Here is a 115,343-nt window from a genome sequence, read left to right on the forward strand (position 1 = left end):
GAAGAGTCCCGCCGTCATGAGGCGGAAGCCTCTGAGCGCCGCAACCTGCTGGGTTCCGGTGACCGTTCGGATCGGATCCGCACCTATAACTTCCCGCAGGGACGGGTGACGGATCACCGTATCAACCTGACTCTGTACCGTCTGGATGAGGTCATGGAAGGTAAGCTGGATGCACTGATCCAGCCGCTGGTGAACGAATATCAGGCAGATCAGCTCGCCGCGCTGTCTGAGCAGGACTGATGACGTTCCGGACCTGGCTGGCAGAGGCTGTCAGCCGTTTAAGTCACAGCGACAGCCCGAAACGGGATGCGGAAATCCTGCTGACGTTTGTCACCGGCCGAACCCGCAGCTACATTATTGCTTTTGATGAAACCCCGCTCAGCGGGGATGAACAGCAGCGTCTTGAGGCGCTGCTTGTCCGCCGGGAGCAGGGCGAGCCGGTGGCGTATATCACCGGTGTGCGCGAGTTTTGGTCACTGCCGCTGGAAGTGTCTCCCGCCACACTTATTCCGCGTCCTGATACCGAATGTCTGGTGGAGGCAGCGCTGGAATTGTTACCGGCAGCATCCTGCGATATTCTGGATCTCGGTACCGGCACCGGCGCGATTGCGCTGGCACTGGCCTCTGAACGGCCGGATTGCCATGTGACCGGGGCGGATATCCAGCCGGATGCGGTGGCGCTGGCACAGCGCAATGCCGCCCGTCTGGGGCTGACGAATACAACCTTTAAAGAAAGTCGCTGGTTTGCTTCACTGCCGATTCATCAATTTGCTATGATAGTGAGTAACCCGCCATATATTGATGAGAATGATGAGCATCTGGTGCAGGGGGATGTCCGTTTCGAGCCGCGCAGTGCGCTGGTCGCCCCGCAGAACGGCCTGGCCGATCTGGCGGAAATCGCTGCGCAGTCCGCTCATTATCTGACACCGGGCGGGTGGCTGATTGTGGAACATGGCTGGCGGCAGGGAGACGCTGTCCGCGAACTGTTCCGGGAAAACGGATTTTACCGGGTGGAAACCCGCCGCGATTATGGCGGAAATGATCGGGTTACTTTAGGTCAACGGGAAGAGAAATGAAAAGCATTGCCGATTTTGAATTCAATGGTGCGCCGTTACTGAGCGGCATTATGTTAGTGTTAAAAACTGTCCGTCCGGATTTTGACCGGGAAAAGGCAGAAGCACACATCAATGAACTTATCCGTCAGACCCGTAAACGCCTCCCGCCGTATTCCGACGAACATACCTGTTTACAGACCCTGATCACACTCTTTTACCACAAATGGCAGTTCAGCGGCGCCAGCGGCGTTTATTCGCTGTCTGACACGCTGTGGCTGGATAATGTGCTGCGTACTCAGCGCGGCTCGCCGGTATCACTCGGCATCCTGTTCCTGCATATTGCACAGGCCATCGGTTTGCCGGTTGTGCCGGTGGTTTTCCCGACCCAGCTGATTCTGCGGGCGGATCTCGATGACGAAACCCTCTTTATTAACCCGATTAACGGCGATCTGCTGGATCAGCACACGCTGGATGTCTGGATTAAAGGCACAGTCAGCCCGGCGCATCACCTGACCGGGGATGATCTCGAAGAAGCCGAAAACAGCCATGTGGTGCGCAAATACCTCGACAGTATTAAAGTCGCGCTGATGGAAGAGAAAAAAATGGAGCAGGCACTGAAAGTCAGCGAAACCATTTTATTATTTGATCCGGATGACCCGTATGAAATCCGTGATCGCGGGCTGATTTATGCCCAGTTGGACTGCAGCCATATTGCAGTTTCCGATCTGAATTATTTTATTGAGCAATGTCCGCAGGATCCGGTATCTGAAATGATAAAAATGCAGATCCACACTTACGAACAGCAGCATATCGTTCTGCACTGATAAACGGATATCGTTTTACATATTTTCATAAACGCAATTTAATTGCCTCTGCCAAAAGGTTATACCATGCAACAGAAAGTCGTATCTATCGGGGATATTCGTGTCGGCAACGCGCTGCCGTTTGTTCTGTTCGGCGGCATGAACGTCCTTGAATCCCGCGATCTGGCGATGAAAATCTGCGAACATTACGTGACTGTCACGCAGAAGCTGAATATTCCGTACGTCTTCAAAGCCTCTTTTGACAAGGCAAACCGCTCTTCCATCAATTCTTACCGTGGTCCGGGCCTTGAGGAAGGGATGAAGATTTTTGAAGAGCTGAAAAAAACCTTCGGTGTGAAAATTATTACCGACGTTCACGAATCCTGGCAGGCACAGCCGGTGGCGGACGTGGTGGACGTGATCCAGTTACCGGCCTTCCTGGCGCGTCAGACTGACCTGGTGGAAGCCATGGCGAAAACCGGCGCGGTCATTAACATCAAAAAACCGCAGTTTATCAGCCCGGGGCAGGTTGGTAATATCGCGGAAAAATTCCGTGAAGGCGGCAATGACCAGATCATTTTATGTGATCGCGGTGCAAACTTCGGTTATGACAACCTGGTTGTGGATATGCTGGGCTTTAAAGTGATGGAAAAAGCCTCCGGCGGTTGCCCGGTGATTTTCGATGTCACACACTCCCTGCAATGCCGCGACCCGTTTGGTGCCGCATCCGGCGGTCGCCGTGGTCAGGTGGCTGAACTGGCTCGCGCCGGGATGGCAGTCGGCCTGGCCGGTCTGTTCCTGGAAGCACATCCGGACCCGGATAATGCCCGTTGTGATGGTCCTTCCGCGCTGCCGCTGGCAAAACTGGAGCCGTTCCTGCAGCAGGTTAAAGCTATCGACGATCTGGTGAAAAGCTTCCCTGAGCTGGATACCGAATAATTTCCGATGCAGCTTTACACAGTCGTTAACATGTTCGGCGCTGATCTTCAGCGCCGTTATGGCGAAAAAATCCATAAAATCACCCTCCACGGCGGCTTCAGCTGCCCTAACCGTGACGGCACCCTCGGGCGCGGCGGTTGTACCTTCTGTAATGTGGCTTCTTTTGCGGATGAAAATGCACAGTATGATTCCATTGAGGAGCAACTGAGCCAGCAGTCCGGCAAAATCACCCGTGCCAAACGTTATCTTGCCTATTTCCAGGCCTATACCAGCACCTACGCGGAAGTTGAACTGCTGCGTGAGATGTATGAATCCGCACTGACTCAGGCCGATGTGGTGGGATTGTGTGTCGGTACGCGGCCGGACTGTGTGCCGGAGGCGGTGCTGGAGCTGCTGCAAAGCTATCAGCAGCAGGGCTATGAGGTATGGCTGGAACTGGGATTACAGACCGCCCATGATAAAACCCTGAAACGTATCAACCGCGGTCATGATTTTGCCTGTTATCAGGCTACCACCCGGGCCGCCCGTGAACGCGGGTTGAAAGTGTGTTGTCATCTGATCACCGGTCTGCCGGGAGAAACCGCAGCCGATAATCTCATCACACTTGAGCGTGTGCTGGAGACCGGCGTTGAAGGCATCAAACTGCATCCGCTGCATATTGTGGAAGGCAGCACGATGGCAAAAGCCTGGCGGGCAGGGCGCTTGCCCACCATTTCCCTCGAAGAGTATGTCGCCACCGCAGGAGAGATGATCCGCCACACACCGCCGGATGTCATTTATCACCGCATCTGCGCCAGCGCACGGCGTCCGACCTTACTGGCACCGGACTGGTGCAGCAACCGCTGGCTCGGCATGAACGGCCTGTGGCAGTATCTGCTGGCAAACGGCGGCCAGGGCAGCGCAATCTGAGCGTGAATTACAGCCAGCGCCGTGTCTGCTGGCAATAGGCCGCCCATTCCTGTTTAAATTTTCCGGCAAGGAATTTTTCTTCCTGCGGGATGCTGAACAGATCGGTGATCAGCCAGAAAATAAGGCCGCCGATGAGAAAATAGTAAGAGTGGGTCAGCAGAGCAAAGCCGATACAGGCAGTGGTCAGCGCGAGGTAGACCGGATTGCGTGACAGACGGAACGGTCCGCCGGTGATGAGATGGGTCGCTTCGCCGAGCGGGTTCGGCGTGGTGTTATGGCGGCGGAAATACACCAGTGATGCACCAATCCAGCCGAGACTTTCCAGCCCGATCAATATGGCTAAAATGCCGCTCCAGCCGCTGAACTGAATCACCAGTGCATCTTTGGCATACAGCCAGATGGCTGCAACGGCGTTGATAATCAGCCAGTTAAGAAAGGGAAGACGGAATACGGCCATGATTTTTCTCCGGTAACAGATAAAGAAACGGCGGACATTACGCCCGCCGCTCTGTTCATTATAGCCTGATTACAGAGGTTATCATGCCTCCGATGTCACACCATCCATCAGCCCCAGTTCAATCAGTGCCTTACTGACCGACGGGTAAAAGCTGATTTTATTCTCAACCGGGACAATCCGTGCCCGTGCCAGGGTTTTCAGCGGCTGGAACGGAATATCGGTGACCACGATGTGTGTATCCACACCAGCTTCGTCAATAAAACGGCGGAAGGCTTTTAATCCGCCTGCATCAAGTACCGGCACCGCATCCCACTGCATTACAATGGTGTGATATCCCGCACTTTTGACTTTCAGATCATCAAAAATCCGCTCGGCAGCGGCAAAGAACAGCGGGCCGTTAACCCGGACAACCAGAAGCCCTTTGTCGTGATCGGTATAGGAAGACTCACTCAGGCGCGTCATATTGGCGATACGGCGCATAAACAGCAGTGAGGCCAGCACAATCCCGACACTGATAGCAATGACCATATCAAACAGCACAGTGAGGCTCAGGCACAGCAGCAGCACGATAATATCATCTTTCGGCGCGCGGCGGATAAGTTCAATGACTTTAGCCGCTTCACTCATATTCCATGCCACCATCAGCAGCAGAGCGGACATCGCGGCCAGCGGCAGATAAGAAAGCAGCGGCGCCAGGATCAGCAGAGTCAGCAGCACCAGCAGAGAGTGAATAATAGCAGAGACCGGCGATGTGGCACCGGCACGCACGTTAGCCGCCGAACGGGCGATAGCAGCAGTGGCGGTAATGCCGCCGAAGAACGGTGCGGTGATATTACCCAGTCCCTGACCCAGTAATTCGCCGTTGGAGTTATGTTTTTTGCCGGTCATACCGTCAAGCACCACCGCACAGAGCAGCGATTCAATCGCGCCCAGCATTGCCATCGAAAACGCTGCCGGCATCAGGGCGGTAATGGTGGCCCAGCTGAACACAAATTCTTTGCCGTCCGGGGTCGGTAAATTCCACGGCAGGATAAACTGCGGCAGAATCGGCGGGATCCCCGCACCCTGTGTACCGTCCGCCAGGGTATAACTGAAACGGGAGCCGATGGTGGCCGCTTCCATGCCGAACAGTGACAGCACCAGCATCACCAGCATCCCGGCAATCACAGCGGGAAGGTGTCCCGGCAGACGAAGTTTCAGTTTCGGCCAGTAGATCAGCACCAGCAGTGTGGTCACGCCAATCAGGGTATCTGACAGATTGATGGTCGGCATGGCTCTGACAAGGGCAATCACCTTATCAACATAGTTTTCCGGCACATGTGCCATGGTCAGACCAAAAAAGTCTTTCACCTGCATGGTGGCGATAGTGATCGCAATCCCTGAAGTGAAGCCGAGCACCACAGAAATCGGAATATATTCAATGAGTTTACCGAAACGCGCCAGACCCATTGCCAGCAGGATAATCCCGGACATCAGAGTGGCTATCAGTAGCCCGCCTAACCCGAACTGCTGGGATACGGGGTAGAGGATCACCACAAACGCGGCGGTCGGCCCGGAGACACTGAAACGGGAGCCGCCGGTCACCGCAATCACAATACCGGCGATAGCGGCCGTATACAGGCCATATTGCGGTGCCACACCACTGCCGATAGCCAATGCCATGGCCAGTGGGATAGCAATAATCCCGACGGTGATACCTGCAATGGTATCTTTTATCAGACGGGAAACGGAGTAAGGCTGTTTCCAGCACGAGTCAATTAATGCAGTAAAAAGAGATAATCCTTTAAATGTTGAAATTTTCATTTCCGGACAACTGTCACCTCTGAGTCATATGAAAAAAATAGGGAGACGCCAACGCGCATTAGTCTACGCAAAACAGGGAGAGATTTAGCTGAGATACATCAAATGACGCTGTATACAATAGCGGATATTAAAATAAAATCAAAAATATGAAGAAGTTAAGGTGTAATAAAACAGGATATTCTGCCGCCGGACCGGATAGCAGCATAAAAAAGAAAAAGCAGAAACGAAAAAAGCCTGCTGATTGCTCAGCAGGCTCTTCTCTTAAGATGGCGGTGAGAGAGGGATTCGAACCCTCGATGCACTTTCGCGCATACACACTTTCCAGGCGTGCTCCTTCAGCCACTCGGACATCTCACCGGGGTACTGTTCGTTGCGTTGATATCTCGCTGCAACGGGGCGCTACTATAGGGGAAGCGACGTAACCCGTCAATACACGCCATGAAAAAAAATGTGTTTTTTCGTTTGTTTAACCAAAAAAACAGCATATTGGTGATTAACATAGCAAATCCGCTGAAAACAGCGTACCGGCTGCCTGAAAAATAACCGCTGATTTTTTTCCGGCGGAAAATCATCTGCCGGAAAAATATGCAGGTCAGTTAACAATAACAACATTTTAACGATACGAAAATCTGTCCGGGGCTTGAATTCTTTGCGTAATCCTATCAGGCTGGTAAAAAAACAGAGGAGCGCCGCATGAATATTATTTTCTACCATCCTTTTTTTGATTCTGAGCTGTGGATCAACGGCATGAAAAAACACCTGCCGCAGGCGGATATCCGCAAATGGGTTCCGGGTGATAACCAGCCGGCGGATTATGCCCTGGTGTGGTTACCGCCGCGTGAGTGTCTGGCCGGGCGGACCACCATGAAAGGGGTCTTTGCGCTGGGTGCCGGGGTGGATGCCATTCTGAAACAGGAACAGGCAAACCCGGGCACACTGCCTGCCGGGGTGCCGGTGATCCGCCTTGAAGATACCGGGATGGGGGCGCAGATGCAGGAGTACGCGGTTGCCAAGGCGCTGTGGTACTTCCGCAAGATGGACATTTATAAACGCCAGCAGGAGCAGCGTATCTGGAAAGCACAGCCTGCTTTCACATTTGATGAATTCGAAATCGGCGTGCTGGGAACCGGGGTTCTCGGCCGTTCCGTGGCGGAAAAGCTGGCAGAATTCGGATTTAAAGTCCATGGCTGGAGCCGGACACCAAAACAGATCCCCGGCGTGACCAGTTTCCACGGCAACGATCAACTGGATGAATTCTTAAGCCACAGCCGCCTGCTGATCAATCTGCTGCCGGACACACCGCAGACCAGAGGGATCCTCAACCAGTCACTGTTCAGTAAGCTGCCGCAGAGTTCTTACCTGATTAACCTGGCGCGCGGTTCGCATCTGGTGGATAACGATTTACTGGAAGCCATTGATGACGGACAGATTGCCGGTGCCAGCCTGGATGTGTTCGCCACCGAACCGCTGCCGGAAATGCACCCGTTCTGGACCCACCCGCGGGTGGATGTCACGCCGCACATTGCTGCATTTACCATTCCGTCAGAGGCAATCAAAGCCATCGTTGCCAATATTGAGCGGATTGAGCGGGGCGAAGCACCGCAGGGCGTGGTGAATATGGAACTGGGGTATTAATTCTTTACAGCAATAAGGACAATCCGGACAATAGCGGCAACTCAGTTAATAAGGATTTGAAGTATGAATGAATTTTCACTGGTCTGCCGCCTGCTCGGAACGCTGTTTAACCGCGCTCCGGCTGATCCCGTACTGGCACCGGTTCTGACGATGATTAAGCAGGGGCAACTGAAAGCCCACTGGCCGCTGGAGCAGGATGTACTGCTGACACGGCTGGCTGAGCATTGTGACAGTGCGGAACTGGCAGCGGATTATCAGCAGTTGTTTGCTGACGGGGCGGTGGCTCAGCACCGGTCGGACTATACCGGTGAGCCGGAAAGTGAAGTTCGTCAGTTTCTCAGTGAGCGCGGGATGCCGCTGACTGATGCGGTAACCGACAGTTTCGGGTCTCTGCTGCTGGCGGCATCCTGGCTGGAAGATCAGGCACAGGAAGATGAAGTCAGTGCGCAGACGGCGCTGTTTGCGGACTATCTGCTGCCGTGGAGTGATGCATTTCTCGGGAAAGTTGAGTCACATGCACAGCACGGCTTTTACCGCACCCTGGCTATTCTGACCCGTGAAGCACTGTCCGCGCTGTATGAAGAGCTGACAGAAGACGCAGAAGAAGACGAAAACGATGATTAATGTGTGACGTTGTCACATATTATTTTTCAGGCCCGGTCAGATGACCGGGCTTTTTGTATCCGGCTCAGAACAGCCCGAGGAACCAGCCTGCCGCCAGGGTGATAAAGCTGAACAGCCAGATCCAGAAGAAGGAGTAGCGCAGATGCCGCCCCATATCCACCCCGGCAATCCCCACCGCCAGCCACACAGCCGGTGAGAACGGGCTGACAAAGGTTCCGGCGTTATTACCGATAGCCATGGCATACACCACATCCGCAGGCGGAATACCGGCGGATGCCACCACGTCACGGACAATCGGCAGCAGGGCAAAGTAATAGGCATCGGTACTGGTAAAGATATCCAGCGGCACACCAATCATCCCGATAATAATGTGGAACTGCTCCGCCATATGTCCCGGAATAATAATCAGCAGATCCTTCGCCACTGACTCCAGCATCCCGCCTTTATCCATAATCCCCAGGAATACCCCGGCGGAAAGAATAATTGCTGCCATAGATAACGCCTGCGGGGCATGATGGTTAATCACCGCCACCTGATCTTTCGGTTTCGGGTAATTGACAATGAGAGCGGCGGAGAGCGCCAGCATAAAGATATACGGTGCCGCGAGCCACCCCAGTGCCAGACTCAGAATCGCCAGCAGGATCAGCGAGATATTAATCAGAAAGCGCTGTGGTTTTTCCGTACCGTGTTCGTTATCCGCCTCATCATACAATTGAAGAAGCGAATCCTGCTCATACGGTGTGGTGCCGTATTGTGCCGCCCGGGCGATACGGCGTTTCTCCCGCAGACCAAACAGCGCGGCAACCAGCACCGATGCGGTAATACCGATGATTTGTACCGGGATCAGCGGCTGCCACAGGACTGAAGCGGAAATACCGGTCACAGCAGAAGCGCGGCCGAGCGGTCCGCCCCACGGCACCATATTCATCACCCCCATACTCATACACATCAGCAGCAGCATCAGATACGGGCTCATACCCAGACGCCGGTAGATAGGCAGAAATGCCGGGATAATAATCAGAAAGGTTGCCGCACCGGAACCGTCGAGATGCACAACGGCTGCCACCAGAGCTGTGACCATCGCCACAATCACCACATTTCCCCAGGTCAGCCCGATCATCAGACGGATAAACGGATTGAAGATATGCAGGTCTTTCATAATGCTGAAAAACAGAATGGCAAACAGGAACATCACCGCGACACTGGCCACTTTCTTGATGCCGTAATCAAAAAATTCAGTGATTTCAGGCAGGGAATAGCCGGCCAGCAGGGCGCCGAGCAGGGGAATAACAGACATGGCAATTACAGGGCTGGTTTTTCCTGTCATCAGCAGAACGACAATAGAAATGATGATCAGCAGTCCAATCAGTGTCAGCATCAGATGATCCTTATCCGGAATAGTTATTTTCTGATGTTACTGAAAGAGATTAGATGAGTGTTAAAAATGTTTATGAATTGTGAAATATATCATCAAAAAAGAATCCTGCAGATTCAGAAAAAAGCGCTCAATCACAAATTAATTTTATCTGTAACAGCAGAAAAATCAGTGTTTCACTCTGTTTTACAGGAAGCGTACTGCAGATGCGTCAGAATGGGATAACCTGGTATCTTTTCGTATGCATTGAATTTTCGTCATATTCTTCTGCAAAACAGGAAGGTGATACCGTTCCCAGCGGGATAGTTAAGGAACGGTATCATAATTTAGTGAATTAATAATTTACTATCACAATTAAAATTTTTAATCGAAATTATTCGGTTAACGGGATAACGATCCGGCCCGGCCGGATTTCAATGCCCTTGGCAAACTTCTTCGCAGCCGCTTCGGCTGTATTATCGCCATTCAGAACATACACCGGGGTGATATTGAAAAAGGTGCTCAGTGTATGATTGAGATAAGGGATCAGCGCGGAAATCAGGGTATCCCATTTGTCCGGATCCAGCGTGTAATTGGTAATTTCAACATCCCGCATATAGATTGACCCGCTGGTGGCATCGAAATACGGTGCGGCGCTGAGAGACATTGAAATAGTGAAATCCCGTGAACCAAACAGCGAAACCAGCTTCAGCGAGCCGATTGCCGTCAGTTTTACTTTGCCGGGCTCTTCACGGCCAATCTCGGTGAGCAGTTTTTCCAGGGTAAAATCCGCATCTGCCACACCATCCATACCAATCTGTTTATTCAGATGGATATTCTCTGCCACCGCACTGTTAATGGTCTCTTCACTGACACTGATTTCGGTTAATTTATCGCAGCCGGTTAAAACTGTTGCTGCGACCAGTGCCGCGGTAAAAAGGAATAATCTCATCGGTATCTCCTGTTGTATACCACCCGATACTAACCTGTGCTGCGGCAAATCCCAAATATCCGGATCAATTTAATACGGCAGGGCTTATCTTCTTCGGGTTAAACTGGCGGTAAAGTGCTATCAGTGTAATCAGCCCGATTGTACCGAGTAAAAACCAGGGAAGTTCAGGTAATTGCATTTCTTTACCCAGATCATACAGCCAGCCGCCGCCGGTATAACCGATGGCACCGCCGAATGCCAGCCCCAGGCGGCTGAAGCCCATGTAACTGCCGCGTGCGCGCGGATCCGCCAGTGACGCGCTGAGGGTTTCCCGTGCCGGTTCGGCAATCACCGAACCTAAATAGAACAAACAGATAATCGCGAATAATACATGCAGTGAATGAGTCAGTGCGACCGGGAACATACTCAGGCTCATCAGGAATAAACCGGCCATCAGACGGGTTTCCAGCCGGAAGTGTTTTTCACTCCAGCGGGCCAGCGGATAGAGCAGAGTCAGTGATAATGCAGCCTCAATGGCATACATCCATTTTACCGCCGCCGGTGTGCCCGCCAGTTCGTTGACGATGATCGGGAACATCAGCATCACCTGCACGGAGAGGATAAAGTAACCGGTCAGTGTCAGCACATAGCGGGAGAAGCGTTTGTCACTCAGTACGCGGGTCAGCCCCTCTTTGACCGGGGTGCGGGTGGTGGAAATGCGGTAAGCGGGCAGCAGCCAGGCATTACACAGGGCGGTGATAATAAAGATTGCCGCGCCCACCCAGCAGACCAGATGAAAGTCATAGATAAGCAGCCAGCTGCCGAGCAGTGCCCCGAGTACCGCCCCGGCGCTGTCCTGCATCAGCAGCAGGGAATAGAAACGGCCGCGTTCATACGGGCGGGTCAGTTTGATTACCAGCGCAGTGCGCGGCGGGTCAAACAGGGTGCCGCCGATAGCCGAGAGAATACAGGAGAGCCAGAGGATCCACGGCTCATCCGCCATGGCCATCAGGGCAAAACCGCCTGCACGGAGAAACATACCGATGACGATCATCGGCTTGGCACCGAAGCGGTCAGCAATCGCACCGCCGAATATCCCCAGCCCCTGCTGGACAAGCTGGCGCAGCCCCAGGGCAAACCCGACCACAATCCCCGCCCAGCCGAGTTGTTCAACAAAACGGATGGAGATCAGCGGGAAGACCACAAAGAAGCCGAGAACAACCAGCAGGTTATCCACCAGCAACCAGTACTTACCCAGCGTCCGGGCTTGTCTGACAAGTGACATTCAGCACCACATTAAATATTGAAAGGAATAGAAAAAAGGGAGATGATTACACCTTCTATTCTCTGCTTATTCAGCGTCTGATAACAGAGAATTCAGGATGATATTTTTTTATCGACGGAACGTGGTTAAACACACCCTGACTACGGCCTTCTGAGAGAGGAATTATGTTGTTCGGCTACCGCGCGAATACGCCGCAGCTGCGTTTTAACACGGACAGAATGGTGGTCCGGCTGGCGCACGAGCGGGACGCGTACCGCATCAGTGAATATTACTGTGAAAACGAAGCATTTCTGAAACCCTGGGAGCCTCTCCGCGACCGCAGCCACTATCATCCTTCCGGCTGGTCATCGCGCCTGCAGCTGATGACGGATATGCACCGTCAGGGCACCGCTTTCCATTTTCTGCTGCTGGATCAGGCTGAAAATGAGGTGATGGGGGTGGCGAACTACAGTAATGTCATCCGCGGCGTGTTTTACGCCTGTTTTCTCGGTTATTCACTGGGAGAAAAATGGCAGGGGCAGCATTATATGCAGGAAGCCCTGGAGCCGACACTGCGCTATATGCAGCGTCAGCAGGGCATGCACCGCATTATGGCAAACTATATGCCGCATAATCAGCGCAGCGGACAACTCCTTGCCCGGCTCGGGTTTGAAAAAGAGGGCTACGCAAAAGATTATCTGATGATTAACGGCCGGTGGCGTGACCATGTTCTGACCGCACTGACCACCCCGGACTGGGTTAAACCACGATAACGGCGGGTTTTTCTGTTCCGCCCGCGTTATCGTGATACTATTTCCGCCTTTGTTATCTGACCAGCACACTCAGCATGAATTTATTGAAATCTCTCGCCGCCGTCAGCTCGATGACGATGTTCTCGCGTGTACTCGGCTTTATCCGTGATGCCATTATCGCCCGGATTTTCGGGGCATCGATGGCTGCCGATGCCTTCTTTGTCGCCTTTAAACTGCCGAATCTGCTGCGGCGTATTTTTGCCGAAGGGGCATTTTCCCAGGCCTTTGTGCCGATTTTATCGGAATATAAAACTCAGCAGGGCGAGGAAGCGACCCGCACCTTTATCGCCTATGTCTCCGGGATGCTGACACTGATTCTGGCGGTGGTCACCGTGCTCGGAATGCTGGCCGCGCCGTGGATTATCTATGTCACCGCGCCGGGTTTTACTGATGACCCGGATAAATTTACGCTGACCGCCAATCTGCTGAAAGTCACCTTTCCGTATATCTTTCTGATCTCCATCGCTTCACTGGCGGGGGGGATCCTCAATACCTGGAACCGTTTTTCCGTCCCGGCGTTTGCACCGACTCTGCTGAATGTCAGTATGATTGGCTTTGCGCTGTTTGCCGCCCCGTATTTTGATCCGCCGATTATGGCGCTGGCGTGGGCTGTGCTGGCAGGGGGGGTATTACAGATTGCCTATCAGCTCCCGCACCTGAAAAAAATCGGCATGCTGGTGCTGCCGAGAGTCTCTTTCCGTAACAGCGGTGTCTGGCGGGTAATGAAACTGATGGGGCCGGCGATCCTCGGGGTATCGGTCAGCCAGATTTCACTGATTATCAACACCATTTTTGCCTCATTCCTGGTGTCCGGCTCGGTCTCCTGGATGTATTACGCCGACCGTCTGATGGAACTGCCGTCCGGTGTGCTCGGGGTGGCACTGGGGACGATTCTGCTGCCGTCACTGGCAAAAAGCTTCTCCAAAGGGGATGCCACCGAATACCGCAAACTGATGGACTGGGGATTACGCCTCTGTTTCCTGCTGGCTCTGCCGTGTGCGGTGGCGCTCGCGATTCTGGCGGAAGCACTGACGGTCAGCCTGTTCCAGTACAAAAACTTCACTGCCTTTGATGCCCTGATGACACAACAGGCGCTGATTGCCTACTGCGTCGGTCTGATGGGGATGATTGTGATTAAAGTACTGGCACCGGGATTCTATTCCCGCCAGAACATCAAAACACCTGTTAAAATCGCGATTGCCACACTGATCCTGACACAGCTGATGAACCTGGCCTTTATCGGGCCGTTTAAACATGCCGGTCTGGCGCTGTCGATTGGTATTGCGGCCTGTTTCAACGCCTCACTGCTGTACTGGCAACTGCGCAAACAGAATATCTTCACACCGCTGCCGGGCTGGGGAAAATTTTTCCTCAAACTGGTGATCGCAATGCTGTTTATGGCCGCGGTACTGGTGGGTATGATGTATCTGATGCCGGAATGGTCACAGGGCAATATGCTGATGCGTATGCTGCGCCTGATGGGTGTGGTGATTGCCGGTGCCGGTGCCTATTTTGCCGCACTGTATGCGCTTGGTTTCCGCCTGCGGGACTTTGCACAGCGCAGCTTATAAACTGTTTTTATCTTATTCTGACGGGGCTGATAACAAGCCCTGCGGAATCGCGGATGCCGGAGCGTTTCTATGCTGCACCAACACACTGTTTCTGATGCTGAACTGAACCTGGATAACGGCGGGTATACGTCAATTGATGCGTTTATCACGCCGCCGTATACCCGGCAGGTTATCAGTGCCTATAACAATCAGCTCTCTGAATATCCGGCTGCACTGCGTCACTGTACGTCATTACGGGTACTGAATCTCTCCTGTAATCAGCTGGCTTATATTCCGCCGGATATTGCACAGCTGACTGCCTGTGAAATGCTGGATCTGGGACATAATTGTATCGCGGATGTTCCGCCGGAAATAGGTGAATTACATCAGCTGCAATATCTTTATCTCAGTGAAAACGGATACAGCAGCTTACCGTCGTCATTTTCCGGACTGAAAAATCTGCGTTATTTTAATGCAACGGATAATCAACTGACAGCAATACCGGCATGGTTTTCTGAAATGGAAAAAATGGAAGAAATCCGTCTTTATAATAACCGGATAACGGAACTGTCTTCTGCTGTCAGCGGGTTGAAAAATACCCGCGAAATGCATCTGATGAATAATAAAATAACCGCGGTTCCGGATGAGATTGCAGCTGTGGCAGCGCTGGAAATTCTTGATCTGAATAATAACCGGGTGGCGTTTATTTCGCCGGAAATAAGCCGGTTACAACAACTCAATACACTGAATCTGCGTTTCAATGCCCTGAAAGCCCTGCCGGAAAACACCGGTGAATTATCATCCCTGTTATATCTGGATTTACGTGCGAATCAGCTGAGTACGCTGCCGGATAGCCTGGCAGCATTAACACAGCTGCGCAAACTGGACCTGCGCTGGAATAATTTCTCCGTCATTCCGCCGGTGACAAAAAAATTACAGGCAGCAGGGTGCCGGGTATTGCTGTAACAGATCCAGAAGATAATAAAAAAGGAACCGTCAGGTTCCTTTTTTGCAGAAATAATCACCGGTAATGCCGGGATTACATCTTCTCGACAGTACCGATACCCAGGGTATCCAGACCGGCTTTCAGGGTTTTCTGTGTCAGCAGCGCCAGTTTCAGACGGCTCTGGCGCAGCTCTTCGCTTTCCGCTGCCAGAATCGGGCAATGTTCGTAGAAACCCGAGAACAGACCTGCCAGATCATACAGGTAGCTGCACATCATATGCGGCAAACCTTCACGGGCAACAGCAGTAATGGTTTCCTCAAACTGTAACAGACGGGCTGCTAACTGGCGCTCGCGGTCGTCAGTCAGGATAATAGGTTGTGTCAGGCTGTCCGCATCAATATCCGCACGTTTGAAGACGGATGCCACACGGGTATAGGCATACTGCATATACGGTGCGGTGTTACCTTCAAAGGCCAGCATGTTGTCCCAGTCGAAGATATAGTCGGTGGTACGGCTTTTTGACAGATCCGCGTATTTCACCGCGCCGATACCGACAACTTCCGCCAGCTGTTTCAGCTCATCTTCCGGCATATCGCTGTTTTTCTCACGGATCAGTTTCTCCGCGCGTTCAACAGCTTCATCCAGCAGATCGGACAGGCGGATAGTGCCGCCTGCGCGGGTTTTGAACGGTTTGCCGTCTTTGCCGAGCATCATACCGAACATATGGTGTTCCAGTGTCATGCTCTCCGGGATATACCCGGCTTTGCGGACGATGGTCCACGCCTGCATCAGATGCTGGTGCTGGCGGGAATCAATGTAATAAAGGACGCGGTCGGCATGCAGTACGTCATGACGGTACTTTGCACAGGCGATATCGGTGGTGGTGTAGAGATATCCGCCATCTTTTTTGCGGATAATAACCCCCATCGGTTCGCCTTCTTTATTTTTGAATTCATCAAGATAGACGACAATCGCGCCTTCGCTCTCTTCGGCGATACGGCGGTTCAGCAGGTCACTGACAATGCCCGGCAGCATGTCGTTGTACAGGCTTTCACCCATGACATCATCTTCGGTCAGGGTGACATTCAGACGGTTATAGGTTTCCTGGTTCTGCTGCATGGTGATATCCACCAGCTTACGCCACATGGTGCGGCAGTATTCATCACCACCCTGTAATTTGACCACATAGCCGCGCGCGCGCTCAGCAAATACTTCGTCTTCGTCGTAATGCTTTTTCGCTTCGCGATAGAAGGCTTCCAGGTCGGCCAGTGCCATATCGCCGGCATCTTCATTCTGCATTTTTTCAAGATACGCGATAAGCATGCCGAACTGTGTTCCCCAGTCACCGACGTGGTTACAGCGGATCACTTTATGGCCCAGATACTCCTGGGTACGTGCTGCCGCATCACCGATGATGGTGGAGCGCAGATGACCGACGTGCATCTGTTTGGCTACGTTCGGAGCAGAGTAGTCGATGGCGATGGTCATCGGTTCAACCGGGGTCAGGCCCAGTTTGTCATCAGCCAGCGCGGTTTCCAGCTGAGTGGTCAGCCAGTCAGGGGAGAGGAAAATATTGATAAAACCGGGACCGGCGATTTCCGTTTTTTCCGCAATTCCGTCGAGATCCAGCAGTTCAATCACTTTCTCAGCGAGCTGTCGGGGCGGCATACCCATTTTTTTCGCGGCAGCCATCACACCATTGGCCTGGTAATCACCAAACTGCGCTTTGGCGGACTGCTTAACGATAGCATCACAATCAAGTGGTGCCCCTGCGCTGATAAGAGCCTGTTGGATCTTATCTGAAAGAATTGCCTGAATATTCACCGGTTTACCTTAATTTAAAGAACAAAATGACACCCCGGAAACAGCGGCGGAGGAGCGGGCTCGTCCGGGCGGGATGTTGTCGTGAAATTTGGCTGGTTTTATACCACAAAAACAGGGTCTCATGCTACTATCTGCGCCTTTGCGGATGAATTCTCACAGGGGATCATAATGAAAAACAGCGTACAGACAGCATCCCTTGCCGGTCTGATGGCAGAGCTGCCGGTGTTTGCCGGAAAAATACAGCAGTTTGCGGCGGATTTGCAGCTTGATCTCACGCATTATCAGGCAGATCACATCTCACTGCGGGCTCACGATACGGCACTGGCGGAACAGTGGCTGGCCGGATTCCGCGAATGCGGCACCGTGTTATCGGATAATCAGATTAACGGCCGCCCGATTTATCTTTTTTTACTGTATGAGCCGCTGACACTGCTGCACTGGCAGATTCCGGTGGTGGAACTGCCGTTCCCGAAAGATAAACAGTATGCACACCAGGGCTGGGAACATATCGAACTGGTGTTACCGGGTGACCCGCAGACCCTGACAGAGCGGGCTGCCGCACTGCTGCCGTCACCATTACCGGCCGGGGTAGTGACAAAAGCCAGCCATCCGCGCGGCGAGCAGGAGCGGTTGCCGAACCCGACACTGGCTGTCATCCGGGAAAATATCACCATTAAGTTTCATCCGTTTACATTGCAGGAGATTGTCGAAAGTGAGCGGTAACCTGCAATTCTGACATTTCCCTGTGCGAATCGGCCGGATATTTCGCATCTTGTGATATTTAACAATTCATTAATCTAAATTACATGTAATAGTGTATATCAGGATGACTGAATCGTTTACGAGAGATATTTACCTGCGAAATTAAGTGATGAGGCTAATCAATGGCGAAACTGGAAATTTGTTGTTACAGCGTGGAATGTGCCCTCACTGCGGAAAAAGCCGGCGCTGACCGGATTGAACTGTGTGCCGCGCCGTCAGAGGGCGGGCTGACCCCGAGCTGGGGCATGCTGAAACAGACTATCGACCGGTTGCGGATCCCGGTTCACCCGATCCTCCGTCCGCGCAGCGGTGACTTTTGCTATACAGCCTCGGAATTTGCGGTTATGAAGAATGATATCGCCAAAATCCGCGACCTGGGTTTTCCCGGGGTGGTCACCGGTATTCTGGATGAGGACGGGCATGTTGATCTGCCGCGGATGAAGATGCTGTGTAAATTGTCGGGCGACATGGCAGTCACTTTCCACAGAGCCTTTGATATGTGTGCGAATCCGATGCTGGCATTACAGCAGCTGACCGACCTGGGTGTGAGCCGTATTCTGACATCCGGCCAGCAGCTGAGTGCGGAGCTGGGATTACCTCTGCTCAAAGAGTTACAGGAAGCCAGCAGAGGGCCGGTGATTATGGCCGGTGCCGGTGTGCGGCTGGCGAATATTCAGAAGTTCCTTGATATCGGCCTTCAGGAAGTGCACAGTTCAGCATCCAAAACCAAGCCGTCCACTATGCGCTACCGCAAAGTCGGTGTGGCGATGGGCAGTGACAGCGAAGCTGATGAGTTTTCCCATACCTGTGTGGACGGGGACACCGTCGAGGCGATGAAAGGGGTTCTGGATCTGCACAGTATGGTCGTGCACTGATCCGGTTCATTTCCGGTTACATCAAAAACGCCCTCATACTGAGGGCGTTTTGCTGTCAGAAGGCGGCGTTAACGGGCTTTCCCTCTGCCGGTATCGCACTGAGTGAGCGCGGCGGATAACCGGCAATGGCATGGTCAGCAAAATTCACGGTGATGACAGAGCCATCACTGAACTGTGTCTGTTGTACCAGGCCGTCACTGTCCAGCCAGCGGAAGCCGGTCAGGGCTTTATTCCATAACTGCTGATGCAGCGGGCGGAAAATACTGTCCGACTTTATCATCGCAGGAAGACGCTTCTGTACCGTATTACGGCTGAGGTTATAGAGCGGCGGCGTGTTATACAACTGGCTCAGCAGTTCCCGTGTGGTGGTAACCTCCGGGAATTTCAGGTTATCCAGCGTCCAGTGATGCGTGGTGATCACCGCATCATGAAATACAGCCTGATACAGCGGCAGCCGCCAGCGCGGATCAAATTCCGTGGTCAGGTAGATATCTTTCAGTTTCCCCGGTGTAAAAAAGATCGCTGGTTCGTTTTCCGGCCACCAGGCACCCAGGTAGTAAGGGGACTGTTTGTTGCGGTGAATATCCGCATCACTCCAGCCGAAGCCGCGGGTTTCGGTACCGTGGGCAAACATCAGATATTGCGCGGTCACGGCATTACCGTCTTCCGAACCCAGCGGGATACGGATGTTTTCTGCCACCGACCGTAAGCGGTTATTTCTCGCTGCCGCCATAGCATCCGCACTTGTGGGTGACGCCGGATTATAATCATCAGACACCATGCCGGTGCCGTCCACGTCAAGAAACAGACTGTTGATGCCGGTCAGCTGTACCAGTTCAGTCATGCGTGTTTCTGAAAAATCCTGCATGCAGCCCGGATTCAGGTAATAACCATCCCCGCCGAATCCCGGCAGTTTTCTGCCTGTTCCGGTCACAATCGCGCATTTTTCGCGTAATTCTGACGGGATCTGTGCCGTCAGCCATTCCGTATTTTTTCCCGAGGGGATGGCGGTGTCGTAGGAATCATAGCTGGCGATAAGATAACCGTGCTCTTTGGCATAGCTGACCGCCTGCGGCTGATACCAGGTAGCAGTCCAGTTATCGGTGCCCAGCCAGAGCTTATCCAGTTTTGCCCCGGTCAGTGCGGTTAAAAGAGGAAGGGATAACCCCTGACCCCAGTTGGCTTCCGGTGCCAGGAACGGACTCAGTTGCTGTTTTACGGCAGAACGGATCGCCCGGGCCTGTGTTTTCTGCGCAGCCATAAAGTCACTGTCATCCGGGGTGCGGCTCAGTGGTGTAACTTTCTTCAGTGCCTGGTTGAGAGCATCGGCCAGAAACGGCTGCTGCCATTTTTCCGGTGTTTTACCGTTCAGAGCAGCAAAAGCATCACGGCTCTGAGGCTCCATTGCCGACCATAACCCGTTACCGGCGGGGGATTGCAGATAACGTACCAGTCCCGGCCAGTCAGTAATATCCTGCTGATCGATAATACTTTTTCCCCATAAATAGATATGGGTGGCACCGATCAGTTTTTTGCCGTCCGGGATCTGTGCGAATTTTTCTTCCAGTGATGTGAACTGCTTATTATCCTGTAACCAGCGGCGGTAGCGCAGTGCGCCGTCCAGAGGGGTATCACCGGTGTGAAGCAGAACAGTAAACGGCTGCTGCTGATTAAAACGGTTAAACTGATGTACCGCGCTCATCTGCAGGCGCTGCTGTTTTTCCTCAAAGTGCAGACGGTTATGGAACGGGCTGAGTAACACCCAGCTGTAGACCCGATCCTGCTGCTGACTCCAGAGCGGTAACTGCAAATCCTGATTGGTATCGATATTATCCTGTTCAGTAACCATATAGTGACGCCACTGTTCATTATTCAGCGGAATATGACGTCCTTCGCCCAGCGGCATATAGAGGGCGGAAACAGTGTTATCCGGCAGGGTGAACCACTGAAAATTCTGCGGCTGATTGGTGGTGAATGTCAGGGTCAGCTCGGTATCATTGAGGACAGCGGTGACATTCATATCTCTGTCCGGCCAGAACCAGCTGACACGGCGGGGATATTCTGTTAAATCACTGACCGGCTGTTTTTCTGTTCCCCGGCTGACAGTGGTATCCGCCACTGCTATGTGCAGGGTTTCCGGGTCGATAAAAACCTGATGATTATTATCCGTTAACACAGTGGCAGAGGCCGCAGAGGCAGACAACAGAAGCGGAAGATACAGTGCGGACAGGCGATATTTCATGATCCGGAGTGGCCTTTATTCGTCATAATATGACAGGCAGGGTAGCTGAATCCCCGGGGAGAGAACAGTCAGTTTTTCGGAGGTATATACCCTGCAAATAACAGGGTGTATACGTATTACTGATGGCTATGGTTTTTCGGCGATCAGAACCGCACGGCGCGGTGCCGGATAGCCTTCAACCGTCAGTGACGGGTCGTCAGGATTGAGGAAATCGGCGAGGGATTCATTGATCATCCACTCCGTACGGCGCTGCTCATCCGTGGTGGTGACAGACTCATCCACGATCCTGATATTGATGAAGCCGCATTTTTCCAGCCAGACAGCCAGCATTTTGGCTGACGGAATAAAGTAGACGTTGCTCATCTGCGCGTAGCGTTCACCCGGGATCAGACACTGATGTTCATCACCCTCAACAACAATACTTTCCAGTACCAGTTCGCCGCCGGACACCAGCTGATCTTTCAGCTGCCAGAGGTGGTCGAGCGGGGAGCGGCGGTGATAAAGCACACCCATGGAGAACACGGTATCAAAAGCCTGAAGTGCAGGCAGTTCCTGAATACCCAGCGGCAGCAGATGCACGCGCTGGTCATTGCCGAGCAGCTTGCGCACGGCTTCAAACTGGCAGAGGAAAAGCTGAGTCGGATCCACACCGATCACCAGTTCCGCGCCTTCACCTGCCATGCGCCACATGTGATAACCGCTGCCGCAGCCGACATCCAGAATGGTGCGCCCGGCAAGCGGGGACAGATGCGGCAGAACGCGATCCCATTTCAGATCAGAACGCCATTCGGTATCAATCTCCACACCGTAGAGCGAGAACGGGCCTTTACGCCACGGCATCAGGTTGCGCAGAATGTTATTGATACGGCGGGTTTCCCCGTCGGTCAGCGGCTGTGTGCGCTGTGCAGTAACCCCGGTTTTCAGATCGAGAATGTCCGGAGTCATGTCCGGCAGATTTTCAATGGTTTTTACCCAGCCAGGATAGTAGCCGTGCAGGGACTCTTTATTCCATTTCGCAATCTGCGCGGGCAGTGTTTCCAGCCAGTGGCTCAGGCGCTCATTTTTTGCAATTAACTGATAAAAATTGCCGAAATCAATCATGGTTATTCTCTTTCACTGCCAGTAATGACCCGAAGTTAAAGCACTGGAACCAGACTTCACAATGTTCAAAACCGGCCGCTTTCAGCCGTGATTTGTGGGTTTCCACACTGTCGGTCAGCATGACATCTTCCAGCATGGTGCGTTTCTGGCTGATTTCCAGCTCACTGTAGCCGTTGGCACGTTTGAAATCGTGGTGCATGCTGAACAGCAAATCGCCGATCTGCTCATCCTCAAAACTGAATTTTTCCGATAACACCAGCACGCCGCCCGGCAGCAGGCCCTGATAGATTTTTTTCAGCAGTGCGGCGCGGTCATCCGGTGCCAGGAATTGCAGGGTAAAATTGAGAACCACCATTGAGGCATTCTCAATCGCAATATGGCGGATATCGCCTTCGGTTACTTCAACCGGTACCGGGGATTTATAACTTTCCACATGGCGGCGGGCGTGTTCCACCATCGGCGCGGAATTATCCACGGCGATGATCCGGCAGCCGGGTTTATCCGCGATATTCGGGCGGATAGACAGGGTGGCGGCAGCGCGGGAACAGCCGAGATCATAAACCTGACTGCCGGGCGTGACAAAACGGCCGGCCAGCATGCCAATCATGGCAATAATATTGGAGTAGCCCGGAATTGAGCGTTTGATCATATCGGGAAACACATCCGCGACTTTCTCATCAAACGTCCAGTCACCAAGACGGGCAATCGGTGCCGCGAACAGAGTATCCTGCGGCGGATTCGGAATTTCTTTGGACATAACACAGATCTGCAATACAAAAAGATGCGCGCATTCTAACAGAGGTGACCCGGCGCAGAAAGTGTTATGTCCCGGCGTGAGCGGTTACATGTACGGCGAAAAAATCTGCTGCCACGGCAGATACCAGATATTCGCCAGCACCATCAGGATCATGGCGGTGAAGGTGGCCGCCATCCCGGTACGCCGCCAGCGGTTCTCGCGGTGTTTTAATCCGTAAGAGTGAAACAGCCGGCCGGCAATCAGAATAACCCCGCAGACATGGACCATCCACACCTGGGCGCCGTTTTGCTCCATCACCAGTAACAGCAGGAGTGCAACAGGGATATACTCAACCGCATTGCCCTGCACACGAATCGCCGTCTGTAACTCGTAAAATCCGCCGTCACCATAAGCGACGCGGTAAAGTGTCCGCAGTTTAATCACATCGAGTGACAGTTTAATGATTAACAGCGCACCCAGTACAATATAAAGGGAACTAACCATTTTTTACTCCATGGCCAATTGAAACAGCAAAAGAATGATAAACCTCAAAGCAGCGGGTAACACAATCCTTAATATTAATGCATACTGAATTATTTGAAAATTATCAATTAGTGGCTAAATTCTCTGCGGCAGATGTGCTGTTTGCACTTATCTCATCAGGAATTTTCCACTATAATGATCGCCTTTTTGACATTTCTTCATAAAGAACCATGCCAAAATTTTGCAGAAACGCACAATAGCGGACAAAAGGATATCGTATGCGTACTAATTATTGTGGGCAGCTCAACAGTGCTCACATCGATCAAAAAGTAACCCTTAGTGGTTGGGTAAACCGTCGTCGTGATCTCGGGGGTTTGATTTTTATCGATATGCGTGACCGTGAAGGCATCGTTCAGGTTTTCTTCGATCCCGACCAAAAAGAAGCATTTGCCAAAGCCTCTGAATTACGGAATGAATTCTGTATTCAGATTACCGGAACTGTCCGCGCGCGACCTGAAAATCAAATTAATAAAGAGATGGCGACCGGCAGTGTGGAAGTGCATGCAGATGGCCTGACCATTTTTAACCGCTCCGAGCCGTTACCGCTCGACAGCAACCACGAAAACACCGAAGAGATGCGTCTGAAATACCGCTATCTCGACCTGCGCCGCAGCGAAATGGCGAACCGCCTGAAAACCCGCGCACGCATCACCGGTTTTGTCCGCCGCTTTATGGATACCGAAGGGTTCCTCGATATCGAAACCCCGATGCTGACCAAAGCCACACCGGAAGGTGCCCGTGATTACCTGGTGCCGAGCCGTGTCCACAAAGGCAAATTCTACGCACTGCCGCAGTCTCCGCAGCTGTTCAAACAGCTTCTGATGATGTCCGGTTTTGACCGTTACTATCAGATTGTCAAATGTTTCCGTGATGAAGATTTACGTGCTGACCGTCAGCCGGAATTCACTCAGATCGATGTGGAAACCTCTTTCATGACTGCGGACCAGGTCCGTGCGACCATGGAGCGTATGATCCGCTCACTGTGGAATGAAATCATCAATGTTGAACTGGGTGATTTCCCGGTGATGACATTTGCGGAAGCAATGCGCCGCTTCGGTTCTGATAAACCGGATTTACGTAACCCGCTGGAACTGACAGATATCGCCGACCTGGTGAAAGATTCTGAGTTCTCTGTATTTGCTGATGCGGCAAATGATCCGAAAGGCCGTGTTGTGGCACTGTGTGTCACCGGCGGCGCGGAAATGACCCGTAAACAGATTGATGAATACGGCAAATTTGTCGGCATCTACGGCGCGAAAGGCCTGGCATGGATGAAAGTGAACGACCGCTCTGCCGGTATTGAGGGTGTTCAGTCTCCTGTCGCCAAATTCCTGACCGCAGAAACCGTTGAAGCCATTCTGGAGCGCACTGACGCACAGACCGGCGACATTATTTTCTTCGGCGCGGGCGCGAAAGGCACCGTAACCGATGCAATGGGCGCGCTGCGTCTGAAAACCGGCCGTGACCTGAACCTGACCGACCTGAACAGTTGGCGTCCGCTGTGGGTGATCGACTTCCCGATGTTTGAAGACGACGGTGAAGGCGGTCTGACCGCGATGCACCATCCGTTCACCTCGCCGCGTGATATGTCACCGGAAGAGCTGAAAAATGCGCCGGAAGACGCGATCGCCAATGCCTACGATATGGTTATCAACGGCTACGAAGTGGGCGGCGGCTCTGTCCGTATCCACCGTAACGAAATGCAGCAGACGGTATTCGGCATCCTCGGGATCACCCCGGAAGAACAGCGCCGCAAATTCGGCTTCCTGCTCGATGCGTTACAATACGGCACACCACCGCATGCGGGTCTGGCCTTTGGTCTTGACCGTCTGGTGATGCTGCTGACCGGTACCGAAAACATCCGTGACGTTATCGCGTTCCCGAAAACCACGGCTGCCGCCTGTCTGATGACAGATGCACCGAGCTTCGCGAATGACGATGCTCTGAAAGAGCTGGCGATTGCAGTAACTCAGAAAGAGAGTGACTGAATCTGATGGCTTTTAAACGCCCTGAATCTGTGCTGGTGGTTATCTGTGAGCAGGAAACGGGGCGTGTTCTGATGTTACAGCGCCGTGACGATCCTGCTTTCTGGCAGTCCGTCACCGGCAGTCTGGAACCGGGAGAAACTCCCCGCGATGCCGCATTGCGGGAAGTAAAAGAAGAAACCGGTATTGATATCCTTGCGGAGGGACTGCGGCTGACGGATTGTCAGCGCACCGTCCGCTATACCATTTTTCCGCATTTCCGTCACCGGTATGCACCGGACGTGACGCACAATACGGAACACTGGTTTGTGTTATGCTTACCCGCGCCGAAGGCGGTTCCCTTAACGGAGCATCTGGCGTATGAGTGGTTACCGGCAGCGGATGCCGCTGCGAAAACTATCTCACCCAGTAACGGGGAAGCAATTGAAGAATTCGTTCGTCAGTGTGTTCTTCCGCAGTGACAGCGGATTTAAATGAATGAACGTCGTAAGACTTAATCTGGAGATTAGAGAATGGCAGGTCATAGTAAATGGGCCAACACCAAACACCGCAAGGCCGCGCAAGATGCGAAGCGCGGTAAAATTTTCACGAAAATCATTCGTGAATTAGTCACGGCGTCGCGCATTGGTGGTCCTGATCCTGCATCTAACCCACGTCTGCGTGCGGCAGTGGATAAAGCGTTAGCAAACAACATGACCCGCGATACCCTGAACCGTGCGATTGCACGCGGGGCGGGTAATGATGAAAACGATAACATGGAATCCATCGTATACGAAGGCTACGGCCCGGGCGGTACAGCTGTGATGGTGGAATGCCTGACGGATAACCGTAAACGTACGGTTTCGGATGTGCGCCACGCGTTCACCAAAACCGGCGGCAATCTGGGTACCGATGGTTCAGTTGCTTATCTGTTTACCCGCAAAGGTATCATTTCCTATGCTCCGGGTCTGGATGAGGATGCGGTGATGGATGCGGCGCTCGAAGCCGGTGCTGAAGACGTTGAAACTTTTGACGACGGCGCTATCGACGTTTACACCGCCTGGGAAATTCTGGGTGATGTCAAAGACGCGATGGATGCAGCCGGTTTCAAAGCTGAATCTGCTGAAGTATCGATGATCCCGTCCACCAAAGCGGATCTGGATGCGGAAACCGCACCAAAACTGATGCGCCTTATCGATATGCTGGAAGACTCTGACGATGTGCAGGAAGTCTACCACAACGGCGATATCTCAGACGAAGTTGCAGCACTGCTGTAATTTCCGTCACTCACTTCGCAGAGGATGCGCCGCTGTGCGCATCCCTCTGTTTTCTTCTTTTTTTCCTGTTGTGACAATACGGTCCTCCTATGGCAATTATTCTCGGTATTGACCCCGGCTCGCGGGTGACCGGATATGGTGTTATCCGCCAGCAGGGACGGCGTCTGCTGTATATCGGCAGCGGCTGTATCCGCACACAGGTGGATGATCTTCCGTCCCGTCTGGGCAAAATTTACGCCGGTGTCAGTGAAATCATCACCCAGTATCAGCCGGATTGTTTTGCTATCGAACAGGTCTTTATGGCCAAGAATGCCGATTCCGCCCTGAAACTGGGACAAGCGCGTGGTGTGGCGATCCTCGCTGCGGTGAATAATAATCTGCCGGTATTTGAATATGCGGCACGTCAGGTAAAACAAACCGTTACCGGCACCGGGGCGGCGGAAAAAGCCCAGGTACAGCATATGGTGCGCTCAATACTGAAACTGTCAGCGGCACCGCAGGCGGATGCGGCAGATGCGCTGGCGATTGCTATCACTCACTGCCATTTCAACCAGAACCTGGTGCAGATGGGGCAGCCGCGTCTGGTGATGGCACGCGGACGGCTGAAAGAGTAACCGGTGTCGCAGATACCCGTGATTTTCTGATGGCTGGATATACGTCCAGCTTTTTTTATGCTATAAACAGGCTCTGCCGCAATCATAAAGGAGACGCGCGTGATCGGTCGCTTAAGAGGTATTGTGCTGGAAAAACAGCCGCCTGTCGTATTACTGGAAACCAATGGTGTGGGCTATGAAGTCCATATGCCGATGACCTGTTTCTATGAACTGCCGGATGCCGGTCAGGAAGCCATTCTGTTCACCCAGTTTATTGTGCGGGAAGATGCACAGTTACTGTACGGCTTTAATGATAAGCAGGAACGCGCACTGTTCCGTGAATTAATCAAAGTGAACGGTGTCGGGCCGAAACTGGCACTGGCGATCCTTTCAGGTATGTCTGCGCAGCAGTTTGTGGCGGCGATTGAGCAGGGTGCAGTGGCACAGCTAATCAAACTGCCGGGCGTGGGCAAGAAAACTGCCGAGCGTCTGGTCGTGGAAATGAAAGACCGCTTCAAAGGGCTTAACGGCGACCTGTTCCGTGATGCGGAAATGTCGCTCCCGGCGAGTCAGCAGTCGGGTAACAGCCAGGCTGATGCGGAATCTGAAGCCATTGAGGCACTGATTTCCCTCGGCTATAAACCGCAGGAAGCCAGCCGCATGATAGCGAAAGTCTCCAAAGCCGGTTCAGACAGCGAAACACTGATCCGCGAAGCACTGCGCGCCGCGCTGTAATAATAAAAACGATGATGACACAACGGGGTGACAGGTCATGATTGAAGCTGACAGACTGATTACGGCGGAAACGCTGCCGGATGATGAGGTGGTGGATCGCGCTATCCGGCCGAAATTACTGGCGGAATATGTGGGTCAGCCGCAGGTCTGTTCACAGATGGAAATCTTTATCGAGGCTGCCCGTCAGCGCGGGGATGCACTTGACCATCTGCTGATTTTCGGCCCGCCGGGGCTCGGGAAAACCACACTGGCGAATATTGTCGCCAATGAAATGGGCGTTAATCTGCGCACCACCTCCGGACCGGTACTGGAAAAAGCCGGTGATCTGGCGGCCATGCTGACCAACCTCGAACCCCACGATGTGTTGTTTATCGATGAAATCCACCGCCTCTCTCCGGTGGTGGAAGAAATTCTCTATCCGGCGATGGAAGATTACCAGTTGGATATCATGATCGGGGAAGGGCCTGCTGCCCGTTCCATTAAAATCGACCTGCCGCCGTTTACTCTGATCGGTGCCACCACCCGTGCAGGCTCTCTGACATCACCGCTGCGGGACCGTTTCGGGATCGTGCAGCGGCTGGAATTTTATAATACTGATGATTTGCAGCATATTGTCAGCCGCAGTGCACGTTATATGGGGCTGGATATCTCGGATGATGGTGCCCGCCAGATTGCCATGCGCTCACGCGGCACGCCGCGTATCACCAACCGTCTGCTGCGCCGGGTGCGGGATTTTGCCCAGGTGAAAGGTGACGGCGGTATTGACGGGCTGATTGCCGGTCAGGCTCTGGATATGCTGAATGTGGATTCTGCCGGGTTTGATTACCTGGATCGCAAGTTGCTGGTCACCATTATTGATAAATTTATGGGCGGCCCGGTCGGGCTGGATAACCTGGCGGCGGCCATCGGTGAAGAGCGGGAAACCATTGAGGATGTCATCGAGCCTTTCTTAATCCAGCAGGGCTTTATTCAGCGGACACCGCGCGGACGCCTTGCCACCGCACATGCCTATCGTCACTTTGGTATTGATCACAGTGGAAACGATTAAGAACCCGGCCGTCAAACCTGAGGGTAAACATAATATGTTTACCATTTTGCCCATGTGATAATTAAATGGCTTTTTTGGGGATTATTCCGGGAGGATATCTCTGTAATTGGTTGTTTTTCGACATTTAAAAATTGGCGTGCATCGTCTGAACCCTGTAATGTAAAAAGGAGGATTTCGTTAAAGGGAAAAGGAACTGACTATGCGTGTTCATTTTATCATTCATGACTATTTTGAAGCACCGGGCGCTTACGAGTATTGGGCAAGGAAGAATAATTACGATGTCACGTTCACCCGTCTGTATGAAGGTGACAAGTTACCTGACAGCATCAGCGGAATTGATTTCCTGATTGTCATGGGCGGGCCGCAAAACCCGGAAACCACCACTGCGCAATGCCCTTATTTTGATTCCAAAAAAGAGCAGGCGTTTATCGCCAATGCCATCAATTCAAATAAAGTTGTCATCGGGGTCTGCCTCGGGGCACAGCTTATCGGCGAAGCATTAGGCGCGCCGTATACACAAAGCCCGGAAAAAGAGTTCGGCAAATTTACCATCCATATGACCAACGCCGGAAAACGCAGCCAGCTGTTTTCTCATTTCGGCGATTCGCTGGGGGTAGGCCACTGGCATTATGATATGCCGGGATTAACCGAAGGCGCGCAGATTATCGCTTTCAGTGCCGGTTGTCCGCGTCAGATTATTGAATACACCAAACGCGTTTACGGCTTCCAGTGCCATATGGAACTGACCCGTGATGTGGTGGAGTATCTGATCCTCAACGGCGAAAATGATCTGAAATCTGCCGCCGGATTCCGTTTTGTTGATACACCAAGCGCTATCCGCAGACACAGCTACAGTGAAATGAATGAAAAACTAATCACATTTCTCGATAAGCTGGTGCTGAGTGTGAATCCGGTGAAACCGAAAGTGCGGACAAAATCAGAAACAGCGTAATAACACAGTTTAGCTGAAAGTAAAAAGCCCTGAAAGAACAGGGCTTTTTTGCTGTACAGACAATTAATTATGTGGTTTCACCAGCAGGCTGAGAATAAAGCAGCAGGCGGCGCACAGCACAACGGACGGTCCCGCCGGGGTGTCATAAAAGGCGGAGAAGGCTAATCCGCCGGTGATGGAAATCATCCCGGTGACAACCGCACCCGCAGCCATCTGCTCCGGTGTCCGCGCAAAACGGCGGGCGGCAGCGGCAGGAATAATCAGCAGAGACGTGATAATCAGCGCCCCGACAAATTTCATGGCAAGGCCGATGGTCAGTGCCGTGACCAGCATCAGCATCATCCGCAGTCTGCCGGGGTTGATACCGTCAACAAACGCCAGTTCCGGGCTGATGGTCAGAGAAAGCAGATTGCGCCACTGCCACATCAGCAAACCGGTCACGATAGTTACACCCACGGCAATAGGCAGCAAATCTTCATAGGTCACTGAGAGCAGGTCACCGAACAGATACGCCATCAGATCCACCCGCACATTCGACATCAGACTGACCACCACCAGACCGAGAGACAGCGCACTGTGCGCCATAATACCCAGCAGAGTATCCACCGCCAGTTGCGGACGGCGTTCCAGCCAGACCAGCAGCATAGCCAGAATCAGTGTCACGGTAATCACGGCATAAAACGGACTGACATTCAGCAGCAGGCCAAAGGCGACCCCGAGCAGCGAAGCGTGCGCCAGCGTATCTCCGAAATAGGACATCCGCCGCCAGACCACAAAGGAGCCGAGCGGACCGGCCGCGATCGCCAGTAAAATCCCGGCGAGCCAGCCCGGTAACAGTAATTCAATCATGGCGGCACTCCGGAGCGGGTTTTACAGAGACATCTGCCGGGGCGTGATTCCCGCAGCAGGGTGCAGAAGGGGATAGCACTGCACTGCCGTTCTCGTGACTGTGGTTGTGATGATGACGGTACACGCCGATCTGTGTCGCGGCCCGGCTACCGAACATGGCGGTAAACTCCGGATGGGCGGCTACCACATCCGGCTCGCCGGAGCAGCAGATATGCCGGTTGATACACAGCACGGTATCGGTTTTTGCCATCACCAGATGCAGATCGTGAGAAACCATCAGCACCGCGCAGTTTAGTTCATCACGCAGCCGGGTGATCAGGTCATACAGCGCGACCTGGCCGTTGACATCCACACCCTGAGTCGGCTCATCCAGCACCAGCAGCTGCGGCCGGGCGAGCAGGGCACGGGCCAGCAGCACACGCTGCATTTCACCGCCGGACAGCCGTTGCATCGGTTTTCCGGTCAGATGCGCGGCATTGACCCGCTCAAGCGCCGCGAGACACTCGCCCTTGCTGACACCGCGCTTCAGACGCAGAAAACGGGCCACCGTCAGCGGCATTGTCGGGTCGAGATAGAGTTTTTGCGGAACATAGCCGACAGTCAGACCCGGTGTGCGGGTGACGGTGCCGGACGTCGGTTCGGTAAGGCCGAGTACCACACGGACAATAGTGGATTTTCCCGCGCCGTTCGGCCCGAGAAGGGTGATGATTTTCCCGGGGGATAATGTAAATGAAATGTCCTCGAGTACCGTATTGGCACCAAAAGCGACAGAAACATCATTTACCGCGATAAGTGTTGACATGACAAATTATTATCTTGCAGAATGAATGAAACGTTATAATATAACATTATCGCAATCATGTCACGGAGTTTCCATTATGCAGCACCAGTCACGGCACGGAATAAAAACAGCGTTTATTGCCACATTTTTGAGTCTGGCCGCACAAACCGCCAGCGCAGATGTGTTAACATCAGTACGTCCTGTCGGGTTAATCGCCGCTGCGGTTGCAGATGGCGTCACGGACACACAGATTTTACTGCCGGATGGTGCTTCGCCGCATGATTATGCACTCAAACCGTCTGACCTGAAAAAAATCCGTTCAGCGGATTTGGTTGTCTGGGTCGGGCCGGAGCTGGAAACCTTCCTGCAAAAGCCGCTTTCAGCTGTTCCGGAGCAAAAACAGATCGTTATCAGCGAACTTGAGTCTGTTAAACCTTTTCTGCTGAAAAACGATGAAGATGACGACCATGATGAGGACGGGCATCACCACCACGGTGAGTACAATATGCACCTGTGGATGTCGCCGGATATTGCCCGGCAGACCGCTCAGGCAGTGTATAATAAACTCCTGGTGAGTTATCCGGATAAAAAATCTGTGTTGGACGTAAACCTGCGTAAATTCAATGGACAACTTACTGAAACTGAGAAGAATATTGCTCAGCAGCTGGCACCGGTGAAAACACACGGGTATTTTGTTTTTCATGACGCCTATGGTTATTTTGAAAAACGTTTTGACCTTTCGCCTTCCGGGCATTTTACGGTCAACCCTGAAATTCAGCCGGGTGCGCAGACACTCAATAACATCAAATTAAAGCTGGCTGAGCAAAACGCCTTGTGTGTGTTTGCTGAGCCGCAGTTCAGGCCGGCAGTCATTAAAGCGGTGGCCAAAGGGACGAACGCGAAGATGGGCGTCCTTGACCCGCTGGGCAGCGGAATTGCAGTGGATCGGGACGGTTATACCAACTTCCTGTCACGGTTATCAGCACAGTACGCATCCTGCCTGGAGCAATAAATAAGGAACAGAACGCGTGCAATTGCAGCAACTGGCAAAATCCGCCGTTCTGGTATACAACCAGTTACCCAAAGCGCATCGCATGATGCTGGGGATGTTAACTGCCGCAACACTGGGTGTCGCTGTCTGGCACCCGTTTGCTGTATATCATGAGCGGAATGCTGATAACGAACAATATATTGAAACTGATTTTGCGCCACCTGCTGACACCTCCGGCACGCAGGCAGGAACCGGCACGGACACTGATACCGATACTGACGATATTATCACCGACAGCAGTGATCAGCTGCCGGATGAAGGACTTGCCAAAGAGTCTGATGATATCGACGAAGCCTCCCCGACTGACACCGTTATCCCGACATCACTTGAATACACTGTTGCCAGCGGCGACAGCCTGTCTGCCATTCTGACACAGTACGGGATAGATTCCTCTGATGTGGCTTTATTATCCAATCAGTACAAAGGGTTGCGTAACCTGCAAATCGGCCAGACCCTCGCTTGGGAGCTGAATGACGACGGCGAACTGAAATCCCTGAGCTGGGCGGTGAACCGCCGTGAAACCCGTACCTATGTCCGCAGCGGCAACGGATTCAAAGAAACCAAAGAGATGCGCGAAGGTGAATGGCAGACTAAACGCCTGACCGGCAAAGTCAGCGGCAGCCTGAATGCCAGTGCATCAAAAGCGGGACTGACCCGCAGCGAAGTGCGTGATATTTCCAAAGCATTACAATGGCAGGTGGATGTCCGTAAAGTGAAAAACGGCGATCGCTTCACTGTACTGACCTCCCGTGAAATGCTGGACGGCAAACAGGAACAGAGCCAGATGCTGGCTGTACGTCTGCATACTAACGGACGTGATTATTATGCATTCCGCGCCGAAGACGGCCGTTTTTATGATGCCAAAGGCGACGGGCTGGAGCGCGGCTTCCTGCGTTTCCCGACCGCCAGACAATTCCGTGTTTCCTCACACTTTAACCCGCGCCGTGTAAACCCGGTCACCGGGCGTGTTGCCCCGCATAAAGGGGTCGATTTCGCGATGCCGGTCGGCACACCGGTACTGGCAGTCGGTGACGGGGAAGTGGTTGTGGCTAAATTCAGTGGTGCGGCGGGTAATTTCGTGGCTATCCGTCACGGTCGTCAGTTCACCACCCGTTATATGCACATGCGCAAACTGCTGGTTAAACCGGGCCAGAAAGTCAAACGCGGTGATAAAGTCGGGTTATCCGGTAATACCGGGCGCTCTACCGGTCCGCATCTGCACTTTGAAGTCTGGAACGGACAACAGGCGGTGAACCCGCTGACAGCAAAACTGCCGCGTTCCGGCGGGCTGACCGGCAAAGACCGTACCGGCTATCTGGCACTGGTCAAACAGTACCGGCCACAGCTGACACTTGATTAATCCTCTCATTCCGGCGGCGGGTGCACAGACACCCGCCTGCCGCATTCTCAGTGTACAGAATTTTAATGTACTTCTGATTTCAGATAATCAATAATAATAGATCACGGTATTTATAATATCATGATAAATAAGCTTAATTTAATACGGGTATCCCTCTGTGTATAAAGAAAACGATACAGACAGCAAAGCGGGCTATATCCCGACATTTCACCGCCATTACCTGCACCCGAAATACTGGGGCATGTGGGTTGCGGCAGGCGCACTGGCCGGTCTGAGCTACCTGCCGGTTAAATTACGTGACCCGATGCTGGCCGGTGTGGGCCGGATTGCCGGGCGTTTTGCCAAAGGCGGACGCCGCCGGGCACTGATCAATCTGTATTATTGTTTCCCGGACATGCCGAAAGCGGAGCGGGAAAGGATCACAGATGAGATGTTTGCCAGTGCACCACACGCCTTTGTGATGCTGGCGGAGTTGTGTCTGCGCAATCCGCAGCGGGTGATTTCCCGCACGCAGGTTCACGGGCAGGACATTATTGACGCGTTACAGGCAGAAGGGCGCAATATCATCTTTATGGTGCCGCACGGCTGGGCGATCGATTTACCGGCTATGTTGTTTGCCGCGCAGGGAAATAAAGTGGCGGGTATGTTCCATCACCAGAAAAACCCGGTGGCGGATTACCTGTGGAATAAAGCCCGGGTTCACTTCGGTGGCCGCCTGCATTCCCGCGAGGCCGGTATCAAACCGTTTATCGCCAGTGTGCGTAATGGCTTCAGCGGTTATTATCTGCCGGACCAGGATCACGGCGAAGAGCACAGTGAGTTTGTTCCGTTTTTCAGCACCTATAAAGCCACACTGCCTGCTATCGGGCGGCTGATGAAAGTGTGCAAAGCGGCGATTGTCCCGCTGTTTCCGGTGTACGATCATAAAAATCACCAGTTCCATATCCACGTCCGCCCGCCGATGGATGATATTGACGGTCAGGACGACCTGTATATCGCCCGTCGCATGAACGAAGAAGTGGAAGCCCTGGTGCGCCCGAATATCGAACAATACACCTGGATCCTGAAACTGCTGAAAACCCGCAAAGACGGTGAAGAAGAGCCGTATAAAATCTATAAACACAAAGAATTGCCCTGAGACGGGGCATAAAAAAAACCGCCCGTCATCCGACAGGCGGTTTCATTTTTATCTGAAGAAAATCACTTCACTTCAAGAATACGGCTGGTATTGGTGCTGCCGACCAGGCCCATCTGGTCGCCCTGGGTGACCATGACCAGGTCGCCGGTGCACAGATAGCCTTTTTCTTTCAGGCGGCTGATAGCTTCGGTGACTGCTGCCAGGCCATCGGTGTGGGTGCTGCAGAATACCGGGGTGACACCACGGTACAGTGAGCACTGATTCAGAGTTTTTTCATGGCGGGACATGGCGAAAATCGGCAGGCCGGAGCTGATGCGGGACATCATACGCGCGGTACGGCCGGATTCGGTCATGGCAATAATCGCTTTCACGCCGTTGAGGTGGTTGGCCGCGTACATGGTGGACATCGCAATTGCTTCTTCCGGATTGTCGAAGGTCATATCCAGGCGGTGTTTGGAGATATTCACATTCGGCATTTTCTCCGCACCCAGGCAAACCCGCGCCATTGCTTCCACGGTTTCCGCCGGATACTGGCCAGCAGCGGTTTCTGCAGAGAGCATTACTGCATCGGTACCATCAAGTACGGCGTTTGCCACGTCCATCACTTCCGCACGGGTCGGCATCGGGTTAGTGATCATGGATTCCATCATCTGGGTTGCTGTGATCACGACACGATTCAGTTGACGGCTGCGACGAATCAATTTTTTCTGGACGCCGACCAGCTCCGGATCGCCGATTTCCACACCGAGGTCACCACGGGCGACCATCACCACATCGGATGCGAGAATGATTTCATCCATCACCTGATCGGTGGCGACCGCTTCGGCGCGTTCGACTTTGGAGACAATCATTGCCTCACAACCGGCATCACGGGCGAGACGGCGGGCGTAGTGCAGATCTTCCGCACTGCGCGGGAAGGAGACAGCAAGGTAATCAACATTAATACGGGCTGCGGTTTTGATATCTTCTTTATCTTTTTCTGTCAGCGCATCGGCAGATAACCCGCCGCCGAGTTTGTTGATACCTTTATTATTGGAAAGCAAACCACCGACGGTCACTTCGGTCATGATTTTAGTGCCTTTGACATCCAGCACTTTCAGCTGCACACGGCCATCGTCGAGTAACAGAATGTCATCTGTCACCACATCTTCCGGCAGCTTTTTATAGTCGATCCCGACGTGCTCACTGGTACCTTCGCCTTTGCCCAGCTCTGCATCCAGAATAAATTTATCGCCGACATTCAGCAGAACTTTATTGTCTTTAAAGGTGGACACCCGGATTTTCGGCCCCTGGAGATCACCCAGGATAGCTACCTGTACGCCGAGGCGGGCAGCGATTTCACGGACTTTATTCGCACGTTCAACGTGATCGTCCGGGCTGCCGTGAGAAAAGTTCATACGAACCACATTGGCACCGGCACGGATGATTTTTTCAAGGTTGTTATCGCGATCGGTGGCGGGGCCCAGGGTCGTTACGATTTTCGTTCTTCTGAGGCGTATTGACATAAATTACTCCGTTGACCTGAATAAGGTGAAATGGTGTTGATAAAAACTCCCCGCCGGGAAAATCGCTCCCGGCAGGAAAGTGTAAAATCGATTCACTCCTGTCTGATTATCGCGTATTTAAAATAAAAATCGAGTCAGCAAACGCAAAACAGTGAGTCAGACGTTATCCTACCATCCGTTATATTACTAATTCGTGATGGTCATTACACCCGGCAGCAGGAAATGTGTCAAATTGACACAAATGGTTAAAAATCAACGGAGTTTATCTATTCGGGAGTCTTTCAGGGCTTCTTTGACCCGGCGCAGGTTATCGCGGAATTTGGGGCCGCGGCGCAGGGTAAAACCGGTGGCGAGGACATCAATAATCGTCAGCTGTGCCAGACGGGAGATCATCGGCATATAAATATCAGTGTCTTCCGGTACATTAAGAATGATGGTGAGAGAGGCTTCCGCCGCGAGCGGCGAGTTCTCGGAGGTGATGGCGAGCACGGTAGCGTCATTTTCACGGGCGATACGGGCGATTTCAACCAGGTTTTTTGTCCGGCCGGTGTGGGAAATTAAAACCACCACATCACCTTCGGTGCTGTTGATACAACTCATGCGCTGCATCACCACATCGTCGGAATAAATCACCGGGATATTGAAACGGAAGAATTTATTCATCGCGTCATGGGCGACCGCCGCAGAAGCACCCAGGCCGAAAAAGGCGATTTTCCGGGCTTGTGTCAGGCAATCCACGGCGCGGTTGATGGTCAGCATATCGAGGGTGCTTCTGACTGCGTCCAGGCCAGCCATGGCGGACTCAAAGATTTTGCCGGTGTATGCCTCAACGGAATCATTTTCATCCACATTGCGGCTGACATACGGAGTGCCGTTTGCCAGGCTTTGCGCCAGCAGCAGTTTGAAATCCGGAAAACCTTTGGTGTCCAGACGGCGGCAGAACCGGTTAACGGTTGGTTCGCTGACATCCGCCATTTTGGCGAGTGTGGCGATACTGGAATGAATAGCTATCTGCGGTGCGCCGAGGATCGTCTCTGCAACTTTTTTTTCCGATTTACTCAGGTAATCCAGACTGTTACGGAGACGGTCTAAAATATTCATGCCACTGTGCCTTTTATATTGATCTGTGTGACACACCGGCCACCCTCATTTTTTGAAAATATACTACGTAAGCCCGGGCAAAGGAGAGGGGAAACTCCCCCGGATCCGGCTTTTTTTTGAAAGTTTGAGCTGTGTCTGATTTTCATTTTAGTAAGTTTGCATCAAAAAAGTAATTAAATTACAAAACTGCACACAGAAAGACCGGCGACAGAGACCTGTCAGAATGTGCGGTAACCCGCATTTATGTTTACTGGCCGGGCGCAAACGAGTACATTATTCGTTATCTCTGTAACAAAATTACAATTCCACAGCCACGAGGAGAGGTTTTCTATGGCGCTGACAGCAACGGTTCCCGCCTGTGATTTAGTCATTTTCGGTACCAAAGGCGACCTCGCACGCCGCAAGTTACTCCCGTCTTTATATCAGCTGGAAAAAGCCGGTAATATTCATCCGGAAACGCGGATTATCGGGGCAGGCCGTGCGGACTGGTCCCGTGAGGAGTATCAGAAATTTGTTGAGGATGCGTTCAATACCTTCCTCAACGAGCAACTGGATCCGGTGCTCTGGGAACGATTCAGTGCCCGTCTGCTGTTTTGTAACCTCGATGTGAATGAGACCTCTCATTTCAAAAGTCTCGCCAATATTATTGCGGAAAACAAAAATACCGCTGTTTACTATTTCGCGATGCCGCCGGGTACATTCAGCGCCATGTGCAAAGGGCTGGGCGAAGCGCATCTGAATAAAGAGCCGAGCCGTGTGGTGATGGAAAAACCACTGGGTAATGATCTGGCCTCATCACAGGCGATCAATACCGAAGTGGCGAAATATTTTAAAGAGAGCCAGATTTACCGCATCGACCATTATCTCGGCAAAGAAACGGTACTGAACCTGCTGGCGCTGCGTTTTGCCAATTCCCTGTTTGTGAATAACTGGGATAACCGTACCATCGACCACGTCCAGATCACGGTGGCGGAAGAAGTGGGGATTGAAGGGCGCTGGGGTTACTTTGATAAAGCCGGGCAGATGCGTGACATGGTGCAGAGCCATCTGCTGCAAATTCTGACTATGATTGCCATGTCACCGCCGGATGACCTGACCAGTGACCGTATCCGTGATGAGAAAGTGAAGGTGCTGCGCTCACTGCGGACCATTGATATCACGAATGTCCGTGAAAAAACCGTACGCGGGCAATATACCGCCGGGTTTGTTCACGGCGAAAAAGTACCGGGTTATCTGGATGAAGAGGGCGCGAATACCGTCAGCCAGACCGAAACCTTTGTCGCTATCCGCGCGGATATCGACGACTGGCGCTGGTCCGGTGTGCCGTTCTATCTGCGTACCGGGAAACGGATGCCGTCAAAATGTTCGGAAGTGGTGGTCTATTTCAAACAGCCGTCCCTGAATATTTTCAATGAAACCTATCAGCATCTGCCTCCGAATAAACTGACTATCCGTCTGCAGCCGGATGAAGGTATTGATATCGAAGTGCTGAACAAAGCGCCGGGGCTGGATCATAAACACCGTCTGCAAACCACCAAACTGGATCTGAGTTTCTCGGAAACGTTCAACCAGACACATATTGCGGATGCGTATGAACGCCTGCTGCTGGAAGCTATGCGCGGTATTCAGGCACTGTTTGTCCGCCGTGATGAAGTGGAGGAAGCCTGGAAATGGGTGGATTCAATTATGCACGCCTGGGCAATGGATAATGAACCGCCAAAACCGTATCAGGCAGGCAGTTGGGGGCCGATAGCCTCTATCGCCATGATGGCCCGTGACGGTCATGCCTGGAACGAAGTGGAATAATTATCCATTTGCGGTATCAGTAAAGGTAGTTAACCGGTTCAATATTTGCGTAATTATGACCATCTTCTGAATAAGAAGGTGGTCATTTTTTATAACTGTCTAAAAAATAAAATTATTTACTGAAAAATAATTCGCCGCAGCATTGCTGAACTGTGTTACTTGTGCTAAAAATAATATGAATATTAATAACCGGAGGATTCTTTCATTGTTGTCACCCTGTCCGGGGACAGACAAAAGAATAAGACATCATGCAAAGCGACAGTAGTAGCAGGATTAAAATCCGACGTTCTACCCATGTACTTTTCCTTTCCGCTATCGTATCAAGCGAACACTACTGGTACGGCGAGTTATAGCTATTTCTCTTTTCGTCTGACGAACCAAACGCGCCTGCGTTTTTGGTCACATCGTTACATTTAACGTTTTCGTTTCGCGATAAACGCACCCGTTCACGCAAACAGTCTGTTTTGCGCCGTGAACCTGTATGCGTTGTCCATCAGGAGAAATAACTATGATTTACTGGATGTTTTTAGGCTTAGCCATTATTACCGAGGTGATCGGTACATTGTCGATGAAATACGCGAGTGTCTCCGGCGGCAGTGCGGGGATGATTGTGATGTATATCATGATTGCCTCTTCTTATATTTTATTATCCATGGCAGTGAAAAAAGTGGCCCTCGGGGTGGCTTATGCGCTGTGGGAAGGGATCGGGATCCTGATCATCACCACGTTTAGTGTGATGTGGTTCCATGAATCGCTGTCACCGCTGAAACTGGGCGGTCTGGCACTGTTAATCGCGGGTATCACCCTGATTAAATACGGCACCAAAAAAGTGCAGAAAAAGCAGCCTGCTGCCAAACCGGTTCGTGCGCCACTGAATGAGATGCTGAAAGGGGCGTAATATGTTATCGACATTTGAATGGTGGCACGGTGCATTTTTACTGCTGGCCGTGGTACTGGAGATTCTGGCGAATATCCTGCTGAAAATGTCAAACGGCTTTAAACGTCTGTGGCTGGGTATTTTATCGCTGCTGGCGGTATTGGGGGCATTCAGTTGTCTGGCACTGGCAGTCCGCGGTATCGAGCTTTCCGTTGCGTATGCATTGTGGGGAGCATTCGGTATTGTGGCAACAGTGGCTGCAGGCTGGATCCTGTTTAACCAGCGCCTCAATTACAAAGGCTGGAGCGGGATTATTCTGCTTCTGCTGGGTATGGTGATGATTAAGTTTGCCTGATCATTGCGTCACAGAAAAACAGCAGACAACCCGGAGTTGTCTGCTGTTTTTTTATGTCCGGAATTAAAATACACTGATGCAGGATGTACAGGTAAAATTCCGGATTATAAAAATGAAAATATTACTGATTGAAGATCATGAAAAGACCGGCAGCTGGGTTAAAAAGGGATTAGAGGAAGCCGGATTTATTGTTGATATCACGGCAGATGGCAGAGACGGGTTGTATCTTGCTCTGGAGAACAATTACCGGCTGGTTATTCTTGATATTATGTTGCCCGGTATGGATGGCTGGGAAGTGCTGAAAATATTGAGAACCGCCAAAATGGTACCGGTTATTTGTCTGACAGCCAGGGATGCAGTTGCTGACCGGGTAAAAGGACTGGAACTGGGCGCGAATGATTATCTGGTTAAACCGTTTTCATTTTCCGAATTACTGGCGAGAGTCCGGAATCAGCTGCGTACTTCTCAACCAGCTTCCAAAGTGATTGAGATCGCCGATCTCAGCATTGATCTGACCCGTCATGATGTACAGCGGGGAGGCGTGAAAATATCGCTGACACGTCAGGAATATTCACTGTTGCTTTTTTTTGCGCTGCATTCAGGGGAGATCCTGCCCAGAACACTGATTGCCTGTGAGGTGTGGGGAATGGATTTTGAGAGTGATACCAATATTGTCGATGTGGCTGTCCGGCGGCTCAGAAAAAAAATAGATGACGATCATGATCGTAAATTAATTGAAACTGTCCGTGGTATGGGATACCGCCTGAACGGATCGGAATGATGAAAATACGTTCACTGAGATTTAAAATTGTATCATTATTTATGTTGCTGATGGTGGCAAACGCAGGTTTTGTCACACTGATCCTTTATCACTCTCTGAAAAATGAACTTGCCTCAAAAGATGATGACATCCTGATTAACCGTGCCGACCAACTGGCTAAACTGATAGTCAGTGGTATTGATATTAAATCGTTACCTGTTTATTTCCGGCGGATGATGGATATGCGGCAGGATGTTATTAAGATAGCAGATGCTGATAATCACGTTATTGTGGATACCAACCCGGAGATAACCCTGAATACCCGGGATAAACTTAATTATCCGGATAATCAGGAAACGCCTTTAATCTCATACCAGAATACGGATGATAACATGCCGGTTTCCGTGGTTAATTTTGAGATTCAGGCTCCTGAAGGTAAATTATATGTCACTCTGGCAAAGCGTTCGGTTGATCGCAGCAGTGTTTTACGCGGATATTTACAGCAAAGTCTGATTGTTTCCGTTATTGCTATTCTTCTGATGGTCGTCTTCAGTATATGGCTTATCCGCCGGGGATTGCAGGATATTACGCATCTCAGCCGGATCACCGCGAAAACAGATCTGCACTCTCTGGGACAGACGGTGGATATCAGCCGCTTACCGGATGAACTGAAAAGTTTGGGTGATTCATTGAATATCATGCGCTCACGGCTGAAAAATGATTTTGTCCGGCTGACACAACTTGCGGATGATTTAGCGCATGAATTAAGAACACCCATTAATGCCATTAAAATTCAGAATGAAATCACATTACAAAAAACGCGCACTGCGGATGAGTATGAAGCGATTATCGCCAGCAATACAGAAGAGCTGGATAAACTGGCAAAAATAATACAAAACATTCTGTTTATCGCCAGAGCAGAGAATAAAAATATTAATCTGAAGCGGGAAACCATCGTTGTTTCTGAGCTGGTTGAGGATATTTATGAGTTACTGGCATTTTATGCCGATGAGAAAAATATCCGGCTGGTTAATAAAATATCGGATGTGACGGTATCAGCAGACAAAGTATTGCTGATGCAGATTATGGTTAATGTTGTGTCAAATGCGGTTAAATATTCATATGAAAATACGGAGGTTATTGCCGGTGCAGAAAATAATCATGGCAGCACCGTCATTTCAGTGATGAACAAAGGTGATGTTGTTGCAAACAGTGAACAGGTCTTTACCCGTTTTTGGCGCGGAGATAATGCGAGAACGTCAGAAGGAAGCGGGCTGGGCTTATCGATTGTTCAGGCAATAACAGAATTGCATTCAGGTGAGGTCAGATTTGAACGTACCGGGTCATATAACACGGTAACCTTAATTTTTCCGGATACTCATCCCCTTTCATGACAAATTTGTCATCGTCCTGTCAGCTTTAAATTCAGATTATGCGGTATAACAGTTCCGGAATGTTATCACCGTGATTGCTGAATACAGGGACTCATCATGAAAAAAATAATACGATCGTCTGAGATTACGCCGGAATCCGTTTTTATGATGAAACGCAGGAATCTGCTTAAGTTATTAGGTGCCGGTACGGCCGGATTAATGGTCAGCCCGTCAGTCAGCGCCGGTCTGTTTTCGTGGTTTTCCGGCGATGATAAGCCCGGCGTTCCGGAGACAATCTTAAAAGACCTCAGTTATACAAAACCTGAAAAGTATCAGTCCGGCCTGGCATTAACGCCGGAGGATAAGGTGACTGGTTACAATAATTTCTATGAATTCGGCCTGAATAAATCGGACCCGGCTGAAAACGCACATACCCTGAAAACGGATGAATGGACACTGACAGTTGAGGGGGAAGTTAACCGGCCTCTGGTATTAAATGCCGATGAGATCCGTCATAAATTTCAGGCTGAAGAGCGTATTTACCGAATGCGCTGTGTGGAAGCATGGTCAATGGTTATTCCGTGGGTCGGTTTTCCTCTGAGAGATTTATTATTATCAGCGGAACCGAACAGCAAAGCGAAATATGTTGCTTTTGAAACGGTGTACGCCCCGGAACAAATGCCCGGTCAAAAGAGCCGTTTTACCGGAGGCGGGCTTCAGTATCCGTATATTGAGGGGTTGCGCCTGGATGAAGCACTTCACCCTCTGACACTGATGGCAACCGGTGTTTACGGAAAAGAACTGCCGAAACAAAATGGAGCACCTGTCCGGCTGGTGGTACCGTGGAAATATGGTTTTAAAGGCATAAAATCCATTGTTAAAATTCGCCTGACAGAATCTGAGCCGCCGACCACATGGAATCTTTCAGCACCCCGTGAATATGGGTTTTATGCCAATGTAAACCCGCAGGTTGATCATCCGCGCTGGTCACAGGCTACAGAACGTTTTATCGGCTCCGGAGGGTTAGGCCGGACAACACGGCAGCCGACATTACTGTTTAACGGGTATGCAGAAGACGTGGCAGAATTATATAAAGGGATGGATTTGCGGAGATATTTCTGATGATGAAATTATTCCGTTACCCGGTGGTTAAACTTTTTTTTCATCTGACGGCAGTATTGCCACTGGTATGGCTTATTTATGCTGTCAGTTACGGGGTACTGGGGGCAGATCCCGCAAAAGACATTCAGCATTTCACCGGTATTACGGCACTTCGTTTAGTTATTATTATCACAGTGATACCGGTGATTGCTTTTTATTTTAAGCTGAACAGTTTATATCAGGTGAGAAAATTACTCGGATTATGGTGTTTTTTCTGGGCAACGCTGCATCTGGCCAGCTATTTTTTTCTTGAAATAGGTGCAGAAAATACGGCACTCTTTTTCAGTGAGATACTTTCCCGTTTTTATCTTAATCTCGGTGTGGCTGGCTGGTTAATTTTGTGCCTGATGGCAGTGACGTCGTCTGACCGGATACGCAACTTATCAGGCCGGTGGTGGAAACGAATTCATAATTTGCTGTATCCGTTGTTGTTTATTGTTATTACGCACTATATTTTAGCAGCGAAGACAGATACACCGGAACCGGCCATTTATCTGGTACTGGTTATTCTGGCGTACTGTCATCGCCGGCAGCAGCGAAGTAAAGAACAGGTATTACCCGATAAAATCGGGTAATACGATTATGCTGATTGTCTTCTGCTGTTATTTATCACTGTAATACTCATAAGTGGTACGGAAAGGTACTTCACCGGCCGGTTCACCGTTAATATGCCGGAGCCAGAGCCCTGCGGTACAGTTTTGATAGGTATCCCATTCTGTACACTGAATATCATTACCGGTGACGATCCCGATCGACTCCGTTCTTTCTGTTCCTTTATCCAGGCCGCCTTTCTCATTGTAGGTAAAATGGTAATTACTGAGAAGGGTCGGCGTGGTGTAAATACGGGTTACCCGGCCGGCACTGTCATATTCAAAGTTCATACTGTAGGGTTTGGCGAGAACTTCGCCGTCTATCACTACAGAATGTATATTGCCATCGCGGTATTCTACAGCGCCGTTTTCGGTCAGGATAGTGCTGTTGCCCTCAATAAAATTTTCTGTCCGGTAGCCGGTAATCACCTGTTGTGCATCTTTGAGCAGGATAATCCGGCTGATGGTCGGGCGCTCTTTTTTCCGGCCGACTTCGTCTGAGGAAAAACGGTATTCCATACTGATGGCATCAGCGGTTTCCGCTCCGGCTACCTGTATATCAAAGGTCATGCCGTATTGCATACTTCTGCGGATGAAATCATAGTGAGTGATCTGTCCGCAGGGTGACAGTGTCACATTACTGGCAGAAAATATCCTGACATCGCTGTCCTGCTGATCGCTGTCGGTGACCATGGAGGATGATTTTACCGGTCCGTTCAGGTAAGAAAGCCCCATCATCCTCATATGATTGAGCCGGGTTTGTTCAGACATCGGCTGGCAGTCAGTTTCTGCGGCATAGGATGGCAGGGCGAAAACAGCGGAAAACAGCGCCAAAGGCAGAACTGAGCAGGTTACTGTGAGTTTTTTCACGATTTCTCCGGAAAGCTATAAATTCAGATTCATTTATTTCGATGGTAAGGGAGTTATTCCGTTCAGGCAACCAGACAAACAGACAATCTGCATTATTTATTCTGAAATTCTCTTAATGATATTCGCCGAAACAACAGTTTTAGAAAGTCAGAGTAACGCATTTCAGTATTGTCCGGAAAAGAATCACCAGATAAAATCACCTGCAGGCAGATTTTAAAGTAATGCTGCTGATAATATGTATGATATAGCTGATACAGCATATTCATTGTGAATGGCGTTCAGAAGAGGAGATGAATGGATTGAGTCAGATTTTATTATGAGAGAAAAATATGTAAAATGATTGATTACAATGAAATGGTAAAAAATGAATCGATGGAAGATGTTATCCTGTTTCTGGTTGCCAGGCGTGAAAGTGGTCTTATTTACCCGGCAATAGATCGTTTTTTTTATCGTCATAATGGCCCGGATAAATATGAGTCGTGTAATATTATGATTCTCCGCGAAACGCACCGGCTTCTGAATGAAGAAAAAATAATGTGCGGAGGAGAGAAAGGCGGCCTTTATATGAAAGGACCAAAATGGATTGAGCCCGATTTTATGTCAGAAGGAAAATATGAGATAGATTAAAAAATACATGCTTGTTATTTTTGAGTGCAATTATGAACATGCGTATTATATTTTATTAATCCGATTTTTCGGGAAAAATAAAAAAATAAGATAAATAATCATCCATAAAAATGAAACAATGAATAATCAATACAAAAAAGTGACCGCCATTGTGCGGTCACTTAACAGATCAAACAGGATATGCTTATTTCACTTCCGGCATCAGCCCGATAAAGACAGTTTTCTTACGCGGGCCGGTCATCAGGTCTTCCAGCTTTTCCACGCACTGTAAATAGTGCGGGGTTTTCTTATGTGCCGCCACGGCTGCATCATCGGCATAGGCTTCATAGATATAAAAGCGGGTTTCCACTTCCGGGTCCTGTAACACATCAAAACGCAGGTTACCGGGCTCTTTTATCGATCCCAGATGGTTTTCACGAAAAACGGCAATAAATTCATCCACTTTGCCGGGTTTCACATTAATTTCCACTAATGTTACGTTCAAAATTTACCCCTTGTTCTTTTCGCTCAGGAACAGCTGATAAGCCTGTGCTGCACTCTCACCGCCATGCACAACGGCACGGATCGCTTTCATCATGGCAACCGGGTTTTCGGACTGGAAAATATTCCGGCCCATATCCACCCCGGATGCGCCCTGGTCAATGGCGCGGAAACACATGTCGAGAGCTTCGTTTTCCGGCAGTTTTTTACCGCCTGCAATGACAATCGGTACCGGACAACCGGCGGTGATGCGCTCAAAACCTTCCTCAACAAAGTAGGTTTTGATGATATTAGCGCCCATTTCTGCAGCAATACGGCTGGCGAGTGAGAAATAACGCTGATCACGCGCCATATCTTTACCCACCCCGGTCACTGCCATTACCGGCATACCGACACGCATCCCCGCATCCACCATTTTGATGATGTTTTTGATGGACTGGTGTTCATGCTCAGTACCGATATAGACCTGAGCCGCAACCGCCGCCACATTCAGGCGTACCGCATCATCCATTGCCACCGCAACCGCTTCGTTGGAGAGTTCGGTCAGGATGGAGTTAGCACCGGATGCCCGCAGCACCACCGGTTTGTTGGTCGTGACCGGCACCTGGGCACGCAGGATCCCGCGGGTACACATCAGGACATCGGTATGCTCAAAAAGCGGGGCGATATTAATATCAATCCGCTCAAGGCCGGTGGTCGGCCCCTGGAAATAGCCGTGGTCAAAGGCCAGCATGACCGTTTTATTATCCTGCGGATTAAAAATACGGGCCAGACGCGACTGCATACCCCAATCCAGCGAACCGCAGCCTTTGAGGGTATAAAGGGTGTTTTTTTGCGGCGTATTAAGCCCGAAGTCTTTGCCGTCACGGATATCATCTAAATCAGCCATGGAATTCTCCCCTGGTTAAACTGGCGCGGAGGGTGCCCGCGCCATTGGTTAAATCAGCAACTACATCAGAAATCATAGTTGTTAATGTTCTCTTTGGTGAAGATCACGCGCTCAGGCAGTACCACAATCCCGTTGCCTTTTGCTTCGTAGTCATAGCCCTGAACACTGTTCGGGGAGACTTCAACTTCACCGACACCGGCGACGGTAATCTTATCGCCGACATTCAGTTCGCCTTTTTTCATCAGTGCATCAGCCACGGCGACAGAAATTTCGCCCTGTTTGACAACATCCCATAACGCGAACTGATTAACTGTGCCGCGCTCCACATACGGACGCATCACGTTCGGGGTACTGAACCCGACAACCGCCACATCGTTACGTTTCAGGTTCTCTTTGGCCTGAGCCGCCGCCGGCAGGGCGTTGGCATCCGGCGCGATAATCACATCCAGGTCACTCCAGGCATTAAGAATACCTTCGGCAGTCTGTAAGGATTTGGTGGCATCGTTATAACCGTACTGGGTGGTGACGACTTCCCAGCCCGGATGCTCGGCTTCGATTTTCGCTTTCGCTTCTTTGACCCACTGGTTCTGGTCAGTTACGGTCGGGCTGGAATAGAAGAAGGCGACTTTGGCTTTCTCTTTCTTCACCTGATCCGCAGCCATATCCACCAGGATGCCGCCGAGCTGTTTCGGTGTGCCCTGGTCGATATAAATGGAGCGGCATTCCGGGTTGGTATCGGAATCCCAGGTCAGGACTTTCACACCGCGCTGCATAGCGCGTTTCAGTGACGGACATAACCCGTCCGGCGAAACGGCAGAAACAATAATCGCGTCATAGCCCCGGTTAACGAAGTTGTTGATAAGTTGCACCTGACCGGACACACTCGGCTCGGTCGGGCCGTCGTAGGTGACATCGATACCGAGTTTTTTCCCGGCTTCCACAGCACCCTGGCCGCCGCTGGTAAAGAAGCCGACACCGACAAGTTTAGGAATAAAGGCGACTTTTTCTGCTGCATTCGCCCAGGAAACACATGCGAGACTTAATGCAGTGGCGAGCGCCAGTTTTTTCATGATGGGTTTCATGGTTTTCTCCATTTCGTCAAATCTGTGATAACAAACGTGTTTTACTCTGATACGAATTGCCTGTTGCGTTTACGCGCCCACCAGCCAAGGATGTGATGTCGGTGTAAAGAAACGGAACGACCAACAACGGCAACAATAAGCAGCGCACCCGAAAGTGCACTGGAGACCTGATTTGGTACGCCGATCATCTGCAATCCCTGCTGTAAAAAGCCGATCAGCAAAACAGCCAGCGCGGTGCCTAATACAGAGCCGGAACCGCCGTAAATATTGGCACCACCCAGTACAACAGCGGTGATAGCAGGCATCAGGAACGATGCCCCGAGATCCGCACGGGCAGAGCCGAAATAGGACACTAAAATGACAGAGGCGAGTGCGGCACTGACACCGACCATCGCATACAGCAGACAGATAGTGCGTGTCACCGGGAAAGCACTGTATCGTGCGACACGGGCATTCTGCCCGATTAAAAAGACATTACGGCCCGGATGGGTACGGTGCAGATAAAACCAGAACACCAGCACACACAGGACAAAAATGATCAGCGGCAGCGGAATACCGAGTAAATCAAGGTTAGCAAAATCAGTAAAGGCTGCCGGGAAGCCGCCGATCCCCTCAAAACCGGTCGCACCGGACAGGCCGGAGAGCAGCAAGGCACAGCCGCCGAACAGATACATGGTGCCGAGCGTAATCACCAGCGGGTTAACCCCGGTAAACAGGATCAGCAGGGCGTTAATCAGGCCGCACAGTGCGCCGGTCAGCAGAGTGAGCGGAATGGCGGCAATCATCGGTACACCGGCCTGATTGAGGATCCCGAGCACAATAGCGGTCAGCCCGATGGTGGAGCCGAAGGAGATATCCATCCCGCCGCTGACAATCACCAGCGTCAGCGGCAGCGCCACCAGACCGATACAGATAAAGTCACTGGTACTGAACAGCAGCACATTGACATCCAGCAGGCGCGGGTTACCCATACCGAATAACAGGATTTCGAGGACAATCAGCAGCGCCAGGGCAATTTCCCAGCCGTAACGTTTGGTGATGCTCATTTTTTCGCCTCCTGCGGTGCGGAAGGATTAAGGAACCGGGCATAGCGCTGGGCGCGGAGGTTTTTCTCCAGCGCCACACGCAGACGGCCGTCAAAGACCAGAACCGCGAGTAAAACAAAGCCGGCGATAAAGTCATTCCACCAGGCCGGCAATCTGAGCAGCACCAGCACACTGTCAATCTGAGTCATAAAATAGGCACCGAGGATAGCGCCGACGATGGTACCGGTGCCGCCGAGCAGGCTGATCCCGCCCAGCACACAGGCGGCGATGGCTTTCATTTCAAGGCCGTTACCGGTCTGATTCGGGATAAAACCGATTTGTGAGGCAAACACAATCCCGGCGAGTGCCGCCATCATGCCGTTTACAGAGAAGGCAATGATGCGGGTGCGATCAACCGGCACACCCAACTGGCGCGCGCCCTGTAAGTTATCGCCGGTGGCGTAGAAACCGCGTCCGGCGGTGGTGCGGGACAGGAACAGGGTCATCAGAATAATCAGCAGGATAATAAACCAGCCGATTGGCGACAGCCCGAGGAAGACCGGTTTTGACAGATCTTTCAGTTCCGCCGGTAAACCTTCAATCCATTTTCCGCCGGTGAGCAGCAGCATAATGCCGCGATATAGCCCGAGCGTACCGAGGGTGGCAACAATGGCGGGGATCCGCAGCCAGGTGACCAGGATGCCGTTGAAGAATCCGGCCAGCAGACCGGCAGCGACAGTCAGCAGGATCGCCACCGTCAGCGGCAGTCCCGCATTCAGCGCGATACCGACAATCACTGCACACAGCCCGGTGGTGGATCCGACAGACACATCAATATTACGGGTCAGCATCACCAGGGTGGCACCGATGGCCAGCAGCATCTGGATTTGCGCACTGCCGAAAATCATGGTGACGGTTTGCAGACTGAAATAACGGGTTTCCATGCCGCCGAGCAGGACAAACAGGCAGAGAATAGCAAGCAGTGCCGTTACTTCACGGTTATTCTGGATATATTTCAGCATGATGCGGCCTCCTGTAACGGGCTGCTTTCTGTTTCTGTCTGCGGGCGGTGTTCGCCGAACGCCATATGCATAATAGTGTCGGTGTTCAGCTCGTTGTGCTGCAATTCCCCGGAGAATTCCCCCTGATGCATCACCAGCACGCGGTCAGCCAGCGCCACCACTTCATCGAGGTCAGAGGAGATCAGTAAAATTGCCACATTCTGCTGTGCGATACTTTGTATCAGTTGATAAATGTCATTACGGGCGCCGACATCCACGCCGCGTGTCGGTTCATCAATAATCAGCAGTGACGGATTGGCTTCGAGGCATTTGGCGATCAGGATTTTTTGCTGATTACCGCCGGACAGCGTGCGTACCGTCTGTTGCCCGTCACTGAATTTAATATTGAGGGCACGGCGGTAACGCTCGAGCAAGGCATCATCCCGCGAGCGGTTGACCAGCAGCCCCTGGTGGTTATGCACCAGCGCACCGATATTCCAGGTGAGCGGGGCATCAAGGAAAAGTCCGGAGGCCTGACGGTCTTCAGGTAAACAGACCAGCCCCCGGGTGAGGCGTTTTTCACTGCTGACACCGCGCAGATTGTCACCGTTGAGGAAAACCTCTCCGGCGATCAGCGGGCGCAGCCCGTATAATGTTTCTGCGAGTTCGGTCCGGCCGGCGCCGACGACACCGGCCAGCCCGACCACTTCCCCCGGGTTGACAACAAAACTGATGTTACGGAATCCTTCGCCGCACGCATTACGGACATCCAGCACCGGCGTATCATCCTGCGGACTGTTACGGGTGGCGGACAGATCCAGCCAGAGCTTCTGCGTCTCTGACAGCGGCTTTTTCTTCGCTTCAGGTGTGATGGCCTGAATGATTTCATCAGTGGAAAACTGTTTTGCCGGACCGGCCAGCGCAATATTGCCGTCACGCATCACGCTCAGATAATCGGCAATGGCATGTATTTCCGGTAGTTTATGAGAGATAAAGACAATCCCGACACCCTGCTGCTGTAATTCCCGCACCCGCCCAAACAGGCGTTCGGTTTCGGCGGGGGTCAGAGATGCTGTCGGTTCATCAAGAATAAGGATGCGGGAATCCCGCATCAGACCGCGCATGATCTCCACCAGCTGCTGATCCGCCACATTCAGGCTGCCCGCCCGCGCACTGAGATCAAAATTGCAGCGCAGTGATGTCAGCATTTGCTGTAATTTGGCTTTGCCCGCCTGATGTTTCGGCAGCCGGAACAGAATGTTTTCCTGCACAGACAGATTCGGGAACAGCAGCGGCTCCTGCGGAACCAGATACAGTCCCAGCTGATGGGCTTTCGCCGGAGTCAGGTGCGATATCTCCTGACCTTCCAGCGTCAGGGTGCCTGCATCCGGCTGTTCAATCCCTGCAATAATTTTCATCAGCGTGGATTTTCCCGCGCCGTTGCCGCCCAGCAGCGCATGAACCTGTCCCGGCAACAGTGTGAAATCGATGTGTTTGAGGACAACCACACCGGAGAACTGTTTGGCTATTCCGCGGGCGGTGAGCAGCGGCTGAATCGGGTGTTGCTTCTCTGACATAACGGCACCTCTGGTGTTATGGGTATTGCTGCCGGATGTTATGTGGTTAAGAAAACATCAATAAAATGAACATTTATAATTTATAAACACATTTGTTCATAAATGTAAGCCATAAAAATCAAATAAGACAATATTTCGGCCATATTTTGTGAAAAAATCAGATCTGCGTTAGAATTTGTTCAAAATTTTGGCCTGCACCTCTGGCAGATTTCTGTAAAAGGTGCTTATCTGTAAAAACGGAAAACAAAAGTTCACATGACAACAGTTTCAAAAAACACGAAAGCAGCCCCGGTAAGCTCCGTTTCTTCGATGGACTATGACGCCTCAGGACTTAGTATGAATGAAGAAGAGTTATTGGCCCGTATTGCCTGGTTTTATTACCACGATGGTCTCACGCAGGGAGATATCGGGGATCTGCTCGGTCTGACACGGCTGAAAGTTTCGCGTTTGCTCGAAAAAGGACGTCAGTCCGGCGTCATCCGGGTACAGATAAATTCCCGGTTTGAAGGCTGCCTTGAACTTGAAGATATTCTGAAAAAAAGATTTTCGTTAAAACAAATTCGCATACTCCCGGCGTTGAACGGCCCGGAGATCCATACCCGCCTCGGCGTGGCCGGTGCACATCTGCTGATGTCTCAGCTTTCGCCCGGCCAGTTGCTGGCAGTCGGGTTTGGGGAGGCGGCAATGGCGACATTGCAGCATCTGAGCGGGTTTGTCTCTTCGCAGCAGATCCGTCTGGTGACTCTCTCCGGCGGCGTCGGGCAGTACATGACCGGCATCGGCCAGCTTGATGCCAACTGCCCGGTCAGCATTATTCCGGCACCGCTGCGGGCATCAAGTGCCGCAGTGGCAGCGACATTCCGTCAGGAACGCAGCGTGCAGGATGTGCTGATGGCAGCCAGTGCAGCTGATATTGCCGTTGTCGGCCTGGGCGCTGTGAATCAGAAACAGGATGCGACCATTATGCGTTCCGGCTATATCAGCAGCGGTGAGCAACTGATGCTGGCACGGCGCGGGGCGGTCGGGGATATCCTCGGCTACTTTATCGGGCGCGAAGGGGAACTGACAGAAGAAGTGGAGATGCACCGCGAACTTATCGGTATCACCCCCGCAGAACTGAAAAATATTCCGACGGTGGTCGGAGTGGCGGGCGGTGAGGAAAAGGCCGAGGTGATTGTGGCGGCACTGCTGGGGGGCTATATCAACTCCCTGGTGACAGACGAGCAGACGGCACGGGTGATGCTGACATTATTAACCTGATGCACTGACTGTCCCGCAGACGAAAATCACGCTGTATTTCATGGTGTAACGGTATCAGTCCAATTGAATTTGTGAGGATGGCGACATGAATCAGATTACGGGCAGCGGCTCATCAGAAAAATACCTGATGGCGCTGGATGCGGGAACAGGCAGTATCAGAGCCGTTATTTTTGATCTTCACGGCAATCAGGTGGCGGTCGGACAGGCGGAGTGGCGTCACAATGAGCTGCCGGATGTACCGGGCTCGATGGAATTTGATCTGCCGGTGAACTGGCAGCTGGCGTGTCACTGTATTGCGCTGGCGCTGAAAAATGCCGGTCTGCCTGCTTCGGCGATTGCCGGGGTGGCGGCCTGCTCAATGCGTGAAGGCATTGTACTGTATGACCGCAACGGCGAACCGATCTGGGCATGTGCCAACGTGGATGCGCGCTCAAGCCATGAAGTCAGTGAATTAAAAGAGCTGTACGATAACACTTTTGAATATGATGTTTATCAGTGCTCCGGCCAGACTTTAGCCCTCGGTGCTATGCCGCGTCTGCTGTGGCTGGCACATCACCGGCCTGATATCTACCGTCAGGCGGGCACACTCACTATGATCAGCGACTGGCTGGCCTGCAAACTGACCGGCGAGCTGGCAGTTGATCCTTCCAATGCCGGTACCACCGGGATGCTGGATCTGAAAACCCGTGACTGGCGGCCTGGCCTGCTGGAAATGGCCGGGCTGCGCGCGGATATTCTCTCTCCGGTTAAAGAAACCGGTACCGTGTTGGGCTATATCACAGCGAATGCCGCGAAAGAGTCCGGTCTGGCAGAAGGCACGCCGGTGGTGATGGGCGGCGGGGACGTTCAGCTGGGTTGTCTCGGGCTGGGCGTGGTCAGAGCAGGACAAACTGCGGTGCTCGGCGGCACGTTCTGGCAGCAGGTGGTGAATTTACCGGCACCGGTCACCGATCCGGATATGAATACCCGCATCAACCCACATGTGATCCCGGGGATGGTACAGGCGGAATCCATCAGTTTTTTTACCGGCCTGACGATGCGCTGGTTCCGTGATGCGTTCTGCGCGGAAGAAAAAATTATCGCTGAACGTCTCGGCGTGGACACTTACTCATTACTGGAAGATATGGCGGCCCGTGTGCCTGCTGGCTCTCACGGTATTATGCCGATTTTCTCCGATGTGATGCGCTTTAAATCCTGGTATCACGCTGCGCCTTCCTTTATTAACCTCTCCATTGATGCGGAAAAGAGTAACAAAGCCTCGCTGTTCCGCGCACTGGAGGAGAACGCAGCGATTGTTTCATCCCTCAATCTTGATCTGATTGCAAAATTCAGTGGTGTGAAAGCGGATTCACTGGTGTTCGCCGGTGGTGGTTCGAAAGGCAAACTGTGGAGCCAGATCCTGGCGGATGTTACCGGTGTGCCGGTACGGGTACCAGTTGTCAAAGAAGCCACGGCGCTGGGGTGTGCGATCGCCGCCGGAGCGGGTGTCGGGTTATATGATGATATGGTGACGGCGGGTGAGCGTCTGGTGCAGTGGCAGCATGAGTATCAGCCAAATCCGGCACACCGCGAGGTTTATGACAAAGCCAAACAGAACTGGCAGAAGGTATATGCGGATCAGCTTTCGCTGGTGGATTCTGGCCTGACAACATCGATGTGGAAGGCGCCGGGGCTGAAATAACCGGAGGTATAATCCGGCTCCGGAGAGGGCCGTTAACGGGCAAAAACGAAAAGTCGCTGTGAATACAGTCCCTGTACGCTCAGGCTCGCCATCCATGGCTCGCATGCTTTTCGTTTCCTTTGCCCGTTACCGGCTCAGTACCTGACCGGCAGAGCTTTTTTCAACACTCAGACTGCTGCGATCACTTTGATTTCGACTTTATAATCCGGGTGCATCAGAGCAGCTTCCACGGTGCAGCGAACCGGCGCACTGCCTTTCGCGACCCATGCATCCCAGGCGGTATTCATACCGGCAAAATCGGCTTTGTCTGCCAGGAAAATGGTCGCATCGAGGATTTTGCTTTTATCTGAACCGGCGCGGGCCAGAATTTTATCGATCGCGTGCAGGGCACTGGTGGTCTGGGCAGTAATATCGCCGCTCAGATCTTCCGGAACACTGGTGTAATAAACGGTGTTGTTGTGTACAACCGCTTCAGACCAGCGGTCTTCCGGATCAATTCGCTGAATTGTCATTCTCTCTCCTGTAAATATATCCAGTTTCTTACACGGCAAGGTGGTGCTATTGCTCAACCCTTGGCATAATTAGCGCCTATTTTGTCAGAAGAGAACGCGCGTGTCAGACGATTTTGCAAAAAACGGCCGCTTAGCCCGTGTCATTCCCGGTTTTCAGCCGAGGGAAGCCCAGGTCACTATGTCGGCGGCGATCAGCCGGATAATTGAAACGCAGGGGCAACTGGTGGCGGAAGCCGGAACCGGGACCGGCAAAACGTTTGCCTATCTGGTACCCGCGCTGCGTGCCGGAAAGAAAACTATTATTTCCACCGGCTCCAAAGCGTTGCAGGATCAGCTCTATAACCGCGATCTCCCCACCATTATTCAGGCGCTGGATTATGACGGCAGGGTGGCGCTGCTCAAAGGGCGCTCGAACTATCTTTGTCTGGAGCGGCTGGAGCAGCAGACTCTCGGCGATATCAATATGGAGCCGGAAACGCTCACGCAGATAGTGGCGGCGCGGCGCTGGGCAACAGCGACTGAACTGGGGGATATCACCACCTGTCACGATATTCCGGAAGACAGCCCGGTCTGGCCGTTGATCACCAGTACCAACGATAACTGCCTCGGCAGCGACTGTCCGCAGTATAAAGAATGCTTTGTACTGAAAGCCCGGCGCAAGGCACTGGAAGCGGATGTGGTGGTGGTCAACCATCATCTGTTTATGGCGGATCGCGTGGTGAAAGACACCGGTTTCGGGGAGCTTATCCCTGAGGCGGATGTGATTATTTTTGATGAGGCGCATCAGATCCCGGATATCGCCAGTCAGTATTTCGGTCAGCAGCTCAGCAGCCGTCAGTTATTTGATCTAACCCGCGATATCACATTAGCCTACCGCAGCGAGCTGCGTGACCAGGCGCAGTTACAGAAATGTGCGGATCGCCTGACGATGAGTGTGCAGGATTTCCGGCTGGCACTCGGTGATACCGGTTTTCGCGGTAATCTGCGGGAACTGCTGGCACAGCCGCAGTTTCAGCGGGCGCTCACCTTGCTCGATGATGCTCTGGAACTCTGTTATGACGTGATGAAGCTCTCTCTCGGCCGCTCTGCCATGCTGGATGCGGCGTTTGAACGGGCGACCCTGTACCGCAACCGGCTCAAACGGCTGAAAGATGTTTCCATCCCCGGTTACAGTTACTGGTTTGAAAGCTATGGACGTCATTTCCTGCTGGCACTGACACCGCTGACCGTGGAAGACAAATTCCGCGAAATGATGAGTAATCAGAAAATGGCGTGGGTATTTACATCCGCGACACTGTCGGTGAATGATGATCTGCACCATTTTACCCGCCGCCTCGGGCTGGATAACGCCGAAACCCTGATCCTGCCGAGCCCGTTTAATTATCAGGAACAGACTCTGCTCTGTGTGCCGCGTTTTCTGCCGTCGCCGAATCAGTACGGTGCGGCAAAACAGCTGGCGGAACAACTGCGCCCGCTGATCAACCATAACCGTGGCCGCTGTTTCTTTTTATGCACCTCACACCAGATGATGCGTGATCTCGCCGCTGAATTCCGCCAGTCACTGACACTGCCGGTGCTGGTGCAGGGGGAAACCAGTAAAACACAGCTGCTCCGTGATTTTATCTCCTCCGGTAATGCCTTGCTGGTGGCCACCGCCAGTTTCTGGGAAGGGGTGGATGTGCGCGGTGATGCACTGACCTGTGTCATCATCGACAAACTGCCGTTTACCGCACCGGATGACCCGCTGCTGAAAGCACGCATGGAAGATTGTCAGGTACGCGGTGGCGATCCGTTCCGTGATGTTCAGATCCCGGATGCGGTGATCAGCCTTAAACAGGGGGTCGGGCGGCTTATCCGTGATACGGAGGATTACGGCGTGATTGTGATCTGTGATAACCGGATTGTTATGCGGCCTTATGGGGAAATCTTCCTGAAAAGTCTGCCGCCGTCGCCACGGACCCGTTCACTGACCAAAGCTGCGGAATTTCTGGCAGCACGGCAGTCACAGCGCCGCACAGCGGAATAACACTGAATCAGTTTCGCAATAAAAGTCACTGTTACCGTGATTTTTTTGTTACCATAAACCTTATTTATTTGCCGGAGTTATGGCATGTCCAGCCGAATTTTAGCCTTAGATACAGCAACAGAAGCCTGTTCTGTTGCACTTTACAACAATGGTGAGATCACCGCCGATTTTGCCGTCACCCCCCGCGAACACACACAGCGCATTCTGCCGATGGTGCAGGCGGTGCTGGCACAGCAGAATCTCTCTCTCCGTGATCTTGATGCACTGGCCTTTGGTCAGGGGCCGGGCAGCTTTACCGGCGTGCGGATTGGTGTCGGGATCGCGCAGGGTCTGGCGCTGGGCGCTGAGCTGCCGATGATCGGTGTCTCATCACTGGAAACCATGGCGGAAGGGGTTTTCCGTACTGCCGGGCTCTCCCGTGTGCTGGTTGCCATTGATGCCCGCATGGATGAAGTGTACTGCGCGGCGTATGTCCGTGATGAGCAGGGTATTTTCCGGCAGGAACTGGCGGAAGCAGTGCTGAAACCGGCTGATTTTGTCACCCGCTGTGCCGCACTCACCGGCGAATGGGGACTGGCAGGCACCGGCTGGGCGGCGTATCCGCAGATGCAGGAAACGCTGACCCTCAGCACACAAATGACAGAGATTACGCTGCCGCATGCACAGGATATGCTGCCGCCTGCACTGAATGCACTGCGCCGCGGGGAAACATCTGCCCCTGAATCGGCAGAGCCGGTGTATTTGCGCAACGAAGTGACCTGGAAGAAATTACCGGGCCGGGAATAACGTAAAAAAATAGCCTGTGTCAATTGTTGAACCGGCAATCATCAGCCACAATAAATGAATACTATCCGTCACAGGAGCTCATATCATGATGAATCGCTTACGGGGCAGTCTGAAGTATGGTGTTGTGATTTTATCACTGGCGCTGGCCGGCTGCGCCACAGTACCGGAATCCATTAAGGGCAGCGGCACCACGATGCTGACGGATTTTCAGGCCGTTCAGAAAGCGCCGCAGGCTTACAAAGGGATGGAAGCGCGTTTCGGCGGGCGGGTACTCAGCGTGCAGAATCAGCCGGATATGACACAGCTGGAAATCGCGGTGATGCCGTTGAACAGCACCGGTGCGCCATTCCTCGGTTCAACGATCACCGGCCGGATGTATGCCCGGATCAACAGTTTTATGGAGCCGGATAACTTCCGCGACCAGTATGTCACGGTGGTCGGGCTGATGAACGGTACACAAGCCGGTAAGATAGGCGATGTTCCTTATACTTTCCCGGTGATTGATGTCACTGGTTTCCAGCGCTGGCACCAGGCACGGCAGGTGATTATGCCGCCGCCGGTGTATGGTCCGGATCCGTGGCGCTGGCATAACGGGTACTACGGCGGCGGCTATTATGGCGGCGGCTGGTATTATCCGCCGGGACCGGCAGTGGTGCAGGATTATTTAGTACCTTAATCGCGCGGATTTGCGGGTACGGTAACCTTAAAGTTCAGCATAAATGCGGATTTGAGTGTATAATCCCGCCCGTGACGATAAGCAGGAATGATTATCCTCAGCTTGTTACAGTGAATAGATTAAGAGGCGGCATTTGCCGCCTCGATTGTTATCTGGCTTTATAAAACAAATTAGTGATGTGACTCTCAACCTGAAACAGAAAAATTATCCGAAAACGCCGTTTTATGTAAATACTTTATTTGTGTAAATATTTTGTTAACACCGGCGGGTCATGAGATGAGCAGCAATAATCAGGAGTAAAACCTTGGAAAGAGTCTGGCTTAAACACTATCCGGAAGATGTCCCGGCAGATATCAATCCTGACACCTATGCCTCAATGGCAGAGATGCTGGAGAATGCGGTATCGCGCTTTGCGGACCAGCCCGCCTTTATCAATATGGGCGAGGTGATGACCTACCGGAAACTGGAAGAGCGAAGCCGCGCATTTGCCGCTTACCTGCAAAACGGACTGGGGCTGAAAAAAGGGGATCGCATCGCGCTGATGATGCCGAACTTACTGCAGTATCCGATAGCCTTATTCGGGATCCTGCGGGCAGGGATGGTGGTGGTGAACGTCAACCCCCTCTATACACCAAGAGAGTTAGAACATCAGTTAAATGACAGCGGCTGTGCCGCGATTGTGATTGTTTCCAATTTTGCACACACCCTCGAAAAAATCGTTTATAACACGCCAATCCGCCATGTGATCCTGACCCGTATGGGTGATCAGCTTTCCCGTCCGAAAGCCACGCTGGTGGATTTTGTGGTCAAATATATCAAGCGTCTGGTACCGAAATATAACCTGCCGGATGCTATCTCATTCCGCCGCGCTATCCATCAGGGTTACCGCATGCAGTATGTCAAACCGGAAATTCACCGTGAAGACCTGGCATTTCTGCAATACACCGGCGGTACCACCGGGGTGGCTAAAGGCGCGATGCTGACCCACCGCAATATGCTGGCAAACCTTGAGCAGGCGCGGGCGGCCTATATTCCGGAGCTGAATGTCGGCAAAGAACTGATTGTCACCGCACTGCCGTTGTATCACGTCTTTGCACTGACAGTGAACTGCCTGCTGTTTATTGAAATCGGCGGCCGTAATCTGCTTATCACTAACCCGCGTGATGTCAGCGGAACGATTAAAGAGCTGAGCAAATACCCGTTCACGGCTATTACCGGGGTAAACACCCTGTTTAATGCCTGGATCAACAATCCGGAATTTCACAAACTCGATTTCTCCACCCTGAATCTTTCTGTCGGCGGCGGTATGCCGGTGCAGAAAGCAGTGGCGGAAAACTGGGAAAAACTGACCGGCAAACATCTGCTGGAAGGCTACGGGCTGACAGAATGCTCCCCGCTGGTCGCCGGCAACCCGCATAACCTGAAAAGTTACAGCGGCAGTATCGGATTCCCGGTACCGTCCACTGAGATCCGCCTGCTGGATGATGACGGCACGGATGTACAGGAAGGGCAGCCGGGTGAAATGTGGGTCCGTGGTCCGCAGGTGATGAAAGGGTACTGGAACCGCCCGGATGCCACCGCTGAAGTGCTGAAAGATGGCTGGGTCGCCACCGGGGATATCGCGCAGTTTGATGAGAACGGTTTTTTGCACATTGTTGACCGCAAAAAAGACATGATTCTGGTGTCCGGCTTCAACGTCTATCCGAATGAAGTTGAGGATGCGGTCATGCTGCATCCGGCAGTGCTGGAGTGTGCTGCTATCGGCGTGGAGAGTGAAAGCTCCGGTGAGACTGTGAAGATTTTTGTGGTCCGTAAAGATAAATCACTGACAGAAGATGATTTGCGTCTGCACTGCCGCCGTTATCTGACCGGTTATAAAGTCCCGAAAATCATTGAATTCCGTGATGAATTACCGAAATCCAATGTCGGTAAAATTCTGCGCCGCGAACTGCGCGATGAGGAAAAGCACAAAACGGATGTTCAGCCGGTTGCATGACACCACATCAGGCCGCAGAATAATAACGCCGGTTAAAACCGGCGTTTATCTGTTCTGTTACGACTATTGATTGAAATACTCTGATCTGTTGAATTATTCTGTATCACATCACTTAACCACGTCGTCAAAGACTAAGAGAAGTTGTTTTGAATTATCAGTTGATTACCAGCGATACACACCTTGCCGCCTATTGCGGACAGGTTACCGGCAAACCTTATCTTGCTCTGGACACCGAATTTGTCCGGATACGAACCTATTATCCGCATCTCGGTCTGGTTCAGCTTTATGACGGGGAGCATCTCGCACTGGTCGATCCGCTGGGGATCACTGACTGGACACCGCTGAAAACCTTACTGGCTGCACCGGATATGATCAAATATCTCCATGCCGGAAGTGAGGATATCGAAGTCTTTTTCAACAGCATGGGATGTGTGCCGCAGCCGCTGGTGGATACCCAGGTGCTGGCCGCCTTTACCGGGCATCCGCTCTCCTGCGGGTTTGCCACGCTGGTGGAAACCTACCTCGGTGTTACCCTGGATAAAAGTGAATCCCGCACTGACTGGCTGGCGCGTCCGCTGACAGAAAAACAGTGTGAATATGCAGCGGCGGATGTGTATTACCTGTTGCCGCTGGCGGAAAAACTGACAGAAAAAGTCCGTGCGGCCGGTTACCTGGCTTCTGCGGAAGAAGAGTGTGCCATGATGGCGCAGCGCCGTATTACCCAGACTGACCCGGCGGAAGCTTACCGCGATTTCAGCGGTGCCGCACAACTGCGTCCGCAGCAACTGGCCTGTTTACAGAAACTGGCGCAATGGCGGCTGGAACAGGCGCGTCAGCGTGATATGGCGGTCAATTTTGTGGTACGTGAAGAACATCTGTGGAAAGTGGCGCGTTATATGCCGACCTCGCTGGGCGAGCTGGACGGACTGGGGCTGACCGGCCAGGAAATCCGCTGTCACGGCAGACGCCTGCTGGCGTTAACGGAAGAAAGCCGTGCACTGAATGAGGCTGATTATCCGGCTCCGGTGGAAAATGTGTCCGATCATCCGTTATACCGCAAAACATTTAAGGCGATTAAAGCACGCATTACTGAGCTGAGCGAAGCGGAACAATTCAGTCCGGAGCTGCTGGCATCACGCCGTCAGATTAACCAGTATCTGAATAAAGTGTGGGGATTTAAAACGTCATCCGAAGAGCCGGAACTGCTGAACGGCTGGCGTAAACCATTGCTGGAGACTGTTCTGGCAGAGGTGGTTGCCGGTATTGAGGTCAGTGCTGTCTCCGGGGAATAAACAGCAAAAAACACGGCGGGGTAACCCGCCGTGTTATTATCAGTCACTAAAACTACTCTTTTTTTGCAGTCTCGTCTTTCTTCGTGCCTTCATCGCCTTCAGGCAGCGTGACGTTCAGTTCAAGAACGGATATATCATCGCCTTTCTGCTCAAACTGGACAGACAGCATCTCCGGATCGACCTGAACATACTTGCAGATAACTGCCAGTAAATCGCGTTTCAGATCCGGAAGGTAATTCGGTTCAGATTCACCGCGGCGACGCTCTGCAACAATGATTTGCAAACGTTCTTTTGCAATATTAGCTGTCGGTTTTTTTCTCGACAGGAAGAAGTCTAACAGCGCCATGGTTTACCCCCCGAATAAGCGTTTTAAGAAACCTTTTTTCTCTTCCTCAATGAAACGGAAAGGACGATCTTCACCCAGAATACGGGCGACGGTATCGTCATAAGCTTTACCTGCATCTGATTCCTGATCCAGAATCACCGGCTCACCCTGGTTGGATGAACGCAGAACAGACTGATCTTCCGGAATCACACCGATAAGCGGGATGCACAGGATTTCCAGCACATCTTCCATACTCAGCATATCACCGCGGCTGACACGGCCCGGATTGTAACGGGTAAGCAGCAGATGCTCTTTAATCGGCTCCTGTCCCTGTTCCGCACGGCGGGATTTGGAGGACAGGATCCCGAGAATACGGTCAGAGTCACGGACAGATGAAACTTCAGGGTTGGTGGTAATAATGGCTTCATCAGCAAAATAGAGCGCCATCAGTGCGCCGCTCTCAATCCCTGCCGGGGAGTCACAGATGATGAAATCAAAGTCCATCTCACCTAATTCGTTCAGCACTTTCTCCACGCCTTCGCGGGTCAGTGCATCTTTATCGCGGGTCTGCGAAGCAGGCAGGATAAATAAATTCTCAGTCCGCTTATCTTTGATAAGTGCCTGATTTAGTGTGGCATCGCCCTGAATAACGTTCACGAAGTCATACACGACGCGACGCTCACACCCCATGATTAAGTCAAGGTTACGCAGACCGATATCAAAATCGATCACAACGGTTTTCTTTCCTTTCTGGGCAAGGCCGGTCGCTATGGCCGCGCTGGAAGTGGTTTTGCCTACGCCACCTTTACCTGAAGTAACAACTAAAATGCGTGCCATGGAATTATTCCTTGTTAAAGGTCTATATTAGATTGTTGATAGTGAGTTCATTATTAACCAGACTGAGTTTGGCCGCTTTCCCGGCGAATTCGCCCGGGATTTGATCACTCAGCCAATATTGTCCGGCGATAGAAATCAGTTCCGCATGCAGATGGGTGCAGAAAATCTGGCTTTCCGTATCACCTGCCGCACCGGCTAACACACGTCCGCGCATCAGCCCGTAAATATGAATATTACCATCCGCAATGAGTTCCGCGCCCGCACTGACATTGGCGGTCACGATAAGGTCACTGTTCGGGGCATAAATGCGCTGGCCGGAACGGACAGGCACATTAATCAGCCGGGTCTTCCGGCAGGATGAATCTGCGGCGGATGATACTGCCGGTGTTTCAGGCTCCGGCGCTTCCGGTTCAGCAACACGGGCACTCTTGCCCTCATTGAGCAGCGGAAGCCCGCTTCGGGTTGCGGCCCGGCGCATTTTCTCATCCTGACAGCCGCTGATCCCGACAATCCGCAAACCGGCGTCAGTGACGGCACGGCAGATAATTTTCAGGTTCGCGCCGGATGAAATCTGGCTGACATTAAGCACAACAGGAGCATTTTGGAAAAAGGCCGGCGCCTGGCTGACTTTTTCGCGCACAGCCTGTTCAATAATCTGAGGATCCTCATTATTCAGATGAAGAACCGAAAGTGTGAAGTTACTGCCTTTAAGATCAATTGGCGATGGTGACATCTGTCCGACTCAGTATAATTAGCGGCCCGCTATTCAGCCATATATAAATTGCATTGCAGCGACGCAATGCCGGGTAACGATATTATCAAAAACAATAGCATGTTATAGTTAGTGCCATTTACTGGCAAGTCACGATTTGATTTAAACGGGATAATTCCAATGTTGTGTGCAATTTACAGAAGTCCGAACCGCGATCAAACCTATTTGTTCATCGAAAAGAAAGATGATTTTTCCCGTGTCCCGGAAGAGTTGCTGAAAAGTTTCGGCAAGCCCGTCTTCAGCATGCTGATCAACCTTGCAAACCGCGATAAACTGGCCAATGCGGATATTGAGAAAGTGAAACAGGAACTGACAGATGCCGGTTATTATCTGCAGTTCCCGCCACCGGTGGAAGATCTGTTATCAGAATACCGGGATACACTGAATATTCAGGATAAATCCTAATAATAATCCCCGCGAAATAACCAGAAAGGATATCGCTATGCGCCTGACATTATTAAGCGCCGTGATTATTACGGCATCGCTGACGGCATGCAGTGCATCTCAGACTCCGGTATCACCGGCCAAATTAACGGCTGATGCTCCGGCAGTGCAGCAGCCGGCCGCTGCACGGTTGTCCGTGGCGGATTTACAGCGGGAATTTCCGGCTGACTCACGGACAGCAGAACAATTTCCGGCCTATGCTGAGCAGCTGAAAGTGATGGCGCGTCAGGAGGGTATTAAAGAATCCACACTGACCCGCGCTTTTGAGAATTTTCATTTTATCGAACGTGTTATAACGTCTGATAAAAACCAGCCTGAGAAAAAAGTCACACTGGATGATTACCTGGCCCGCCGTGTGACCAAAGGCGCAGTCAGCGCTGCAGTTAAACAGCATGATGCCAATGCGGCGCTGTTATCCGGTATCAGTCAGCGTTACGGCGTGCCGCAGGAATATATTGTCTCCCTGTGGGGACTGGAAAGCGGTTTCGGTCGTTATCAGGGTAAAGAAGATGTGATTTCCGCCCTGGCAACCCTGGCCTATGAAGGCCGCCGCGAAGAGATGTTTATTAAACAGTTTATCGCAGCACTGCAGATTATCGACCAGGGCCATATCCCGGCGGATCAGCAGCTGAAAGGCTCCTGGGCCGGTGCGATGGGACAGAACCAGTTTATGCCGACCAGCTATCTGACTTATGCCGTGGACGGTGATGGTGACGGCGTGGTGGATATCTGGAATAACAAAGCGGATGTGTTTGCTTCCACGGCGAATTATCTGGCTACTGAAGGCTGGGTAAAAGGGCTGCCGTGGGGATATGAAGTGACTGTTCCTGCAGGCTTTGACCGCAGCATTGAGGGAACAAAGAAAAACCAGAGTAAAACACTGGCGCAGTGGAAGGCCCTGGGTGTAACACTCCCTGCACAGGCAAATCTGCCGGAATCGACCCCTATGTGGTTAGTCGTACCGGAAGATAAGCAGGAGCGGGTGTATCTGGTCACACAGAACTTTATCACCATCATGCACTGGAACCGCTCGTACTTCTTTGCACTCAGCGTTTCGCTGATGGCAGATAATGTCGGTGCGGAAATCCGCTGATGTCAACAGAATAATAAATTAAAGGGGTAAGACTATGTATCAGCATCGTGACTGGCAGGGCGCTCTCCTGGATTTTCCGGTCGGGAAAGTGGTATGTGTGGGGCTGAATTATGCAAAGCATGTTGCGGAGATGAAATCACAGGCATCCGCAGAACCCCTTCTTTTTATTAAACCTGAAACAGCACTGTGCGACCTGCGTCAGCCGGTCGCCATTCCGAAAGAGTTCGGTGAAGTGCATCACGAAACCGAACTGGCGGTTCTGATCGGTGCACCGCTGAAACAGGCCAATGAAGATCGCTGTGCCCGGGCGATTGCCGGTTTTGGTGTCGCGCTGGACTTAACACTGCGCGATGTGCAGATGAAATTAAAGGCGGCAGGGCAGCCGTGGGAAAAAAGTAAGGCATTTGACGGCTCTGCGCCGGTGTCCGGGTTTATTCCGGTCAATGAATTCCCGGATCCGCAGAATGTCACGCTGAGCCTGACCGTTAATAATGAATTGCGCCAGCAGGGAAACACCCGCGAAATGCTGACGCCGGTGATACCGCTGATTAGCTATATGTCCCGCTATTTTACACTGCGTCCGGGGGATATTATCCTGACCGGCACACCGGAAGGTGTCGGACCGCTGGTATCAGGCGATATGCTGAAAATCTCTGTAAATGATCACATGCTGACCACGCGGGTTATCTGAAACGGGTCAGCCACGAAGTAAAAGGAAAAAAGAACATGTCTCAACCATTCTGGACGGTGAAAACCCTCGATGAAATGAGTGACGAAGAGTGGGAATCACTGTGTGATGGCTGCGGGCAATGCTGTTTGCAGAAACTGATGGACGCAGACACCGATGAAATTTATTTCACCGATGTGGCCTGCAACCAGCTGGATATTAAAAGCTGCCAGTGCCGTCATTATGAAGACCGTTTCCGCTATGAGCCGGACTGCATCAAACTGACGCGGGAAAATCTGCCGACATTTGACGCCTGGCTGCCGATGACCTGTGCTTACCGTCTGGTCATGGAAGGCAAGCCGTTATTACCCTGGCACCCGCTAATCAGCGGATCCAAATCCCTGATGCACCAGAAGGGCATTACCGTCCGCCACATAGCCGTCACCGAAAGCGTGGTACAGAACTGGGAAGACCATATCCTGAATAAGCCCGAAGGCGGGTTATAACTGATTGTTTACAACGCGGGACATAGATGGGGCATTTTGCGCTGACGTGCTCCATCTGTTCCGCAATAAATATTTATTATACATTTGAAACATGGCATATTTAAGTTTAGTTTTGATGGATAGGTTATGTGTTGTGAGTGAGCCATAACGAAATGTAATCTCAGTCAGCACCAGAAAACAGAGTAATAAATTTTTCAGTATCCCATTCTTTTATATCGGAGACCTGACCGTCGCCGATTTCTATCAGACGTAATTCACCGGCTGTATTTTCCGTAATATCCACAGAGAAGAAAGGTGTGGTAATGATATCTGCAATTTCCCGGACAACAGGCGGGATATTATCATCAGCAGAGAAAGCCTGACCATTCAGCACAAAATAGCGGCGTTCGCTGTCAGTTTTATAATATTCATAGTGCCTGAGGCTGATACCTCCTTCAATTTGTCCCCGGTAGCGAAAAATCAGCCGGATAATTTCGCGGATCTCATCAGCGTTTGCAGCAAGTGATCCGCGTGATGTGGTCAGTGATTTAACATAGTCTTTAACAAAATACCCCGGCCACTTTAATTGTGAGGTCAGGGTATCGAAATCAGCATCTTCGGTTGTGAAGATTGTTTCTGCTGTATAATGACGGCAAAAATCATACCAGCCGGTAATATGATGATTTTGCAAATATTCCTCAGGGGACACCAGCATATTACCGCCACAGGTCGTAACAGCATGATGTAAGTGCCGGTATTCTTTTCCGGTCAGCATCCACCCGCGCCAGATTACCGGGCTGTCAGCTGAAATATTGCCGGAAAAGCGGTATTTACCGTCAGATACCGCTTCCTGGTCAAGTAACAGACAGGAAACCCCCTGTTGCTGTGCACAGCGATATTCCTCAGCAAAGGTGTCGTCAGGCAGATAGTTGCCGGTGTAGTATCCAGGATAAATAATTTGCATATCATTCCTCTGAATATCAAACCCGGTGACGGGCAGCATTTTTCATCATGGTAACAATTCTTTGCCCCGGAAACAGATAAAAGTGCACCGGAAAAAAATATCCGGTGCATTTTTCACGACATTCCTCACTGCTTATTATTTTGTACTGACAACGGCAATATAGCGCAGGCGATCACGATTCTGCCGGAAATGGCGGAACATCTGTAAAAACTGCGGGCGGTTCTCTTTTTTCAGGGCGTTGCGGATGATTTTCAGTGTGCCGGCAAGTCCCTCATCGTGCAGCATACCTTTTGGTGTCATCAGTGTCATCGCACCCTCCGAGCGGATCACATCACGGAAACCCGCGTCACGGAACAGTGCCAGCCAGTCATCACTCAGCATCGGTTGTGCTTTGACATGAATGGCAGCCTGCATTTCCTGCGTGACACACTCATCCTCACGCCGCTCTGTCAGCGCGATATCGTGGGTCAGCAGACGGCCGCCGGGTTTCAGTACCCGCAGATATTCCTGTAACAGACGGGCTTTGGCTTTGTCCGCATACATGGTCAGCATGGCTTCATTGATCACCACATCAAAATGATTATCCGGGAACGGCAGTTTTGAGGCATCCGCTTCCTGCACGGTGATGAGGTGCGACAACCCGTTAGCGAGGATATTTTTCCTCGCATTGGCAAGTGCCTGTTTATCCATATCAATGCCGGTAATATGACACTGAAAACGCTGGGCGATTTCAATCGCGGTGGTACCCATATTGCAGGCAATTTCCAGCACCCGGCTGTCAGTCTGTAACCCGCTGTGTGTCAGCAGCCATTCTGTGGCGGTGCGGCCACCCGGGCGCAGGCGTTTTTTACCCAGACGCGCCAGAAATTTGTGTCCGGCTTCATGACCAGTATGTGTGCTTTCCATTATTCAGTCCTGTTTGTTTTCCGGTTCACGTAACATCACCAGCAGCATTTTTGCCCGCTCCGGTGCGTCCACAGCATGAGGAATATTGGCCGGCATACGGACAATATCCCCGGGTTTTGCCGTTACCGGTTTTCCGGCGATAGTCAGGATCAGTGAACCTTCGGCAATCATCACAATGGCATCAAACGGAGCGCTGTGTTCAGAGAGCGCCTGGCCTTTATCAAAGGCAAACAGAGTGATATTGCCGCCGCCGTTTTTGGCGAGAACACGGCTGGAAATACCCTGTTCGGTGTAGCTGACCAGGTCGGCAATCACTAATGTTTCTGCCGGGGTAATCGTGTTATTGCTCATAATAAATATCCTTATGGTTAATCAGGTAATAAATGGGTTCAGCGGAACAACGGGATCACACCGCAGGTCTGCCGGTGCGGGTGGTTAACCGGCACGACAGAAACCGGAAGCTGATACAGTTTTCCCAGGTTCTCTTCAGTCAGCAGTGCGGGTGTCTGACCAAACTGCGCCTGTGTGCCGTCAAACAGTAACAGTGAGTGATCCGCAATATGCAGGGCATGCTGCGGATAATGGCTGGTAAACAGGATGGTTTTGCCGCGTTCGGCGGCCAGCATTTTCAGAACGGAAAGAACCGTGTCCTGATTTGCCAGATCCAGCGCGGAAGTGGGTTCATCCAGGATCAGAATGTCCGGTTCACCGGCCAGTGCGCGGGCAATCATCACCATCTGTTTTTCACCGCCGCTGAGCAGGTTAAATGAAGTGTCCGCAAACCGGGTTAATCCGAGGTCAGCCATTGCCTGGTCGGTGATGTCATGATCACGGCGGGACGGGGATGCATACCAGGGAAGATGGCGAACCCTGCCGAGGCTGACCATGGTGCGGACAGAGTAATTAAACAGCGCACCGCTGAGTTGCGGCACATAGGCTGCCGGTGCACTGAGCTGCACAGTGCCGGTTGCCCCTTTTTGCAGGCCGAGCAGCAGGCGCAGCAGCGTGGTTTTTCCGCGTCCGTTCGGGCCGAGAATAGCGGCGATAGTGCCCGGCGGCTGGCGGAATGTCAGTCCGCCAAATAACGGACGTTTGCCGGTGTGGTAACTGAGCTGATTAACACGGATCACAGGTCTGCCACCTTTTTATTCATGGAGTGAATGAGCAGGGCGAAAATCGGTGCCCCGATCAGTGCGGTGATGACACTCAGCGGGATCTCCGCACTGGTCATACTGCGCGCCAGGGTATCGACGGCGATCAGATAAATCGCACCGGTCAGGGCACTGGCGGGCAGAAGGACGCGGTGGTCATGTCCGCTGATCAGTCTCGCGATATGCGGAATAATCAGCCCGACCCAGCCGATGGTGCCGGAAACGGCTACGGTGGCGCTGGTGATCAGCGTGACGCAGACCAGGATAGTCCAGCGGGTTGCGGTGACGGGCAGCCCCAGTGCCTGTGCGTTTTCCCCGCCGAGGGACAGCACATTGATGCGGAAGCGGAGGGCAAAAATAATCCCGCCTGCAATGATAACAACCGGCAGTAACACGCTCACTTTCAGGTAGGTTGCAGTGGCAAAACTGCCCATCAGCCAGAACACGATGGTTTGCAGGGTATTATTCGGATCCGCAAAATAGGTGATCAGCGAAATCAGGGCGGCAAAAAAAGCGTTAATAATCACTCCCGCAAGGATCAGCATCAGAAGACTGCTGCCGTGCCGGTTAAGCCCCAGTAAAAAGACCAGCACAATGGCCAGCAGACCGCCGAGAAAGGCAAAACTGATAGTGATAAATAAAGAGGAGAAAAGCAGCAGGGCCAGTGCGCCGCCCAGCGCTGCGCCGGATGAAACACCGATAATCTGCGGCCCTACCAGCGGGTTGCGGAAGATGCCCTGTAATGCGGCACCGGCAACCGCCAGCCCGGCACCGGCCAGCCCGGCGATCAGAATGCGCGGCAGACGGACATATAACACCACATTTTCAGCGGTGCGGCTGTATTCTGCAGACGGGCTGCGTCCGGTCAGGGTATCCGCCAGAATTTGCAGAACCGTTGTCACAGAGACCGCATAGCGCCCGGCACACAGCGCGAGCACGATGGTCAGTAATAGCAGGGCGGATAACAGGCACCATTGCAGACGGGATTTTCGCATCACGGCCGCCCCATCAGTGTCAGATAATCACGGCCTTCCCGGTTCAGATCGAGTTGTAAAATACGGTCTGTTTCTTCATCGGTTAGAGAATAGCCGTACAGTTGCAGATAGCGTTTGCGGATCTCTTCCCGCAGCGGAAATGCCGCACTTTCCGGATGAAAAATCTGAGCCAGCCACTGCCAGTAAAGCGGCGTTTCCTGATTTGGCGCATCCCAGATAAAGCCGCCGATCGGCAGTTTATAGACCCGTTTATTCTTTACCGCGGTCACATCACTGAGCATCGGATTGTTATAAATATCAGCGGGTGCCAGTCCGGCCTCAAAATTGCCCAGCAGGATAATGTCCGGATCCCACACCAGAATCTGCTCGATATTCAGGGTGCGCGGCCCGGTCAGGTCACGGTTGAGGCTGACACCCCCGGCGAGTGCAAAATCCGCATTGTTATGAGACGTGGATCCGAAAGTCTGGATACTCTGTTTAAAATGAGAGAGATAGAGCACACGCGGTTGTTTGTCTTCCGGAATCGCAGCAACACTGTTTTCCAGCTGGTTGATCACCTGTTTGCGCCAGGCAATCAGCCCGTCCGTTTTGGTTTCTTTGCCGAGGGTTTTCCCCATCAGGGTCAGCCACTCCTGTGTATAGGCTTCTTTGCCGTAATCCAGCGTGGCAACGGTCAGACCGGCATTGCGCATCGGCGTGATAATGTCATCGCCCCGGTGTCCCCATTGCCAGACCAGATCCGGGTTAACCGAGAGCAGGGCTTCAATATTCGGTGCGAAATCATTCCCCACCACATCACTGCGTACAGAGAGCACATCCGGAAACATCACACTGAGCATGCCGTCGCGGGCAGCGACACCGGCAAAGGGATGCATCCCGGCGAGCCGTTTGCTGCTCTCATCAACACTGACCAGCATGGAGGCGGCAGGAATCGGGATCACCACAATCCGCTGTGCCGGAGCGGCGAGTTCAATATTCTGCTGTGACATATCGGTAAAATGCACGGGACCTTTTGCGGCATAAGCTGCTGTTGTGCAGGTAAAAAACAGTACCGGCAATAATGTAAATCTATTACTAATCATAAGGTTATTCGCCTTTTATTTTATGATTAAATTGATAATGCGATTGGTTATCATTTATAATTGCATTTATTCTGGCCGCACTGAGAGGAAAACCCTATGACATTTGTCAAAAAGACCCTTGCCCCCGCACAGCAAATGGCGATCCTCCGGTCGTGCCCGTTATTTCAGGCGGCAGAGGATGATGATCTGACGCTGGTACTGGCAGACAGCACACATCGTCAGTTTGCGGCGGGGGAATTGATTAGTCGTGAAGGGGAGACAGTAAAAGCCTGTCCGCTGATGATCAGCGGGCAGATTGATGTTTTCCGTCACACCTGGTCGGGTGAAGAGAAAGTATTCGGTATGTTTACCGCCGGTGAGCTGGTGGCGATTGCTGCTGTCTTTATGCCGCACAATCGCTTCCCGATGAGTCTGCGGGCGAGAACAGACAGCTGCGCGCTGATGCTGGATAAACAGGCGATTTTACGGCTGTGTCATGCCTGTCCGGCAATTATGGCGCAGTTACTGGCACGGTTCAGCCTGAAGCTGTATGAGAATATCAACCATATCGACTGGCTGACCTCCAGCTCCGCAGAGCAGCGGCTGGCAGCTTATCTGCTGGATCTGAAACGGTGCCAGCAATCGGATTGTGTGGTGCTGCCGTTATCGCGCGGGCAGTTAGCCGCAAAACTGGGTGTTCGTTATGAAACTCTCAGCCGCCTGTTTTCCGGCTGGCGGCAGAAAGCGTTTATCGGAATTGATAAAGACGCGGTGCGGATCACCAATGAATCCTATCTGGCGGAACTGGCTATCCCGGCGCAGCGCCCGTTCTGAATAAATAAAAAAATCCCCGCCGGGCGGGGATTTCTTATATCAGTAAGATCAGAAATTATAGGTGATACCGCCGTTGACACTGAATCCCATCCCCGGGAACAGAGTGCTGTCTTTGTCGGTGACTGAGCGGTTCGCTACAGAGGTGGTCGCATAGTGTTCGTTGGTCAGGTTATCCATTGACATATAGAGCGACCAGTTATCCGCAGGCTGATAAGTGCCTCTCAGCCCGAGCACCGCATAGTGTTTGCGCTTCTGAATATTGAGATGGTTTTCGTGATCGACGGCCATGTCGGTCGGTGCCCAGTGAATATTCGGGCCGAAACGCCAGTCGCCGATCCGGTACAGCACTTCCGCCGAGACAATATTACGCGGGATCCCGGCGATATAATTGCCGTTATATTCACCGCCCATAAAACGGAAATCATTCCACGTCCAGGCCAGCTTATATTCCACATCTCCGGGACCCGCCGGGATCACGCCGTTAATTCCTGCTTCCAGCCCCTGATGACGGGTTTTGGCGGCATAATTAAAGACGCCGGTGATATTTCCCTCTGAATCATAAGTTGTGATGTATTCATCTTTGATAAAGCTGCGGTAGAGCGCCACATTCCATTTCAGCTGTTCGGTAATATCACCGTCACCGCCGATTTCAAACGTCACGCCTTTCTGCGGATCCAGTTTTATCAGGCGGCCGTCAGAGGAATTAATGATTTCATGGAAGGTTGCGGGCTCCTGACTGGCACTGACGTTGGCAAACCAGCGTTGGTTATCCGCCGGACGCCAGATCACCCCGGCTTTGGGGGTCCAGAAGGACCAGCTCTGATCCAGTGAAACGGAACTGTTGCGCTTTTCCGTATCCCGCCGTGCATGGGTGGCTTTGAGATCCAGATTCAGGGTCAGATCCGGTGTCAGATGAATACCGGCACCGGCAGAGGCATAAATATTGTCTGCTTTGCCGTCAAACTTACCAATCGGTGTTTTGTCCATTTTTGTGCCGCGCCGGTTCTGCATCAGATCGGTTTCCAGGCTCATATGATCAGCCGCCAGTGCTGCCCGCCAGGAGACCGGCTCGGTTTCCATCTGCCAGCCCAGCTGCATACCTTCACTGTGGCTCTGACTGAAACGGTAATAGGCCGGGGTGGTGAAATTATCGTGGGTACGGATATACCAGACACCGGCACTGATGCGCTGATTATCGATCTGCCAGTCCGAACGGTTGGCGGCACGGAACTGCTCCACATTGCGGTGCGGATCCCGCAGCCAGACCATCGGGTAAACCTCTGTCGGATCACTGTCGAGCACGGCTTCAGAGACCGGCCCGGCGACATCAAAGCGCAGATCGGTCCAGTTGAGGGAAGTGCGGTTTTCAAAATTATCACCGGTATAGCCAAAGTTACCGCGCACGGTTTTGCGCTGTGATGAGGAGTGTTTGCGGTAGCCGTCGAAATGGTCATATGTGAAATTGATGCGTCCGTCGAAACGACCGTCATCCGATACGCCGCCGAAGGCGGTCTGCAAACCTTCACGGCCGTAAGAACCGTATTCATAGCGCAGGCGTCCGCCTTCGTCACGGCCGGTATAGGAAATCAGATCCAGCTCGCCGCCCAGGCTGTTACTCTGCGGATTCAGGCTGTTGGCGCCGCGCCGGACACTGATCATCCGTGCATCCCGCATTTCCAGGGTGCTGATATGGAAACTGCCGTCCGCATCGGTGACCGGCAGCCCGTCCTGCATCAGCAGAATACCGCGTGCCAGCGGGGCACTTTGCACACCGGAGCCGCGGATATTCAGCCGTGGCTGATCAATACCGCCGAAGAAATTCTGCACCAGCACGCCGGGCTGATAATCCAGTGCATCATGCAGCGTCGCCAGCCGGGTATCTTTTTCAACCATAATCAGGTTGGTGCCGCCCGCGACATTCTCCAGTTTTTCTTTTTCCTGCGCGGCATCCGGCGCGAGACGACTTTGCTTTGCGGCGGTGACAATAAGGGTGTCCGGTGCGGGTTCCGCTGCCGCAGCGGAGACACCGGCAGTAAGTGAGAGCGCGAGGCAGTGTGTCAGCCTGCGGCGGGTGATTTTGTTCTGCATTATCCCTGACCTCATAAATATAATGGTTATCATTTTCATTTGAGGTCATAACATAGTGCAGAAAATGCGGCTTACCCTATGACATTTGTCAAAAAGTCCCGTCCGGGGATTATTTCAGCCCCAGACGTTTTGCCAGACGGTGCAGATTTCCGGCATCAATGCCGAGACGACGGGCCGCAGCGGCCCAGCTGCCGTCACTGCGGGTAAGTGCAGTGCGGATAAGCTCTGCCTGAAAGGTATCGGTGGCCGTGCGCAGATCCTGATCGGCCTCTGCAGAGAGTGTTTCTGGGCTGACAACCGGTTCAGGGATTTCTTCCGGCGAGAAGTGATGAGGCTGTAACAGCAGCTCTTCACTGTTGCCGGTGGCACGCGCCAGCACAATGGCGCGGTGCACGGCATGTTCAAGCTCCCGCACATTACCCGGCCAGTGATAGTGCAGCAGCGCCAGGCGTAACGCGGGACTTATCACCACCTGCGGCAAACCAAACGTCTGACGGTAGCGTTCGCAGAAATAGCCGGTCAGCAGCAGGATGTCTTCATGGCGTTCCCGCAGCGGCGGCACCTGTAACGGGAAAATGCTGAGCCGGTGGAACAGGTCAGCCCGGAAACGGCCTGCGGCAACTTCAGCCCGCAGATCCCGGTTGGTGGCAGCCAGCACGCGGACATTCACCCGCAGCGGCCTGTCATCACCGATCCGCTGGATATCGCCATACTGTAAGACCCGCAGCAGCTTGGCCTGTAACGCCGGTGACAGCTCACCGATCTCATCCAGAAACAGCGTACCGTTATCCGCCATTTCAAATTTCCCGCTGCGGTTGCTGATAGCACCGGTAAATGCGCCTTTGACATGCCCGAATAATTCACTTTCCGCAACGGTTTCCGGCAGCGCCGCGCAGTTAAGATACACCAGCGGGTGATCACGGCGGGCGGATAATTCGTGAATGGACTGCACCACCAGCTCTTTACCGGTACCGGTTTCGCCGCTGACCAGCACATTCATATCCGCACCGGCCACAATGGCTATCTCCTTCTTTAACTGCATCATGCAGGGTGAAAGGCCGATAATATCGGTTTGTCCGCCGGATTGCCCTGCCGCCAGCCCGGCGGAGGCGCTGAATACCAGTTGCTGATTCTCGAGCTGGCCGATAAGCAGGGCGTTATTAAGTGCTCCGGCGGCCAGAGCAGCAATCAGGCGTAATTCTTCATCACTGAATGTATCAAACTGGTCCGGTGCAAGGCTGTCGAGTGTCAGCGCGCCGATAAGGTTTTGCCCGGCAAACAGCGGCAGACCGGCGCAGGCGTGCACTTTCAGATGGATATGATCAGGGATCAGACCATCATAAGGGTCAGGCAACTGACTGTCTGCGGGAAAACGGACGACATCCCCGGCACGGGCGATGGCTTCCAGTCTGGGATGCGCATCCAGCCGGAAGCGGCGGCCGAGAACATCCGGCGACAGCCCGTCAATCGCCAGCGGAATAAACTGATGTGATTCATAACGCAGCAGCGCGGCTGCATCACAATTAAGTACCCGGCGCAGCGTGGAGACCAGACGCTGAAAGCGATCCTGATGACCGATATCCCGCTGTAAGGCAATAGCAATGCCGGTAAGTACATCAACTGAAAATCCCATGCGATCCTCCGCTGTCATTATGACAGTACAATGTCATAATGACAGTTAATTGCATAGTCATTTTGACACTTATTTTTTGTCCTGAAATTTAAAATCTTTATAAAACAACAAAGTAAAAGTTGGCACGCAAATTGATTATCTCTCTGTAACGAAGCATAAAAACAGAAGGTAACTATCAAATGGCTATTCATGTAAAAAATAATGTGTATTGGGTCGGACAACGTGACTGGGAAGTCCGCGATTTCCACGGAACAGAATACAAAACCCTGCTCGGCAGCAGCTATAACAGCTATCTGATCCGCGAAGAGAAAAATGTCCTGATTGATACAGTTGATCACAAATTCAGCCGCGAGTTTGTGCAGCATCTGCAGACACAAATCGACCTGAACGATATTGATTACATTGTGATTAACCATGCGGAAGAAGATCACGCCGGGGCATTAACCGAACTGATGTCGGCGATCCCGGGCACACCAATCTACTGTACTGAAAATGCCATTGATTCCATTAACGGCCACCACCATCACCCAGAATGGCATTTTAATGTGGTGAAAACCGGGGATACCCTGGATATCGGTAACGGCAAACAGCTGATTTTTGTCGAAACCCCGATGCTGCACTGGCCTGACAGCATGATGACCTATCTGACCGGAGATGCCATCCTGTTCAGTAATGATGCCTTTGGTCAGCACTATTGCGACGAGCGGCTGTTTAATGATGAGGTGGATCAGACTGAGCTGTTTGAGCAGTGCCAGCGTTACTATGCCAACATCCTGACGCCGTTCAGCCGTCTGGTGACTCCGAAAATTACTGAAATCCTCGGGTTCGGGCTGCCGGTGGATATGATCGCGACCTCACACGGCGTGGTCTGGCGCGATAATCCGACTCAAATCGTGGAGTGGTATCTGAAATGGGCGGCGGATTATCAGGAAGATCGTATCACGATTTTCTATGACACCATGTCGAACAACACCCGCATGATGGCCGATGCAATCGCACAGGGGATCAATGAAGCGGACCCGGATGTGGCGGTGAAAATCTTTAACGTCGCCCGCAGCGATAAGAATGACATCATCACCAGTGTGTTCCGTTCAAAAGGAGCGCTGGTGGGCTCATCCACTATGAATAATGTCATGATGCCGAAAATTGCTGGGATGCTGGAGGAATTAACCGGTCTGCGGTTCCGCAATAAAAAAGCAGCGGCTTTCGGCAGTTACGGCTGGAACGGCGGAGCGGTTGACCGTGTGCAGACCCGGCTGATGGATGCCGGTTTTGAAACCACGATGTCACTGAAAGCAAAATGGCGTCCTGATCTGAATACCCTTGAAGAGTGCCGCCAATACGGACGTGACCTGGCGCGGCAGTGGGCGACCGGGGTATTACCGGCGGTCAGCAGACCGGCAGCAGCGGCACCAAAAGCGATCACGCCGCAACCGGTAGCCACCCCGGCAGCCGCGGTCAATGATACCGGAAAAGCAAAATCATGTGACAGTGTCACTAATGTATCATCTCAGGATTTGGGGCCGTGTATGCAGTGCGGTGTGTGTCAGTGGATTTATGATCCGGAAAAAGGCGAGCCGATGCAGGGTGTGGAGCCGGGAACGCCGTGGTCCTGTGTACCGGATAATTTCCTGTGCCCGGAATGCTCTCTCGGTAAAGACGTATTTGATGTCCTGACGACGGAGGCCGCATGAGCGCAGGCATTGTAATTATCGGCGGGGGCTTTGCTGCCCGCCAGTTGGTGAAAAATATCCGTAAAACCGATACACAGGTGCTGCTGACGGTGATTGCGGCAGACAGTATCGATGAATATAACAAACCGGATTTAAGCCATGTGATAAGTCTGAATCAGCGTGCTGATGATCTTATCCGGCAGTCAGCACAGGAATTTGCACAGCAATATAATGTGGCGCTGTTCCCGCATACCCGGATTAGCGGCATTGATGCACAACAGCATCTTATCAGCAGTGATCAGCAGCAATGGCACTATGACAAACTGGTGCTGGCGACCGGGGCAACACCGGGCCGTCCGCCGGTGCCCGGCAATGAACTGATGCTGACACTTAACAGCCGCGAGGATTTTCAGCGGCACGAAACACAGCTGCGTAATGCACAGCGGGTACTGATCCTTGGCAGCGGCCTGATCGGCACAGAATTGGCAATGGATTTCTGCCGGGCCGGGAAAACCGTTACCCTGGCGGATATGGCGGCCAGTATTTTGTCCTCACTGATGCCCGCTGAACTCAGCAGCCGTCTGCGGCATAACCTGTCCGCATCCGGTGTGCGGGTGCTGACCGGTACACAGTTACAGTCACTGAAGAAAACAGAAAATGATATAGAGGCGTTGTTTGATCATGATTGTGTGACCCGCGCGGATGTGGTGATTGCCGCCACCGGACTGAAACCGGATACCTCGCTGGCTGAGCTGGCCGGTCTGACTGTCCGGCGCGGTATTGTGACAAACAGTTCATTACAGACATCCGATCCGGATATTTATGCCCTCGGCGATTGCGCGGAAATTGACGGTAAAGTGATGCAGTATCTGCAGCCGATTATGCTCAGCGCGGTCTGTCTGGCAAAAAATCTGACCGGCGGAGAGGGAAAACTGACACTGCCGCCAATGCTTATCAGGGTGAAAACACCGGATCTGCCGGTACAGCTCGCCGGGGATTTTCATCATCCTGATCTGCGGTGGAGTATTGATATCAGCCGCAACGGTATGACGGCCAAAGGCCATGACAGCGCCGGAAATCTGCACGCTTTTGCGGTAACGGAAGACAAACTCAGTGATGCTTTTACGCTGCTGCGTCAGCTGCCGCAGCACTGATTTATCATGGTTTATGACTGAATTTTGAGGTAATAAAAATGACATTACGTGAAAAAACCCTGGGCGAACTGGCGCTGTCTGTGAATGGTGCATCGGCACTTTTCCGCCGTTATGATCTGGATTTCTGCTGCGGCGGAAAACGGACACTGGCAAAAGCGGCAGAGAAAAAATCCCTGAATATCGATGAAATTGAACAGGCATTACTCGCCCTGAAAGATGAGGCACCGGCGCAGGACTGGCGGAAAGCCCCGCTGAGCGACATTATCGCCTTTATTATTACCCGTTATCACGATCGCCACCGCGCACAATTACCGGAACTGATTTTACAGGCGGAAAAAGTGGAGCGGGTGCATGCCGCCAAAGCCAGTGTCCCGAAAGGGCTGGCCCGGCAGCTGACGGCACTGCATGAAGAGCTGACCTCGCATATGATGAAAGAGGAACAAGTGCTGTTTCCGATGATCTGCAACGGCATGGGACCGCAGGCGGCAGGGCCGGTACAGGTTATGGAAGCAGAGCATGATGATGCGGGGGATATTGTGGAGGTGATTAAATTTATCACCAATAATGTCACAGCACCGGAAGAAGCCTGCACAACCTGGCGGGTACTGTATAACGGTATCAATACCTTCATTGATGATTTAATGGAACACATCAGCCTGGAGAATAACTTACTGTTCCCGCGCGCTCTGGCCGGGGAATAGTTCAGCTGCTGATATCATGACGGAACAGCGGAATATATTGCCCGCCTTGCTGTTCCGTCAGCTGTTTTTCTTCCTCACTCCAGCCGTAGTTAATAGCATGGCTGACCGCTCCGGAGTCGCGGGTGGTGATAATCAGTGAGGCTGCCGGTGCTGCAGTGTATGCAGAGAGTACCCGGATAATTCAGTTCATCACGGGTAAAAGTAACCTGTGATGCAGGTACGGTGGTTTGCAAACGCTGCAGTAACATTGTCAGAGAATGATTCATTCGTGCGGTGTCCCTTTACCGGTATCATTAATATTACTTAATTTACATACGACGTTATCATATGACAGATAAGAGTACTACCGGCTGAATCTGAGAGTGGTCACGATGAGGGCGGGAATAAGATTCTTCTTTATCACAAATAAGAAAATCAAACACCCGTGGGTGTTTGATTTAAATGAGGCATATTGTTTATTATTTTTTATAATACGGGATAAATGTTATTTTTAATAAATCCGTTATTTGACTTCTATATTTGCTGTGTAGTATATCTTTGCCTAATCAGCGATAGCTTATGGTGACAATATGTTTTTCTGAATCAGATAAAACCGGAGTGATATTTACTTCACCAATGTTATCTGGTATTAATGTACCGTTAGGTTTATTATCCGCCTGAATACTGCTGTTATATTTGGCGGTTTCACCGGAACGGTAACATTCGGCATTGACGTTATTGCCGGATACCTGATAGGTGCAGGGGGCTTCTGTCAGTGACCCGTAGAAATTGATGACGCCGCCTTGCTGACCCTGCAATGATGCGCTGTGTGTAACAAAAGATAATGCAATACCTGCAACTAAAACTAAACGGTTTAACATAGACATATTTTTACTCTCTGTATTCGATATTAACTGAAAGTGTCCCGTTTTAATATTATGAGAAAAGTATCAGTTAATAACATCACAAATGATAGTTAACGGTTAATGATAATATATGATCGCTACGTCTTACTTTATAGTTTGAATGTTACATCAGTATTATTAAACAGACCCATAACAAATAGCCTGTCGCAACAAAAACAAGGGCTGTTATTTCTGTTCTTTTTATTTAGGATTTGTTTATTAAGTGTAGTTTATAATGCGGACATTAAAACAAAAACACTTTACTCAGTATCTATATCCTGTCCGCCCCGTTACGGGGCTTTTTTTATCCGAAATACATTCCTGTTTAAATTTGATCAATATAAACGGGAATGTCAGTTGCTGTGATTATTGAGGAAAACTCATCAAAAAACGGAGCGAATATTAGCATCAAAAATCGGGATGGGCAAAATTAAGAATAAACTGAATGACATCACCTAAGTTTATGTTTGTTGGTTTTTTTATGACCAGAATCCCGGGAAACAAAATAAAATCCCCGGGATTAAATTGTAATGTTCCGTGTAATAGCTACTAATTCTGTAACACAATGTTACAAGATGTTTCGCCATTATAGAGCTTAGTGATGTTTTCCAGCGTGGTTTCGCTGATACTCAACAGAGCTTCTTCTGTCAGAAACGCCTGATGGCCGGTAAACAGGACGTTATGGCAGGAAGAGAGACGGCGGAACACATCATCCTGAATCACATCATTCGATTTATCTTCAAAGAATAAATCACGTTCATTTTCATACACATCCATACCCAGCGCGCCAATTTTCTGCTGTTTGAGGGCATTAATGGCGGCAGCGGAATCAATTAATGCACCGCGGCTGGTATTGATAATCATCACGCCGTCTTTCATTTTGGCAAATGCGGTTTCATTCAGCAGATGATGATTTTCCGGCGTCAGCGGGCAGTGAAGTGAAATCACATCAGATTGCGCAAACAGCGTGTTCAGATCGACATATTCTGCACCCAGATCCAGTGCTGTCTGGTTAGGATAAGGATCAGACACCAGCAGGCGCATCCCGAATCCCTTTAATATCCGCAGTACGGCCAGGCCGATTTTGCCTGTTCCGACAATCCCGGCTGTGCGGTTATGCATATTAAAGCCGGTCAGACCCTCGAGAGAAAAGTTAGCATCGCGGGTGCGCTGGTAAGCACGGTGAATACGGCGGTTCAGGCTCAGCATCATACCGACGGCATGTTCAGCCACAGCTTCCGGGGAATAGGCCGGAACACGGACAACCTGAATACCCAGCTCTTCAGCGGCGGCTAAATCCACGTTATTAAAACCCGCACAGCGCAGTGCGAGGATTCTGATATTGAGATCCGCCAGTTCCTGCAATACTTCCCGGTTCGCATCATCATTAACAAAAATACAGACAGCATCGGCACCCACGGCGTTTTTTGCGGTTTGTTGTGTCAGCGGGAAATCAAAATATTCGATATCATACTGAAAGCGAGGATCCTGATTAATCAAATCCATATGTTTGCTGTCGTAATGTTTGGTACTGTAACTGACGATTTTCATCGGGGTTCCTCCGCTAAAAAATAAATCGCTACACTAAACCGGATAGCCCTGACAAAATAGGGCGGTCCTGTGTTCAGAAATGATTGAAATCTGCTGACTACAGTATAACGCTTAGTTGATGTATCTGTAACCGGGGAACTGCACCTCTGAGGTCTATGAAAAAATTACTGAAAGTGCTGGTCGTACTGCTTGCTCTGCTGATGATTATCCTCCCGGCGGCCTGGCTGACAATTCCGCGCTGGCTGCCTGCCGTGGTGAAATCCTCTCTGCCGGATGGCGTTACACTGTCACTTTCTCAGCCAAAAATTCGTGCGGGTGGCCTCTATATAGAAGAAGCGGCTCTCCGCAGTAATGAATGTCAGCTGGCGGGCGGGGAAAAGCTGTCACTTCACTATCAGCGCGGCGGCCGCTGGATTATTGATGCCGGTTCACTGACCGGTGATGCGGGTTGCTTTCAGAAATTACCTTCCGGCCCTGAAGAAACAGACACTACACCGGTTGATATCGGTGCGCTGTTATCGCAGTTGCCGCCGGTGACGCTGACCGCTGATAACGTTATCCCCGCGCCCTGGCAGATGTACCGGGGAAAACTGAGCCTGACAACCGCACCCGGCCGGGGACAGCAATTGAGTTATCAGGGTGAGAACATTCAGGCGGAGCTGGCGGTTGATCCGGCGCTGAACCTGACTCTGTCACAACTGGATGCCACTGTTGGTGATGAAAAATTTGCGCTCAGCGGCGCACTGACACTGCCGCTGAATACAGCGGAGCTGCCGGATAAAGGCAGATTACAGGCTGAAATCACAACCACATACCGGCCACAGCCGCTGATGGCTGCCTTTGACTGGCAGGGGCGGCAGGGTGTTCTGACGCTGAGTGAAACCGATCCGCAGACCGTGCTGCTGAATATTCCCTGGGAAGCCACGGCGGAAAGTATTCTGATTAAAAACGGGGAATGGCGCTGGGATGAGTGGGAACAGCCACTGAAGGGAACTATCAGCGCAGAACTGAAAAACTGGCTCTCTTCACCGGCGGATATGCTTTTGGGGGCACGGATCTCCGTGACCACGCAGGGTGTGCGCGGTAAAGGCACGGTGGTATTGCAGTTACCGGAAACACCCCTTCCGCTGACTGAGTTTGATATTCCTTTTGAGCTGGCCGGGCAGGTTAATCACAATGATATGTGGGCAGCAGGACGGGTACCGGCGGTACTGACCGGCACATTTTCCGATCCGGTGATCCGGTTACGCTCCGGGGCACTGGTGCGGGCACGCGGGCAGCTCAGTCCGGATTTTCTGGTGGAAGAACTGCGTCTGCCGCTGGCGGGAACCTCGTTGTCACAGCAGGGAATTTCCGGGCCGCTGGATGCTATTGTGACGGTGAATAATCCGGAGCTGGGGCGTTACCGTTTTCAGATGAAAGGCCAGGCGCGGGAATTCCTGCCGGATAATGGCCGCTGGTACTGGCAAATCTGGGGAAAAGGCCGGATGAAGCCGCTGAATGCGGACTGGACATTCTCCGGCGCCGGTTCCTGGCTGGATGAGGAAATCCGTATCCGGAAACTGAACACCGGATTCAACGGTATCCGCTACGGTATGATGTCGATGGATGCCCCGGCGCTGACACTGTTATCCCCGCTGATCTGGACGCGGGTTGACGGGCAGGAGAAATTGTCCGGTAAAGTGCAGCTGACCACCCGGAAAATCCGGCTGGATAACAGCTATCTGCCGTCCGCGACCTTTAATATGACGCTGGATGGCCGTGACCCCCGCGATTTTTCTGTTAAAGGCACACTGTCAGCCGGAAAAAATATCGGGCCGATACATTACTGGAGCCGCTGGGACGGTGTCCGTCTGCGTGGTGAGGCTCGTTGGCCGGAGCAGGATATGCGGGCATTTCAGACGCTGATCCCGGCCGATCTGGGGATCTCACTGCGTAACGGTGTTTTCTATGCCCAGGCGGCGTATTCTGCTGCACCGGGTCAGGGATTTGTCGCCGGCGGGCACTGGGTGGTCAAACAGGCGGGCATGTGGCTGAAAGACGGCGAAGTGAGCGGCGTGGATTTTGTGCTGCCGTGGCGGCTCGCGGACAGCCGCTGGCAGCTCGGCAGTAAAACGCCTGTGATGCTGCGGATTGCGCGTGTTGAGAATCTGTTTGAAGTGACGGATATTAAAGCCGATTTGCAGGGTTATTACCCGTACGGTGATGCCTATCCGCTGGAACTGTCCGGCGTCAGTCTGGATATTCTGGGCGGACAGGTCACCATGCCGTCACTGACCATTCCGCAGAAAACCGCAGCGGTGATAAAACTGGATAAACTGAATACCGGCCCGCTGATCAATACGCTGAAAGTGACACAGTTTGCCCTTGAAGGCAGTATCAGCGGGGAATTACCGTTTTATATTGATAATCCGCAGTGGATTGTGCATAACGGTTGGGTGGAAAACGACGAACCGCTGACCCTCAATCTGGATAATCAGTTTGTTGAATCGGTCAGTGAAAACAATATTTCAGCGGGTACGGCGATTAACTGGCTGGATTATCTGGTGATGAAACGGGTGCGGACGGATGTTAATCTGACCAACCTGGGTGTCCTGACGATGTCATCAGTGGTTTCCGGCTATAATCCGGTACTGGATGCACGGCGGGCGGTAAATCTGAATTACCGGCATGAGGAAAATGTGTTTCAGTTATGGCGCAGTCTGCGTTTCGGCAGCAATCTGGAAGCCTGGCTGGAAAAGAGTATTTCACAGAATCAGGAGTAACATCCGACGGAGTCAGAATGAAAAAATGGATAGCAGGTGCGGTATTACCGCTGATGATTATCGCGCTTAACGGTTGTCTGCGGGTGGAAGTGGCCACACCGGATAAACCCATTGATATCAATATGAATGTCAAAATTGAACATGAAATTAATGTCAAAATTGACCGCCAGGTTGAAGATTTGCTGAAAAATAACTCAGCGATATTTTGAGGTGAATAATGCGTAAATTCATTAACAGCGGGCTGGCCGCGCTGACATTACTGATCAGCAGCTCTGCGTTTGCACTGACCCTGGATGAGGCCAAACAGCAGGGACTGGTGGGCGAAACCTTCAGCGGTTATATCGCGGCCGTGGATAAAGCATCGTCACGGCAGGATGTCAGCGGTCTGGTGAAAGAGATTAATACAGCCCGGGCGCAAAAATACAGCGAACTGGCACAAACCAACCGGATGAAAGCGGATGAAGTGGCTAAAATCGCCGGACAGAAACTGGTGACCCGCGCGCCGCAGGGCGAATATGTGCTCGGTATCAACGGTAAATGGCTGAAGAAAGAGTAACGGATTAACGGATGCAAAAAAAAGCGCCGGATGACCCGGCGCGGAACAAGGATGATTAATGATGATACTGCTTGTTTTTGTGTTGTTATCCGGTTATGCGGAAAGCGCTTCAACGCACTGACGGGCATTCTGCTGTGCTTTTTCAGCAAAATCCTCACCCATCGAGACACCTTCGGCATAAATAAACTCAATATCGCTGATCCCGATAAAACCCAGGAACTGTGTCATAAACGGCACAATCAGGTCAGACGTCTGATCGCGGTGGAAACCGCCGCGTGCAGTCAGAACAATCGCACGTTTGCCCGTCACCAGCCCTTCGGCACCTTTTTCGGTATAGCGGAAGGTCTTGCCGGCAGCTGCAATGAAATCCAGATAGGTTTTCAGCTGTGTCGGTATGGTGAAGTTATACATTGGTGCGGTGAATACGATAACGTCGTGTGCAAAAAGCTCATCAATCAGTTCAGTCTGTAATGCATTTGCGGACTCCTGACGCTGTGTTAAGGTGCCGCCTGCGGAACCATGCATACCGGAAACAATTTCGTTATCCAGAACCGGTACCGGGTCAGCACTCAGGTCGCGGACAGTGATCGCATCATCTGCATGATTTTTCCGCCATTGTCCGATAAAATAATCCGCCATTTTGTTGGTGTGTGAGTAGTCCGCAAGAATACTGGATTTCAGAACGAGAACTTTTTGCATAGTAAACCTTGTTATTGTGATTCAGCTTATTTATTACGTAATCAGTGTATGAAAGCCGCTGTATAAAGAACAGCAGATAAATTCGGCGCATAACATCAAAAAATCTGACAATGGCCGGATACGGCAAGTTTAATAAAGACACGCGGTGTGCGTTACTCCGAAAACGGGATAACAATGACAGAGGGGAGACCCGCCGCACAAAAAGCCAAACCGTACAGACGGCACGATATTACCTATCAGAAGGACAGCAAGGTGAATTCCCTTCTTAATGAATTAAAACAGTTAATCCCCCATCTATCGCTGCGGGAGCAGCATCAGTTCCGCAAACGGCTGGCGGGGGTGGCGAAGATCCGCAACCCCGAATCTCAGCAGAAGGTGCTGGCAGGGTTACAGGATGAGATGCTGCGCGGTATTACCCGCACAGAGCTGCGCATTGCCAACCGGCCGGAGATTACCTATCCGGATAATCTGCCGGTCTCGCAGAAGCGCGAAGCGATTTATAACGCGATCCGTGATAATCAGGTGGTGATCATCGCGGGTGAAACCGGATCCGGTAAAACCACGCAGATCCCGAAAATCTGTCTGGAACTGGGACGCGGTATCACCGGGTTTATCGGTCATACCCAGCCGCGTCGTCTGGCTGCACGGACCGTAGCTTCCCGTATTGCGGAGGAACTGAAAGTCCCGCTTGGCGGCGCCGTCGGTTATAAAGTCCGCTTCAGTGATCAGGTCAGTGATAATTCGCTGGTTAAGCTGATGACGGACGGGATCCTGCTGGCAGAATTACAGCAGGACAAGCTGCTGCTGCAGTATGACACCATCATCATCGATGAAGCCCACGAACGCAGCCTGAATATTGATTTTATCCTCGGCTATCTGCGTCAGCTTCTGCCGAAACGTCCGGATCTGAAAGTGATCATCACCTCCGCGACCATTGATCCGGAGCGGTTTTCCCGTCATTTCGGTAATGCACCGATTATTGAAGTCTCCGGGCGTACTTATCCGGTGGAAGTCCGTTATCGTCCGGTGATGGGGGAAGAGAATGATTCGGATCGTGACCTGACTCAGGGCATTCTGGATGCCGTGCATGAACTGGGACGGGAAAGTGCGGGGGATATCCTTATCTTTATGAGCGGGGAGCGGGAGATCCGTGAAACCGCCGATGCCCTGAATAAAGCAGATTTACGCCATACCGAAGTGCTGCCGCTGTTTGCCCGTCTTTCCAACAGTGAACAGAACCGGATTTTTCAGCCGCACACCGGGCGCCGTATCGTACTGGCCACCAACGTGGCGGAAACTTCGCTGACCGTTCCCGGCATCAAATATGTGATTGATACCGGGTTTGCCCGTGTCAGCCGCTACAGTTACCGGACAAAAGTTCAGCGTCTGCCGATAGAACCAATTTCGCAGGCCTCGGCAAACCAGCGCAAAGGGCGTTGCGGCCGTGTTTCTGACGGGATCTGCATCCGACTCTATTCGGAGGATGATTTCCTGTCACGGCCGGAATTTACCGACCCGGAAATTCTGCGTACCAACCTGGCCTCCGTTATTCTGCAGATGACCGCGATCGGGCTGGGGGATATCGCCGCCTTCCCGTTTGTGGAAGCGCCGGATAAACGCAATATCCAGGATGGCGTCAAACTGCTGGAAGAACTGGGTGCTATCGACGGTAAAACCTCCGCCGAAGGGCATTATCATCTGACACAAACCGGCCGTCAGCTGGCGAAACTGCCGATTGACCCGCGCCTGGCGCGGATGGTGCTGGAAGCCCGTAACCACGGCGCGGTGCGGGAAACCATGGTGATCGCCGCCGCACTCTCCATCCAGGATCCCCGTGAGCGTCCGCTGGAGAAACAGCAGGCGTCCGATGAAAAACACCGCCGCTTTGCGGATAAAGAATCTGACTTTATTGCCTTTGTGAATCTGTGGAACTACCTGAAAGAACAGCAGAAAGTGTTATCCAACTCGCAGTTGCGCAAACAGTGTCGTCAGGAGTTTCTTAACTATCTGCGGATCCGCGAATGGCAGGATGTGTATACCCAGCTGCGCCAGGTGGTGAAAGAGCAGGGAATTCCGGTGAACAGCGAACCGGCGGATTATAAAAGTGTCCATCTGTCGCTCCTGAGCGGTCTGCTGTCCCATGTCGGGCAGAAAGACACGGAAAAACAGGAGTTCACCGGGGCGCGTAATGCGCGTTTCTCCGTCTTCCCGGGTTCCGGCTTATTTAAGAAGCCGCCGAAATGGGTAATGGTGGCGGAGCTGGTGGAAACCAGCCGGTTATGGGGGCGGATTGCCGCTAAAATTGAACCGGAATGGATAGAGCCGCTGGCACCGCATCTGGTGAAATATCACTACAGCGAGCCGCACTGGGAGAAATCTCAGGGTGCGGTGATGGCAACGGAAAAAGTGACTCTCTATGGCCTGCCGGTCGTGGCGGGACGTCCGGTGAACTACGGTAATATCGATCCGGCGCTGTGTCGTGAACTCTTTATCCGTCATGCGCTGGTGGAAGGTGACTGGCTGACCCGTCATGCGTTCTTCCGGGAAAACCAGAAACTGCGTAATGAAGTGGAAGAGCTGGAACACAAATCCCGGCGCCGCGATATCCTTGTGGATGATGAAACTCTGTTCAGTTTCTACGATACCCGTCTGCCGCCGGATATTATCTCGTCACGCCACTTTGATAACTGGTGGAAACGGGAACGGCTACAGAAACCGGATTTTCTCAATTATGAGAAAAACATGCTGATCCGCTCTGATGCTAATCAGGTAACTGCACAGGATTATCCGAACTACTGGTATCAGGGGGATCTGAAATTCCGCCTGAGCTATCAGTTTGAACCCGGAACCGAAGCGGACGGTGTGACCGTACATATTCCGCTGCCGGTACTGAATCAGGTCAGTCCGGAAGGGTTTGACTGGCAAATCCCCGGGCTGCGTGAAGAGCTGGTTATTGCGCTGATTAAATCGCTGCCGAAACCGGTACGCCGCAATTTTGTGCCTGCACCAAACTATGCGGGCGCATTTATGGAGCGGGTACCTGAGCCGCAGGGCGCACTGCTGGATGCGCTGGAGCGGGAACTGCGCCGTATGACCGGTGTCACGGTTGATCGCGAATCCTGGCAGTTGGATCAAATTCCGTCACATCTGAAAATCACCTTCCGTATCACGGGGGATAAACAGAAAAAACTGGCGGAAGGTTACGATCTGGAAGCTTTAAAACTGAGCCTGAAAGAGCAGGTGCAGCAGACACTGTCTGATGTGGTCGATGACGGTATCGAACAAAGCGGTGCGCATATCTGGCGTTTCGGCGATATTCCCGGCTGTTATGAGCAAAAACGCGGTGGTTATGCGGTGAAAGCTTACCCGGCGCTGGTGGATGAAAAGCAGAGTGTCGGGATTAAGGTCTTTGAAACGGAATTTGAGCAGCAGCTGGCGATGCAGGCGGGAACGCGGCGCTTACTGCTGCTGAATATTCCGTCGCCGATCAAATATCTGCATGAAAAATTACCGAACAAAGCCAAACTGGGGCTGTATTTTAACCCGTACGGTAAAGTGCTGGATCTGATTGATGATTGTATCGCCTGTGGTGTCGACAAGCTGATCGCACAATACGGCGGTGTGGTCTGGCAGGAGGACAAATTCGCGCAGTTACAAGAGTTTGTCCGGGCTGAGCTGAACGAAACCGTTGTCGGTATCGCGAAGCTGGTGGAGCAGATCCTGACCACCACATTTGCCATCAGTAAACGCCTGAAAGGGCGGATTGATATGCAGATGGCGTTTGCGCTCTCTGACATCAAAGCACAAATGAGCGGACTGGTCTTCCCGGGCTTTGTAACGGCTCACGGCTGGCAGCGTCTGCCGGATATCCTGCGCTATTTACAGGGGATAGAGCGGCGCATCGAAAAACTGGTATCTGACGTTAACCGCGACAGGGCGAATATGAGTAAAATTGAGCATGTTCAGAACCTGTGGAAGCAGTGGCAGGGTAAGTTATCACCGGTGGAGAAACACAGACCGGAAGCGGAGGCTGTGCGCTGGATGATAGAAGAGTTGCGTATCAGTCTGTTCGCCCAGCAACTGGGAACGCCGTATCCGGTTTCTGATAAACGGATTATTCAGGCAATGGAACAAATCAGCGGGTAAAGTGCCGTTTTTGCGGTATACTGTTTATTTATCCAGTGTCGGTGATTATAGTAACAAACGGGCATATCATCGCCCGTTTTCTTTTGTCCTTTTTCTGTGAATGCATCATTTTAGTTACAACATGCAGTGTGTTTTCATCTCAATCCTCCGCAGGAAGCAACGGTGCTTGTTTATGTTCGGCAGAGAAAATTGGGGGAAGCGGGGAAGGAGACAAAAAAGCCGGTCAGTGACCGGCTCCTGTTTTCAGATTTTCAGCGCACCAGATACCAGAGTGCGGGAACTGCCGCTATCAGCAGGGCTGCAATAATGCTCCACTCGATAAAATGCAGTGTGGTTTTTATCTCACGGTTTTTCAGGGCATAGAGAAATACCAGAATACCCGGTGCATAGAGCACAACTGACAGCATCAGATTGATAATGCCGGATGCATAAATCAGCCATAAGCCATACATTGCCGCAATCATACCCACGCCGAGCAGTGCCGGTTTTTTCATTCTCAGGGCGGTTTTTACCAGGAATGCACCGACCAGGAAATAGGGCACCAGAATCATTTCAGAAGCAATGGTCAGCAGCGTATTGTAATTACTGCCGCTGAGCCAGATCAGCACCAGTGCCAGCTGTACCGCACCGTTAGTCATCCATAAAGAGGAGGATGGGGCATTATTCGCATTCTGTTTTTTAAACGGTGACGGGAAAGAGCCATGCAGTGCGGCGATAAACGGCACTTCGGCAGCCATAATTGTCCAGCTCAGGTATGCACCACAGACAGAAATAATCAGACCCGCTGCGATAATAATCTCACCGCTGCCGCCAATCAGGTTCACCATCAGTGTCGCCATTGACGGGTTGCGCATTTCTGCCAGTTCCGGACGGGCAACAACCCCCATTGACAGCAGGGTAACCAGGGTATAAATCGTCAGTGCGGAAATCACTGCCATCATTGTGGCCAGGCCGACATCTTTGCGGCGGCGGGCACGGGCAGAAACCACAACAGCACCTTCAATCCCGATAAACACCCACAGGGTGATCAGCATGGTATCTTTCACCTGCTGCCACACAGGTACTCCGAGATCCACACCGGTGAAATCAAGATGGAAGGTATCCCAGCGGAAAGCGATCACAGCCAGTACGATAAACAGGCCGAGCGGCACCAGTTTAGCGAACGTTGCCAGTTTATTGATACCGGCGGCAGTCTGTACGCCGCGCAGCACCAGGCAATGCACAAACCACAGCAGAACAGATTCACCAATCAGCGCCTGCCAGGTATTTCCGTCGCCGAAAACAATATTGTCCGGGGTATCCGTAAAAAAGCTGAACGCCGCAAACACAATCACCAGATAGGAGACGTTGGCGATCACTGCACATAACCAGTATCCCCAGGCGGAGCAGAAACCAATCAGTTCCCCGAAACCGTCTTTGGCATAGGTAAAGATGCCGCCGTCGAGATCCGGACGCAGCCGGGAAAGCAGCAGCAGGGCGAAAGCCAGAAAGAGGATACCGACACCGGTAATTGACCAGCCGATAATAAGTGCAGCCGGACTGGCCACTTCGGCCATATTCTGCGGAAGACTAAACACACCGGCACCAACCATAGAACTGAGCACTAATGCGGTGAGCGCGGTTAAACTGAGTTTCTTATCCAAAAGACCTTCCCGGTAAATCTGATGCGGTAAGCAGGGTATTCATGCAGTCAATCTGACTGAATACGCAAAAATTGGCGCTGATTGTACGGATACACGGCGGGATATGCAATGTTTAATCATGCATTAATTGCATTATATTATGCATATTTACTGTTTATCAGAACGACAGCAGAAGAATGTAGTGAAAGTGTTAATACCCCGGACAAAAGCCATAAAAAAAGCGTATCAGAGATACGCTTTTTCCGGTGAACTGTCAGGCGGTGATTATTTAAATAAATCAGCGCTGATAGTCACGTTACCGCCGCTGGACTGCCACTGACGGGTGATATGATAATATTTCGCCCCTTTGGCTGCCGCACGTTTGGCGACCTGATAAGAGACTTCCGGTGACGTGGTGTAGTAACCGGTAAAGGTTACGCTGTCAAACGGTGCCATAACAGCGGCTGACGCCTTGTTCAGTTCCTGAACCTGGGTGCCGTCCGGCAGAGTCACGGTATAACGGCCGCTGCGGGAGGACTGGGTTTCAAAGAAACGACCGACATTGTTACCGGCGGTGTCAGTAGAGGAGGCCACACCAGGGATTTCGACCTGTTTGGCAGCTTCGCCACCGGCAGCCAGTGCGGCACGACCGGCATCAGAATCCGCAGGGATCAGCGCTTCTTCTGTCTGCAGTACACGTTTTGGTGCATCCGCTTTATAGACATATGCAGTGACCAGCTGGTTACCGCCATCGTTGGTGAAAATATTACGGACGATAAAGAAAGAGGCCGCATCTTTTTTCACTGCTTCTTTGGCGATAGCATCGTTCAGATCAGGGCTGTTGGCAAAAAAGCCGCTGACAGTGACGGTATCAAACGGCTGAAGGCCGATAGCATCTTTCTCAGGTAATTCATTAACGCCACGGAACTGGCGGTAGCCTTTTTCCTCGGCCGGTGGTGCATCGCGGTGGTAAACATCCGCAACAACACGCATATTGCCGTTGTTGTTCAGATCATCGAGGCTCTGGATATAGAAAGCATCGGCACCCATTTTGTCTGCTTTACGCGAAACGGCAGCTGCGGCTTCATAAATAGCATTAAAACGCCCTGTAACTGCAATCCGCTCGAAAGGCTGGTACTGAGCGGCCTGTTCCGGTGTTAATTCCTGTGCCGCCTGAGCGGGGAGCAGACTGGTAAATGAAAAAAACATCGCAGATGCGATGACCGTTGTTTTCAGCTTCATACAAAATCCTTCCGCCTTGCGCAATTAATATTCATAACGTGCTGAACCTGTAAATTTTATATCCTGGCCGCACAATTATGACATGTATTTGTGCTTGTTGTCGCTTTAATTTATCGTGCAATCTAACGACTGTTAATCATACAGCTATTTTTACCATAAATTTATGCAATCATAGTCATTTATCGGCAAAAAAAATTTCCGCCCGGATAAATACCGTTTTAATTTCATTCAGCAAACAAATTAGATGGATCGATATCACATTTTTCAGTAGCTTATTAGGACATATCGGATAAAAGGGTGCTTTTGATCTGAATTTGTGCAGTTGGTTGTTTTTTTACGCACATGTCCGACCAATCATCCGTAAAACACTTGAGCTTATATAAGGGAACATTATGCGTATTGGTGTACCAAAAGAGCGACAGTCCAGTGAAACCCGGGTCGCCGCCACGCCGGCAACAGTAATACAACTGAAAAAACTCGGATTTGATGTGGCTGTTGAAACAGGAGCCGGTCATCTTGCCAGTTTTGATGACAACGCTTACCGTGAAGCCGGTGCTGATATTGTCAGCACACAGGAAGCCTGGCAGTCTGACCTTATTTTTAAAGTGAATGCTCCTCAGGATGATGAAATTCCGCTGATGAAGGCGGGCAGCTCACTGGTCAGCTTTATCTGGCCTGCCCAGAACCCGCAGCTGCTGGAAAAACTGTCAGCACAGGGTGTTAACGTCTTCGCGATGGATTCTGTACCGCGTATCTCACGCGCCCAGTCGCTGGATGCACTGAGTTCGATGGCCAATATCGCCGGTTACCGTGCGATTGTGGAAGCCGCCAACGCCTTCGGCCGTTTCTTCACCGGGCAGATCACTGCTGCCGGTAAAGTACCGCCTGCCAAAGTGCTGGTTATCGGTGCCGGTGTTGCCGGTCTGGCCGCTATCGGTGCGGCAGGCAGCCTCGGGGCCATTGTCCGTGCCTTTGATACCCGTCCTGAGGTAAAAGATCAGGTTAAAAGTATGGGTGCCGAATTCCTCGAACTTGATTTCGAAGAAACTGCGGGCAGCGGTGACGGTTACGCGAAAGTCATGTCGGAAGCCTTTATTAAAGCTGAGATGGCGCTGTTCGCGGATCAGGCGAAAGAAGTGGATATTATTGTCACCACCGCACTGATTCCGGGTAAACCGGCACCGAAACTCATCACCAGAGAAATGGTTGAGTCGATGAAATCAGGCAGCGTGATTGTTGACCTGGCGGCTCAGAACGGCGGTAACTGTGAACTGACCGTTCCGGGGGAAATCCACACCACGGAAAACGGCGTGAAAATCATCGGTTATACCGACCTGGCGGCGCGCCTTGCCACACAGTCATCCCAGCTTTACGGCACCAACCTGGTGAACCTGATGAAGCTGATGTGCAAAGAGAAAGACGGGCAGATCAACATTGATTTTGATGATGTGGTGATCCGCGGTCTGACGGTAGTGAAAGCCGGTGAAATCACCTGGCCTGCGCCGCCGATTCAGGTATCCGCACAACCGCAGGCAAAACCGGCCGCTGTGAAAGCAGAGAAAAAACCGGAAAAACCGATGTCACCGTGGCTGAAATACGGCCTGATGGTACTGGCATTTATCCTGTTCTCCTGGCTGGCCAACGTGGCTCCGCCGGAGTTTTTATCCGACTTTACCGTGTTCGCACTCTCCTGTGTGGTCGGCTATTACGTGGTCTGGAATGTCAGTCATGCGCTGCATACCCCGCTGATGGCGGTGACCAACGCAATTTCGGGGATTATCGTTGTCGGCGCACTGCTGCAAATCGGCAGCGGCGGCTGGGTGACATTCTTCTCCTTCATTGCGGTACTGATTGCCAGTATCAATATTTTCGGCGGATTCACCGTCACACAGCGTATGCTTAAAATGTTTCGTAAGGGGTAATGAATATGTCGGGCGGAGTCGTTACAGCGGCATATATTGTTGCCGCAATCTTATTTATTTTCAGTCTGGCCGGGTTATCCCGCCATGAAACCTCACAACGGGGTAACCTGCTGGGTATTACCGGTATGGCTATCGCGCTGGTTGCCACCATCTTCGGGCCGTATTCTGCCAATATCGGCTGGATTATTGTTGCCATGGTGATTGGTGCGGTAATCGGTATTCGTCTGGCACGTAAAGTCGAAATGACCGAAATGCCGGAGCTGGTTGCTGTTCTGCACAGCTTTGTGGGTCTGGCGGCAGTCCTGGTCGGTTTCAACAGCTATATGGATCACAACCAGGCGCTGACCTCGGCGGTGATGAACAATATTCACCTGACAGAAGTGTTCCTCGGCATCTTTATCGGTGCGGTGACCTTCACCGGTTCTATTGTTGCTTACGGCAAATTATGCGGAAAATTATCCTCCAAACCGCTGATGCTGCCTAACCGCCATAAGCTGAACCTGGCGGCACTGGTGGTGTCCTTCCTGCTGTTATGGACCTTTGTCAAAACCGACAGCACCGGCTTACAGGTCTTCACCCTGATCCTGATGACCGTGATTGCACTGGCCTTCGGCTGGCATCTCGTCGCCTCTATCGGCGGTGCGGATATGCCGGTAGTGGTTTCCATGCTGAACTCCTATTCCGGATGGGCAGCGGCGGCGGCGGGCTTTATGCTCAGCAACGACCTGCTGATTGTCACCGGTGCGCTGGTCGGTTCTTCCGGTGCGATCCTGTCTTACATTATGTGTAAGGCGATGAACCGCTCCTTTATCAGTGTGATTGCCGGTGGTTTCGGTACTGACGGTACGGCATCATCCGGTGATGAAGAGCAGGGCGAACACCGTGAAATCAGTGCGGAAGATGTGGCGGAAATGCTCAAAGGGGCAAGTTCCGTTATCATCACCCCGGGCTACGGTATGGCGGTTGCCCAGGCTCAGTATCCGGTTCACGATATCACTCAGAAACTGCGTGATAAGGGCATCGAAGTCCGTTTTGGTATCCATCCTGTTGCCGGTCGTCTGCCGGGGCACATGAACGTCCTGCTGGCTGAAGCAAAAGTGCCTTACGATATCGTGCTGGAAATGGATGAAATCAATGATGATTTCAAAGACACCGACGTGGTGCTGGTGATCGGCGCGAACGACACCGTTAACCCTGCGGCACTGGAAGATCCGAACAGCCCGATTGCCGGGATGCCGGTTCTGGAAGTGTGGAAAGCGCAGAACGTGATTGTCTTCAAACGTTCGATGAATACCGGTTATGCCGGGGTTCAGAACCCGCTGTTCTTCAAAGAAAACACCCAGATGCTGTTTGGCGATGCCAAAGCCAGCTGTGACGCTATTCTGCGCGCACTGTAATCCGGGTAAAAAAGCATAAAATGCACAAGGCGGGTAAATGCGTTACCCGCCTTTTTTTCACTCAGAGGGCTCAGATTAATGAAAAAAATGATGGCCGTTTCACTCTTTCTCTTTTCTGCCTCCGCATTAGCCATTCCGAATATCTGGACATCCGGTTTCGGCCAGGGGTTTATCGAGTACGGGATCAGTAATGACACCGGCGTGACCGTTGTCGTTGCCTGTAACGTCGGGGCGGACCCGGAGGATTATGAAAATTCAATCGATCACAGTATTGATATTTCGGCCGGTGATCATGAAGTGGAAGGGCAGATTGAATTTCTGATTGACGACGAAGCATATTTTGTACCGGACAGCACCAAACACCGTGCCGGTGCTGCGGCCTGGACCAATCTGACTGAAGCGCTCAGTAAAGCTGCGGAATTTAAGGTTTATTCCGATAATAAATTAGTCGGTGAATTTAAACCGAATAAGAAGAACGTGAAGAAAGTGCTCGGTGACGGGATGTGTGCGCCATTGTTCTGATTATCGCAGAACGCGCAGAAAATTCCCGCAGAAGCCGTGGCCTCTGCGGGAGACAGGATTAATCATCATCACTGGTATCGATCGGACAAACAAAGCCGTCCGGTTTCACCGCCAGCAAATCACACTTCAGATGGTCGATAACATGCTCTGCGGTATTGCCGAGGAACGCGGCAGAAATACCGGTCCGGCCGATAATACCCAGCACCACCACCCCGGCATTCAGTTCACCGCACACTTCCGGGATCACTTTCTCCGGTAATCCCTCATAAACGTGGGTGTACTCTTCGCCGATGGAGAATTGCTGGCGCAGTTCTTTCATGGCGATGAGATGCTGGCCGCGCAGCGCGTTATTGTAAGTATTCGGGTCAAAATCCGGTAATTCGATAGCGATATTGATAGGCGCCACCGGATAAGCACTGACCAGATGGATTGCCGGGTCTTTCACAATCCGTTTTGCGAGATCCTGTGTCAGCGACACCAGTTTGAGATTCAGCGCATCATGGTAGGATTCTTCATTGGACAGGTTCACACCGACCACCACAGAACCCTGTTCCGGCCAGACTTTATCCTTAACCATCCAGACCGGACACGGACATTTGCGCAGAAGCTGCCAGTCCAGCGGGGTGAAAATCAGAGACTCAAACTTATCATTCTGATGCGCCATTTTCAGCAGCAGGTCATGACCACCACTGACAACTTCCCTGATAATCGCCTCATAAGGCCGGTTATGCCATACCACTTTCACTTCGATATCGATGCCGGCTTCCAGATAATAACGCGCCTGCTGTTTGATCCACGCGCAACGCTGGGCAATTACGCCTTTGCGCATAGCATCCCGTTCTTCAGGGGACAACAGGGTGGTCATATCGTATGACAGATCATAGATAGGTAAGAAAGCTTTGATGCGTCCGCCATTGCGTTGCACGATATATACCGCACGCCGTAATGCCGGCTGATCATCCTGATTGGGGTCTATTGCAACTAAGAGGTTCTGATATTCAGACATTCATCTCTCCTCGCGGGGCTGGATACGTATCTATAAAGATAAACCAAACGGGAGCAGGAATGTAGGAAATATTCGCACCAGACCGAAATAAACCGGCCTGATGCGTTTTACGGCAGCCAAAAATGTTGCCGGGGAAGGAATTACTAATCCTGTGGCAGTGCAGGTACTTTACCGGCCAGGGCCGCCAGCTGTTCCATATCTTCGATGGTGATATATTTGCCTTTTACTGCCAGCATTCCGCTCTTCTGGAAACGACCCAGCAGACGGCTGATGGTTTCGACCGTCAGGCCCAGATAGTTACCGATGTCGCCACGGGTCATGGTCAGGCGGAATTCGCGAGGGGAGAAACCGCGCTGCGCAAAACGGCGGGACAGGTTATAAATAAAAGCAGCCAGACGCTCTTCCGCATTCTTTTTGGAGAGCAGCAGGATCATTTCCTGATCACCTTTGATTTCGCCGCTCATCAGGCGCATCATCTGCTGGCGCAGGTTAGGCATTTTACCGGACAGGTCATCCAGGGTCTCATACGGAATCTCACAGACCATGGACGTTTCCAGCGCCTGGGCGAAACTCGGATGCTCGGTATTGATAATGGCATCAAAGCCGACGAGGTCACCGGCAAGATGGAAACCGGTGATCTGCTCATCACCTTCTTCGGTGATGGTGTAGCTCTTGATGGTCCCGGAGCGAATTGCATACAGTGATTTCAGCTCATCTCCGGCTTTAAACAGTGCCTGGCCTTTCTGGATAGGCTTTTTGCGCTCGATGATATTATCGAGCTGATCCAGCTCATGCTCATTGAGCGTGAACGGGATGCAAAGCTGGCTGATGCTGCAATCCTGGCAGTGGATCGCGCAGCCACCTGATTGAATTCTACGTACTACACGTTTTTCCGGGATCATAGGCTTGCTCTTGAAATAATATTGATTTGAATCAATTTTATCACAGACTACCAAAAGTGGTAAGTGGTCTGAGTTTAAATATCGTCATACCGGGCTGAAAACAGGGGCATAATATTGACATATTATGCTTTTTTCGTGATGTCATAATGTGAATTATTTGATTAAACTCTCAATAATCCGGTTTAAAATAACAGAGGAAGGGAATGCAGGTCAATTTCCTGCTCATCAGTATGTTAATAAATGGATTAAATATGAATAATGCGTTCTTTTCACGTTATAAAGTGGTGTGATACATTAAAAAACATCACAAATAAATAACGAAAAGAAACACGGTCCGGCACAGATAAAAAATATAAAAAAGCAGCAGCCGGACATAATACACCGTCATAAACCTGCAGTGCTATCTTTGATATGCTGCATTATGCTGAAACCGTAATTTGCCTGATTCGTCATAAAACGACAGGTATTACAAAACCGGGACTGTTTAAGTTAAGGAAAAGTAATGATGTCATATGCATTACCTGAATCGATGATGGCAATTGATATTACCCGGCACGGTGGCCCGGAAGTATTACAGGCGATTGAGATGCCGTTGCCGAAGGTACAGGGAGAATACCTGCTGGTTAAAGTCGCCGCAGCCGGTGTCAACCGGCCTGACGTCTTCCAGCGTCAGGGCAGTTACCCGCCGCCGCCGGATGCTTCCCCGATTCCGGGACTGGAAATCGCGGGTGACGTTGTGGCTGTCGGGGAAGACTGCAAACGCCGTCAGGTCGGTGATAAAGTGTGTGCGCTGGTTGCGGGCGGAGGATATGCGGAATATTGCCTGGTTCATGACAGTATCGCGCTGCCGCTGGAAAACCTGAGTTACACGGAAGCGGCGGCCATTCCGGAAAATTTTTTCACCGTGTGGGCGAACGTCTTTCAGACCGGCAAACTGCAGAGTGAAGAGAGTGTGCTTATCCACGGCGGCACCTCCGGTATCGGCAGTGTGGCGATCATGCTGGCGAAAGCCTTTGGTGCCACGGTTTACACCACCGTCGGCAGCAGTGAAAAAGCAGAACTTGCCCGGCAACTGGGAGCCGATCACGTCATTAATTACCGTGAAGAGGATTTTGCACAGGTCATTCCGGAACTGACCGGCGGTCAGGGTGTAAATATGGTTGTTGACCTTATCGGTGGTGATTATGTCAGCAAAAACTATGAGGTTGCGGCTAAAGGCGGGCGGATTATCCAGATCGGCCTGATGCGAGGTAACCCGCAGAACCTGAATCTGATGCCGCTGATGGTAAAACGCCTGCTGCATACCGGCTCGACACTGCGCGCGCGGACACCGGAAGAGAAGGCGGTGATTGCCCGGGATCTTGCCCATAAAGTCTGGCCGCTGCTGCGGTCAGGAAAGGTCAAGCCACTGGTCAATTATACCTTTAACCTCTCGGATGCGGCACAGGCCCACCAGCTGATGGAGTCCGGCGATTTAACCGGAAAAATTGTTCTGATTAATCCTGACTTCTGATTTTCTTCCTTTATACCTGCACTGTCAGTGTGTTTCGCACCATTTGCTGATAGTGCAGGTCACTTCCTGCTATACTGTGATAGTGATAATCATTCCCGTTAAAAGACAAAAAGTGCTATTTTAGATATATCTAATTTGATCTTTCTATTCCGAGAGACTATAGTAGTTCCTGAAGGCAAAACAGATATATCTAAATTCTGATTTTGCTGATTATCACTATTTATCACAAAAGGAATTTATTATGTTTCTTCATGCTTTACGCCACCGCGCCTGTGATTCACAGGAAGGGCGTCAGCGCCGCGGGGGTCATGGCGGCCGTCACGGGGAACGCCACGGACAAGACGGGCATCGTTGCCACGGCGAACATCACGGTCACGACGAACACCGCAGCCATTGCTGCCATGGTGATCATCACGGACATGACGGACAACACGAACATGGTTGCCACGGTGATCATCATGAGCACCACGAAGGCCACGGTTGTCACGAAGGGCCCGAACACGGTCGTCACCGCGGTCGCGGAAAAGGGCTTCGCCGTCTGCTTGATCATGGTGACCTGCGTATTATGATGCTGGCTAATCTTAACCAGAAACCGAGTCACGGTTATGAGTTAATCAAATCTATCGGTCAGCTGACTTCCGGCCTCTATACACCGAGTCCGGGCGTGATTTACCCGACACTGACCCTGCTCGAAGATCAGCAGCTGATTGTCGCGGAAAACACCGGTAACGGCCGTAAAAGCTACAGCCTGACACCGGAAGGTAAAATGCATCTGGAAGAGAACACCGATGTTCTGGAACAGATTGCACAGCGCCTGCAGGAGACCAAATCTTTCCGCCGTGGTTCTCTGTTATCAGATGAAATCGAGCAGGCTCTGGGGAATTTACGGGCACTGCTGCGCCATAAACTGGTCACCAGTGAACTGGATGAAACCAAGCTCGGGCAGATTGCCGATATTCTTAATGATGCAGTACGGAAAATAGAAGCGGTTAACGACGCGCTGAGTAAAGAAGGGGAATAATATGGCGGAAAACACCACCTCCGGAAAAATCCCGCCGGAAAAGCCGGTTCAGGATGAAAAACAGGAAACGGTGAACACCGGCAGGCCCGCAGATAAGTCGTGTCCCAGCTTACCGTTTTCCTATTTACGCCGCGCCTTGCGCAATAAGGTCGGCAAACACGAATAACCGGGGCGCAGCGAATGCGCCCGGGTCGTGCAAAAAAATCAGAGTGATTTCAGCGCATTAATTAATTTATCCATGCCTGCGGCGAGTTTATCACGCGGGCATCCGGCATTGAGACGCAAAAATCCGCGTCCTTCCTCTCCGTAGGTATATCCCGGCATGATCGCCACTTTTTCCTGTGTAATCAGTGCATGTTGCAGGGCATTATCATCAACATTCAGCGGGTTCAGATCTATCCACGCCAGATAGGTGGATTCCGGCACCTGCCAGTTCAGCTGCGGAAATTCAGCATCCAGCCGCTGCTTTATATAATCCAGATTAGCAAAGAGATAATCACGCAGCTCATCCAGCCACGGCGCACCTTCCCGGTAGGCGGCGATATGAGCGATAACCGCCAGCACGGCAGGAGAAGAGAGCCCGTCACAGGCTTTCAGCTGATGAAAATAGGCTTCGCGGGAGGCGGTATCTGAAATCAGCCCGTAAGCGCCGGTCAGTGCCGGGATATTGAAGGATTTGGATGCTGAAGTGAATAATGCCCACTCCCCGCGCCCGGTTTCAGACCACGGCGTGTGCTGATGCGGCGCCCGGCACAGATCCATATGAATTTCATCACTGATCACCCGCACATTATGCCGTTCACACAATTCTGCCATGGTGGTCAGTTCTTCGCGGGTCCAGACTTTCCCGGTCGGGTTATGCGGGCTGCACAGCAGCAGAATCCGCGTCTCTGGTTTTGCAAACAGGGATCCCAGTGCATCCATATCGCACCACCAGCCCTCAGGAGTTTTTTGCAGCGGGCAGGGAACAATAGTGCGCTGATTACCGGTGATCGTCTTATAAAATGCATCATACGCCGGGGTATGCACCACCACACCGTCACCGGGCTGTGACCACAGGCGGATCATCTGGCTGACCATGTAAATCACTGATGGCCCGTACACCAGCGCCTGAGAATCAATCTGCGCCTGAAAGCGGGATGAAAACCAGTGTGCAACAGCGCTGAGAAAATCGTTGTGCTGCCAGCGGCTGTAGCCGAACACGCCGTGCGCGGTGCGTTCTGAAATGACTTTCAGGATCACCGGTGCGGTGACAAAATCCATATCTGAGATAGTAAAAGGCAGTAAATCCGCCTGACCAAAGCGATCCTGCACAAAATCCCATTGCGTGCAGTAAGTGCCGTGGCGGTCAACCGGGACAGAAAAGAGAGAGGACATAGTTTCTCCGGAAAGAAAAACCGCACTGTCAGGCAGTGCGGTGTTGGTTATCAGGCGTTTTGCGGTTCCGGCTGAGCGGAATCAGGCGCAGATTTCATCAGCTTTTCCAGTTCATCTTTGACAGACTGAACCTGCGGGCCGATAACCACCTGTAAGTTATGCTCATTCAGATGGACAACTCCGATCGCCCGTAATGCCTTGAGCTGCGCGTCATCCACTTTGCTCATATCCTGCACGGACATCCGCAGACGGGTGATACAATTATCCAGTGAGATAATGTTCTCTTTACCGCCCAGCGCTGCTAGAATGGCCGGAACATCATAGCCGGATTTTCCTGCGGAACTGCCGGTTGCCGGTGCGCTTTCTTTGGTGTCTGTATCGCGGCCCGGGGTTTTGATATTGAAGCGGGTAATGGCGAAACGGAAAATCGCATAGTAAGAAGCGAACCAGATAAAGGCCACCACCGGCACCATATACCACTTGGTCTGGATACCGTGGAGGATCCCGAAGACCACAAAGTCAATCAGGTTACCGTCGGTGTTACCGATAGTGACACCGGTAATCGCCATTACGGTGAAGCCCAGGCCGGTCAGAATTGCGTGGATCAGATACAGGAACGGCGCGACAAACAGGAACAGGAATTCCAGCGGTTCAGTTGTGCCGCCGATAACACAGGCAACCACACCGGAAATCAGTAATCCCTTAATTTTATGACGATTTTCAGGATGAGCACAATGATACATCGCTAATGCCGCACCCGGCAGGCCGCCGAGGAACGCCGGCATTTTACCCTGAGACAGGAACTGTGTGGCACTGGCCGCAAAGCCCTGGGTTTCCGGGCAGGAGAGCTGCGCCTGGAAAATGGTCAGTGCGCCGTTAACGGTATTACCGCACACTTCCATAGTGCCGCCCGCTTCAGTAAAGCGGATCAGCGCCACCAGTATATGATGCAGGCCAAACGGCAGTAACAGCCGCTCACCGGAGCCGAAAATCATTGGTCCGAATGCTCCGGCGCTCTGAATCAGCTTACCTAATCCGTTGATACCCATCGCAAACCACGGCCAGATCAGCGGAACCAGCAGGCCGCACAGGCCGAGTACCAGAGTGGTGATAATCGGCACAAAACGGGTACCACCGAAGAACGCCAGGGCATCCGGCAGACGGATGGTATTGAAGCGTTCATGCAGCATATACACAATAATACCGACAATAACCGCACCGAGGATCCCGCTGTCGATTGACTGAATACCCAGCACATCACGGATGTTATGGGCTTTCAGAATAGCAGGGTCGGTAGTCGGTAAAATATCAGCGGCAGTGAGGTAGAAGTTAGTGGCGAGGTTAAATACCGCAAAGCCGACAAACCCGGCAAATGCAGCCACGCCCTTGTTTTCACGCGCCAGCCCCAGCGGAATGGCGATAGCAAACATCACCGGCAGGAAACTGAAGGCAAATGAGCCGATTTTGCTCATCCAGGTGAACAGTAACTGGAAGACGGTGTGATCCAGAAACGGCAGCAGTGTCAGTACATCCCGGCTGCTGAGGGAACTGCCGATGCCGAGGATGATCCCGCAGAACGAGAGCAGCGCGACAGGCAGCATAAAGGTTTTGCCAAGTCCCTGGAAAAACTCCCAGAGCGTGACTTTTTGTTTTGGTTGGCTACTCATACGGTATCCTGTAAATGTCAGTGTGGTGTTGTGAGGGTAAAATAAGATAAAACGTTTTACCAAATTATAATAGTTGCCCGATCACAAAAAATAAACATGACCTGACAACCATATTTCGGAAATAGATAAAACGTTTTATCGTATTTTGTGTAAAATCCCGTGCAGTATCCTGAGCATAAGGAAGTATCCGGCGTTATGAATCTCAGAAAAGTCACGATAGTCGATGTGGCGCAGCAGGCAGGTGTCTCCGTAACCACGGTGTCACTGGTGCTCAGCGGAAAAGGGCGGATCTCGCGGAAAACCGCAGATAAAGTCAACGCGGCAATTGAAGAACTGGGGTATGTCCGCAATCAGCAGGCCGCCACATTGCGGGACAATATCTCTAATGTAATCGGCCTGATTGTCAAAGATATTACCGAACCGTTTTATGCGGAAGTCGCTGCCGGTGTCAGTGAATATGCGGAAACACAGGGCAAACAGGTTTTTCTGACTCAGTGCGGCAATTCTTCTGCCGGGTTTGCCCGCTCTCTGGACAGTCTGATCCGCTACGGCGTGGACGGTGTGATTGTCGGTGGCGGTAAATTTCTCACCAATGACGTGGTTGAGCGGATAAATCATTATCAGATCCCGATGGTGTGCGCGGCCCGGGCCAGTGAGTTCTCCGGCATTGATGTTGTCCGCCCGGACAATGCCTCTGCCGCCAGAATGGCAACGGAATACCTGATCAAAAACGGTCACCGCCAGATTGCCTATTTCGGCGGTGAAAGTGATTCTCTCACCCGCGCTGAGCGGGTCGGCGGTTACTGCTCGACACTGGTGCAGTACGGGTTGCCGTTCCGCACCGAATGGATAGTGGAAACGGATAACAAACAGCAGAATATTATCCGCCGGGTATCTGAATTTATGTATCAGTACCCCAAAGTCAGTGCGATTGTCTGCCACAACACCGGTACGGCGCTGGGCGCGTATTTTGCCGCCCTGAGCACCGGTAACACGGTCAGACAGGGGGATAACGAAAGTTATTTCACTCAGGAAATCGCCCTGGTGGGGTTTGATGATATCGGCAGTGAAGCACTGTATGACATCCCGGTAGCCTTTATCACCCAGCCATCGCGGGATGTGGGCCGCAGTGCCGCAACGCGTCTGCTGCGGCGTATTGGTGGTGATAGCTCGCCGCCTGCAAGCGTGACACTGTCACCCGGATTTTCCCAGCTAAACGGATAACGACGATGCAAAAAATACTCTCCGGACTGCTATTCCTGACGCTGCCTGCGTTTTCCGCACCGGCGGAAGATTTGGATTTGCTGCCGGTTCAGGATCGCAACCAATTATTTGCGGACGCGGGGAACCGTACCGGTGTTGCCCGTAAAACCAGAGACGTTCTCGCCCGTCCGGCGGTGCCCGGTGAAATCGTAGTGACCCTTATCCGGGGTGAAGGGGAAGAAACCCGTTCAAAACCGGCGGAAGCCGGGGATTGGGTGGTACAGAACATCTGTGACGCTACCGGCAATGAAGAAATTCTGGTGAAAAAAACGGCGTTTACCCGCCGTTACGGCAGTGCACTGACACCGTCTGACAGCGGCAACCGGCAGCGTTTCCGGCCGCAGGGAGAGCCGATGGATTATCTGGTGATCACGCAGGAAAAACCGTTTATGATTATTGCGCCGTGGGGTGAAAAACAGCGGGTTATGAAAGGGGATGTGCTGCTGCGCTCGCGACAGGATCCGCAGGACAGTTACCGTATTCAGAAAGCGGCATTTGACTGCACTTATCAGGTGATTACGTCTGCCGGGGGCTAACATATAGCCCCGGCAAAACGTAGTGCGTTTTATGCGCTGCGGCAGATAAAATGTAAAAACGAGATCAGCGATACAAAACCGGCGTTGCTGCTCGCGTAACCTGTTGTTCCTGTTATGATGCGGGAATACGTTTCTTGCCGGATTTCCGCTGATGTTCGCAATTCTGATGACATTATGGCCGCTGTTTGCGCTGATTTTGCTCGGCTGCATTCTGAAGCGGCGGCCGGTTTTCGATGCCGGGTTTTGGAACGGCGCGGAAAAGCTGAACTACTATATCTTATTTCCGGCGCTGCTTATCAACAGCCTCGCCGTTGCTCCGCTGGATAACCCGCAACTGCCGAAACTGGCAATCGCACTGGTAATTATGCTCGGGCTGGCCACCGCGGCATTTGCGGTGGTAAAGCGTCTGCGCGGAATACCAACGGCAGAATTCGGCGTACTGCTGCAGGGCGCGATCCGCTTTAATACCTATCTCGGGCTATCCATTGTCAATGATTTTTACGGCCCGTCCGGTGTGGCGGTGGCGGCGGTGATCCTCGCGGTACTGGTTCCGCTGTGTAATATCATTTCCGTGGTTGCGTTATCTGAATTTCGGCAGTTATCGCTGCGCCGCCTGTTGTTACCCATTCTGACAAACCCGCTGATTATTTCCTGTATTATCGGGATGCTCCTGAATGTCACCGGTGCCGGTCTTCCGTATAACACCGGCCAGTTTGCCAGACTGCTGGCCGGGGCCAGTCTGCCGCTGGGGCTGCTCTGTGTCGGGGCGGCATTGCAGGTGGCGACCATCCGCTATTCCGCCCTGAAAATCAGCCTTAACAGCCTTGTCCGCCTGTGTGTTATGCCATTGCTGGCGATTACGGTAGCGACTGTGATGGGATTAACCCAACTGGAATATCAGCTGTTTGTGATCTTTTTTGCTATTCCGACCGCACCGACCGCCTATATTTTATCGCGTCAGCTCGGCGGTGACAGTCAGCTGATGGCCGGGATTATCACGTTTCAGACCATGGTGGCAGTGTTGACTCTGCCGGTGGTTCTGACCATGATCACCTGAATAACCTGAGAAAAAATAATGAGGTCTGTTATCAAACATTTTACCGCCTCCGGCCTGGTCAGTGACAACCACGGCCGTTTTCTGCTCCATCACCATCCGAAGCTCGGTATCTGGCTGCCGCCCGGCGGGCATATTGAGGAAAATGAAGAGCCTCAGGATGCTGTACTGCGTGAAATTCACGAAGAAACCGGACTGGAATGCCGGATTGTCAGCTGGGATACACAGGCGCAGCAATTTATCACACCACTGCCGGAAACCGGCGTGCTGCCATTACCGATGGCGATCCTGAAAGAGTTTATCCCGGATAAGAAAACCGGCGACCACTGGCATATTGATATGGTGTACTGGTGCCATCCGCTGGATGAAACCGCCGTACCACATCCGGACTTTCAGTGGATGACGCCGGACGAGATCCTGAAAACGGACAATGTCCCGCAGGATGTCTGCGGCCTGATTGCTATGGTGCAGGCGCGCCGCTGAACAAAGCTTTCACCCGGCTGTCTTTTTTTTCTGTTTCAGGGCAAATGCCCTGGAGACCCCCGCAACCTCCGGTTACTGTGGCTCATCCCGTTATAAAAGCCGTATGCAGGAGTTGCCATGGTTACCAGTATTTATAAAGATCTCTCCTTAGCACCACAGGGTGAGCAAAAAATCGCCTGGGTTCGCGCCCATATGCCGCTGCTGCGTGCACTGGAACAGCGTTTCACACAAGAACAGCCGTTTGCCGGAAAACGCATAGCGCTTTCTATTCATCTGGAAGCAAAAACCGCCTATCTGGCACGGGTTCTGGCCGCAGGCGGGGCTGAGGTGTCCGTCACCGGCAGCAACCCGATGTCCACCAAAGACGATATCGTGGCCGCACTGGTTGTCAGCGGTATTCATACGTTTGCCATCCACGGCGCGGATGCGGAAGCCTACCGCAACTTTGTAAAACAGACTCTGGCCTGTGAACCGCACATTGTTATTGATGACGGCGGTGACCTGGTACATGAGCTGCACAGCCTGTATCCGGAATATGCAAAGCACACGATCGGTGCCTGTGAAGAGACCACCACCGGTGTTCTGCGTGCAGTGGCCCGTGAAAAAAACGGCGCACTGAATTTCCCGGTGCTGTCGATTAACGGTGCACAATCCAAACACCTGTTTGATAACCGCTACGGTACCGGACAATCCACTTTTGACGGCATTATGCGTACCACCAACCTGGTTATTGCCGGGAAAACCGTGGTCGTCGCCGGTTACGGCTGGTGCGGAAAAGGCTGTGCCATGCGGGCGAAAGGACTGGGCGCGGAAGTGATTGTCACAGAAGTGGATCCGATAAAAGCCCTGGAAGCGAAAATGGACGGCTTTGCGGTCATGACCATGTCCGCCGCAGCACCGCTGGGTGATATCTTTATCACCGCCACCGGTTGCTGTGATGTACTGACATCGGATCATTTCAGTCTGATGAAAGAGGGTGCCATTATCAGTAATACCGGGCACTTTGAGGATGAAATCAATCTGACCGATCTTCAGCAGTTAAGTGACAGCGTCACAATCGTCCGCGAAAACATCGAAGGTTATACCCTGAAAAATGGCCGCACACTCTATCTGCTGGGCCGTGGTGCGCTGGTTAATATTGCCTGTGCGGACGGGCATCCGGCAGAAATTATGGACATGAGCTTTGCTCTTCAGGCACTCAGCGCCGAGTATCTGCTCAGCCATGACCACGAAGCAAAAGTCTATGATGTCAGTGATGAAATCGACCGTGAAGTGGCGGCACTGAAATTACAGGATATGGGGGTTTCACTTGATAATCTGACCACCAGACAGCAGCAGTATCTGAACGGCTACGAGCTGAAGTAACCTGACTGATGGGCTGCCGGTAATCCGCAGCCCGTCAAAACCGGTGTTTACCGGTTCAAACCTGTTGTTAACCATGCTAACGTTTACCCACTGATTATCCCGTCCTGACAGATACGGTACATGCAAAATACAACCCCGTTTCGTGAATTATGGCTGAAATTCAGCGAAGAAGAGCTGCTGCCGGAGGCAGACGGCCTGCTCCGTGATGCGCCGGAAGTTGTCAGAAACAGTGTCACCACACTGCATATTTATAACGGACAGAATCTGATTTGCCAGGGCGACCCGGCTCAGGCGGTCTATATCATTCTGGACGGCGAGTTTATTGTTAACAAGCAGGCGGAGAATGGTAAGCAGGTCGGGCTGACATTCTGCTATCGTGGTGAATTCCTCGGGGAGATGGAGGCGATTTGCCGGCAGGCATACCGTTATGATGTGATTGCGCTGTCAGACTGCCGTGTACTGCGGATGCCGGCGGCAACATTTCTGTCCTGGTTGTCACAGGATCACCGCCTGTCTCTGCTGCTTAACCGCCAGCTGGCAAAACGCTGCCTTATCAACGGTGAACAGCGGCTGATGAATGCTGTTGATTCCGTCGAAAACAATCTGCTCTATATGCTGACACAAATCAGCGGCCATCAGATCCATCTTCCCCGTGACATGCTGGCCAGCGTTCTCGGCACATCGCGGCGTCATACTGATAAAGTTCTGCTGCGCCTGAAAACACAGGGAAAAATTACCCTCAGTGAAGGTGTGATCGGGCTGGTAAAACCGGACTGAACTGCGATCCGTGCCATTGTGCGCCGGTAAGTATAAGCATAGTATTACTGCACACTATCGGAGGAGCATATGTACCGTTTTCAGAATGATTATAATGAAGTTGCACATCCGGCTGTTTTAAAAGCCATTACTGACACAGCAGGCCACCGCCATGACGGTTACGGCACGGATACTTTATGCGGTGATGCCGCAGCGCTGATTAAACAGCGGATTGGTCAGCCGCAGGCTGATATCCACTTTTTTAACGGCGGTACAATCACCAACCTGACGGCGATTTCCCATTTTCTGCGTCCGCATCAGGCCGTGATCTCCGTCAGCACCGGCCATATTGCCACCCATGAAACCGGGGCAATTGAAGCGACCGGACACAAAGTCATCACTGTATTTTCCCCTGACGGCAAACTGACACCCGATCATCTTAAACCGGTCATTGCCGAACATAATGATGAGCACTGGGTACAACCGAAGCTGGTCTATATTACCAATTCCACTGAGATCGGCACGGTTTACCGCAAAGCCGAATTGCAGGCACTGCGTCGTTTCTGTGATGAGCACGGTTTGTGGCTCTATCTTGACGGCGCCCGTCTCGCATCAGGTTTAATGTCTGCACAAAGTGATCTGACAATTGAAGATATCGCGGCACTGACAGATGCCTTCTATATCGGCGGTACCAAAATCGGTGCGATTGCGGCGGAAGCTCTGGTGATCAATAATCCGGCGCTGAAAGATGATTTCCGGTTCAGTATCAAACAGAAGGGCGCGCTTCAGGCAAAAGGCTGGCTGCTGGGGGCTCAGTTCCTGGCGCTGTTTACAGACGACCTCTATTTCTCATTAGGTAAACACCTCAACAGCATGGCCGGCCAACTGGCGGCATTCTTTACGGAGCAGGGTTTTACCTTTCTGGCACCGCCGGAATCCAACCAGGTCTTTGTTATTCTGCCTTCCGCACTGGCAGAAAAGCTGAAAAAACAGTTTGTTTTCCATGAAACGCTGTTGCAGGAACCGGGAAAATCCTGTCTGCGTCTGTGCACCTCGTGGGCAACCACACAGCATGATATCGATGACTTTAAAAAGACATTTTTGTCACTGATCTGAGGGCCCGGATAATTTCCGTATTGATAAAACCACGCGGTGAAAACACCGCGTGGTTTTTTTATACTTCATATTATGGCAATTATTTATTTCATCATTATTCCTGCTTATTTCCGTGATACTGATTCAGAAAAATAACACTGACTAAAAAAAGTGTTTTTTAATCGTTATTTTTATTTTAGGGTTTAACAGCAATCTGAGTACACAGTACACCCATTCATATAATCTGTTATTAATAAGGAAGTGAAATAATGAAGAAATTAGATAAAAGTAAATTGCTGAAAATAAAATCGCCGTTATCAGGATGGTCATTCAGTAAATAATAAACACACTAACTAATTGATAGGCCATGTCAGTCAGCCGGGGCATGGCTTATCCACCTGACGGACACTGTTATATGATAAATCTGACTTTTCCTGATTATAAACATCAGCAGGCTTATCAGTATTTTTCTGATGAAGTCTATGAATCACTTAATTATTTATTATCCTATTATCGTTTACCAGAAATAAGCTCAGAAGTTCCGTTGTCATGGCAAAATTGCGCTATTCATTATATCGCCGGTAAATATGCGGAAGATGATGAACATGCTGATGCGGTAACTTACCTCAATCAGTTGATGCGAAAAAGAACGCCGTTACCACTGACTATCTCGCCACTGACATCTGCCGGTCATTTATTGGCAGAAACGATGATCCTGAAAATTATCCGTGATGATAAACAACTTGGTTTCGGCTATTGTGATGATCCGGTACTGGCAGCAGCGGAAACGGAAAAAATAACACAGGCATTATCCGTTATTCATCGCTGCGCGCCGGAAACGGGCAATGAAATTGACCGGTTTATCCATCAGATATACCTGACTCAGGAAACCGCAGACGGCTCCCGCTTTATGCGTTCCGGTACCAATTTCTATATGTGGGGAATGATGTTTGCCTATGTTCATCCGTCACATTCGGTCGCTTATTATATTGATATTCTGGCACATGAATGCGGCCATACGGCACTGAATATCCTCAATGCGGGGGATCCGTTGGTACTAAACCCAGCTGATGAGGTCTTTGCCGCGCCACTGCGTGATGACGACCGGCCGATGATCGGTATTTTTCATGCACTGTTTGTATTATCCCGCATCTGCTATGTATTTTCTGAAATTATCCGTAACAGTGACGGTATACCGGAGCCGGAATATTATGACCGGCTGAGCAGTAATCTGGAAAAACTCCGTAATACTGCCGATATTGTCAGGCAACATGCCATACTGACAGAAACAGGAAAAAATATTTTTACGGCTATCTGTCAGCGCTGGAATCTCAGCTGATGCTGATCTACCGGGTGATTTTTGAACGGAAAAGCAGGGCGATTAATATCTGCTTTTTCTTTAATGCGCTGGGCTCCGGGTTATTGATGCCGCTGGCATTACTTTATTTTGCCGGGAAAACACTCAGTGAAAAAGAAATTCTGTATCTAGGCACGATTAAATTCTGGTCATTCTCATTGGCCTATTTTTTTATTATTCCGCTGATAAGCCGGTTTGATAGTAAGAAAACCATTATTTTTTCACTGTCGTTTAAACTGGTATCACTGTTATTTCTCTTTATCGGACAAACATTTTATCTGTGTCTTGTGGTGATGCTGGCAAACGGTATTGCCACCTCCGTATTTTCAGTAGCAGCAAAATACTATATTAAAGCTACCTCGGAAAATATCAGCGAAAGCTTTTCAGTACGAATGACGCTGAATAATACCGGTGCTGCGATTGCACCGGTACTCATTACACTGTGTGTCTTTTTTTCACTGCCTTTTACGTACGCATTACTGATTCTGACCGGGATTTTCATGATTGGTATTCTCTTCTCAGCAAAACTGCGTTCTTGTCCCGGTGAAACGAAAAATCACTTTTATTACCTTCATTTTTCTGATCTTACCGGCAGAGACACCGTTCTGATCTCTGTGCTCAGCACTATTTTTGCCATGCTGTATTACAGTTTTGAAGTCATTGTGCCGCTGGAGCTTATCCGATCCGGCTCTGAGTATCTGATAGGACCGGTTTTGCTGTTTAATACGCTGGTTATTATCGCAGGGCAAATCCCGGTATACCGTTACTTCACGGAGAAGTGGGGTATTATTACCGCACTGATGGCGGCAACCGGTTTATGCATTTTTTTGTTTATTCCGTGGTTCTCCGGTATCGCAGAACTTCCGGCTCTGTTACTGATTGTGCTGGGTGTCACTCTGCTGGAAATGTTTTACGGTGCGGGTATCGATACTCTGATCACTCTGGCCAATTCTCCGCGTAAAATCGCAGTCCTCGACGGTCTCTCCGGTATTTCACTGGCAATTGGTGCGGCAATGACAGCGGCGGTTTACAGCGATTCGATACTGTTTTTACCGCTGGTTATTGCGCTGTATCTGGTTGTCGCCGGTATACTGGCATCGCGAAAGGGAGTGGGTTACCAGTGAATTCTCAGCGGAACACCTATTTCTGCACGAAAAGTATTTTCAGAGATAGTTTCTGATGTAAAAGGATCGAAGCCAATGGTTCTGGCTTCTTCTTCCCAATAAGGATAACGGATACTTTCAGGAGAATCAGCAGGAATAATGTGTATACATTCACCTTGCAGATAATGGAGTACATGTACTAATTCATGATACAAAACAATAGCCAGCCCGGCAGATACCGGGCACAACATGGTTTTTTCTTACCGGGAAAACCGTTTTGAACCGGCAACACAGGCAATCACACCACAGGTTGACGCAACCATTACGGAGCTGACGGTTTCATTCAGTAACCACGCGGAAAGCACCAGCCCAAAAAACGGTTGTAACAGCTGTAACTGGCTGACACCGGTAATACCGCCTTCCGCCAGGCCACGGTACCAGAAGAAAAAACCAATCAGCATGCTGAATAACGAAACGTAAATCAGTCCGCCCCAGGCCTGTGCCGGTATACCGCTGAATGTCACCGGCAGGAAAGTGATACTGAGAATCAGCATCAGCGGCAGAGAAAGCACCAATGCCCAGCAGATCACCTGCCAGCTGCCGAGTGGCCGGGAAAGGCGGGCACCTTCCGCGTAACCCAGTCCGCACAGCAACACGGCCGCAACCATATACAAATCACCTGTCAGAGTACTTTCACCGCCCTGAAATAAGGCAAACCCCATCACAAACAAGCTGCCGAGGACAGAAAAAAGCCAGAACGCCGGGCGCGGACGCTCATTGCTGCGCAGCACACCAAACAGTGCCGTCGCCAACGGTAACAATCCCAGGTACACAATCGAGTGTGCCGAACTGACATACTGAAGAGCAAGAGCTGTCAGCAGCGGAAACCCGACGACGACACCCGCCGCCACAACGATCAGCGACAACAGATACTTCGCAGCTGGCAAACGCTGGCGCAGAACGGCCAGAATGAGCAGAGCGGCAATGCCGGCAATCGCTGCGCGGGCGGTTGTCAGAAAATCCGGTGCAAAGCCGGTAATACCCGCCTTGGTGGCGGGCAGGGAGCCGCTGAAAATCAGCACGCCGATAAACCCGTTGATCCAGCCGTGTGTTGAGCGGGAAACCGTTGTCATTGCATTATCCATCCTGTACTCCGTTAATTACCTCTTGTTATTACAGAGAGTAATGCGGATAATTATGACAATCAAAAAATTGTCATGGATACATTTGTATGGCAACGCCACGTTATAAACAGTACGTCGATACCCTTGCAGCCCGTATCCGTAACGGTGAACTGGCGGCCGGAACACAATTGCCGACTCATCGTGCTTTTGCGGCTCAGGAAGGGCTGTCATTAGTGACAGCGTCACGTGTGTATCAGGAACTGATCAATCAGGGGCTGGTCAGTGGTGAAACCGGACGGGGAACATTTGTCAGAGATATCAGTTTATTACCGGTTACCGGTATTGAATGTGATGTCACTCCGGCAATGTATGACCTTAACTTTATCTATCCGGAAGTCACGGAACAGACCG

General features: G+C 51.7%; 109 protein-coding genes and 1 tRNA gene (2 of these 110 only partly in view). 65 read left to right on the forward strand and 45 right to left on the reverse strand.

Annotated features, from left to right (window positions below; all coding sequences use genetic code 11):
- From prfA to HMPREF3119_RS04580, 5 genes are all read left to right on the forward strand, one after another.
- A protein-coding gene (gene prfA, locus HMPREF3119_RS04560; RefSeq protein WP_004237324.1) for a peptide chain release factor 1 crosses the window boundary here: on the forward strand, positions 1–240 show its end. The gene continues 843 nt to the left of window position 1, outside the view; the window shows 240 of its 1,083 coding nt (coding positions 844–1,083); its start codon lies off the left edge, out of view; it ends in the stop codon at positions 238–240.
- Entirely contained in the window at positions 240–1,076 is an 837-nt protein-coding gene (prmC, locus tag HMPREF3119_RS04565) for a peptide chain release factor N(5)-glutamine methyltransferase (RefSeq protein ID WP_004237323.1), read from the forward strand. The genes prfA and prmC overlap by 1 nt, the downstream gene beginning before the upstream one ends.
- Positions 1,073–1,879, forward strand: a complete 807-nt coding sequence (gene sirB1, locus HMPREF3119_RS04570) for an invasion regulator SirB1 (protein ID WP_004237322.1) — start codon at positions 1,073–1,075, stop codon at positions 1,877–1,879. The genes prmC and sirB1 overlap by 4 nt, the downstream gene beginning before the upstream one ends.
- 66 nt (positions 1,880–1,945) lie before the next feature.
- Positions 1,946–2,797 carry a 3-deoxy-8-phosphooctulonate synthase gene (gene kdsA, locus HMPREF3119_RS04575; RefSeq protein WP_004237321.1) on the forward strand — a complete coding sequence of 284 codons (852 nt, stop codon included), beginning with the start codon at positions 1,946–1,948 and terminating at the stop codon, positions 2,795–2,797.
- Between the two features lie 6 nt (positions 2,798–2,803).
- Positions 2,804–3,706, forward strand: coding sequence for a tRNA modification radical SAM protein MnmL/YtqA (locus tag HMPREF3119_RS04580; RefSeq protein WP_070578658.1), 903 nt, complete (start codon positions 2,804–2,806; stop codon positions 3,704–3,706).
- Between the two features lie 7 nt (positions 3,707–3,713).
- On the opposite strand, the gene HMPREF3119_RS04585 is transcribed toward HMPREF3119_RS04580, so the two are convergent.
- From HMPREF3119_RS04585 to HMPREF3119_RS04595, 3 genes are all read right to left on the reverse strand, one after another.
- Complete coding sequence (locus tag HMPREF3119_RS04585; protein WP_036417588.1) at positions 3,714–4,163, reverse strand: methyltransferase family protein; 450 nt, start codon at positions 4,161–4,163, stop codon at positions 3,714–3,716.
- An 81-nt stretch (positions 4,164–4,244) separates the two neighbouring features.
- Positions 4,245–5,966, reverse strand: coding sequence for a C4-dicarboxylic acid transporter DauA (dauA, locus tag HMPREF3119_RS04590; protein WP_070578660.1), 1,722 nt, complete (start codon positions 5,964–5,966; stop codon positions 4,245–4,247).
- Positions 5,967–6,233: 267 nt separating this feature from the next.
- Positions 6,234–6,323 (reverse strand) — tRNA-Ser (locus HMPREF3119_RS04595).
- 336 nt (positions 6,324–6,659) lie between these two features.
- Here HMPREF3119_RS04595 and ghrA point away from each other — a divergent pair.
- Positions 6,660–7,601: a glyoxylate/hydroxypyruvate reductase GhrA gene (gene ghrA / locus HMPREF3119_RS04605; RefSeq protein ID WP_070578663.1), complete on the forward strand. Its 942-nt coding sequence runs from the start codon at positions 6,660–6,662 to the stop codon at positions 7,599–7,601.
- Between the two features lie 63 nt (positions 7,602–7,664).
- Positions 7,665–8,225, forward strand: a complete 561-nt coding sequence (locus HMPREF3119_RS04610; protein ID WP_070578666.1) for a TorD/DmsD family molecular chaperone — start codon at positions 7,665–7,667, stop codon at positions 8,223–8,225.
- Between the two features lie 64 nt (positions 8,226–8,289).
- Here HMPREF3119_RS04610 and HMPREF3119_RS04615 read toward each other — a convergent pair whose 3' ends face one another.
- The 3 genes from HMPREF3119_RS04615 to mdtH all read right to left on the reverse strand — a co-directional run bounded on the left by HMPREF3119_RS04615 (position 8,290) and on the right by mdtH (position 11,795).
- Positions 8,290–9,603, reverse strand: coding sequence for a CitMHS family transporter (locus HMPREF3119_RS04615; RefSeq protein WP_070578669.1), 1,314 nt, complete (start codon positions 9,601–9,603; stop codon positions 8,290–8,292).
- Positions 9,604–9,973: 370 nt separating this feature from the next.
- On the reverse strand, positions 9,974–10,531 hold the full coding sequence (locus HMPREF3119_RS04620; RefSeq protein ID WP_032098255.1) for a lipoprotein: 558 nt from the start codon (positions 10,529–10,531) through the stop codon (positions 9,974–9,976).
- Positions 10,532–10,595: 64 nt separating this feature from the next.
- Complete coding sequence (gene mdtH, locus HMPREF3119_RS04625; RefSeq protein WP_004237312.1) at positions 10,596–11,795, reverse strand: multidrug efflux MFS transporter MdtH; 1,200 nt, start codon at positions 11,793–11,795, stop codon at positions 10,596–10,598.
- 167 nt (positions 11,796–11,962) lie between these two features.
- Here mdtH and rimJ point away from each other — a divergent pair, with 167 nt between their 5' ends.
- The 3 genes from rimJ to HMPREF3119_RS04640 all read left to right on the forward strand — a co-directional run bounded on the left by rimJ (position 11,963) and on the right by HMPREF3119_RS04640 (position 15,102).
- Positions 11,963–12,547 carry a ribosomal protein S5-alanine N-acetyltransferase gene (gene rimJ, locus HMPREF3119_RS04630; protein ID WP_004239462.1) on the forward strand — a complete coding sequence of 195 codons (585 nt, stop codon included), beginning with the start codon at positions 11,963–11,965 and terminating at the stop codon, positions 12,545–12,547.
- 74 nt (positions 12,548–12,621) lie between these two features.
- On the forward strand, positions 12,622–14,157 hold the full coding sequence (gene murJ / locus HMPREF3119_RS04635; RefSeq protein WP_004237309.1) for a murein biosynthesis integral membrane protein MurJ: 1,536 nt from the start codon (positions 12,622–12,624) through the stop codon (positions 14,155–14,157).
- A gap of 69 nt (positions 14,158–14,226) precedes the next feature.
- Positions 14,227–15,102 carry a leucine-rich repeat domain-containing protein gene (locus HMPREF3119_RS04640; protein ID WP_049241733.1) on the forward strand — a complete coding sequence of 292 codons (876 nt, stop codon included), beginning with the start codon at positions 14,227–14,229 and terminating at the stop codon, positions 15,100–15,102.
- Between the two features lie 73 nt (positions 15,103–15,175).
- On the opposite strand, the gene argS is transcribed toward HMPREF3119_RS04640, so the two are convergent.
- Positions 15,176–16,906, reverse strand: a complete 1,731-nt coding sequence (gene argS, locus HMPREF3119_RS04645) for an arginine--tRNA ligase (protein WP_004239458.1) — start codon at positions 16,904–16,906, stop codon at positions 15,176–15,178.
- A 168-nt stretch (positions 16,907–17,074) separates the two neighbouring features.
- On the opposite strand from argS, the gene HMPREF3119_RS04650 reads away from it, so the two are divergent.
- Together HMPREF3119_RS04650 and cutC are read left to right on the forward strand one after the other, a co-directional pair.
- Entirely contained in the window at positions 17,075–17,629 is a 555-nt protein-coding gene (locus HMPREF3119_RS04650) for a VOC family protein (RefSeq protein ID WP_070578672.1), read from the forward strand.
- Between the two features lie 161 nt (positions 17,630–17,790).
- On the forward strand, positions 17,791–18,543 hold the full coding sequence (cutC, locus tag HMPREF3119_RS04655) for a copper homeostasis protein CutC (protein ID WP_004237303.1): 753 nt from the start codon (positions 17,791–17,793) through the stop codon (positions 18,541–18,543).
- Between the two features lie 55 nt (positions 18,544–18,598).
- Here cutC and HMPREF3119_RS04660 read toward each other — a convergent pair whose 3' ends face one another.
- The 4 genes from HMPREF3119_RS04660 to HMPREF3119_RS04675 form a co-directional block, all read right to left on the reverse strand.
- A complete protein-coding gene (locus HMPREF3119_RS04660) occupies positions 18,599–20,785 on the reverse strand; it encodes a glycoside hydrolase (RefSeq protein ID WP_070578675.1) in 2,187 nt (728 codons plus the stop codon).
- 126 nt (positions 20,786–20,911) lie between these two features.
- Positions 20,912–21,886, reverse strand: coding sequence for a tRNA 5-methoxyuridine(34)/uridine 5-oxyacetic acid(34) synthase CmoB (cmoB, locus tag HMPREF3119_RS04665; protein ID WP_036417575.1), 975 nt, complete (start codon positions 21,884–21,886; stop codon positions 20,912–20,914).
- The gene (gene cmoA / locus HMPREF3119_RS04670) at positions 21,879–22,643 is read right to left on the reverse strand and encodes a carboxy-S-adenosyl-L-methionine synthase CmoA (protein WP_004237299.1); all 765 of its coding nucleotides are present in this window, start codon (positions 22,641–22,643) and stop codon (positions 21,879–21,881) included. Before cmoA ends, cmoB begins: the two co-directional genes overlap by 8 nt.
- 84 nt (positions 22,644–22,727) lie before the next feature.
- Complete coding sequence (locus tag HMPREF3119_RS04675; RefSeq protein WP_004239452.1) at positions 22,728–23,126, reverse strand: MAPEG family protein; 399 nt, start codon at positions 23,124–23,126, stop codon at positions 22,728–22,730.
- A 257-nt stretch (positions 23,127–23,383) separates the two neighbouring features.
- On the opposite strand from HMPREF3119_RS04675, the gene aspS reads away from it, so the two are divergent.
- The 7 genes from aspS to HMPREF3119_RS04710 all read left to right on the forward strand — a co-directional run bounded on the left by aspS (position 23,384) and on the right by HMPREF3119_RS04710 (position 29,734).
- Entirely contained in the window at positions 23,384–25,153 is a 1,770-nt protein-coding gene (gene aspS / locus HMPREF3119_RS04680) for an aspartate--tRNA ligase (protein ID WP_015422679.1), read from the forward strand.
- Between the two features lie 5 nt (positions 25,154–25,158).
- Positions 25,159–25,611, forward strand: a complete 453-nt coding sequence (gene nudB / locus HMPREF3119_RS04685) for a dihydroneopterin triphosphate diphosphatase (RefSeq protein ID WP_036407874.1) — start codon at positions 25,159–25,161, stop codon at positions 25,609–25,611.
- Positions 25,612–25,662: 51 nt separating this feature from the next.
- Entirely contained in the window at positions 25,663–26,406 is a 744-nt protein-coding gene (locus tag HMPREF3119_RS04690) for a YebC/PmpR family DNA-binding transcriptional regulator (RefSeq protein ID WP_004237295.1), read from the forward strand.
- An 89-nt stretch (positions 26,407–26,495) separates the two neighbouring features.
- On the forward strand, positions 26,496–27,020 hold the full coding sequence (ruvC, locus tag HMPREF3119_RS04695) for a crossover junction endodeoxyribonuclease RuvC (RefSeq protein WP_004237294.1): 525 nt from the start codon (positions 26,496–26,498) through the stop codon (positions 27,018–27,020).
- Between the two features lie 99 nt (positions 27,021–27,119).
- On the forward strand, positions 27,120–27,734 hold the full coding sequence (gene ruvA, locus HMPREF3119_RS04700; protein WP_024472972.1) for a Holliday junction branch migration protein RuvA: 615 nt from the start codon (positions 27,120–27,122) through the stop codon (positions 27,732–27,734).
- A gap of 37 nt (positions 27,735–27,771) precedes the next feature.
- On the forward strand, positions 27,772–28,782 hold the full coding sequence (ruvB, locus tag HMPREF3119_RS04705) for a Holliday junction branch migration DNA helicase RuvB (RefSeq protein ID WP_004237292.1): 1,011 nt from the start codon (positions 27,772–27,774) through the stop codon (positions 28,780–28,782).
- A gap of 199 nt (positions 28,783–28,981) precedes the next feature.
- Complete coding sequence (locus tag HMPREF3119_RS04710) at positions 28,982–29,734, forward strand: type 1 glutamine amidotransferase (protein WP_070578678.1); 753 nt, start codon at positions 28,982–28,984, stop codon at positions 29,732–29,734.
- 63 nt (positions 29,735–29,797) lie between these two features.
- Here the strand turns inward: HMPREF3119_RS04710 and znuB are convergent, their stop codons facing one another.
- Positions 29,798–30,583 (reverse strand): zinc ABC transporter permease subunit ZnuB, encoded by a 786-nt coding sequence (znuB, locus tag HMPREF3119_RS04715; RefSeq protein ID WP_070578682.1) that lies wholly within the window; start codon positions 30,581–30,583, stop codon positions 29,798–29,800.
- A complete protein-coding gene (znuC, locus tag HMPREF3119_RS04720) occupies positions 30,576–31,385 on the reverse strand; it encodes a zinc ABC transporter ATP-binding protein ZnuC (RefSeq protein WP_004237289.1) in 810 nt (269 codons plus the stop codon). The genes znuB and znuC overlap by 8 nt, the downstream gene beginning before the upstream one ends.
- 76 nt (positions 31,386–31,461) lie before the next feature.
- Between znuC and znuA the strand changes: the two genes are divergently transcribed.
- The 3 genes from znuA to lpxM all read left to right on the forward strand — a co-directional run bounded on the left by znuA (position 31,462) and on the right by lpxM (position 34,913).
- Positions 31,462–32,376, forward strand: coding sequence for a zinc ABC transporter substrate-binding protein ZnuA (gene znuA, locus HMPREF3119_RS04725; RefSeq protein ID WP_004239446.1), 915 nt, complete (start codon positions 31,462–31,464; stop codon positions 32,374–32,376).
- A gap of 22 nt (positions 32,377–32,398) precedes the next feature.
- Positions 32,399–33,775 carry a murein DD-endopeptidase MepM gene (gene mepM, locus HMPREF3119_RS04730; RefSeq protein WP_032098299.1) on the forward strand — a complete coding sequence of 459 codons (1,377 nt, stop codon included), beginning with the start codon at positions 32,399–32,401 and terminating at the stop codon, positions 33,773–33,775.
- A 157-nt stretch (positions 33,776–33,932) separates the two neighbouring features.
- Positions 33,933–34,913 (forward strand): lauroyl-Kdo(2)-lipid IV(A) myristoyltransferase, encoded by a 981-nt coding sequence (gene lpxM, locus HMPREF3119_RS04735; RefSeq protein WP_046024612.1) that lies wholly within the window; start codon positions 33,933–33,935, stop codon positions 34,911–34,913.
- A 62-nt stretch (positions 34,914–34,975) separates the two neighbouring features.
- Here lpxM and pyk read toward each other — a convergent pair whose 3' ends face one another.
- Together pyk and HMPREF3119_RS04745 are read right to left on the reverse strand one after the other, a co-directional pair.
- On the reverse strand, positions 34,976–36,418 hold the full coding sequence (pyk, locus tag HMPREF3119_RS04740; protein ID WP_004239443.1) for a pyruvate kinase: 1,443 nt from the start codon (positions 36,416–36,418) through the stop codon (positions 34,976–34,978).
- Between the two features lie 252 nt (positions 36,419–36,670).
- Positions 36,671–37,519 (reverse strand): MurR/RpiR family transcriptional regulator, encoded by an 849-nt coding sequence (locus HMPREF3119_RS04745; RefSeq protein WP_004237479.1) that lies wholly within the window; start codon positions 37,517–37,519, stop codon positions 36,671–36,673.
- 330 nt (positions 37,520–37,849) lie between these two features.
- Between HMPREF3119_RS04745 and zwf the strand changes: the two genes are divergently transcribed.
- From zwf to HMPREF3119_RS04780, 7 genes are all read left to right on the forward strand, one after another.
- The gene (gene zwf, locus HMPREF3119_RS04750; RefSeq protein WP_004237480.1) at positions 37,850–39,325 is read left to right on the forward strand and encodes a glucose-6-phosphate dehydrogenase; all 1,476 of its coding nucleotides are present in this window, start codon (positions 37,850–37,852) and stop codon (positions 39,323–39,325) included.
- A 508-nt stretch (positions 39,326–39,833) separates the two neighbouring features.
- Complete coding sequence (mdtJ, locus tag HMPREF3119_RS04755) at positions 39,834–40,223, forward strand: multidrug/spermidine efflux SMR transporter subunit MdtJ (RefSeq protein WP_004239441.1); 390 nt, start codon at positions 39,834–39,836, stop codon at positions 40,221–40,223.
- 1 nt (position 40,224) lies between these two features.
- The gene (gene mdtI, locus HMPREF3119_RS04760; RefSeq protein WP_004237484.1) at positions 40,225–40,557 is read left to right on the forward strand and encodes a multidrug/spermidine efflux SMR transporter subunit MdtI; all 333 of its coding nucleotides are present in this window, start codon (positions 40,225–40,227) and stop codon (positions 40,555–40,557) included.
- A gap of 112 nt (positions 40,558–40,669) precedes the next feature.
- Positions 40,670–41,338, forward strand: a complete 669-nt coding sequence (locus tag HMPREF3119_RS04765; protein WP_032098300.1) for a heavy metal response regulator transcription factor — start codon at positions 40,670–40,672, stop codon at positions 41,336–41,338.
- Entirely contained in the window at positions 41,335–42,711 is a 1,377-nt protein-coding gene (locus HMPREF3119_RS04770; protein ID WP_049246163.1) for an ATP-binding protein, read from the forward strand. The genes HMPREF3119_RS04765 and HMPREF3119_RS04770 overlap by 4 nt, the downstream gene beginning before the upstream one ends.
- A gap of 96 nt (positions 42,712–42,807) precedes the next feature.
- Entirely contained in the window at positions 42,808–43,812 is a 1,005-nt protein-coding gene (gene msrP, locus HMPREF3119_RS04775; RefSeq protein WP_004237488.1) for a protein-methionine-sulfoxide reductase catalytic subunit MsrP, read from the forward strand.
- Positions 43,812–44,426 carry a protein-methionine-sulfoxide reductase heme-binding subunit MsrQ gene (locus tag HMPREF3119_RS04780; protein ID WP_046024610.1) on the forward strand — a complete coding sequence of 205 codons (615 nt, stop codon included), beginning with the start codon at positions 43,812–43,814 and terminating at the stop codon, positions 44,424–44,426. The genes msrP and HMPREF3119_RS04780 overlap by 1 nt, the downstream gene beginning before the upstream one ends.
- Positions 44,427–44,453: 27 nt before the next feature.
- Here the strand turns inward: HMPREF3119_RS04780 and HMPREF3119_RS04785 are convergent, their stop codons facing one another.
- Complete coding sequence (locus HMPREF3119_RS04785; protein WP_046024609.1) at positions 44,454–45,311, reverse strand: hypothetical protein; 858 nt, start codon at positions 45,309–45,311, stop codon at positions 44,454–44,456.
- A 336-nt stretch (positions 45,312–45,647) separates the two neighbouring features.
- Between HMPREF3119_RS04785 and HMPREF3119_RS04790 the strand changes: the two genes are divergently transcribed.
- On the forward strand, positions 45,648–45,938 hold the full coding sequence (locus tag HMPREF3119_RS04790; protein WP_004237492.1) for a hypothetical protein: 291 nt from the start codon (positions 45,648–45,650) through the stop codon (positions 45,936–45,938).
- 184 nt (positions 45,939–46,122) lie between these two features.
- On the opposite strand, the gene lsrG is transcribed toward HMPREF3119_RS04790, so the two are convergent.
- From lsrG to lsrA, 6 genes are all read right to left on the reverse strand, one after another.
- The gene (gene lsrG / locus HMPREF3119_RS04795; RefSeq protein ID WP_015422695.1) at positions 46,123–46,422 is read right to left on the reverse strand and encodes a (4S)-4-hydroxy-5-phosphonooxypentane-2,3-dione isomerase; all 300 of its coding nucleotides are present in this window, start codon (positions 46,420–46,422) and stop codon (positions 46,123–46,125) included.
- A gap of 3 nt (positions 46,423–46,425) precedes the next feature.
- Positions 46,426–47,307, reverse strand: coding sequence for a 3-hydroxy-5-phosphonooxypentane-2,4-dione thiolase (gene lsrF, locus HMPREF3119_RS04800; RefSeq protein WP_004237494.1), 882 nt, complete (start codon positions 47,305–47,307; stop codon positions 46,426–46,428).
- A gap of 65 nt (positions 47,308–47,372) precedes the next feature.
- A complete protein-coding gene (gene lsrB, locus HMPREF3119_RS04805) occupies positions 47,373–48,389 on the reverse strand; it encodes an autoinducer 2 ABC transporter substrate-binding protein LsrB (protein ID WP_015422696.1) in 1,017 nt (338 codons plus the stop codon).
- Between the two features lie 41 nt (positions 48,390–48,430).
- Positions 48,431–49,435, reverse strand: coding sequence for an autoinducer 2 ABC transporter permease LsrD (gene lsrD / locus HMPREF3119_RS04810; RefSeq protein WP_004237496.1), 1,005 nt, complete (start codon positions 49,433–49,435; stop codon positions 48,431–48,433).
- A complete protein-coding gene (gene lsrC, locus HMPREF3119_RS04815; protein ID WP_004237497.1) occupies positions 49,432–50,436 on the reverse strand; it encodes an autoinducer 2 ABC transporter permease LsrC in 1,005 nt (334 codons plus the stop codon). Before lsrC ends, lsrD begins: the two co-directional genes overlap by 4 nt.
- On the reverse strand, positions 50,430–51,992 hold the full coding sequence (gene lsrA, locus HMPREF3119_RS04820; RefSeq protein WP_036417557.1) for an autoinducer 2 ABC transporter ATP-binding protein LsrA: 1,563 nt from the start codon (positions 51,990–51,992) through the stop codon (positions 50,430–50,432). Before lsrA ends, lsrC begins: the two co-directional genes overlap by 7 nt.
- Positions 51,993–52,301: 309 nt before the next feature.
- Here lsrA and lsrR point away from each other — a divergent pair, with 309 nt between their 5' ends.
- The gene (gene lsrR / locus HMPREF3119_RS04825) at positions 52,302–53,252 is read left to right on the forward strand and encodes a transcriptional regulator LsrR (protein WP_046024608.1); all 951 of its coding nucleotides are present in this window, start codon (positions 52,302–52,304) and stop codon (positions 53,250–53,252) included.
- Between the two features lie 85 nt (positions 53,253–53,337).
- On the forward strand, positions 53,338–54,933 hold the full coding sequence (lsrK, locus tag HMPREF3119_RS04830) for an autoinducer-2 kinase (RefSeq protein WP_004237500.1): 1,596 nt from the start codon (positions 53,338–53,340) through the stop codon (positions 54,931–54,933).
- Between the two features lie 167 nt (positions 54,934–55,100).
- Here lsrK and HMPREF3119_RS04835 read toward each other — a convergent pair whose 3' ends face one another.
- Entirely contained in the window at positions 55,101–55,445 is a 345-nt protein-coding gene (locus tag HMPREF3119_RS04835) for a RidA family protein (protein WP_004237501.1), read from the reverse strand.
- Positions 55,446–55,545: 100 nt separating this feature from the next.
- On the opposite strand from HMPREF3119_RS04835, the gene HMPREF3119_RS04840 reads away from it, so the two are divergent.
- The 5 genes from HMPREF3119_RS04840 (at position 55,546) to rnd (ending at position 62,221) form a co-directional block, all read left to right on the forward strand.
- Positions 55,546–57,471 carry a DNA repair helicase YoaA gene (locus HMPREF3119_RS04840; RefSeq protein ID WP_015422697.1) on the forward strand — a complete coding sequence of 642 codons (1,926 nt, stop codon included), beginning with the start codon at positions 55,546–55,548 and terminating at the stop codon, positions 57,469–57,471.
- Positions 57,472–57,555: 84 nt separating this feature from the next.
- Complete coding sequence (gene tsaB, locus HMPREF3119_RS04845; RefSeq protein ID WP_036417553.1) at positions 57,556–58,257, forward strand: tRNA (adenosine(37)-N6)-threonylcarbamoyltransferase complex dimerization subunit type 1 TsaB; 702 nt, start codon at positions 57,556–57,558, stop codon at positions 58,255–58,257.
- Positions 58,258–58,342: 85 nt separating this feature from the next.
- Positions 58,343–58,933: a Slp family lipoprotein gene (locus HMPREF3119_RS04850; RefSeq protein WP_004237505.1), complete on the forward strand. Its 591-nt coding sequence runs from the start codon at positions 58,343–58,345 to the stop codon at positions 58,931–58,933.
- A 304-nt stretch (positions 58,934–59,237) separates the two neighbouring features.
- Positions 59,238–60,929 carry a long-chain-fatty-acid--CoA ligase FadD gene (gene fadD / locus HMPREF3119_RS04855; protein ID WP_036414727.1) on the forward strand — a complete coding sequence of 564 codons (1,692 nt, stop codon included), beginning with the start codon at positions 59,238–59,240 and terminating at the stop codon, positions 60,927–60,929.
- A gap of 146 nt (positions 60,930–61,075) precedes the next feature.
- Positions 61,076–62,221, forward strand: coding sequence for a ribonuclease D (rnd, locus tag HMPREF3119_RS04860; protein ID WP_062771685.1), 1,146 nt, complete (start codon positions 61,076–61,078; stop codon positions 62,219–62,221).
- A gap of 52 nt (positions 62,222–62,273) precedes the next feature.
- Here rnd and minE read toward each other — a convergent pair whose 3' ends face one another.
- The 3 genes from minE to minC are packed head-to-tail and all read right to left on the reverse strand — an operon-like array spanning position 62,274 to position 64,116.
- Positions 62,274–62,567: a cell division topological specificity factor MinE gene (gene minE, locus HMPREF3119_RS04865; protein ID WP_004237509.1), complete on the reverse strand. Its 294-nt coding sequence runs from the start codon at positions 62,565–62,567 to the stop codon at positions 62,274–62,276.
- Positions 62,568–62,570: 3 nt separating this feature from the next.
- Positions 62,571–63,383, reverse strand: a complete 813-nt coding sequence (gene minD / locus HMPREF3119_RS04870) for a septum site-determining protein MinD (protein ID WP_004237510.1) — start codon at positions 63,381–63,383, stop codon at positions 62,571–62,573.
- Positions 63,384–63,405: 22 nt separating this feature from the next.
- Complete coding sequence (gene minC, locus HMPREF3119_RS04875; protein ID WP_036417551.1) at positions 63,406–64,116, reverse strand: septum site-determining protein MinC; 711 nt, start codon at positions 64,114–64,116, stop codon at positions 63,406–63,408.
- A 159-nt stretch (positions 64,117–64,275) separates the two neighbouring features.
- Here minC and HMPREF3119_RS04880 point away from each other — a divergent pair, with 159 nt between their 5' ends.
- Genes HMPREF3119_RS04880 through HMPREF3119_RS04895 form a run of 4 tightly spaced genes read left to right on the forward strand, consistent with a single transcriptional unit; the run spans position 64,276 to position 66,865 of the window.
- Positions 64,276–64,560, forward strand: a complete 285-nt coding sequence (locus tag HMPREF3119_RS04880) for a YcgL domain-containing protein (RefSeq protein WP_015422698.1) — start codon at positions 64,276–64,278, stop codon at positions 64,558–64,560.
- Between the two features lie 37 nt (positions 64,561–64,597).
- Complete coding sequence (locus HMPREF3119_RS04885) at positions 64,598–65,692, forward strand: lytic murein transglycosylase (RefSeq protein ID WP_024472999.1); 1,095 nt, start codon at positions 64,598–64,600, stop codon at positions 65,690–65,692.
- Positions 65,693–65,726: 34 nt separating this feature from the next.
- Complete coding sequence (locus HMPREF3119_RS04890; protein ID WP_070578685.1) at positions 65,727–66,383, forward strand: fumarylacetoacetate hydrolase family protein; 657 nt, start codon at positions 65,727–65,729, stop codon at positions 66,381–66,383.
- A gap of 35 nt (positions 66,384–66,418) precedes the next feature.
- Positions 66,419–66,865, forward strand: coding sequence for a YcgN family cysteine cluster protein (locus HMPREF3119_RS04895; protein ID WP_004239412.1), 447 nt, complete (start codon positions 66,419–66,421; stop codon positions 66,863–66,865).
- 160 nt (positions 66,866–67,025) lie between these two features.
- Here the strand turns inward: HMPREF3119_RS04895 and HMPREF3119_RS04900 are convergent, their stop codons facing one another.
- The 6 genes from HMPREF3119_RS04900 to HMPREF3119_RS04925 all read right to left on the reverse strand — a co-directional run bounded on the left by HMPREF3119_RS04900 (position 67,026) and on the right by HMPREF3119_RS04925 (position 71,942).
- A complete protein-coding gene (locus tag HMPREF3119_RS04900) occupies positions 67,026–67,808 on the reverse strand; it encodes an ATP-grasp domain-containing protein (protein WP_015422699.1) in 783 nt (260 codons plus the stop codon).
- Between the two features lie 135 nt (positions 67,809–67,943).
- Positions 67,944–68,714, reverse strand: coding sequence for a class I SAM-dependent methyltransferase (locus HMPREF3119_RS04905; RefSeq protein ID WP_004239408.1), 771 nt, complete (start codon positions 68,712–68,714; stop codon positions 67,944–67,946).
- Positions 68,715–68,717: 3 nt separating this feature from the next.
- On the reverse strand, positions 68,718–69,065 hold the full coding sequence (locus HMPREF3119_RS04910; RefSeq protein WP_004239406.1) for a cupin domain-containing protein: 348 nt from the start codon (positions 69,063–69,065) through the stop codon (positions 68,718–68,720).
- A 38-nt stretch (positions 69,066–69,103) separates the two neighbouring features.
- Positions 69,104–69,844 carry an ABC transporter ATP-binding protein gene (locus HMPREF3119_RS04915; protein ID WP_070578687.1) on the reverse strand — a complete coding sequence of 247 codons (741 nt, stop codon included), beginning with the start codon at positions 69,842–69,844 and terminating at the stop codon, positions 69,104–69,106.
- Positions 69,841–70,860, reverse strand: coding sequence for a FecCD family ABC transporter permease (locus HMPREF3119_RS04920; protein WP_049241796.1), 1,020 nt, complete (start codon positions 70,858–70,860; stop codon positions 69,841–69,843). The genes HMPREF3119_RS04915 and HMPREF3119_RS04920 overlap by 4 nt, the downstream gene beginning before the upstream one ends.
- Complete coding sequence (locus HMPREF3119_RS04925) at positions 70,860–71,942, reverse strand: ABC transporter substrate-binding protein (RefSeq protein ID WP_070578690.1); 1,083 nt, start codon at positions 71,940–71,942, stop codon at positions 70,860–70,862. The genes HMPREF3119_RS04920 and HMPREF3119_RS04925 overlap by 1 nt, the downstream gene beginning before the upstream one ends.
- Before the next feature lie 96 nt (positions 71,943–72,038).
- On the opposite strand from HMPREF3119_RS04925, the gene HMPREF3119_RS04930 reads away from it, so the two are divergent.
- The gene (locus tag HMPREF3119_RS04930) at positions 72,039–72,755 is read left to right on the forward strand and encodes a Crp/Fnr family transcriptional regulator (RefSeq protein WP_004237524.1); all 717 of its coding nucleotides are present in this window, start codon (positions 72,039–72,041) and stop codon (positions 72,753–72,755) included.
- A 48-nt stretch (positions 72,756–72,803) separates the two neighbouring features.
- Here HMPREF3119_RS04930 and HMPREF3119_RS04935 read toward each other — a convergent pair whose 3' ends face one another.
- On the reverse strand, positions 72,804–74,843 hold the full coding sequence (locus HMPREF3119_RS04935; protein WP_070578693.1) for a TonB-dependent receptor family protein: 2,040 nt from the start codon (positions 74,841–74,843) through the stop codon (positions 72,804–72,806).
- Between the two features lie 109 nt (positions 74,844–74,952).
- Entirely contained in the window at positions 74,953–76,476 is a 1,524-nt protein-coding gene (norR, locus tag HMPREF3119_RS04940; RefSeq protein WP_064483127.1) for a nitric oxide reductase transcriptional regulator NorR, read from the reverse strand.
- Between the two features lie 179 nt (positions 76,477–76,655).
- Between norR and norV the strand changes: the two genes are divergently transcribed.
- The 3 genes from norV to ytfE are packed head-to-tail and all read left to right on the forward strand — an operon-like array spanning position 76,656 to position 80,004.
- Positions 76,656–78,170 (forward strand): anaerobic nitric oxide reductase flavorubredoxin, encoded by a 1,515-nt coding sequence (gene norV, locus HMPREF3119_RS04945; RefSeq protein ID WP_070578695.1) that lies wholly within the window; start codon positions 76,656–76,658, stop codon positions 78,168–78,170.
- The gene (norW, locus tag HMPREF3119_RS04950) at positions 78,167–79,303 is read left to right on the forward strand and encodes an NADH:flavorubredoxin reductase NorW (RefSeq protein ID WP_004237528.1); all 1,137 of its coding nucleotides are present in this window, start codon (positions 78,167–78,169) and stop codon (positions 79,301–79,303) included. The genes norV and norW overlap by 4 nt, the downstream gene beginning before the upstream one ends.
- A gap of 38 nt (positions 79,304–79,341) precedes the next feature.
- Positions 79,342–80,004: an iron-sulfur cluster repair protein YtfE gene (gene ytfE, locus HMPREF3119_RS04955; protein ID WP_036422864.1), complete on the forward strand. Its 663-nt coding sequence runs from the start codon at positions 79,342–79,344 to the stop codon at positions 80,002–80,004.
- Positions 80,005–80,549: 545 nt separating this feature from the next.
- Here the strand turns inward: ytfE and HMPREF3119_RS04960 are convergent.
- On the reverse strand, positions 80,550–80,870 hold the full coding sequence (locus HMPREF3119_RS04960; protein ID WP_015422702.1) for a hypothetical protein: 321 nt from the start codon (positions 80,868–80,870) through the stop codon (positions 80,550–80,552).
- Positions 80,871–81,437: 567 nt separating this feature from the next.
- Complete coding sequence (locus tag HMPREF3119_RS04965) at positions 81,438–82,439, reverse strand: 2-hydroxyacid dehydrogenase (protein ID WP_004239390.1); 1,002 nt, start codon at positions 82,437–82,439, stop codon at positions 81,438–81,440.
- 155 nt (positions 82,440–82,594) lie between these two features.
- Here HMPREF3119_RS04965 and HMPREF3119_RS04970 point away from each other — a divergent pair, with 155 nt between their 5' ends.
- Genes HMPREF3119_RS04970 through HMPREF3119_RS04980 form a run of 3 tightly spaced genes read left to right on the forward strand, consistent with a single transcriptional unit; the run spans position 82,595 to position 85,760 of the window.
- On the forward strand, positions 82,595–85,204 hold the full coding sequence (locus HMPREF3119_RS04970; RefSeq protein ID WP_070578698.1) for a YdbH family protein: 2,610 nt from the start codon (positions 82,595–82,597) through the stop codon (positions 85,202–85,204).
- Between the two features lie 17 nt (positions 85,205–85,221).
- Positions 85,222–85,413, forward strand: a complete 192-nt coding sequence (locus tag HMPREF3119_RS04975) for a YnbE family lipoprotein (RefSeq protein ID WP_004237534.1) — start codon at positions 85,222–85,224, stop codon at positions 85,411–85,413.
- Positions 85,414–85,421: 8 nt separating this feature from the next.
- The gene (locus HMPREF3119_RS04980) at positions 85,422–85,760 is read left to right on the forward strand and encodes a YdbL family probable chaperone protein (protein ID WP_004239388.1); all 339 of its coding nucleotides are present in this window, start codon (positions 85,422–85,424) and stop codon (positions 85,758–85,760) included.
- A gap of 93 nt (positions 85,761–85,853) precedes the next feature.
- Here the strand turns inward: HMPREF3119_RS04980 and HMPREF3119_RS04985 are convergent, their stop codons facing one another.
- Positions 85,854–86,459, reverse strand: coding sequence for an FMN-dependent NADH-azoreductase (locus HMPREF3119_RS04985; protein WP_004237536.1), 606 nt, complete (start codon positions 86,457–86,459; stop codon positions 85,854–85,856).
- Between the two features lie 174 nt (positions 86,460–86,633).
- Here HMPREF3119_RS04985 and hrpA point away from each other — a divergent pair, with 174 nt between their 5' ends.
- Entirely contained in the window at positions 86,634–90,605 is a 3,972-nt protein-coding gene (gene hrpA, locus HMPREF3119_RS04990; RefSeq protein WP_139144831.1) for an ATP-dependent RNA helicase HrpA, read from the forward strand.
- Positions 90,606–90,856: 251 nt separating this feature from the next.
- On the opposite strand, the gene HMPREF3119_RS04995 is transcribed toward hrpA, so the two are convergent.
- Together HMPREF3119_RS04995 and ydgH are read right to left on the reverse strand one after the other, a co-directional pair.
- Positions 90,857–92,248, reverse strand: a complete 1,392-nt coding sequence (locus HMPREF3119_RS04995; protein WP_070578701.1) for an amino acid permease — start codon at positions 92,246–92,248, stop codon at positions 90,857–90,859.
- Positions 92,249–92,512: 264 nt separating this feature from the next.
- Positions 92,513–93,469, reverse strand: coding sequence for a DUF1471 family protein YdgH (gene ydgH, locus HMPREF3119_RS05000; RefSeq protein WP_004237539.1), 957 nt, complete (start codon positions 93,467–93,469; stop codon positions 92,513–92,515).
- 392 nt (positions 93,470–93,861) lie between these two features.
- On the opposite strand from ydgH, the gene pntA reads away from it, so the two are divergent.
- The 3 genes from pntA to HMPREF3119_RS05015 all read left to right on the forward strand — a co-directional run bounded on the left by pntA (position 93,862) and on the right by HMPREF3119_RS05015 (position 97,310).
- On the forward strand, positions 93,862–95,391 hold the full coding sequence (gene pntA, locus HMPREF3119_RS05005) for a Re/Si-specific NAD(P)(+) transhydrogenase subunit alpha (protein WP_070578704.1): 1,530 nt from the start codon (positions 93,862–93,864) through the stop codon (positions 95,389–95,391).
- A gap of 5 nt (positions 95,392–95,396) precedes the next feature.
- The gene (gene pntB / locus HMPREF3119_RS05010; protein ID WP_004239384.1) at positions 95,397–96,788 is read left to right on the forward strand and encodes a Re/Si-specific NAD(P)(+) transhydrogenase subunit beta; all 1,392 of its coding nucleotides are present in this window, start codon (positions 95,397–95,399) and stop codon (positions 96,786–96,788) included.
- A 78-nt stretch (positions 96,789–96,866) separates the two neighbouring features.
- Positions 96,867–97,310, forward strand: coding sequence for a hypothetical protein (locus HMPREF3119_RS05015; RefSeq protein WP_004237542.1), 444 nt, complete (start codon positions 96,867–96,869; stop codon positions 97,308–97,310).
- Between the two features lie 58 nt (positions 97,311–97,368).
- Here HMPREF3119_RS05015 and uspE read toward each other — a convergent pair whose 3' ends face one another.
- A complete protein-coding gene (uspE, locus tag HMPREF3119_RS05020; RefSeq protein ID WP_004237543.1) occupies positions 97,369–98,316 on the reverse strand; it encodes a universal stress protein UspE in 948 nt (315 codons plus the stop codon).
- 143 nt (positions 98,317–98,459) lie between these two features.
- Positions 98,460–99,218, reverse strand: a complete 759-nt coding sequence (locus HMPREF3119_RS05025) for an FNR family transcription factor (RefSeq protein ID WP_004237544.1) — start codon at positions 99,216–99,218, stop codon at positions 98,460–98,462.
- Between the two features lie 502 nt (positions 99,219–99,720).
- Between HMPREF3119_RS05025 and HMPREF3119_RS05030 the strand changes: the two genes are divergently transcribed.
- The 3 genes from HMPREF3119_RS05030 to HMPREF3119_RS19360 all read left to right on the forward strand — a co-directional run bounded on the left by HMPREF3119_RS05030 (position 99,721) and on the right by HMPREF3119_RS19360 (position 101,918).
- Positions 99,721–100,731 carry an NAD(P)H-quinone oxidoreductase gene (locus HMPREF3119_RS05030; protein WP_004239380.1) on the forward strand — a complete coding sequence of 337 codons (1,011 nt, stop codon included), beginning with the start codon at positions 99,721–99,723 and terminating at the stop codon, positions 100,729–100,731.
- Between the two features lie 241 nt (positions 100,732–100,972).
- Positions 100,973–101,752, forward strand: a complete 780-nt coding sequence (locus HMPREF3119_RS18665; protein ID WP_049245749.1) for a PadR family transcriptional regulator — start codon at positions 100,973–100,975, stop codon at positions 101,750–101,752.
- A gap of 1 nt (position 101,753) precedes the next feature.
- Positions 101,754–101,918 carry a hypothetical protein gene (locus HMPREF3119_RS19360; protein ID WP_168162278.1) on the forward strand — a complete coding sequence of 55 codons (165 nt, stop codon included), beginning with the start codon at positions 101,754–101,756 and terminating at the stop codon, positions 101,916–101,918.
- A 38-nt stretch (positions 101,919–101,956) separates the two neighbouring features.
- Here HMPREF3119_RS19360 and HMPREF3119_RS05045 read toward each other — a convergent pair whose 3' ends face one another.
- Both HMPREF3119_RS05045 and malX read right to left on the reverse strand, forming a co-directional pair.
- Complete coding sequence (locus HMPREF3119_RS05045) at positions 101,957–103,129, reverse strand: MalY/PatB family protein (RefSeq protein WP_070578707.1); 1,173 nt, start codon at positions 103,127–103,129, stop codon at positions 101,957–101,959.
- Between the two features lie 50 nt (positions 103,130–103,179).
- Entirely contained in the window at positions 103,180–104,796 is a 1,617-nt protein-coding gene (malX, locus tag HMPREF3119_RS05050) for a maltose/glucose-specific PTS transporter subunit IIBC (protein WP_004239373.1), read from the reverse strand.
- 195 nt (positions 104,797–104,991) lie between these two features.
- On the opposite strand from malX, the gene malI reads away from it, so the two are divergent.
- The 9 genes from malI (at position 104,992) to HMPREF3119_RS05095 (ending at position 113,829) form a co-directional block, all read left to right on the forward strand.
- A complete protein-coding gene (gene malI / locus HMPREF3119_RS05055; protein ID WP_004237550.1) occupies positions 104,992–106,020 on the forward strand; it encodes a Mal regulon transcriptional regulator MalI in 1,029 nt (342 codons plus the stop codon).
- Positions 106,021–106,025: 5 nt separating this feature from the next.
- Complete coding sequence (locus HMPREF3119_RS05060) at positions 106,026–106,595, forward strand: hypothetical protein (protein ID WP_070578710.1); 570 nt, start codon at positions 106,026–106,028, stop codon at positions 106,593–106,595.
- A gap of 151 nt (positions 106,596–106,746) precedes the next feature.
- A complete protein-coding gene (locus tag HMPREF3119_RS05065; protein WP_036414762.1) occupies positions 106,747–107,652 on the forward strand; it encodes an AEC family transporter in 906 nt (301 codons plus the stop codon).
- Positions 107,653–107,670: 18 nt separating this feature from the next.
- Complete coding sequence (locus HMPREF3119_RS05070) at positions 107,671–108,132, forward strand: NUDIX hydrolase (RefSeq protein WP_046024594.1); 462 nt, start codon at positions 107,671–107,673, stop codon at positions 108,130–108,132.
- 117 nt (positions 108,133–108,249) lie between these two features.
- Positions 108,250–109,497 (forward strand): adenosylhomocysteinase, encoded by a 1,248-nt coding sequence (locus HMPREF3119_RS05075; protein WP_036417531.1) that lies wholly within the window; start codon positions 108,250–108,252, stop codon positions 109,495–109,497.
- A 120-nt stretch (positions 109,498–109,617) separates the two neighbouring features.
- Complete coding sequence (locus tag HMPREF3119_RS05080; protein WP_070578713.1) at positions 109,618–110,274, forward strand: Crp/Fnr family transcriptional regulator; 657 nt, start codon at positions 109,618–109,620, stop codon at positions 110,272–110,274.
- A 69-nt stretch (positions 110,275–110,343) separates the two neighbouring features.
- Complete coding sequence (locus HMPREF3119_RS05085; protein ID WP_004237556.1) at positions 110,344–111,369, forward strand: threonine aldolase family protein; 1,026 nt, start codon at positions 110,344–110,346, stop codon at positions 111,367–111,369.
- A 523-nt stretch (positions 111,370–111,892) separates the two neighbouring features.
- Positions 111,893–112,687: an aKG-HExxH-type peptide beta-hydroxylase gene (locus HMPREF3119_RS05090; protein ID WP_225973376.1), complete on the forward strand. Its 795-nt coding sequence runs from the start codon at positions 111,893–111,895 to the stop codon at positions 112,685–112,687.
- Entirely contained in the window at positions 112,687–113,829 is a 1,143-nt protein-coding gene (locus HMPREF3119_RS05095; RefSeq protein ID WP_036417528.1) for an MFS transporter, read from the forward strand. The genes HMPREF3119_RS05090 and HMPREF3119_RS05095 overlap by 1 nt, the downstream gene beginning before the upstream one ends.
- Here the strand turns inward: HMPREF3119_RS05095 and HMPREF3119_RS18670 are convergent.
- Together HMPREF3119_RS18670 and HMPREF3119_RS05100 are read right to left on the reverse strand one after the other, a co-directional pair.
- Positions 113,820–114,059: a M91 family zinc metallopeptidase gene (locus HMPREF3119_RS18670; RefSeq protein ID WP_072013210.1), complete on the reverse strand. Its 240-nt coding sequence runs from the start codon at positions 114,057–114,059 to the stop codon at positions 113,820–113,822. The genes HMPREF3119_RS05095 and HMPREF3119_RS18670 overlap by 10 nt on opposite strands.
- Positions 114,060–114,068: 9 nt before the next feature.
- A complete protein-coding gene (locus tag HMPREF3119_RS05100) occupies positions 114,069–114,953 on the reverse strand; it encodes a DMT family transporter (protein WP_036417526.1) in 885 nt (294 codons plus the stop codon).
- 86 nt (positions 114,954–115,039) lie between these two features.
- Between HMPREF3119_RS05100 and HMPREF3119_RS05105 the strand changes: the two genes are divergently transcribed.
- A protein-coding gene (locus tag HMPREF3119_RS05105; RefSeq protein ID WP_070578716.1) for an aminotransferase-like domain-containing protein crosses the window boundary here: on the forward strand, positions 115,040–115,343 show its beginning. 1,034 nt of this gene lie beyond the right edge of the window; the window shows 304 of its 1,338 coding nt (coding positions 1–304); the start codon lies at positions 115,040–115,042; the stop codon falls past the right edge of the window.

The sequence above is a fragment of the Morganella sp. HMSC11D09 genome (assembly GCF_001807955.1).
Lineage (GTDB): Bacteria > Pseudomonadota > Gammaproteobacteria > Enterobacterales > Enterobacteriaceae > Morganella > Morganella morganii.

Excerpts from the sequence above, each read along its gene's own strand:
- prmC (WP_004237323.1), top strand. The coding sequence starts at position 240 with ATGACGTTCCGGACCTGGCTGGCAGAGGCTGTCAGCCGTTTAAGTCAC.
- sirB1 (WP_004237322.1), top strand. The coding sequence starts at position 1,073 with ATGAAAAGCATTGCCGATTTTGAATTCAATGGTGCGCCGTTACTGAGC.
- kdsA (WP_004237321.1), top strand. The coding sequence starts at position 1,946 with ATGCAACAGAAAGTCGTATCTATCGGGGATATTCGTGTCGGCAACGCG.
- HMPREF3119_RS04580 (WP_070578658.1), top strand. The coding sequence starts at position 2,804 with ATGCAGCTTTACACAGTCGTTAACATGTTCGGCGCTGATCTTCAGCGC.
- HMPREF3119_RS04585 (WP_036417588.1), bottom strand. The coding sequence starts at position 4,163 with ATGGCCGTATTCCGTCTTCCCTTTCTTAACTGGCTGATTATCAACGCC.
- dauA (WP_070578660.1), bottom strand. The coding sequence starts at position 5,966 with ATGAAAATTTCAACATTTAAAGGATTATCTCTTTTTACTGCATTAATT.
- ghrA (WP_070578663.1), top strand. The coding sequence starts at position 6,660 with ATGAATATTATTTTCTACCATCCTTTTTTTGATTCTGAGCTGTGGATC.
- HMPREF3119_RS04610 (WP_070578666.1), top strand. The coding sequence starts at position 7,665 with ATGAATGAATTTTCACTGGTCTGCCGCCTGCTCGGAACGCTGTTTAAC.
- HMPREF3119_RS04615 (WP_070578669.1), bottom strand. The coding sequence starts at position 9,603 with ATGCTGACACTGATTGGACTGCTGATCATCATTTCTATTGTCGTTCTG.
- HMPREF3119_RS04620 (WP_032098255.1), bottom strand. The coding sequence starts at position 10,531 with ATGAGATTATTCCTTTTTACCGCGGCACTGGTCGCAGCAACAGTTTTA.
- mdtH (WP_004237312.1), bottom strand. The coding sequence starts at position 11,795 with ATGTCACTTGTCAGACAAGCCCGGACGCTGGGTAAGTACTGGTTGCTG.
- murJ (WP_004237309.1), top strand. The coding sequence starts at position 12,622 with ATGAATTTATTGAAATCTCTCGCCGCCGTCAGCTCGATGACGATGTTC.
- HMPREF3119_RS04640 (WP_049241733.1), top strand. The coding sequence starts at position 14,227 with ATGCTGCACCAACACACTGTTTCTGATGCTGAACTGAACCTGGATAAC.
- HMPREF3119_RS04650 (WP_070578672.1), top strand. The coding sequence starts at position 17,075 with ATGAAAAACAGCGTACAGACAGCATCCCTTGCCGGTCTGATGGCAGAG.
- cutC (WP_004237303.1), top strand. The coding sequence starts at position 17,791 with ATGGCGAAACTGGAAATTTGTTGTTACAGCGTGGAATGTGCCCTCACT.
- HMPREF3119_RS04660 (WP_070578675.1), bottom strand. The coding sequence starts at position 20,785 with ATGAAATATCGCCTGTCCGCACTGTATCTTCCGCTTCTGTTGTCTGCC.
- cmoB (WP_036417575.1), bottom strand. The coding sequence starts at position 21,886 with ATGATTGATTTCGGCAATTTTTATCAGTTAATTGCAAAAAATGAGCGC.
- cmoA (WP_004237299.1), bottom strand. The coding sequence starts at position 22,643 with ATGTCCAAAGAAATTCCGAATCCGCCGCAGGATACTCTGTTCGCGGCA.
- HMPREF3119_RS04675 (WP_004239452.1), bottom strand. The coding sequence starts at position 23,126 with ATGGTTAGTTCCCTTTATATTGTACTGGGTGCGCTGTTAATCATTAAA.
- aspS (WP_015422679.1), top strand. The coding sequence starts at position 23,384 with ATGCGTACTAATTATTGTGGGCAGCTCAACAGTGCTCACATCGATCAA.
- nudB (WP_036407874.1), top strand. The coding sequence starts at position 25,159 with ATGGCTTTTAAACGCCCTGAATCTGTGCTGGTGGTTATCTGTGAGCAG.
- HMPREF3119_RS04690 (WP_004237295.1), top strand. The coding sequence starts at position 25,663 with ATGGCAGGTCATAGTAAATGGGCCAACACCAAACACCGCAAGGCCGCG.
- ruvC (WP_004237294.1), top strand. The coding sequence starts at position 26,496 with ATGGCAATTATTCTCGGTATTGACCCCGGCTCGCGGGTGACCGGATAT.
- ruvB (WP_004237292.1), top strand. The coding sequence starts at position 27,772 with ATGATTGAAGCTGACAGACTGATTACGGCGGAAACGCTGCCGGATGAT.
- HMPREF3119_RS04710 (WP_070578678.1), top strand. The coding sequence starts at position 28,982 with ATGCGTGTTCATTTTATCATTCATGACTATTTTGAAGCACCGGGCGCT.
- znuB (WP_070578682.1), bottom strand. The coding sequence starts at position 30,583 with ATGATTGAATTACTGTTACCGGGCTGGCTCGCCGGGATTTTACTGGCG.
- znuC (WP_004237289.1), bottom strand. The coding sequence starts at position 31,385 with ATGTCAACACTTATCGCGGTAAATGATGTTTCTGTCGCTTTTGGTGCC.
- znuA (WP_004239446.1), top strand. The coding sequence starts at position 31,462 with ATGCAGCACCAGTCACGGCACGGAATAAAAACAGCGTTTATTGCCACA.
- pyk (WP_004239443.1), bottom strand. The coding sequence starts at position 36,418 with ATGTCAATACGCCTCAGAAGAACGAAAATCGTAACGACCCTGGGCCCC.
- HMPREF3119_RS04745 (WP_004237479.1), bottom strand. The coding sequence starts at position 37,519 with ATGAATATTTTAGACCGTCTCCGTAACAGTCTGGATTACCTGAGTAAA.
- zwf (WP_004237480.1), top strand. The coding sequence starts at position 37,850 with ATGGCGCTGACAGCAACGGTTCCCGCCTGTGATTTAGTCATTTTCGGT.
- mdtJ (WP_004239441.1), top strand. The coding sequence starts at position 39,834 with ATGATTTACTGGATGTTTTTAGGCTTAGCCATTATTACCGAGGTGATC.
- mdtI (WP_004237484.1), top strand. The coding sequence starts at position 40,225 with ATGTTATCGACATTTGAATGGTGGCACGGTGCATTTTTACTGCTGGCC.
- HMPREF3119_RS04765 (WP_032098300.1), top strand. The coding sequence starts at position 40,670 with ATGAAAATATTACTGATTGAAGATCATGAAAAGACCGGCAGCTGGGTT.
- HMPREF3119_RS04770 (WP_049246163.1), top strand. The coding sequence starts at position 41,335 with ATGATGAAAATACGTTCACTGAGATTTAAAATTGTATCATTATTTATG.
- msrP (WP_004237488.1), top strand. The coding sequence starts at position 42,808 with ATGAAAAAAATAATACGATCGTCTGAGATTACGCCGGAATCCGTTTTT.
- HMPREF3119_RS04780 (WP_046024610.1), top strand. The coding sequence starts at position 43,812 with ATGATGAAATTATTCCGTTACCCGGTGGTTAAACTTTTTTTTCATCTG.
- HMPREF3119_RS04790 (WP_004237492.1), top strand. The coding sequence starts at position 45,648 with ATGATTGATTACAATGAAATGGTAAAAAATGAATCGATGGAAGATGTT.
- lsrF (WP_004237494.1), bottom strand. The coding sequence starts at position 47,307 with ATGGCTGATTTAGATGATATCCGTGACGGCAAAGACTTCGGGCTTAAT.
- lsrB (WP_015422696.1), bottom strand. The coding sequence starts at position 48,389 with ATGAAACCCATCATGAAAAAACTGGCGCTCGCCACTGCATTAAGTCTC.
- lsrD (WP_004237496.1), bottom strand. The coding sequence starts at position 49,435 with ATGAGCATCACCAAACGTTACGGCTGGGAAATTGCCCTGGCGCTGCTG.
- lsrC (WP_004237497.1), bottom strand. The coding sequence starts at position 50,436 with ATGCTGAAATATATCCAGAATAACCGTGAAGTAACGGCACTGCTTGCT.
- lsrA (WP_036417557.1), bottom strand. The coding sequence starts at position 51,992 with ATGTCAGAGAAGCAACACCCGATTCAGCCGCTGCTCACCGCCCGCGGA.
- lsrR (WP_046024608.1), top strand. The coding sequence starts at position 52,302 with ATGGACTATGACGCCTCAGGACTTAGTATGAATGAAGAAGAGTTATTG.
- lsrK (WP_004237500.1), top strand. The coding sequence starts at position 53,338 with ATGAATCAGATTACGGGCAGCGGCTCATCAGAAAAATACCTGATGGCG.
- HMPREF3119_RS04835 (WP_004237501.1), bottom strand. The coding sequence starts at position 55,445 with ATGACAATTCAGCGAATTGATCCGGAAGACCGCTGGTCTGAAGCGGTT.
- tsaB (WP_036417553.1), top strand. The coding sequence starts at position 57,556 with ATGTCCAGCCGAATTTTAGCCTTAGATACAGCAACAGAAGCCTGTTCT.
- HMPREF3119_RS04850 (WP_004237505.1), top strand. The coding sequence starts at position 58,343 with ATGATGAATCGCTTACGGGGCAGTCTGAAGTATGGTGTTGTGATTTTA.
- minE (WP_004237509.1), bottom strand. The coding sequence starts at position 62,567 with ATGGCGCTGTTAGACTTCTTCCTGTCGAGAAAAAAACCGACAGCTAAT.
- minD (WP_004237510.1), bottom strand. The coding sequence starts at position 63,383 with ATGGCACGCATTTTAGTTGTTACTTCAGGTAAAGGTGGCGTAGGCAAA.
- minC (WP_036417551.1), bottom strand. The coding sequence starts at position 64,116 with ATGTCACCATCGCCAATTGATCTTAAAGGCAGTAACTTCACACTTTCG.
- HMPREF3119_RS04880 (WP_015422698.1), top strand. The coding sequence starts at position 64,276 with ATGTTGTGTGCAATTTACAGAAGTCCGAACCGCGATCAAACCTATTTG.
- HMPREF3119_RS04885 (WP_024472999.1), top strand. The coding sequence starts at position 64,598 with ATGCGCCTGACATTATTAAGCGCCGTGATTATTACGGCATCGCTGACG.
- HMPREF3119_RS04890 (WP_070578685.1), top strand. The coding sequence starts at position 65,727 with ATGTATCAGCATCGTGACTGGCAGGGCGCTCTCCTGGATTTTCCGGTC.
- HMPREF3119_RS04895 (WP_004239412.1), top strand. The coding sequence starts at position 66,419 with ATGTCTCAACCATTCTGGACGGTGAAAACCCTCGATGAAATGAGTGAC.
- HMPREF3119_RS04900 (WP_015422699.1), bottom strand. The coding sequence starts at position 67,808 with ATGCAAATTATTTATCCTGGATACTACACCGGCAACTATCTGCCTGAC.
- HMPREF3119_RS04905 (WP_004239408.1), bottom strand. The coding sequence starts at position 68,714 with ATGGAAAGCACACATACTGGTCATGAAGCCGGACACAAATTTCTGGCG.
- HMPREF3119_RS04910 (WP_004239406.1), bottom strand. The coding sequence starts at position 69,065 with ATGAGCAATAACACGATTACCCCGGCAGAAACATTAGTGATTGCCGAC.
- HMPREF3119_RS04920 (WP_049241796.1), bottom strand. The coding sequence starts at position 70,860 with ATGCGAAAATCCCGTCTGCAATGGTGCCTGTTATCCGCCCTGCTATTA.
- HMPREF3119_RS04925 (WP_070578690.1), bottom strand. The coding sequence starts at position 71,942 with ATGATTAGTAATAGATTTACATTATTGCCGGTACTGTTTTTTACCTGC.
- HMPREF3119_RS04930 (WP_004237524.1), top strand. The coding sequence starts at position 72,039 with ATGACATTTGTCAAAAAGACCCTTGCCCCCGCACAGCAAATGGCGATC.
- HMPREF3119_RS04935 (WP_070578693.1), bottom strand. The coding sequence starts at position 74,843 with ATGCAGAACAAAATCACCCGCCGCAGGCTGACACACTGCCTCGCGCTC.
- norR (WP_064483127.1), bottom strand. The coding sequence starts at position 76,476 with ATGGGATTTTCAGTTGATGTACTTACCGGCATTGCTATTGCCTTACAG.
- norV (WP_070578695.1), top strand. The coding sequence starts at position 76,656 with ATGGCTATTCATGTAAAAAATAATGTGTATTGGGTCGGACAACGTGAC.
- norW (WP_004237528.1), top strand. The coding sequence starts at position 78,167 with ATGAGCGCAGGCATTGTAATTATCGGCGGGGGCTTTGCTGCCCGCCAG.
- ytfE (WP_036422864.1), top strand. The coding sequence starts at position 79,342 with ATGACATTACGTGAAAAAACCCTGGGCGAACTGGCGCTGTCTGTGAAT.
- HMPREF3119_RS04960 (WP_015422702.1), bottom strand. The coding sequence starts at position 80,870 with ATGTCTATGTTAAACCGTTTAGTTTTAGTTGCAGGTATTGCATTATCT.
- HMPREF3119_RS04965 (WP_004239390.1), bottom strand. The coding sequence starts at position 82,439 with ATGAAAATCGTCAGTTACAGTACCAAACATTACGACAGCAAACATATG.
- HMPREF3119_RS04970 (WP_070578698.1), top strand. The coding sequence starts at position 82,595 with ATGAAAAAATTACTGAAAGTGCTGGTCGTACTGCTTGCTCTGCTGATG.
- HMPREF3119_RS04975 (WP_004237534.1), top strand. The coding sequence starts at position 85,222 with ATGAAAAAATGGATAGCAGGTGCGGTATTACCGCTGATGATTATCGCG.
- HMPREF3119_RS04980 (WP_004239388.1), top strand. The coding sequence starts at position 85,422 with ATGCGTAAATTCATTAACAGCGGGCTGGCCGCGCTGACATTACTGATC.
- HMPREF3119_RS04985 (WP_004237536.1), bottom strand. The coding sequence starts at position 86,459 with ATGCAAAAAGTTCTCGTTCTGAAATCCAGTATTCTTGCGGACTACTCA.
- hrpA (WP_139144831.1), top strand. The coding sequence starts at position 86,634 with ATGACAGAGGGGAGACCCGCCGCACAAAAAGCCAAACCGTACAGACGG.
- ydgH (WP_004237539.1), bottom strand. The coding sequence starts at position 93,469 with ATGAAGCTGAAAACAACGGTCATCGCATCTGCGATGTTTTTTTCATTT.
- pntA (WP_070578704.1), top strand. The coding sequence starts at position 93,862 with ATGCGTATTGGTGTACCAAAAGAGCGACAGTCCAGTGAAACCCGGGTC.
- pntB (WP_004239384.1), top strand. The coding sequence starts at position 95,397 with ATGTCGGGCGGAGTCGTTACAGCGGCATATATTGTTGCCGCAATCTTA.
- HMPREF3119_RS05015 (WP_004237542.1), top strand. The coding sequence starts at position 96,867 with ATGAAAAAAATGATGGCCGTTTCACTCTTTCTCTTTTCTGCCTCCGCA.
- uspE (WP_004237543.1), bottom strand. The coding sequence starts at position 98,316 with ATGTCTGAATATCAGAACCTCTTAGTTGCAATAGACCCCAATCAGGAT.
- HMPREF3119_RS05025 (WP_004237544.1), bottom strand. The coding sequence starts at position 99,218 with ATGATCCCGGAAAAACGTGTAGTACGTAGAATTCAATCAGGTGGCTGC.
- HMPREF3119_RS05030 (WP_004239380.1), top strand. The coding sequence starts at position 99,721 with ATGATGTCATATGCATTACCTGAATCGATGATGGCAATTGATATTACC.
- HMPREF3119_RS18665 (WP_049245749.1), top strand. The coding sequence starts at position 100,973 with ATGTTTCTTCATGCTTTACGCCACCGCGCCTGTGATTCACAGGAAGGG.
- HMPREF3119_RS19360 (WP_168162278.1), top strand. The coding sequence starts at position 101,754 with ATGGCGGAAAACACCACCTCCGGAAAAATCCCGCCGGAAAAGCCGGTT.
- HMPREF3119_RS05045 (WP_070578707.1), bottom strand. The coding sequence starts at position 103,129 with ATGTCCTCTCTCTTTTCTGTCCCGGTTGACCGCCACGGCACTTACTGC.
- malX (WP_004239373.1), bottom strand. The coding sequence starts at position 104,796 with ATGAGTAGCCAACCAAAACAAAAAGTCACGCTCTGGGAGTTTTTCCAG.
- malI (WP_004237550.1), top strand. The coding sequence starts at position 104,992 with ATGAATCTCAGAAAAGTCACGATAGTCGATGTGGCGCAGCAGGCAGGT.
- HMPREF3119_RS05060 (WP_070578710.1), top strand. The coding sequence starts at position 106,026 with ATGCAAAAAATACTCTCCGGACTGCTATTCCTGACGCTGCCTGCGTTT.
- HMPREF3119_RS05065 (WP_036414762.1), top strand. The coding sequence starts at position 106,747 with ATGTTCGCAATTCTGATGACATTATGGCCGCTGTTTGCGCTGATTTTG.
- HMPREF3119_RS05070 (WP_046024594.1), top strand. The coding sequence starts at position 107,671 with ATGAGGTCTGTTATCAAACATTTTACCGCCTCCGGCCTGGTCAGTGAC.
- HMPREF3119_RS05075 (WP_036417531.1), top strand. The coding sequence starts at position 108,250 with ATGGTTACCAGTATTTATAAAGATCTCTCCTTAGCACCACAGGGTGAG.
- HMPREF3119_RS05080 (WP_070578713.1), top strand. The coding sequence starts at position 109,618 with ATGCAAAATACAACCCCGTTTCGTGAATTATGGCTGAAATTCAGCGAA.
- HMPREF3119_RS05085 (WP_004237556.1), top strand. The coding sequence starts at position 110,344 with ATGTACCGTTTTCAGAATGATTATAATGAAGTTGCACATCCGGCTGTT.
- HMPREF3119_RS05095 (WP_036417528.1), top strand. The coding sequence starts at position 112,687 with ATGCTGATCTACCGGGTGATTTTTGAACGGAAAAGCAGGGCGATTAAT.
- HMPREF3119_RS18670 (WP_072013210.1), bottom strand. The coding sequence starts at position 114,059 with ATGTTGTGCCCGGTATCTGCCGGGCTGGCTATTGTTTTGTATCATGAA.
- HMPREF3119_RS05100 (WP_036417526.1), bottom strand. The coding sequence starts at position 114,953 with ATGGATAATGCAATGACAACGGTTTCCCGCTCAACACACGGCTGGATC.